The organism is Vibrio sp. 704 (genome assembly GCF_033339295.1).
In genome coordinates this window covers 57,672-173,014 of the sequence record NZ_JAWOUH010000001.1, presented here as the reverse complement: position 1 = coordinate 173,014, position 115,343 = coordinate 57,672, and the positions used below count along the sequence as shown (strand labels likewise).

At 43.7% G+C, this 115,343-nt stretch carries 110 protein-coding genes, 2 pseudogenes and 2 riboswitches (2 of these 114 cut by a window edge); of the genes and pseudogenes, 58 read left to right on the top strand and 54 right to left on the bottom strand.

Annotated elements, in window-relative coordinates; all coding sequences use genetic code 11:
* Nucleotides 1-32, top strand: the 3' end of a protein-coding gene (locus R7R24_RS00805; RefSeq protein ID WP_047101223.1) for an OmpA family protein. The gene continues 961 nt to the left of window position 1, outside the view; the window shows 32 of its 993 coding nt (coding positions 962-993); the start codon falls outside the window, past its left edge; the stop codon is at nt 30-32.
* Nucleotides 33-120: 88 nt separating this feature from the next.
* On the opposite strand, the gene R7R24_RS00800 is transcribed toward R7R24_RS00805, so the two are convergent.
* Entirely contained in the window at nt 121-723 is a 603-nt protein-coding gene (locus R7R24_RS00800; RefSeq protein ID WP_017819896.1) for a beta-phosphoglucomutase family hydrolase, read from the bottom strand.
* Between the two features lie 76 nt (nt 724-799).
* Here R7R24_RS00800 and arfB point away from each other — a divergent pair, with 76 nt between their 5' ends.
* The gene (gene arfB, locus R7R24_RS00795) at nt 800-1,213 is read left to right on the top strand and encodes an alternative ribosome rescue aminoacyl-tRNA hydrolase ArfB (protein ID WP_017635196.1); all 414 of its coding nucleotides are present in this window, start codon (nt 800-802) and stop codon (nt 1,211-1,213) included.
* Nucleotides 1,214-1,313: 100 nt separating this feature from the next.
* On the top strand, nt 1,314-3,083 hold the full coding sequence (locus tag R7R24_RS00790) for a methyl-accepting chemotaxis protein (RefSeq protein ID WP_206946576.1): 1,770 nt from the start codon (nt 1,314-1,316) through the stop codon (nt 3,081-3,083).
* Nucleotides 3,084-3,172: 89 nt separating this feature from the next.
* Here R7R24_RS00790 and vmeZ read toward each other — a convergent pair whose 3' ends face one another.
* Together vmeZ and vmeY are read right to left on the bottom strand one after the other, a co-directional pair.
* Nucleotides 3,173-6,325 (bottom strand): multidrug efflux RND transporter permease subunit VmeZ, encoded by a 3,153-nt coding sequence (gene vmeZ, locus R7R24_RS00785; RefSeq protein ID WP_172563733.1) that lies wholly within the window; start codon nt 6,323-6,325, stop codon nt 3,173-3,175.
* Between the two features lie 8 nt (nt 6,326-6,333).
* On the bottom strand, nt 6,334-7,461 hold the full coding sequence (vmeY, locus tag R7R24_RS00780; protein WP_213883401.1) for a multidrug efflux RND transporter periplasmic adaptor subunit VmeY: 1,128 nt from the start codon (nt 7,459-7,461) through the stop codon (nt 6,334-6,336).
* A 419-nt stretch (nt 7,462-7,880) separates the two neighbouring features.
* On the opposite strand from vmeY, the gene R7R24_RS00775 reads away from it, so the two are divergent.
* On the top strand, nt 7,881-8,345 hold the full coding sequence (locus R7R24_RS00775; RefSeq protein WP_005373515.1) for a dCMP deaminase family protein: 465 nt from the start codon (nt 7,881-7,883) through the stop codon (nt 8,343-8,345).
* Nucleotides 8,346-8,427: 82 nt separating this feature from the next.
* On the opposite strand, the gene pepT is transcribed toward R7R24_RS00775, so the two are convergent.
* Nucleotides 8,428-9,657, bottom strand: a complete 1,230-nt coding sequence (gene pepT / locus R7R24_RS00770; protein WP_042522671.1) for a peptidase T — start codon at nt 9,655-9,657, stop codon at nt 8,428-8,430.
* A gap of 170 nt (nt 9,658-9,827) precedes the next feature.
* On the bottom strand, nt 9,828-10,691 hold the full coding sequence (locus R7R24_RS00765) for a DUF6279 family lipoprotein (RefSeq protein WP_149192122.1): 864 nt from the start codon (nt 10,689-10,691) through the stop codon (nt 9,828-9,830).
* Nucleotides 10,692-10,952: 261 nt separating this feature from the next.
* Here R7R24_RS00765 and R7R24_RS00760 point away from each other — a divergent pair, with 261 nt between their 5' ends.
* Nucleotides 10,953-11,126 (top strand): hypothetical protein, encoded by a 174-nt coding sequence (locus R7R24_RS00760; RefSeq protein ID WP_005373524.1) that lies wholly within the window; start codon nt 10,953-10,955, stop codon nt 11,124-11,126.
* A 90-nt stretch (nt 11,127-11,216) separates the two neighbouring features.
* Here the strand turns inward: R7R24_RS00760 and R7R24_RS00755 are convergent, their stop codons facing one another.
* Nucleotides 11,217-11,831: a response regulator gene (locus R7R24_RS00755; RefSeq protein WP_031777156.1), complete on the bottom strand. Its 615-nt coding sequence runs from the start codon at nt 11,829-11,831 to the stop codon at nt 11,217-11,219.
* 4 nt (nt 11,832-11,835) lie between these two features.
* Nucleotides 11,836-13,572 (bottom strand): nitrate/nitrite two-component system sensor histidine kinase NarQ, encoded by a 1,737-nt coding sequence (gene narQ / locus R7R24_RS00750; RefSeq protein WP_025998659.1) that lies wholly within the window; start codon nt 13,570-13,572, stop codon nt 11,836-11,838.
* Nucleotides 13,573-13,819: 247 nt separating this feature from the next.
* Between narQ and napF the strand changes: the two genes are divergently transcribed.
* The 6 genes from napF (at nt 13,820) to R7R24_RS00720 (ending at nt 18,434) form a co-directional block, all read left to right on the top strand.
* The gene (napF, locus tag R7R24_RS00745) at nt 13,820-14,305 is read left to right on the top strand and encodes a ferredoxin-type protein NapF (protein WP_005373529.1); all 486 of its coding nucleotides are present in this window, start codon (nt 13,820-13,822) and stop codon (nt 14,303-14,305) included.
* A gap of 47 nt (nt 14,306-14,352) precedes the next feature.
* The gene (locus R7R24_RS00740) at nt 14,353-14,661 is read left to right on the top strand and encodes a chaperone NapD (protein WP_005373535.1); all 309 of its coding nucleotides are present in this window, start codon (nt 14,353-14,355) and stop codon (nt 14,659-14,661) included.
* Nucleotides 14,658-17,147, top strand: a complete 2,490-nt coding sequence (napA, locus tag R7R24_RS00735) for a periplasmic nitrate reductase subunit alpha (protein ID WP_213883399.1) — start codon at nt 14,658-14,660, stop codon at nt 17,145-17,147. The genes R7R24_RS00740 and napA overlap by 4 nt, the downstream gene beginning before the upstream one ends.
* Before the next feature lie 78 nt (nt 17,148-17,225).
* Entirely contained in the window at nt 17,226-17,681 is a 456-nt protein-coding gene (locus tag R7R24_RS00730; RefSeq protein WP_005389061.1) for a nitrate reductase cytochrome c-type subunit, read from the top strand.
* A 28-nt stretch (nt 17,682-17,709) separates the two neighbouring features.
* Nucleotides 17,710-18,288 (top strand): NapC/NirT family cytochrome c, encoded by a 579-nt coding sequence (locus R7R24_RS00725; RefSeq protein ID WP_005373542.1) that lies wholly within the window; start codon nt 17,710-17,712, stop codon nt 18,286-18,288.
* A gap of 11 nt (nt 18,289-18,299) precedes the next feature.
* Entirely contained in the window at nt 18,300-18,434 is a 135-nt protein-coding gene (locus R7R24_RS00720; protein WP_005373546.1) for a TIGR02808 family protein, read from the top strand.
* A gap of 170 nt (nt 18,435-18,604) precedes the next feature.
* On the opposite strand, the gene phaC is transcribed toward R7R24_RS00720, so the two are convergent.
* The 4 genes from phaC to R7R24_RS00700 all read right to left on the bottom strand — a co-directional run bounded on the left by phaC (nt 18,605) and on the right by R7R24_RS00700 (nt 22,800).
* Nucleotides 18,605-20,380 carry a class I poly(R)-hydroxyalkanoic acid synthase gene (phaC, locus tag R7R24_RS00715; RefSeq protein ID WP_213883397.1) on the bottom strand — a complete coding sequence of 592 codons (1,776 nt, stop codon included), beginning with the start codon at nt 20,378-20,380 and terminating at the stop codon, nt 18,605-18,607.
* A gap of 66 nt (nt 20,381-20,446) precedes the next feature.
* Nucleotides 20,447-20,794 (bottom strand): phasin family protein, encoded by a 348-nt coding sequence (locus R7R24_RS00710; RefSeq protein ID WP_005373550.1) that lies wholly within the window; start codon nt 20,792-20,794, stop codon nt 20,447-20,449.
* A 44-nt stretch (nt 20,795-20,838) separates the two neighbouring features.
* On the bottom strand, nt 20,839-22,047 hold the full coding sequence (locus R7R24_RS00705; protein ID WP_005373553.1) for an acetyl-CoA C-acetyltransferase: 1,209 nt from the start codon (nt 22,045-22,047) through the stop codon (nt 20,839-20,841).
* Between the two features lie 12 nt (nt 22,048-22,059).
* Nucleotides 22,060-22,800: an SDR family oxidoreductase gene (locus tag R7R24_RS00700; protein ID WP_005373555.1), complete on the bottom strand. Its 741-nt coding sequence runs from the start codon at nt 22,798-22,800 to the stop codon at nt 22,060-22,062.
* Between the two features lie 739 nt (nt 22,801-23,539).
* On the opposite strand from R7R24_RS00700, the gene R7R24_RS00695 reads away from it, so the two are divergent.
* Both R7R24_RS00695 and R7R24_RS00690 read left to right on the top strand, forming a co-directional pair.
* The gene (locus R7R24_RS00695) at nt 23,540-24,160 is read left to right on the top strand and encodes a LysE family translocator (protein ID WP_021035942.1); all 621 of its coding nucleotides are present in this window, start codon (nt 23,540-23,542) and stop codon (nt 24,158-24,160) included.
* Nucleotides 24,161-24,175: 15 nt separating this feature from the next.
* Nucleotides 24,176-24,442, top strand: a complete 267-nt coding sequence (locus tag R7R24_RS00690) for a hypothetical protein (protein ID WP_005373566.1) — start codon at nt 24,176-24,178, stop codon at nt 24,440-24,442.
* A 58-nt stretch (nt 24,443-24,500) separates the two neighbouring features.
* Here R7R24_RS00690 and secF read toward each other — a convergent pair whose 3' ends face one another.
* From secF to R7R24_RS00670, 4 genes are all read right to left on the bottom strand, one after another.
* A complete protein-coding gene (gene secF / locus R7R24_RS00685) occupies nt 24,501-25,403 on the bottom strand; it encodes a protein translocase subunit SecF (RefSeq protein WP_054577769.1) in 903 nt (300 codons plus the stop codon).
* Nucleotides 25,404-25,405: 2 nt separating this feature from the next.
* Complete coding sequence (secD, locus tag R7R24_RS00680; protein ID WP_053349261.1) at nt 25,406-27,244, bottom strand: protein translocase subunit SecD; 1,839 nt, start codon at nt 27,242-27,244, stop codon at nt 25,406-25,408.
* Nucleotides 27,245-27,408: 164 nt separating this feature from the next.
* Nucleotides 27,409-27,888 carry a hypothetical protein gene (locus R7R24_RS00675; RefSeq protein ID WP_033906372.1) on the bottom strand — a complete coding sequence of 160 codons (480 nt, stop codon included), beginning with the start codon at nt 27,886-27,888 and terminating at the stop codon, nt 27,409-27,411.
* Nucleotides 27,889-28,056: 168 nt separating this feature from the next.
* On the bottom strand, nt 28,057-28,725 hold the full coding sequence (locus R7R24_RS00670) for an SH3 domain-containing protein (protein ID WP_005385650.1): 669 nt from the start codon (nt 28,723-28,725) through the stop codon (nt 28,057-28,059).
* A 103-nt stretch (nt 28,726-28,828) separates the two neighbouring features.
* On the opposite strand from R7R24_RS00670, the gene R7R24_RS00665 reads away from it, so the two are divergent.
* Complete coding sequence (locus R7R24_RS00665; protein ID WP_017635183.1) at nt 28,829-29,377, top strand: hypothetical protein; 549 nt, start codon at nt 28,829-28,831, stop codon at nt 29,375-29,377.
* A 526-nt stretch (nt 29,378-29,903) separates the two neighbouring features.
* On the opposite strand, the gene R7R24_RS00655 is transcribed toward R7R24_RS00665, so the two are convergent.
* Complete coding sequence (locus tag R7R24_RS00655; RefSeq protein ID WP_213883395.1) at nt 29,904-30,527, bottom strand: class I SAM-dependent methyltransferase; 624 nt, start codon at nt 30,525-30,527, stop codon at nt 29,904-29,906.
* 5 nt (nt 30,528-30,532) lie between these two features.
* Complete coding sequence (locus tag R7R24_RS00650) at nt 30,533-30,988, bottom strand: Lrp/AsnC family transcriptional regulator (protein WP_005373581.1); 456 nt, start codon at nt 30,986-30,988, stop codon at nt 30,533-30,535.
* 148 nt (nt 30,989-31,136) lie between these two features.
* Between R7R24_RS00650 and R7R24_RS00645 the strand changes: the two genes are divergently transcribed.
* On the top strand, nt 31,137-32,063 hold the full coding sequence (locus tag R7R24_RS00645) for a DMT family transporter (protein WP_053307237.1): 927 nt from the start codon (nt 31,137-31,139) through the stop codon (nt 32,061-32,063).
* Nucleotides 32,064-32,157: 94 nt separating this feature from the next.
* Complete coding sequence (locus R7R24_RS00640; protein WP_064369362.1) at nt 32,158-32,820, top strand: flagellar brake protein; 663 nt, start codon at nt 32,158-32,160, stop codon at nt 32,818-32,820.
* A gap of 2 nt (nt 32,821-32,822) precedes the next feature.
* Here the strand turns inward: R7R24_RS00640 and R7R24_RS00635 are convergent, their stop codons facing one another.
* The 8 genes from R7R24_RS00635 to R7R24_RS00600 form a co-directional block, all read right to left on the bottom strand.
* Nucleotides 32,823-33,860: a DUF2955 domain-containing protein gene (locus R7R24_RS00635; RefSeq protein ID WP_017635179.1), complete on the bottom strand. Its 1,038-nt coding sequence runs from the start codon at nt 33,858-33,860 to the stop codon at nt 32,823-32,825.
* Nucleotides 33,861-33,872: 12 nt separating this feature from the next.
* Nucleotides 33,873-34,931, bottom strand: coding sequence for an HlyD family secretion protein (locus R7R24_RS00630; protein WP_213883394.1), 1,059 nt, complete (start codon nt 34,929-34,931; stop codon nt 33,873-33,875).
* Between the two features lie 35 nt (nt 34,932-34,966).
* A complete protein-coding gene (slyA, locus tag R7R24_RS00625) occupies nt 34,967-35,422 on the bottom strand; it encodes a transcriptional regulator SlyA (RefSeq protein WP_005373589.1) in 456 nt (151 codons plus the stop codon).
* A gap of 304 nt (nt 35,423-35,726) precedes the next feature.
* Complete coding sequence (luxQ, locus tag R7R24_RS00620; RefSeq protein ID WP_017635176.1) at nt 35,727-38,303, bottom strand: quorum-sensing autoinducer 2 sensor kinase/phosphatase LuxQ; 2,577 nt, start codon at nt 38,301-38,303, stop codon at nt 35,727-35,729.
* On the bottom strand, nt 38,303-39,400 hold the full coding sequence (locus tag R7R24_RS00615; protein WP_005385634.1) for an autoinducer 2-binding periplasmic protein LuxP: 1,098 nt from the start codon (nt 39,398-39,400) through the stop codon (nt 38,303-38,305). Before R7R24_RS00615 ends, luxQ begins: the two co-directional genes overlap by 1 nt.
* Nucleotides 39,401-39,730: 330 nt before the next feature.
* Complete coding sequence (locus tag R7R24_RS00610) at nt 39,731-40,048, bottom strand: GIY-YIG nuclease family protein (RefSeq protein ID WP_005373593.1); 318 nt, start codon at nt 40,046-40,048, stop codon at nt 39,731-39,733.
* Complete coding sequence (locus R7R24_RS00605; protein WP_005373594.1) at nt 40,045-40,695, bottom strand: YceH family protein; 651 nt, start codon at nt 40,693-40,695, stop codon at nt 40,045-40,047. Before R7R24_RS00605 ends, R7R24_RS00610 begins: the two co-directional genes overlap by 4 nt.
* 165 nt (nt 40,696-40,860) lie before the next feature.
* Entirely contained in the window at nt 40,861-41,064 is a 204-nt protein-coding gene (locus R7R24_RS00600; RefSeq protein ID WP_031777159.1) for a hypothetical protein, read from the bottom strand.
* Between the two features lie 241 nt (nt 41,065-41,305).
* Between R7R24_RS00600 and R7R24_RS00595 the strand changes: the two genes are divergently transcribed.
* Together R7R24_RS00595 and R7R24_RS00590 are read left to right on the top strand one after the other, a co-directional pair.
* Nucleotides 41,306-41,620, top strand: coding sequence for a DUF496 family protein (locus R7R24_RS00595; RefSeq protein WP_005373603.1), 315 nt, complete (start codon nt 41,306-41,308; stop codon nt 41,618-41,620).
* A gap of 121 nt (nt 41,621-41,741) precedes the next feature.
* On the top strand, nt 41,742-43,085 hold the full coding sequence (locus tag R7R24_RS00590; protein ID WP_025767935.1) for an MATE family efflux transporter: 1,344 nt from the start codon (nt 41,742-41,744) through the stop codon (nt 43,083-43,085).
* A 68-nt stretch (nt 43,086-43,153) separates the two neighbouring features.
* Here the strand turns inward: R7R24_RS00590 and R7R24_RS00585 are convergent, their stop codons facing one another.
* Nucleotides 43,154-45,790 carry an ATP-binding protein gene (locus R7R24_RS00585; protein ID WP_213883392.1) on the bottom strand — a complete coding sequence of 879 codons (2,637 nt, stop codon included), beginning with the start codon at nt 45,788-45,790 and terminating at the stop codon, nt 43,154-43,156.
* A gap of 615 nt (nt 45,791-46,405) precedes the next feature.
* Between R7R24_RS00585 and R7R24_RS00580 the strand changes: the two genes are divergently transcribed.
* A complete protein-coding gene (locus R7R24_RS00580) occupies nt 46,406-47,839 on the top strand; it encodes a glyceraldehyde-3-phosphate dehydrogenase (protein ID WP_005373606.1) in 1,434 nt (477 codons plus the stop codon).
* A 240-nt stretch (nt 47,840-48,079) separates the two neighbouring features.
* Nucleotides 48,080-48,301: a hypothetical protein gene (locus tag R7R24_RS00575; protein WP_005373607.1), complete on the top strand. Its 222-nt coding sequence runs from the start codon at nt 48,080-48,082 to the stop codon at nt 48,299-48,301.
* Nucleotides 48,302-48,426: 125 nt separating this feature from the next.
* Here R7R24_RS00575 and R7R24_RS00570 read toward each other — a convergent pair whose 3' ends face one another.
* The 4 genes from R7R24_RS00570 to R7R24_RS00555 all read right to left on the bottom strand — a co-directional run bounded on the left by R7R24_RS00570 (nt 48,427) and on the right by R7R24_RS00555 (nt 51,220).
* The gene (locus R7R24_RS00570) at nt 48,427-48,756 is read right to left on the bottom strand and encodes a hypothetical protein (RefSeq protein ID WP_169628906.1); all 330 of its coding nucleotides are present in this window, start codon (nt 48,754-48,756) and stop codon (nt 48,427-48,429) included.
* A gap of 329 nt (nt 48,757-49,085) precedes the next feature.
* Entirely contained in the window at nt 49,086-49,700 is a 615-nt protein-coding gene (locus R7R24_RS00565; RefSeq protein WP_005373611.1) for a LysE family translocator, read from the bottom strand.
* Nucleotides 49,701-49,809: 109 nt separating this feature from the next.
* The gene (locus R7R24_RS00560; protein ID WP_054577761.1) at nt 49,810-50,724 is read right to left on the bottom strand and encodes a LysR family transcriptional regulator; all 915 of its coding nucleotides are present in this window, start codon (nt 50,722-50,724) and stop codon (nt 49,810-49,812) included.
* A gap of 40 nt (nt 50,725-50,764) precedes the next feature.
* Nucleotides 50,765-51,220, bottom strand: a complete 456-nt coding sequence (locus tag R7R24_RS00555; protein ID WP_005373615.1) for an Lrp/AsnC family transcriptional regulator — start codon at nt 51,218-51,220, stop codon at nt 50,765-50,767.
* A 327-nt stretch (nt 51,221-51,547) separates the two neighbouring features.
* Here R7R24_RS00555 and yjeH point away from each other — a divergent pair, with 327 nt between their 5' ends.
* A complete protein-coding gene (yjeH, locus tag R7R24_RS00550; protein WP_005373616.1) occupies nt 51,548-52,810 on the top strand; it encodes an L-methionine/branched-chain amino acid transporter in 1,263 nt (420 codons plus the stop codon).
* Here the strand turns inward: yjeH and R7R24_RS00545 are convergent, their stop codons facing one another.
* Complete coding sequence (locus tag R7R24_RS00545; RefSeq protein WP_054577760.1) at nt 52,811-54,256, bottom strand: PLP-dependent aminotransferase family protein; 1,446 nt, start codon at nt 54,254-54,256, stop codon at nt 52,811-52,813. It lies immediately after the preceding gene.
* A gap of 100 nt (nt 54,257-54,356) precedes the next feature.
* Between R7R24_RS00545 and R7R24_RS00540 the strand changes: the two genes are divergently transcribed.
* On the top strand, nt 54,357-55,013 hold the full coding sequence (locus R7R24_RS00540; RefSeq protein ID WP_005385609.1) for a pyridoxamine 5'-phosphate oxidase family protein: 657 nt from the start codon (nt 54,357-54,359) through the stop codon (nt 55,011-55,013).
* Here R7R24_RS00540 and R7R24_RS00535 read toward each other — a convergent pair.
* Complete coding sequence (locus R7R24_RS00535) at nt 54,994-56,316, bottom strand: ATP-binding protein (RefSeq protein ID WP_054577759.1); 1,323 nt, start codon at nt 56,314-56,316, stop codon at nt 54,994-54,996. The two genes, R7R24_RS00540 and R7R24_RS00535, sit on opposite strands and share 20 nt — an antisense overlap.
* 3 nt (nt 56,317-56,319) lie before the next feature.
* Nucleotides 56,320-57,012: a response regulator transcription factor gene (locus R7R24_RS00530; RefSeq protein WP_054577758.1), complete on the bottom strand. Its 693-nt coding sequence runs from the start codon at nt 57,010-57,012 to the stop codon at nt 56,320-56,322.
* A gap of 366 nt (nt 57,013-57,378) precedes the next feature.
* Here R7R24_RS00530 and R7R24_RS00525 point away from each other — a divergent pair, with 366 nt between their 5' ends.
* The gene (locus R7R24_RS00525; RefSeq protein WP_031777160.1) at nt 57,379-58,920 is read left to right on the top strand and encodes a hypothetical protein; all 1,542 of its coding nucleotides are present in this window, start codon (nt 57,379-57,381) and stop codon (nt 58,918-58,920) included.
* A gap of 12 nt (nt 58,921-58,932) precedes the next feature.
* Complete coding sequence (locus tag R7R24_RS00520) at nt 58,933-59,622, top strand: hypothetical protein (RefSeq protein WP_080276951.1); 690 nt, start codon at nt 58,933-58,935, stop codon at nt 59,620-59,622.
* An 86-nt stretch (nt 59,623-59,708) separates the two neighbouring features.
* Here R7R24_RS00520 and R7R24_RS00515 read toward each other — a convergent pair whose 3' ends face one another.
* On the bottom strand, nt 59,709-60,710 hold the full coding sequence (locus tag R7R24_RS00515; RefSeq protein WP_054577757.1) for an AraC family transcriptional regulator: 1,002 nt from the start codon (nt 60,708-60,710) through the stop codon (nt 59,709-59,711).
* A 107-nt stretch (nt 60,711-60,817) separates the two neighbouring features.
* On the opposite strand from R7R24_RS00515, the gene R7R24_RS00510 reads away from it, so the two are divergent.
* The 14 genes from R7R24_RS00510 (at nt 60,818) to R7R24_RS00445 (ending at nt 75,478) form a co-directional block, all read left to right on the top strand.
* The gene (locus R7R24_RS00510; RefSeq protein ID WP_054577756.1) at nt 60,818-61,144 is read left to right on the top strand and encodes an MFS transporter; all 327 of its coding nucleotides are present in this window, start codon (nt 60,818-60,820) and stop codon (nt 61,142-61,144) included.
* Nucleotides 61,144-62,367, top strand: a complete 1,224-nt coding sequence (locus R7R24_RS00505; RefSeq protein ID WP_054577755.1) for an HlyD family secretion protein — start codon at nt 61,144-61,146, stop codon at nt 62,365-62,367. Before R7R24_RS00510 ends, R7R24_RS00505 begins: the two co-directional genes overlap by 1 nt.
* Before the next feature lie 101 nt (nt 62,368-62,468).
* Nucleotides 62,469-63,791, top strand: coding sequence for an ABC1 kinase family protein (locus R7R24_RS00500; protein ID WP_054577754.1), 1,323 nt, complete (start codon nt 62,469-62,471; stop codon nt 63,789-63,791).
* Nucleotides 63,792-63,903: 112 nt separating this feature from the next.
* Nucleotides 63,904-65,250 carry a magnesium transporter gene (locus R7R24_RS00495; protein WP_005373641.1) on the top strand — a complete coding sequence of 449 codons (1,347 nt, stop codon included), beginning with the start codon at nt 63,904-63,906 and terminating at the stop codon, nt 65,248-65,250.
* An 804-nt stretch (nt 65,251-66,054) separates the two neighbouring features.
* Nucleotides 66,055-67,293: a cytosine permease gene (gene codB, locus R7R24_RS00490; RefSeq protein ID WP_017819866.1), complete on the top strand. Its 1,239-nt coding sequence runs from the start codon at nt 66,055-66,057 to the stop codon at nt 67,291-67,293.
* Nucleotides 67,294-67,302: 9 nt separating this feature from the next.
* Nucleotides 67,303-68,580, top strand: a complete 1,278-nt coding sequence (locus R7R24_RS00485; protein ID WP_054577753.1) for a cytosine deaminase — start codon at nt 67,303-67,305, stop codon at nt 68,578-68,580.
* Nucleotides 68,581-68,828: 248 nt separating this feature from the next.
* Nucleotides 68,829-69,467 (top strand): HD domain-containing protein, encoded by a 639-nt coding sequence (locus R7R24_RS00480; RefSeq protein WP_054577752.1) that lies wholly within the window; start codon nt 68,829-68,831, stop codon nt 69,465-69,467.
* Entirely contained in the window at nt 69,468-70,226 is a 759-nt protein-coding gene (locus tag R7R24_RS00475) for a helix-turn-helix domain-containing protein (RefSeq protein WP_054577751.1), read from the top strand.
* 146 nt (nt 70,227-70,372) lie between these two features.
* Nucleotides 70,373-72,226 carry an MFS transporter gene (locus R7R24_RS00470; protein WP_206946584.1) on the top strand — a complete coding sequence of 618 codons (1,854 nt, stop codon included), beginning with the start codon at nt 70,373-70,375 and terminating at the stop codon, nt 72,224-72,226.
* Nucleotides 72,227-72,343: 117 nt separating this feature from the next.
* Complete coding sequence (locus tag R7R24_RS00465; RefSeq protein WP_005373653.1) at nt 72,344-72,961, top strand: hypothetical protein; 618 nt, start codon at nt 72,344-72,346, stop codon at nt 72,959-72,961.
* 104 nt (nt 72,962-73,065) lie between these two features.
* A riboswitch (FMN riboswitch) is annotated at nt 73,066-73,206 on the top strand.
* Between the two features lie 113 nt (nt 73,207-73,319).
* Nucleotides 73,320-73,976, top strand: coding sequence for a 3,4-dihydroxy-2-butanone-4-phosphate synthase (gene ribB / locus R7R24_RS00460; protein WP_005373655.1), 657 nt, complete (start codon nt 73,320-73,322; stop codon nt 73,974-73,976).
* Between the two features lie 104 nt (nt 73,977-74,080).
* A complete protein-coding gene (locus R7R24_RS00455; RefSeq protein WP_005373657.1) occupies nt 74,081-74,626 on the top strand; it encodes a glutathione peroxidase in 546 nt (181 codons plus the stop codon).
* Nucleotides 74,627-74,636: 10 nt separating this feature from the next.
* Nucleotides 74,637-75,080, top strand: a complete 444-nt coding sequence (locus tag R7R24_RS00450) for a DUF3429 domain-containing protein (protein ID WP_042522685.1) — start codon at nt 74,637-74,639, stop codon at nt 75,078-75,080.
* Nucleotides 75,081-75,232: 152 nt separating this feature from the next.
* Nucleotides 75,233-75,478 carry a hypothetical protein gene (locus R7R24_RS00445; protein WP_005373664.1) on the top strand — a complete coding sequence of 82 codons (246 nt, stop codon included), beginning with the start codon at nt 75,233-75,235 and terminating at the stop codon, nt 75,476-75,478.
* A 69-nt stretch (nt 75,479-75,547) separates the two neighbouring features.
* On the opposite strand, the gene R7R24_RS00440 is transcribed toward R7R24_RS00445, so the two are convergent.
* Both R7R24_RS00440 and R7R24_RS00435 read right to left on the bottom strand, forming a co-directional pair.
* Entirely contained in the window at nt 75,548-76,147 is a 600-nt protein-coding gene (locus tag R7R24_RS00440; RefSeq protein ID WP_005373667.1) for a thiol:disulfide interchange protein DsbA/DsbL, read from the bottom strand.
* An 83-nt stretch (nt 76,148-76,230) separates the two neighbouring features.
* Nucleotides 76,231-76,611: a hypothetical protein gene (locus R7R24_RS00435; protein WP_054577748.1), complete on the bottom strand. Its 381-nt coding sequence runs from the start codon at nt 76,609-76,611 to the stop codon at nt 76,231-76,233.
* 278 nt (nt 76,612-76,889) lie between these two features.
* On the opposite strand from R7R24_RS00435, the gene R7R24_RS00430 reads away from it, so the two are divergent.
* The 10 genes from R7R24_RS00430 to R7R24_RS00385 all read left to right on the top strand — a co-directional run bounded on the left by R7R24_RS00430 (nt 76,890) and on the right by R7R24_RS00385 (nt 85,927).
* A complete protein-coding gene (locus R7R24_RS00430; RefSeq protein WP_005373671.1) occupies nt 76,890-77,186 on the top strand; it encodes an isoamylase early set domain-containing protein in 297 nt (98 codons plus the stop codon).
* Nucleotides 77,187-77,399: 213 nt separating this feature from the next.
* Nucleotides 77,400-78,113 carry a response regulator gene (locus R7R24_RS00425; protein ID WP_005373673.1) on the top strand — a complete coding sequence of 238 codons (714 nt, stop codon included), beginning with the start codon at nt 77,400-77,402 and terminating at the stop codon, nt 78,111-78,113.
* The gene (locus R7R24_RS00420) at nt 78,113-79,411 is read left to right on the top strand and encodes an ATP-binding protein (protein WP_132937026.1); all 1,299 of its coding nucleotides are present in this window, start codon (nt 78,113-78,115) and stop codon (nt 79,409-79,411) included. The genes R7R24_RS00425 and R7R24_RS00420 overlap by 1 nt, the downstream gene beginning before the upstream one ends.
* 119 nt (nt 79,412-79,530) lie before the next feature.
* Nucleotides 79,531-79,923: a hypothetical protein gene (locus tag R7R24_RS00415; RefSeq protein ID WP_005385575.1), complete on the top strand. Its 393-nt coding sequence runs from the start codon at nt 79,531-79,533 to the stop codon at nt 79,921-79,923.
* A 127-nt stretch (nt 79,924-80,050) separates the two neighbouring features.
* A complete protein-coding gene (locus R7R24_RS00410; RefSeq protein ID WP_031778834.1) occupies nt 80,051-80,407 on the top strand; it encodes a diacylglycerol kinase in 357 nt (118 codons plus the stop codon).
* Nucleotides 80,408-80,428: 21 nt separating this feature from the next.
* Nucleotides 80,429-82,084: a phosphoethanolamine transferase gene (locus R7R24_RS00405; protein WP_213883390.1), complete on the top strand. Its 1,656-nt coding sequence runs from the start codon at nt 80,429-80,431 to the stop codon at nt 82,082-82,084.
* 123 nt (nt 82,085-82,207) lie between these two features.
* The gene (locus R7R24_RS00400; protein ID WP_005373683.1) at nt 82,208-83,140 is read left to right on the top strand and encodes a Gfo/Idh/MocA family protein; all 933 of its coding nucleotides are present in this window, start codon (nt 82,208-82,210) and stop codon (nt 83,138-83,140) included.
* 218 nt (nt 83,141-83,358) lie between these two features.
* A complete protein-coding gene (locus tag R7R24_RS00395; RefSeq protein WP_005373685.1) occupies nt 83,359-83,790 on the top strand; it encodes a YccF domain-containing protein in 432 nt (143 codons plus the stop codon).
* A gap of 692 nt (nt 83,791-84,482) precedes the next feature.
* Nucleotides 84,483-84,821 (top strand): hypothetical protein, encoded by a 339-nt coding sequence (locus R7R24_RS00390; RefSeq protein ID WP_005373686.1) that lies wholly within the window; start codon nt 84,483-84,485, stop codon nt 84,819-84,821.
* Nucleotides 84,822-85,078: 257 nt separating this feature from the next.
* Nucleotides 85,079-85,927 carry a patatin family protein gene (locus tag R7R24_RS00385; protein ID WP_005373688.1) on the top strand — a complete coding sequence of 283 codons (849 nt, stop codon included), beginning with the start codon at nt 85,079-85,081 and terminating at the stop codon, nt 85,925-85,927.
* Nucleotides 85,928-86,069: 142 nt separating this feature from the next.
* Here the strand turns inward: R7R24_RS00385 and R7R24_RS00380 are convergent, their stop codons facing one another.
* Nucleotides 86,070-86,918: a pirin family protein gene (locus R7R24_RS00380; RefSeq protein WP_005373689.1), complete on the bottom strand. Its 849-nt coding sequence runs from the start codon at nt 86,916-86,918 to the stop codon at nt 86,070-86,072.
* A gap of 402 nt (nt 86,919-87,320) precedes the next feature.
* On the opposite strand from R7R24_RS00380, the gene R7R24_RS00375 reads away from it, so the two are divergent.
* The 5 genes from R7R24_RS00375 (at nt 87,321) to R7R24_RS00355 (ending at nt 90,214) form a co-directional block, all read left to right on the top strand.
* The gene (locus R7R24_RS00375; RefSeq protein WP_005373691.1) at nt 87,321-87,530 is read left to right on the top strand and encodes a cold-shock protein; all 210 of its coding nucleotides are present in this window, start codon (nt 87,321-87,323) and stop codon (nt 87,528-87,530) included.
* Between the two features lie 240 nt (nt 87,531-87,770).
* On the top strand, nt 87,771-87,980 hold the full coding sequence (locus R7R24_RS00370; RefSeq protein WP_005373692.1) for a hypothetical protein: 210 nt from the start codon (nt 87,771-87,773) through the stop codon (nt 87,978-87,980).
* 50 nt (nt 87,981-88,030) lie between these two features.
* Nucleotides 88,031-88,171 carry a PA3496 family putative envelope integrity protein gene (locus R7R24_RS00365; RefSeq protein WP_005373694.1) on the top strand — a complete coding sequence of 47 codons (141 nt, stop codon included), beginning with the start codon at nt 88,031-88,033 and terminating at the stop codon, nt 88,169-88,171.
* Between the two features lie 237 nt (nt 88,172-88,408).
* Nucleotides 88,409-88,508, top strand: a riboswitch (purine riboswitch).
* A gap of 89 nt (nt 88,509-88,597) precedes the next feature.
* Complete coding sequence (locus tag R7R24_RS00360; RefSeq protein ID WP_005373696.1) at nt 88,598-89,614, top strand: adenosine deaminase; 1,017 nt, start codon at nt 88,598-88,600, stop codon at nt 89,612-89,614.
* Between the two features lie 126 nt (nt 89,615-89,740).
* Nucleotides 89,741-90,214 carry a peroxiredoxin gene (locus tag R7R24_RS00355; RefSeq protein ID WP_005373699.1) on the top strand — a complete coding sequence of 158 codons (474 nt, stop codon included), beginning with the start codon at nt 89,741-89,743 and terminating at the stop codon, nt 90,212-90,214.
* A 50-nt stretch (nt 90,215-90,264) separates the two neighbouring features.
* On the opposite strand, the gene R7R24_RS00350 is transcribed toward R7R24_RS00355, so the two are convergent.
* The 3 genes from R7R24_RS00350 to yghU form a co-directional block, all read right to left on the bottom strand.
* On the bottom strand, nt 90,265-90,672 hold the full coding sequence (locus R7R24_RS00350; protein WP_005373701.1) for an SPOR domain-containing protein: 408 nt from the start codon (nt 90,670-90,672) through the stop codon (nt 90,265-90,267).
* 211 nt (nt 90,673-90,883) lie between these two features.
* Nucleotides 90,884-92,053: a D-alanyl-D-alanine carboxypeptidase family protein gene (locus R7R24_RS00345; RefSeq protein WP_206946590.1), complete on the bottom strand. Its 1,170-nt coding sequence runs from the start codon at nt 92,051-92,053 to the stop codon at nt 90,884-90,886.
* Nucleotides 92,054-93,236: 1,183 nt separating this feature from the next.
* Nucleotides 93,237-94,094 carry a glutathione-dependent disulfide-bond oxidoreductase gene (yghU, locus tag R7R24_RS00340; protein ID WP_005373705.1) on the bottom strand — a complete coding sequence of 286 codons (858 nt, stop codon included), beginning with the start codon at nt 94,092-94,094 and terminating at the stop codon, nt 93,237-93,239.
* A 253-nt stretch (nt 94,095-94,347) separates the two neighbouring features.
* Between yghU and R7R24_RS00335 the strand changes: the two are divergent.
* A pseudogene (locus R7R24_RS00335) lies at nt 94,348-94,467 on the top strand (dihydrofolate reductase); the annotation flags it as partial.
* A 64-nt stretch (nt 94,468-94,531) separates the two neighbouring features.
* Here the strand turns inward: R7R24_RS00335 and R7R24_RS00330 are convergent.
* From R7R24_RS00330 to R7R24_RS00320, 3 genes are all read right to left on the bottom strand, one after another.
* A complete protein-coding gene (locus tag R7R24_RS00330; RefSeq protein ID WP_054577740.1) occupies nt 94,532-95,986 on the bottom strand; it encodes a sucrose-6-phosphate hydrolase in 1,455 nt (484 codons plus the stop codon).
* Between the two features lie 31 nt (nt 95,987-96,017).
* Nucleotides 96,018-96,941 carry an aminoimidazole riboside kinase gene (locus R7R24_RS00325; protein WP_054577739.1) on the bottom strand — a complete coding sequence of 308 codons (924 nt, stop codon included), beginning with the start codon at nt 96,939-96,941 and terminating at the stop codon, nt 96,018-96,020.
* A 165-nt stretch (nt 96,942-97,106) separates the two neighbouring features.
* Complete coding sequence (locus R7R24_RS00320; protein ID WP_025767958.1) at nt 97,107-98,546, bottom strand: sucrose-specific PTS transporter subunit IIBC; 1,440 nt, start codon at nt 98,544-98,546, stop codon at nt 97,107-97,109.
* Between the two features lie 235 nt (nt 98,547-98,781).
* On the opposite strand from R7R24_RS00320, the gene R7R24_RS00315 reads away from it, so the two are divergent.
* On the top strand, nt 98,782-99,768 hold the full coding sequence (locus R7R24_RS00315; RefSeq protein ID WP_054577738.1) for a LacI family DNA-binding transcriptional regulator: 987 nt from the start codon (nt 98,782-98,784) through the stop codon (nt 99,766-99,768).
* Nucleotides 99,769-99,831: 63 nt separating this feature from the next.
* On the opposite strand, the gene R7R24_RS00310 is transcribed toward R7R24_RS00315, so the two are convergent.
* The 4 genes and pseudogenes from R7R24_RS00310 to R7R24_RS00295 form a co-directional block, all read right to left on the bottom strand.
* A complete protein-coding gene (locus R7R24_RS00310) occupies nt 99,832-101,205 on the bottom strand; it encodes a carbohydrate porin (RefSeq protein ID WP_054577737.1) in 1,374 nt (457 codons plus the stop codon).
* 696 nt (nt 101,206-101,901) lie between these two features.
* Nucleotides 101,902-102,552, bottom strand: coding sequence for a hypothetical protein (locus R7R24_RS00305; RefSeq protein WP_005373718.1), 651 nt, complete (start codon nt 102,550-102,552; stop codon nt 101,902-101,904).
* A complete protein-coding gene (locus tag R7R24_RS00300; RefSeq protein WP_005373720.1) occupies nt 102,542-105,208 on the bottom strand; it encodes a DUF2235 domain-containing protein in 2,667 nt (888 codons plus the stop codon). Before R7R24_RS00300 ends, R7R24_RS00305 begins: the two co-directional genes overlap by 11 nt.
* Before the next feature lie 412 nt (nt 105,209-105,620).
* Nucleotides 105,621-105,889, bottom strand: a pseudogene (locus R7R24_RS00295) (transposase); the annotation flags it as partial.
* 395 nt (nt 105,890-106,284) lie between these two features.
* On the opposite strand from R7R24_RS00295, the gene R7R24_RS00290 reads away from it, so the two are divergent.
* Nucleotides 106,285-107,889: a S8 family peptidase gene (locus tag R7R24_RS00290; protein WP_005386995.1), complete on the top strand. Its 1,605-nt coding sequence runs from the start codon at nt 106,285-106,287 to the stop codon at nt 107,887-107,889.
* 260 nt (nt 107,890-108,149) lie between these two features.
* Here R7R24_RS00290 and fabG read toward each other — a convergent pair whose 3' ends face one another.
* From fabG to R7R24_RS00270, 4 genes are all read right to left on the bottom strand, one after another.
* Nucleotides 108,150-108,869: a 3-oxoacyl-ACP reductase FabG gene (fabG, locus tag R7R24_RS00285; RefSeq protein WP_054577736.1), complete on the bottom strand. Its 720-nt coding sequence runs from the start codon at nt 108,867-108,869 to the stop codon at nt 108,150-108,152.
* A 300-nt stretch (nt 108,870-109,169) separates the two neighbouring features.
* Nucleotides 109,170-109,964 carry a metal ABC transporter permease gene (locus R7R24_RS00280; protein ID WP_005373725.1) on the bottom strand — a complete coding sequence of 265 codons (795 nt, stop codon included), beginning with the start codon at nt 109,962-109,964 and terminating at the stop codon, nt 109,170-109,172.
* Between the two features lie 2 nt (nt 109,965-109,966).
* Nucleotides 109,967-110,893 (bottom strand): metal ABC transporter solute-binding protein, Zn/Mn family, encoded by a 927-nt coding sequence (locus R7R24_RS00275; RefSeq protein ID WP_054577735.1) that lies wholly within the window; start codon nt 110,891-110,893, stop codon nt 109,967-109,969.
* Entirely contained in the window at nt 110,883-112,025 is a 1,143-nt protein-coding gene (locus tag R7R24_RS00270; RefSeq protein WP_054577734.1) for a hypothetical protein, read from the bottom strand. The genes R7R24_RS00275 and R7R24_RS00270 overlap by 11 nt, the downstream gene beginning before the upstream one ends.
* A gap of 208 nt (nt 112,026-112,233) precedes the next feature.
* On the opposite strand from R7R24_RS00270, the gene R7R24_RS00265 reads away from it, so the two are divergent.
* Nucleotides 112,234-112,905 (top strand): cupin domain-containing protein, encoded by a 672-nt coding sequence (locus R7R24_RS00265; protein ID WP_054577733.1) that lies wholly within the window; start codon nt 112,234-112,236, stop codon nt 112,903-112,905.
* A 72-nt stretch (nt 112,906-112,977) separates the two neighbouring features.
* On the opposite strand, the gene R7R24_RS00260 is transcribed toward R7R24_RS00265, so the two are convergent.
* The gene (locus R7R24_RS00260; RefSeq protein WP_005373737.1) at nt 112,978-113,217 is read right to left on the bottom strand and encodes a YdcH family protein; all 240 of its coding nucleotides are present in this window, start codon (nt 113,215-113,217) and stop codon (nt 112,978-112,980) included.
* Nucleotides 113,218-113,445: 228 nt separating this feature from the next.
* Between R7R24_RS00260 and R7R24_RS00255 the strand changes: the two genes are divergently transcribed.
* The gene (locus R7R24_RS00255; protein WP_191115795.1) at nt 113,446-114,249 is read left to right on the top strand and encodes an SDR family NAD(P)-dependent oxidoreductase; all 804 of its coding nucleotides are present in this window, start codon (nt 113,446-113,448) and stop codon (nt 114,247-114,249) included.
* Nucleotides 114,250-114,326: 77 nt separating this feature from the next.
* Here R7R24_RS00255 and R7R24_RS00250 read toward each other — a convergent pair whose 3' ends face one another.
* A complete protein-coding gene (locus R7R24_RS00250) occupies nt 114,327-115,229 on the bottom strand; it encodes a LysR family transcriptional regulator (RefSeq protein WP_005373741.1) in 903 nt (300 codons plus the stop codon).
* 80 nt (nt 115,230-115,309) lie between these two features.
* Nucleotides 115,310-115,343: the final stretch of an AraC family transcriptional regulator gene (locus R7R24_RS00245; RefSeq protein WP_005387011.1), read on the bottom strand. 836 nt of this gene lie beyond the right edge of the window; only the last 34 of its 870 coding nucleotides appear in the window; its start codon lies off the right edge, out of view; it ends in the stop codon at nt 115,310-115,312.

Here is a 115,343-nt window from a genome sequence, read left to right as displayed (position 1 = left end):
TTGAATACCAAGAGCTAGTTCAACCAGAATAAGCATCTATGATTCATGATCGATGATGTGGTAAAAATTAATGGGGTGCATTTGCACCCCATTTTGATCTCATATTAAGGGATATTGCCACTATGGTTTTGGGAAAAAGATCAACTCATTATCTTGCACCATAACGCAATCCATACCAGCTGCATGCGCCGCTCGCTTCCCCAACTCAGTATCCTCGAACACAAGACACTGTGACGCCTCCAAGTCGAGTTGTTCCGCGGCCACCAAAAAGGTATCTGGAAAGGGTTTATGGTTCTCTACATCACTCGCGGTTACTACAACATCCAACTTGTCTAATAAACCTGCATGACTTAATAAGCGCATGGCACTTTCTCGTTGACTGCCAGTCCCGACTGCAATTTTCTTATGGCCTAAATATTCCTCTAACACGATGTTCGTGCAAGGAATAACGTCACCATGAAGCTCCATAGCAGCGAATGTTTCCATTTTAAATGTCGCGACAGTTTTAGGATCTAACGAAAGCTCATGCACACGATTTAGTTCCTCAACAATTTTAAAGCTCGGCATCCCTCCCAAACTGTGAAACCATTCCTGGCAAAACGGAAAATCAAAACGCTCAGCAGTTGCTTGCCAAGCTGCCAAGTGGGCTGGCATGGTATCGATTAGAGTACCATCCATATCAAATATGAATCCCTCATAGGGTCTAAAATCAATCGTGCTCATGTCTTTTCTTCTATTTGTGCATCTGTAATGTTAATTTATCAACTCTTTCAATCGTCCTTACCGGCATTTACTTATCATGCTCAAAATTTCGAACTCCGTCACAATTCAAGAGTGGGAAATTCAATTATCCCCAATTAGAGCTCAAGGAAATGGTGGCCAGAACGTTAACAAGGTAGCGTCCGCTATACACCTGCGCTTTGATATCCGGCATTCAAGCTTACCTGACTTTTACAAAGAGCGATTACTTGCACTTTCTGATAGTCGTATAAGTAAAGATGGCGTGATCATCATCAAAGCGCAACAATTTCGGACACAAGAACAAAATAAGGAAGACGCCCTAAATCGGCTTCAAGCATTAATAAAAGCTGCCGCTTTACAGGAGAAGAAGCGTATTAAAACGAAACCAACCCGCGCTTCTCAACGCCGACGACTTGATACAAAAAACAAGCACGGAGCGAAAAAACAGCAACGTAAAAAAGTGCTGTATTAGTGCATGTCGTTTTCTCGACATGTTAGTTGAACAACGTTTGCTAGCCCTTGGAAATCTCATTGGATTTCTCTTTTTAGTTACTTATTCAGGAAACAACAATATGACTATTAGGCAAAAACTCTACTTCCTCGGAGTTATCGCCATTTTAGGCATCGTGGCCCTTTTGGGTACGTCATCCCATTTTGAAAATAAGAGCAATGATCTAAATCACGCCATCACACTCGTTGGTGATCTAGAAATACGCTTACTCAACTTACGCAGAAATGAAAAAGATTTCCTACTACGTAGTAATGACAAATATCTAAATAAGTTTGACGCCAATGTTGACAAGTTTATAGGCACAGAAAAAGAGCTTGCGAACATACTCAAGAGTAATGAATTACCTTCCAGTCAACAATTTAAGCAAGACTTGCTCGCATACCAAAGGGGCTTTCAGAATCTGGTCAGCGCTTACCAACGATACGGGCTTGATTCAAAGAGTGGGCTTCTCGCTGGTTACGAACAAGCACTATTAGAAGCAAAACAACGTTCAGACCACCAGCAGTTATTGGCATTAGTCCGTTTTGACTCTGCGGTAAAAGCAGGACTATTCAATAGTGACTTGCTTGAGGGGCAATATGCTCCTGAGCTTATCAAAACAGGTAAGCAATTGGCGGCCCAAAAGCAAGTTGTTGGGGTTGCTTATGACAAAGGCCTACTCGGTGAAACTCGCGCATTATCTCATGCCGTAGAAGAGCAATTTGAAACCTTTTCCACAGCCCTTAGCTCTGCTGCCGCACAACGTGATGAACAAATGTCGACCATCAAGCAAGTCATTACAGCTCTGATCTTAGTCGTTATTTTCGCATTGATTTGGCAAATTTCACGTTCAATCAACACGCGAGTGAATAGCTTACTTGGCACCATTCGAAGTATCAGCGAAACGAACAACATGGGACTTCGATCTGATTTGAAAGGTCAAGACGAGCTATTTGATATCAGTCATCACCTCAATGACCTATTGGATAAGCTTGAGCATCTAATTAGTAGTACCCAAGAAAAATCGGCGCAACTCACTGCAAGTACCGATAATATGCATCGTGAGTTAGAAGGCGTTATGGAGCAATTCCACACGCAAACTGACCACACAGCATCAATGGCGACGGCAGTTCAGCAAATGGTTGCCACAATAGGTGAAATCTCTGAAAGCACATCAGTTGCGGTAGAAGGCGTACATCAGGCAGCGAATAATGCCGAACAAGGTCGAGGAGTTGTTGAGGCGACGGTAACCAACATCGGTCAACTAACCACGATTTTATCAAACAGCCAGCAGTCGATTGGCTCGCTGAATCAGCATGTAGATAAAATTGGTGGTGCCGTGAACATAATCCAAGAAATAGCAGAGCAAACCAACCTACTAGCTCTCAACGCAGCAATTGAAGCCGCGCGAGCAGGCGAACAAGGCCGCGGGTTTGCAGTTGTCGCCGATGAAGTACGTGCCCTAGCTAGCCGAACTCATCAATCCACTGAGGAAATCACGCGGGTCGTTGCAGATATTCAAACTCAAATGTCTACAGTTGTTGCTGATATTGATCAATGTAACGATCAAGGGCAACAAACACTTAATGCTTCTGAAAAACTGGATTCTAGCCTACAGCAGATCATCACTGACATGCATTCAATTCAAGGTAATTCGGAGCGCATAGCTTCAGCAATTGAAGAACAAGGTATCGTTATGAACCAAGTTAGCGGTTCAATCACCGAGCTAAACGCAATATCTGAGAATAACATGCAATCCGCTCAGGAATGCTTGCATGAAGTGAACTCTGTCTCTGCTCAAGCTCATGATATGGATGAAGCCGTTGCACAATTCAAAACTGCGCTAAAATAACCCTTTTTCAAAATAGAAAGCCCGAGGCAATCATTGCTTCGGGCTTTTTTCAATTGTCACTTCGTGCTTACTGCGCACTTCGGATGTGATTATTCATCATCAAGAGGAACCAGCTTGGTGTTGCCACCATGAACTTTCTCACGCTGTCTTTGCACCAGAGCGTAGAAGCCTGGGATCAAGAATGTACCTGCTAGAAGCACACACAATAGACCACCAATCAGCGACACGCCGAGTGAGTTTTGACTCACGTGCCCCGCGCCAGCGGCAAAGATAAGCGGGAAGATACCCAAAATAAATGACCAAGATGTCATATTCACAGCGCGGAAACGTAAAGTGCCTCCTTTAACCGCTGCACTATCGATATCAGCATCTTTTTCTTCTCGCTCTTGCTTGGCGAACTCCACAATCAAAATTGCGTTTTTCGCCGCCAAGGCTATGAGCAAGACAAGACCAATTTGGGCATACAAGTTAAGCGGCGTGCCAGTTAGATTCAACGCAAGGAAGGAACCTAACGTTGCTACTGGGACCACCAAAATAATAGCCAGTGGAATACTCCAACTCTCATACTGAGCCACCATAAACAAGTAAATGAAGATCAAAGCCAGCGCAAACGCATAAATGGCTTGGTTACCCGCGAGCACTTCCTGATAAGCCATACCTGTCCATTCATACGTGTACCCTTGCGGAAGAACTTCAGCAGCAACGCGTTCCATTGCTGCAATCGCATCACCACTAGAGTAACCCGGAGCTGGTTGGCCTTGAATGATAGCACTGCGGTACATGTTGTAACGCCACGCCACATCAGGCTCAAACACTTGCTCGTAGCTAACTAGCGTACTTAACGGAACCATATCACCGTTCGAAGAACGAACATGGAAACGCTCTAGATCTTCCATGCTGCTACGGTGCTGGCTATCAGCTTGCATGGTTACGCGGAAGTTCTTACCAAACATGGTGAAGTCATTCACATAAAGCGAACCTAAGTTGCCTTGCAAGGTTTGGAAAATAGACGACAGCGAAATACCTAATTGCTGCGCTTTCTCACGATCGATATCAACGTAGTAGTGCGGAACATTCGCGCGGAACGTGCTAAACGTGTAGGCAATTTCAGGCGCTTGGTTAGCCGTTTGGATCATTTCTCCCATGACCATCGACAAATCGGTACGACTTCGACCTAGCGTGTCTTCAAGCACAAACTCAAAACCAGACGCAGCGCCCATACCAGGAACCGCCGGTGGTCCCATCGCAAAAACAACCGCTTGAGGTAACTCTGTCGCCGCTCGCCCATTAATACGTGCCGCGATAGCATTAGCAGAGTGCTCTCCTTGCAGCGAGTTACGAGTATCCCAGTCATGCAATTTGATAAATACAGAAGCACCGTTTGATGCTGCTGCGCCTGTCATAAACGAGTAACCGTTCGCAACCGTCACACCATCCACACCAGGTTCTTCACCGATCATTTTCATTAAATCATTGGTGACTTCTTCAGTACGTGATAAAGAGGCTGAATCTGGTAGCTGTACGTTAACCAGCAAAATGCCTTTATCTTCTTGAGGAACAAACGCTGTAGAGGTAGTTTTCGCAAAGAAAGTGACCGCTGCGATAGCAACTATAAAGAACGTCACGAGCAGTAAAGACTTCTTCACCAAGAAACCAGCGATCTGGCCATAACGCGTAGTGATGCGCTCTAAGCCTCGGTTGAAAGCCTGGAACCAGTTAGCGGTATTGCCCCCACCCTGCTTCAATACCAGAGAACAAAGTGCTGGAGACAGCGTCAATGCATTGATGGATGAAATCACAACCGAAATACAGATGGTCAAAGCGAACTGGCGATACATGATACCGGTGATACCTGGCAGCATGGCGACGGGTATGAATACCGCAAGTAGAACCAAGGTCGACGTGATGATTGGGCCCGTTACTTCTTTCATAGCTAGCAACGTCGCTTTACGCGGTGAGATGGTTGGGTCTTTCGCCATGGTAGTATCGACGTTTTCGATAACCAGAATCGCATCGTCCACCACGATACCAATCGCAAGGATCAAGCCAAACAAAGTAACCGTATTAATGGTGAAGCCCGTTGCCTGCATGATGGCAAACGTACCAATCAGAGAAACGGGGATCGCGACAACAGGAATCAACGTTGCACGCGCACTACCCAAGAACAAGTAAGTTACAGCAATCACCAATAGAATCGCTTCAATCAGTGTTTTTACTACCCCTTTGATCGATTCAGATACGAACACGGTTGTATCGTAGCTGGTCTCGTATTCCATTCCCTCTGGGAAGTTTTTGCTCAAGCCTTCAAGGAGCTCCATGACGGCCTGACCACTTTCTAACGCATTCGCATCCGATTGAAGAGACAACGCAACGATTGACGCGTCCTGGCCACGGAACTTACCGTTACCATCGTAGAACTTTTTGCCTAGTTCAACGCGAGCAACATCTTTCAGATAAACCGTAGAGCCATTGGGATTAGCTCGAAGGACTACGTTCTCAAACTCATTCACGCTTTCCAAGCGACCTTTGGTCACAAGGTTAAACTGAACTTCTTGCGGATTGTTGTATGGTGCTGCACCTACACGCCCTGCCGCAACTTGAACGTTCTGTTCAGCCAAAGCGGCGTATACGTCTGACGTGGTTAGCTTAAGGTTGGCCATTTTTTCAGGATCTAACCAAACACGCATTGCGTATTCGCCACCACCAATCACGTTAACTTCACTGATACCTTTCGCACGAGCCAACTGATCTTTTACATTCAAGTTAATGTAGTTAATCAAGAACTGATCATCGTATTTGCCATCAGGTGAATAGAAGTTAAGTACCATCAGCAAGTCAGGTGAACGCTTTTTCACCGTCACACCAACCATGCGAACTTCTTGAGGCAGTTTTGACTCAATCTGTGACACGCGGTTTTGCACGTTAACTTGCGCCATATCTGGATCGGTGCCGACATCAAACGTGACGTTTAGGCTGTAAGAGCCATCGTTCGCGCTCTTTGAAGACATGTATATCATATCCTCAACGCCGTTGACTGAGGTCTCTATGGGGTCAGCAATGGCCTGCTCGACAACTTCCGCACTCGCACCGGTGTAGTATGCCGAAACGCTGACTGATGGCGGACTTATCTGTGGGTACTCCGCCACTGGCAAAATCGCCAGTGAGATCGCGCCGGCTAGCGTTAATATGATCGAAATAACCAGCGCGAATTTAGGTCTCTGAATAAAGAAACGACTTAACATAGTGCCCCCTACTGCTTATCTTCAGCAGGTGCTTGAAGGCGCACTTCTACACCATTACGCACACGTTGTAGGCCTTGTGTAATAACTGTATCTTCCTGATCGAGCCCTTCTCGAATGATAATACCTTGTTCAACCTGAGGGCCAAGCTCTACGTTACGACGCTCTGCGACATTTCCCTCAGCCATCACCATCACAAAGTCACCTTCTAAGTCAGTCTGAACGGCACGTCGTGGAATAACAATAACGTCCTTCGTATTCTTATCTCTTAAGTTCACTTTGATGTGCTGACCCGGAAGTAACTTCTGCTCTGGGTTTGGCACTAGCGCACGCATTGCAATCGTACCCGTTTTGGTGTCAATACGATTACCTAAGAAATCGAGCTTACCCAGATGCTCAAAAAACTGACCATTTTCCAGCTCAAGCTGAACTTCAACGCGGTTTGATTCTGCTGAGCCGTCGCCTTTGACTTGATCCATACCCATGGCTAAACGCTCGCGCTCACTCACACTAAATGAAGTATGCACTGGGTCTAAGCTCACCAATGTCGTCAGCACGCCAGATGATGGAGAAACCAGATCACCCGTACTCACTTTGGTATCACTAATACGTCCGCTAAAAGGTGCTCGGATTTGAGTATAGGAAAGGTTAACTTCAGCAAGTTTAAGTTGAGCATTTGCCGCTTCTAGCTCTGCTCTCGCACCAAGAAGTGCCGCTGTTAAAGCATCAAACTCAGATTGAGAGATACTACCGCGAGGCAACAAGTTTTTACCTCGAGTATGATCTAATTCGGCTTTTTTTAGCGCCGCTTTAGCTTGTTCAAGTGCGGCTTTAGCACTCGCGACTTGGGCTTCAAAAGAAGATGGCTCGATAGAGTAAAGGAGCTGCCCTTTTTCTACCATTTGCCCCTCTTCAAAGTGACGAGCTTTTAAGTAGCCAGAAATCTGCGCGGTAATATTGGTATCTTCTACTGCTTCAATGCGACCGATATAAGACTTGCTCGGTTGGTAGTCGATAACCGTGACATCCTGAGTCACTACGAGAGGCGCTTGACCTTTCGTTTGGGCATTATTAGCTTCCCCGCATCCAGCGAGGATTGCTGTAGCCGCCATTAGTGCGACAAGTGGTTTCTTTTGCATGTATTTACCGTCTTTATAGAACAGGATATTGTTGAATTCCTATCAACCTTACTCCTTGCTGCCACTGAAAACTTCACTGAAAAGCGCCCAAGGTGTTTCTAAATGTAAACATGAGAAACAAAAGGAAAATAAAGTAATTTAGTTAACAGTGGTATTCAATGAGCAATATACATACAACTCAATCATAACTATTTAATATACGCCTTAGGAGATCGCGAGTTTTAATTTGAGTTTGGAAACACTAACGGGAGTATTGTATTCGGGCGTAAAGTGAGATTCAGTGCTCAAGATAAGAACGTTTTATGGCTAAAAAGGTAAAAAGTGACGCCTTCATACTCAAGACCCCGATTTTGACTATTTTTTTAATATAAATGGGTTATCATTCAATTAATTCAACGCCTTCGACAGAGAGGATGACTATGATTTCTAAATGGGCGAAACGCTTTTACCAGATGGCAGAACTAGTGGCATCTTGGAGTAAGGACCCATCAACACAAGTCGGTGCCGTTATTACTAAACAGAATCGCATTGTATCTGTTGGATTTAATGGCTATCCGCATGGTGTTTCTGACAGTGTCGACACCGATGAGCGCGAGTTGAAATACCTTAAAACACTGCACGCGGAAGAGAACGCAATTTTGTTCTCAAAACGTGACTTAGACGGATGTGATATTTGGGTAACGCATTTTCCTTGCCCTAACTGCGCGGCAAAGATCATTCAAACAGGGATCTCACACGTACACTGCCCTGAGCAGTCTGAAGACTTTTTATCTCGCTGGGGAGATAAAATCCAAGTCAGTCAAGATATGTTCGATCAAGCGGGTGTGAAAGTCGACTGGTTACCACTAGAAGACATTGAAATTGAAGACAAAGACGTGCGCTAGTATTCCATCTTAATATTTAAATAGCCCAGGAAGATCTGGGCTATTTTGTTATTAAATCTGCAAAAGGTCTCGACGTAGTCTTTTAACTGTGTTTTTTCGCTGTAAGCTCAGCAATTTTGACGATAACGAGTACTGATTTTTCCATCATTTCAACAGAAATAAACTCATGAATTCCGTGGAAGTTAAAACCGCCGGTGAAGATATTCGGGCACGGCAAACCCATAAAAGATAAACGAGCACCATCTGTACCACCACGAATAGGTTTTATAATCGGTTCCACATCACACGCTTCCATCGCTTGCTTTGCCAGCTCAATGATATGAGGGTAAGGCTCAACCATTTCTCTCATATTGTAATAGCTGTCTTTTATTTTTAGCTCTACAGAACCATGGCGTAAACCCGTGTTCATTTCATCGACGAGTTTCTGCATAAAGGCTTTTCGATCCTCAAGTCTTTGACGGTCAAAGTCTCTAATAATGTAACCTAGCTCGCTTCGTGCAACGCCCATTTCTGCCGATTTTAGATGGAAGAACCCTTCGTAACCTTCGGTTGTTTCCGGAGTTTGATCTTGGGGCATTTGAACTTGAAATTTCGCAGCCAAGTTCATCGCATTGACCATTTTGCCTTTTGCAGTACCTGGATGAACGCTAACACCATGAAAAATTACATCAGCGTTTGCTGCATTAAAGTTTTCGTATTCCAACTCACCTTGCGGGCCACCATCTATAGTGTATGCCCATTTCGCGCCAAATTTTTTAACATTAAACAAATCTGCACCACGACCGATTTCTTCATCCGGAGTAAAACCGATACAAATGTCGCCGTGTGGAATGTCTGGGTTTTCCAGTAGCAGAGCTACCGCGGAAAGAATCTCTGCGATACCGGCTTTGTTATCCGCGCCAAGTAATGTAGTGCCATCGGTAGTAATAAGATTGTGGCCATGTAGGTGATGTAAATCTGGGTATTGCACGGGAGATAACACTTCATCCCCCAACCCTAATGCAATATCGCCACCCTGGTAATCTTCGATGAATTGCGGCTTTACGTTTTTGCCAGATGCATCCGGCGCGGTATCCATATGGGCAATGAAGCCGATAGGAGGAACCTCATAATCAACATTGGCTGGCAGTTTAGCCATCAAGTAGCCATTTTTATCCAAAGTCACGTCACTTAAACCAAGCTCGATCATCTCTTTTTTAAGTAACTCAGCAAACACAAGCTGACCAGGTGAACTTGGGCAAAGCGTCACATGTGGATTGGATTGGGTATCAAACGTGACGTATCGAAGAAATCTTTCAACTAAATGTTTCATATTTATTCTCATTGTTTTGTACGATGAGGCCTTATCACGCATTGATAAGCTGACGTTGCCTCATCAAACCTCACGCTATGTTACGCTCTTAGCTCAATAAGAATTTGCTTTGAATCATTTTTTGATAAGAAAGGCTTTTGCGCTTTGCTTTCGCTCATTGAAGCATGAATTTAATCTAAAAGTTCCTCAGCCAGTACTCGCCACTCTTTAACCTTTTCACGAAAATGACGCCATTGCTTATCGGTCATCGAACGAGAAACATCTAATGTCAGTTGATCAACCAATGCAAAGTTAGAGTCAATATTCAGAGAAAGCTGCTCACTATAATAACTCTCTGGCTCGAACAAGAGTCGCATAAATATATCTTGATAAGTCACAACATTAGATTTGTTGTCGAACAAGTATTCGAGCTCTTGATATACCGTGGCTCGATAATCTCTCCATAAAGGGCTGTTTAAAATAACTTGCTGAGAAAATGTTTGAGCTAATTGACGCTGATTTCCTGATAGATTCCCTAGCCATTCTTCCATCCACTCTTCAGTGTTATCCAGAATAATTTCACGCACTTCGTCTTCTGTCTTATCGGCATATTTTGCGTTTCGCTCTTGATAATGTTCTTGTACATTACTCAAAAACTCGCGTTCTTGCTCTTTCGTTAATTGCAAACTTAACGCAAAAAGATCTGGTGCTGCTTTGCTGACCACTCTATCGTAATGCGCTCGCATTCTATCTCGATTTTTTTGTAAGTAATTTAAGGTGATATCGCTCGCTTTTAATCTCTCAAGGTCTTTTAAATGTTCGATATATAATGGTAACTCCTCTTTCTTGTGCCAGTCTGCCAACAATAATAAACGCTCTTCCACTAGGACTTCTTGTTCCCCTTGCAACGAGACATAGTCCTCTAAGTAATCGAGCACGAACCAATCGATATTGCTGTATAAAAACTTTTTCGCACAACCGGCAAGCAGAAATACGAAACAAAATAGAAGGCCATAACGAAGCGCCTTATTAGATACATCCTTTAATTTAGTCACTTATTCGTATTCCCTTTTCTGTTGATTAAGTTCTATACTCAACCTGTATCACTTAGTATTGCGGCAAACTTACACCAGTGTGACAAATATTGATTGCCACCTTAATAATATATAGAGTTTGAAATTAACTTTTTGATCACAGCTATCCGCAAAAAAGTGAGTTAGAGCGCAATTATCGGCTAAAAAACGTACCGAACGACGCTCCCTATAACGGCATATAATTTGCATGGATGTTTTTTGGATGGTTTATGGAGGCGAAGTATGGCAGCCGCTGAGCAACTTGATACCAGTGTAGAATATGAGATTCGATATTTTGAACAGGGGAAAATGCACTGCATGAGAGTCATTGCTGAAAGCAAAAAAGTGGCTTATCAGTACTATTTGGAGTGTGGTAAGCACAACAGTGACTTGTACTCTATTCGCCCAGACAAGTAAAAAAACCGCCTAACAGGCGGTTTTTTTATTCGTCAGAATCAATATAACTGTTTGATTTTATTTATTATTACAGATTCAAATCCAACAATGTTATTTGATGTCGCCAAAGCGCTCAAGATAAAGGACGGTTGCTGCAGTACGAGAAGGAACTTGAAGCTTTTTAAGTAAACTCTTCATATGTACTTTAACCGTAGACTCAGAGATAAAAAGACGATCGGCAATTTGCTTGTTGCGGAAACCTCTTGCCACCTCTCTTAAGATCTGCGATTCACGATCGGTCAGTGTATCAAACACGTCCTCTTGCTCTGAACGTTCACTCAAATACTTAGAAACTTCTTGGCTGTATGCCTTGTCCCCTTGGTGCGCTTGTTTTAGCAACTCAACCAACTCATCGGGCTCAGTGTCTTTCAATAAATAGCCATCGGCACCACTTCGAACTATTGCTTCGATATCTGCTGGGCTATCTGAAACGGTTAGAATGACAATTCTGGCTTCACAGCCATCTGCACGCAGTGCTTGCAAAGTATCAAGGCCAGACATGCCTTTCATATTAAGATCAAGAAGTACAAGATCCAGTTCCAGCTCATGCGCTTTCGCTACTGCATCCGCGCCATTACTTGCTTCTGCAATGACCTCAAACTCAGGCTCAAAGCTTAAAAGCTGGTGGATACCTCTTCGCATGAGTGGATGATCATCCACCAGCATTACTTTACACACTGTCACTGTTTACTTCCTTACTATGTTGGAATTCTAATTTTACGGTACAACCTTTGTTTATCGATGCTTCGATGTGCAGATCGGCATGCAGTCTAGCGGCCCGCTCTTGCATGATACTCATACCGTAATGATTTAATTTTTCGTCTTGATGTTCAAAGCCTATTCCATCGTCGCTAACGGTTACTGTGACTTTTCCATCATTATCGAGACATTGAATGTGAATATTATCTGCTTGCGCATGTTTGATAGCATTAATTGCCGCTTCTCTTATCAACTGTAGTAAATGAACCTGCTGATGTGCATCCAGTTCAGTTGATGAAAGTCTATTTTTTAGCGTAATGTCTGCAGCAGTTTGTTCACTGAGCGTTTCAACCATGTCTTGCAATGCTTGGCCAAAACTGCCCTCTTTAATCGTAAGACGAAACGTCGTCAGTAACTCGCGTAACTGCGTATAAGCCGCAGATAAGCCCGTATCTAGCTCAGCAATAACTTGATTAGCCTGCGCGATCGCCTTTTCGTCAGGCAAGTTCTTTACGCTTCTCTTTAACAAAGCGACCTGAATTTTTAAGTAAGAGAGTGCTTGAGCCAATGAATCATGCAACTCCCGAGCAATAGTCGCTCGCTCTTCCATCAGCAGAATTTGTTCTGCTTGGCGCTGCGCCCGATTGTAATACACGGCGCGTGATAAAATCTGCACGAAGTTGTCAATAAGAGCCTCGTTCGGACAAGGTAACCCTGCTTTCCAATATAAATAGCCCAAGTGCTCACCATCTAGCATCAGGGCTTTACCGTGGCAATCTTCATCACAATCTTGGCAGCATTCTTCTCCTTCCATCAATATCCAGCTCGGTTCTCCCAGCTGCTCGATTTCAAGTTTGACCGCTTTAATGCCCTCAAGACTGACGATATGCTGCAAAATCGCCTGGAAATTGTCTTGATTAATACGCGACGCCGTGAGTTCTTTTGACGAGTCATACAGCACCTCTAAAGACTGGTTGGCATGCTGCAATTTACGTGTTTTCTCATCAACCGCTTGTTCTAATCCTCGGTACAACTTACCAAGGTCTGTCGCCATCCGATTAAAGGTTCGAGTCAGTATTCCCATTTCATTATCGCTGGATACATTGAGCGATATATTAAATGAGCGATTTTTAATTTGCTCGCTAGCAAAAACTAAAGCACGCAGAGGCCGAACAACTTCGAGGCGCACAAAATGAACGACAAACATACTGACACAAAGAATGCCACCCAACCCTAACCCGCCGATCCAGGCTAAGTTAATCAGTTTTTGCTCCGAAAAGCTTTGTAGCTTAAATACAAACTCATCGATTTGTTCAACAAAACCGGCCACTAGGAGTTGATATTCTGCCGGGTTGTCTCCTCTAAGCACCGCCTTGAGTTCATGCCATCTGATAATAAGACGGTAGTAATCGTGAGTGATGTCTTCTGGCACAGACCAATGCTGAAGCGCTTTCATTGAAGGTGAATATATCGAATTTTCAAATGCGTCAATATGTGAAGAATAGTCAACAGATTTAACCTGAATATCATTCGCTAGACGGTAGCTTTGCATTCGCATCGAGCCAGCAACATTGACGGCTTCAGCATCGTTCAAACTGGACGCTAACGTAAAAATCGCAAAACCAGTCGTAGCAACTGAGAGCAGCAAAATAAGAAGCATTGCGGACGCAATCGTGCGCGTCACCGACTTTTTCACATTTTTAAACAATCTGAGTTCCTCGCCCATTAACAATCCTATTTGTACGTGCAATGAACCCATTACCTTTCAACTTTATCAATATGTGATCACCTGCGACGGAATTTATTGATCCAAAACAATATTGCATACCATTTACCCCCTAAGAGGTATTTATACAAATATGTCAAAAACTACAATTTCGTTAGTTTAAATGACAGTTTATTAATGAAAATTGTGGACTATGCTTAGTTTGGGTTCCAAGTTTCGAGGTGACTAAGTGGTAGACCTTTCCAGAAGAAGACTCTTTGCAAGAAAAGCGCACCCCGACAACGCCGTACGTTTGCCTTGGTTAACTAAACCGCAACAGTTTACGGACGATTGCACTCGCTGCGGTAAATGCATTGAGGCCTGTGAAACAAAGATTATAACCAAAAGTGATGGCGGATTCCCCTCGGTCGATTTTTCCATCGATGAATGCACATTTTGCTATCAATGTGCAAACGCCTGTCCTGAGCCCCTTTTCTTGCCAGAAACAGAACAACCTTGGCAAGCAAAAGCAAGTATCAACGATAACTGCTTAGCAAAACAAAATGTCGAATGCCGAAGCTGTGGGGATATGTGCGACCCGATGGCAATTCAGTTCAAATTAGAACTGGGGAAAGTAGCACAACCCAATTTAGACCTTGATGAGTGTAACGGCTGCGGCGCCTGTGTTTCAGTGTGCCCGACTTCATCCATCAATGTGAGCAATACAACAGCCTAAGCCGAATGTCGTCGGCCAAAGGCAATAAAAATAAATGAGAGAGCTATATGTCACTAAATGAAGTGCATATTTCAAGTTTGGTAGTACATGTGCTGCCGGAACATTTGGACGAAATCAAACAAAAGATAGAAGCACACGAAAATGCGGAAATCTATGGTGACAGTCCTGAAGGCAAGATTATCGTCGTACTTGAAACTGAGAACCAAGGTTTCATCACAGACACTATCGATGCCATTAATAATTTACCGAACGTCTTAAGCACGGTATTGGTTTATCACCAAATCGAAACTGGGCTTGAAGAAACGGATGAAGAAGACACTGGAACACAACATTCCCAAATCGAGGGTGAAGTATGAAAATGACAAGACGTGCGTTTGTGAAAGCAAACGCGGCTGCATCAGCTGCTGCTGTCGCAGGTGTGACACTACCAGCATCTGCAGCCAACCTGATTGCAAGCTCTGATCAAACCAAAATCACATGGGACAAAGCACCTTGTCGTTTCTGTGGTACAGGCTGTTCTGTTCTTGTTGGCACTCAAAACGGCAAAGTGGTAGCAACACAGGGTGACCCAGAAGCACCAGTAAACAAAGGTCTGAACTGCATCAAAGGTTACTTCCTTTCTAAGATCATGTACGGTCAAGACCGTCTAACTCAACCGATGCTACGAATGAAAGATGGCAAATTCCACAAAGATGGTGAATTTACACCTATCTCTTGGGATGACGCTTTCGACATCATGGCTGAGAAATGGAAAGCTTCCCTCGAGAAAAAAGGCCCAACAAGCGTAGGTATGTTTGGCTCAGGCCAATGGACAGTAATGGAAGGCTACGCTGCGTCAAAGTTAATGAAAGCAGGCTTCCGATCAAACAACATTGATCCAAACGCTCGTCACTGTATGGCTTCTGCCGTTGTAGGTTTCATGCGCGCATTCGGTATCGATGAGCCAATGGGTTGTTACGATGACTTTGAGAACGCAGACGCTTTCGTTCTTTGGGGCTCAAACATGGCAGAGATGCACCCGGTTCTATGGACTCGCATTACTGACCGCCGCCTAAGCCACCCTCACGTTAAAGTGAACGTGCTTTCTACTTACTACCATCGTTCATTTGAGTTGGCAGACCACGGCTACATTTTCAATCCTCAGTCTGACCTTGCAATTGCTAACTTCATCGCAAACTACATCATCGAAAACGATGCAGTAAACTGGGACTTCGTGAACAAACACACGAACTTCACTCAAGCAGACACTGACATCGGCTACGGTCTACGTGACGATGATCCGCTACAAAAAGCAGCGAAGAACCCGAACTCTGGCAAACTCACTTCTATCTCATTCGAAGAGTACAAGAAATCAGTAGCGCCATACACAGTAGAAAAAGCATCTGAAATCTCTGGTGTTGAGAAAGAGAAGCTTATCGAGCTTGCGAAGCAATACGCGGATCCAAACACGAAAGTGATGTCTCTATGGACGATGGGTATGAACCAGCATACTCGTGGTGTATGGATGAATAACTTGGTTTACAACATCCACCTACTAACCGGTAAGATCTCGACTCCGGGGAACAGCCCATTCTCACTAACGGGCCAACCATCAGCATGTGGTACCGCTCGTGAGGTTGGTACGTTTGCTCACCGCCTACCAGCGGACATGGTGGTTGCTAACCCTAAACACCGTAAGATTGCAGAAGACATCTGGAAACTGCCAGAAGGTACGATTCCACCAAAACCTGGCTTCCACGCCGTATTGCAAGACCGTATGCTGAATGACGGCGTTCTGAACTGTTACTGGGTTCAATGTAACAACAACATGCAAGCCGGTCCAAACATCAACACAGAGCGTCTTCCAGGTTACCGCAACCCAGAAAACTTCATCGTTGTGTCTGACCCATACCCGACAGCAACAGCACAAGCAGCAGACCTTATTCTTCCTACCGCTATGTGGATTGAAAAAGAAGGTGCTTACGGTAACGCAGAGCGTCGTACCCAAGCTTGGTACCAACAAGTGGGCACAGTCGGTCAAGCAAAATCGGACCTTTGGCAACTAATGGAGTTCTCGAAACGCTTCAAAATGGAAGAAGTATGGCCTGAAGAGCTTCTAGCGAAAGCGCCTCAATACCGTGGTAAAACAATGTACGACGTACTTTACCGCAATGGTAACGTCGACAAATTCCCTATCGAAGAAGCTCGTGAACTGAATGACGATGCTCACCACTTCGGTTTCTATGTTCAAAAAGGTCTGTTTGAGGAATACGCAACATTTGGCCGTGGTCACGGGCATGATTTGGCTCCATACGACCGCTACCACCAAGTACGTGGTCTACGTTGGCCTGTTGTTGATGGTAAGGAAACACAGTGGCGCTTTAAAGAAGGTTCAGACCCATACGCGAAAGAAGGCTCTGGTTGGGACTTCTACGGCAATGCTGACGGCAAAGCGAAGATCATTTCCGCGCCATACGAAGCGCCACCAGAAGTACCGAACGATGAATTTGATATGTGGTTATGTACTGGTCGTGTTCTTGAACATTGGCACACAGGCACCATGACTCGTCGTGTACCTGAATTATACAAAGCAGTACCAGACGCAGTGTGTTACATGCACCCAGAAGACGCAAAAGCACGCAATGTTCGTCGTGGTGAAGAAGTACTCCTGGCAAACAAACGCGGTGAAGTACGCGTTCGTGTTGAAACTCGCGGTCGTAACCGTCCGCCAAAAGGTTTGGTATTCGTACCGTTCTTTGATGCACGTATTTTGATTAACAAGCTTATCCTAGATGCGACTGATCCACTGTCTAAACAGACAGACTTTAAGAAGTGCCCAGTCAAAATCACTAAGATTGCTTAACCTTCAGATACTGAATGCTACGGCCGTCATTATGGCGGCCTAATAAAGAATTTAAGCCATAAAGGCGGAGATGAAATGATGAAAAAATTACTTGTCGCAGTTTTATCTGTAGGTGCGTTAGTGACAGGCATTGCGCAAGCTGAGTTGGATAATCCAGGTGGTATTGGTGGTCTAGAATCTTTACGTGGAATGTCTCAATTGGAAGATACGCGTCCAGCAGACGAGTTCAAAGACTTCCCTAAAGATCAAATTGTTGAAGACAGCTATGTTTATCAACCACCGTTGATCCCACACAGCATTCGTCACTACGAAATTTCGTTAAATGCTAACAAGTGTCTTGCATGCCATAGCTGGAAAAATGCAAAAGAGTCAGGTGCGACTAAAATTAGCGTAACGCACTATGTAAACAGAGAAGATGCGGTACTGGCAGATATGTCTCCTCGTCGTTACTTCTGTTTGCAATGTCACGTTCCACAAACGGATGCAAAACCACTAGTGGAAAACGAGTTTAAGGCAGTCGATTCGCTTCAGTAATTGAAACGCGAGTACTAAGAGGTTACTTATGAAAATACTTAAAGCGTTTTGGAAGAGACTGTCGAGCCCGAGTAAAGCTGCCGCTGGTGTGGTTTTATTTCTAGGCTTCGCTGGTGGCCTTCTATTTTGGGGCGCATTCAACACAGGTATGGAAGCAACCAACACAGAAGAATTCTGTTCTGGCTGTCACGCGCCGATCGTTGCTGAAATTCAAGAAACAATTCACTACTCCAACCGTTCTGGTGTTCGTGCGATTTGTTCAGACTGTCACGTTCCTCATGAATGGACGGATAAGATCGTTCGTAAAGTACAGGCATCTAAAGAGCTATTTGCACACTTCGTAACGAAGACGATCGATACGCCAGAGAAGTTCCAAGAGCGTCGTGGACACCTCGCAGAACGAGAGTGGGCACGTATGAAAAAGAATGACTCTCTTGAATGTCGTAACTGTCATGAGTTTGATTTCATGGATTACTCTCAGCAAGGATCACGTGCGGCAGAACAGCACTCCACCGCTCTAGCCTCAGGCGAGAAAACATGTGTAGACTGTCACAAAGGTATTGCGCACAAACTACCAGACATGAGCGGCGTTGAAGGCTGGCACTAAGGAGACTTACCATGAGTACATTAGAATCTGTAATTTGGCATATCCTTGGCTACAGTGCTATGCCAGTGATTATTCTTTCCGGCTTTGTGGCGGTAGCAGCAATCTCTCTCTGGCTGCTGTCATTTGGTAAGGATAAAGAGGTGTAACGTAACGCATCTCTACTCGTCAACTAGCCTATTTGTTGACACTGAGCGCCGAGCAAATGCTCGGCGCTTTTTATTTATTGCTCAATGGTACTTGCCAACAATAAACAAGCAATCATACATAAAAAAAGCGACCATAAAGGCCGCTAAGATTTACTGCTATAGGGAGTTGTTTAAGATTCTTTTACTGGCAGAACCTGTTTGACGTATTGTCCTGGCGCTTCATCAATAACCGGATGGTTTTCTGAGCCAATAGGGAAAGGCTCAACTTGCTCTTTAGGGTTGAATTGGAGTAACCACTCGTTCCAGTGTGTCCACCACGATCCCTCTCTGTGTTCCGCGTTATTCAACCACTCATCAGCAGAGTCATCCAAATTATCGTTCAACCAATAGCCATACTTATTTTTAGCTGGAGGGTTCACGATGCCCGCAATATGACCAGACTCACCGAGGACAAACGTTTTGTTACCACCCGTGTTCAGCGCACCACGGTAAGTTCCCTGCCATAACGCAATGTGGTCTTCTTTCGTTGACACAAAATAGCTAGGAATTTTGATCTTATTTAGATCAATCCATACTCCACCAATTTTGACGCCTTTATCTTGCACCAGCTTGTTCTCTAAATAGAGCTCACGAAGCAAGAAATTATGAGACGCGGCACTGACGTTGGTGCTGTCACTATTCCAGTACAACAAGTCAAAATCGACTGGGCTATTGCCTTTCAAGTAGTTGTCTACGTAGTAGTTCCAGTACAAGCTGTTTTCACGCAGTAAACTAAACGTCACGCTTAAGGAACGGCCGTCCATATACCCTTTTGCGTTATTTTGCGCTTCAATTGCACTAACAATGGTGTCATTGATATACGCGCCGACTTCACCTGGTTGAGAGAAGTCGAGCAACGTGGTGAAGAAAGTGGCAGACTTAATGCGCTTCTTCATACGTTTTGCAGCGTAGTACGCAACCGTGCTTGCTAAAACAGTACCACCAATACAGTAACCAGCCGCATTGATTTGTTCTTGTCCTGTTATATCTTCAATTGCAGCGACGGCTTTCACTACGCCTTCTGTCACGTAGTCACCAAACTCTATGTGCGCTTGTGCCTTGCCTGGATTGCGCCAAGACATCATAAATACACTGTGCCCCTGCTCTAACAACCATCGAACCATTGAGTTCTTTGCCGTTAAATCAAGGATGTAGTATTTATTGATGAAAGGCGGGACGATGAGCAGCGGCGTCGCATTCACTTTCTCTGTTAGAGGTCGATATTGAATCAACTCAAACAATTCGTTTTGAAAAACCACATTGCCCTGTGTCGTCGCAACGTCATCGCCCACGCGGAATGCATTGTTATTCGTCATACGAATTTTTAAAATGTCTGCGCTCGACTCAACGTCTTCTTTCAACTGCTCTAAGCCTGCCAGTAAGTTTTGACCGTTTTGCTCAAGTGTCAGCTTCAAAAGCTCTGGGTTAGTGGCGATGAAGTTGGAAGGAGAAAGGGCGTTAATGGCTTGGCGAGAGAAAAAAATAATACGTTCTTTCGTCTTTTCATCTAAGCCTTCCAAAGACTCGATGGTGTCCAGATAGGTCTTACTAAATAAAAGGTAGGATTGTTTGATGAAGCTATACATGGCTTCATTTTGCCACGCTTCGTTTGAGAAACGCTTATCCCCTTTTTCAGCTTCGACGATTTGTGCTTGGTTCCCTGCCAATGCAACATTCTGCCAAATTTGCAGCTGCTGTTCCCACCACTGTGCTTGCAGCTTTAAAATCGCAGCAGGCTGATTCGCAGCTTGTTCGAACAGTTTGGCAGTATCCTCAAAGTTCACTTCTTGCATGGCCTTGTTTAAAGGAGAGTTCACGACTGCCTTGTTCACTTCGAAATCATGCCACCACTGATGATTGGTTTCCTGAAGCTTCACAAGATAGTCCGAAAAGAAGTGTTGAAACATAGTCTTACTCCTATATTCGGAAAAAACAACGCCGCCCAAATCTAGGGGCGGCGAGAATCGGACAAATTACGCTGGAGTAACAGTCTTTAGATTTTCCGAAGTCATTTTCTCAACGTCTTCTTTGAACTCTTTTGCAATCGCTTGAAGCTTGTTGCTGTCATCCATCATTTGTTGAGAAAGTTTAGTAAGTACGCTTAGTTGCTGACTGTTGAAAGCAGTCAATGACGTTACGTCTTTGATTTCTGTCGCTGCTTTCATCTGGTTTAGACCCACTTCACTGTATGTGCGAATGGCGTTCAATTGAAGCTCGGTCAACACTTCTACGTTTTTTGTCACTAGCTTGTTGAACTTCAAGTAAGGTTCTAGATTTTTTTCAGTTTGATCGCTAAATGTTTTGAAGAAATCTGTGTACATGGTTTGTCTCCTAGAGAAAGAATTAAAAATGTCCGTTTAAATAATTACTTAACTGTCTTTACAACCACAGCCGTGCCCATGCCGCCGCCCACACAAAGTGAAGCAACGCCATATTGACCATTTTGCTTATGAAGCTCGTGAACCAGCGTGACTAAGATTCGGTTGCCAGAAGCACCAAGCGGGTGTCCTAGCGCGATAGCACCACCGTTAAAGTTCGCTTTATCTTGAATCGCGTTAACTGGAACTTGGTTTGTTTCCGCCAACTGATGAATCACGCCAAGTGCTTGCGCTGCAAATGCTTCGTTTAACTCGTAAACGTCGATGTCGTGTACACTGAGTTCTGCTTTTTCGAGTGCTTTATTGACCGACTCAACAGGACCTAGGCCCATGATCTTCGGATCAAGACCCGATTGCGCATAGCTTACGATCTCAGCAAGCGGCGTTAATCCATGCGCTTTAACTGCGCTTTCAGACGCCACGATAATCGCACTCGCGCCATCGTTAATGCCTGATGCATTACCCGCAGTCACAGTGCCTTCGCGGTCAAAAGCAGGACGTAGCTTGCTTAAGGCTTCCATTGTCGCGTTCGCTTTTGGGTATTCATCCGTATCAAACATCACGGTTTCACGGCGTTGCTTTACTTCCACTGGCACAATTTCGTCTTGAAATTTGCCAGCTTCGATAGCGGCTACCGCTTTCTGTTGGCTAGACAGCGCGTATTCGTCTTGCTGCTGGCGAGTTAAGCCGATTTGTTTTGCTACGTTTTCTGCCGTCACACCCATGTGATATTGGTTGTAAACATCGGTTAAACCGTCCGCTACGAGCAGATCTTTCAGTTCCAGATTGCCCATTTTGTTGCCATCACGAATGCTGCTTGGTGCAGCAAATGGAATCTGAGACATGACTTCAACACCCGCTGCAACAACGATCTCAGCATCGCCACTACGGATATGGGACACGGCATCCATGACCGTTTTCATGCCACTACCGCAAACCATGTTTACGCCATATGCAGGAACAGATTCAGGAATCCCCGCAAACAGTGCCGCTTGGCGGCCAACACCCATTCCTTGACCTGCACCAACAACGTTGCCAACAATCACTTCGTCAACCTTGTCGCCAGGCAACTTTGCCGCTTCCAACGCGCCTTTAATCGCTACTGCTGCCAGATCGCCAGCAGAAGTATTTTTCAGGCTGCCACCAAAAGCACCAATTGGAGTACGCTTCGCCGCTACGATAAATACTTTTTCCATCATCTTCTCTCCTTAGTGCATGTATAGGCCGCCGTTCACCGACAAAGTCTCTCCGGTGATGTAGGCGCCCGCATCGCTGACCAAGAAGCTCACTGATGCTGCAATTTCTTCTGGTGTCGCAAGACGTTTCATTGGAATTTGGTTCGTGATGGATTCCAGCACTTCTGGCTTCATTTGCTCAACCATTGGCGTACCCGTGTAACCCGGAGCGATAACATTAACTGTCACACCCGAGCGAGCACCTTCGTATGCTAAGGCTTTAGAGAAACCGATCATCCCAGCTTTCGCCGCCGAGTAGTTTGCTTGACCAAACTGCCCTTTAAGACCATTGACTGAAGAGATATTGATGACACGACCACCGCCTTTTTCGCACATTGCAGCAAAGAGGGGTTGCGTAACGTTGAATAAACTATTGAGGTTGGTATTGATGACATCATTCCAAGCTTGCGCAGTCATCTTTTTAAACACGCCATCACGTGTGATTCCTGCGTTGTTGACAACAACATCAATGGTTCCTTCCTCCCCAAGCAATTGCGCCAATTTCTCTGCACACTCTGTCGTGTTTGTTACATCCAACTCAAAAAGGCGAACCTGATCTTTGGTAAACCCTTTGCTGTTGAACCACTCCAGCGCACATTCGTAGTTACCTGTGAAATAAGTAGCGATTACACGGTAACCGTCATTGACTAATTGAGAGGAAATAGCAGAACCAATTCCGCCTTTTGATCCAGTGATCAAAGCGACTTTCTTCATTGAAGACTCCATTCTTAACGGCATTTAAAAAGCAAACTTAATACACTGATGAAATAGTTCACCAACTGACGTGTTTATTTATTCTTTTGACAACCAATCCCGTGCTGCCTTTATTTTAAGTTAACCTAGAAATATTACATTTCAAATAAAAAACTCACCCAATTGCATAAGATTGATTTAGATCTCATTACCCGTGAAATGTTATAAAATGGTTAATTTTACATAAGTCATTGTTTTAAATCACACTTCCACAAAAGCCACACCAACAGAAATAGAAACATAATTATTAAATATCATGTACTTACATACAGAATGGTAGACGTTACATTATGTCATGATTTAAGATCTGAATTTTAAGCCTATATGATTACAACAAACTTGAGATTAGAATAATAATTCAATTATCAGTAAAAATAATTATCAAACATATCATTTAATTACTGTATTTAATGATAATTTAGTTATCAATTCGATTATTTTAATACAGTGATGATTAATACCGATAAAATATAATAAATTAAATATATTTAATCTAAAAATGATATAAGAGCTTGTCTCATACTGGTGCAATACGCACTATTATGACGCATAGATTAAAATATAATTTCATTTTAAATTTATATATTCGAAGAACATCAACTAGCTACTAGTGAAAGTAATCGTTCGCTTTGTAGTAGCATCCTTTTCCACTTTGCACTATCTTTGTGGCTTCTCTTTAATCACTAAATCATCAACAGATATGAATCTTGCATTGCTCAGTATGTTCATCCCTACTTTCTTTTTTGTCTCAATCACGCCTGGTATGTGCATGACTCTCGCCCTAACGTTAGGTATGAGTATCGGTTATCGTCGCACGTTATGGATGATGATAGGAGAACTTCTCGGTGTTGCGCTGGTGTCAGTCTCTGCGGTGTTAGGTATCGCTGCGATTATGCTCAATTATCCTTGGATGTTTATCGCGTTAAAGTTCATTGGTGGCGGTTATTTACTCTATCTTGGTGTTGAAATGTGGCGATCGCGAGGGAAACTTGCGATTAATGTCGACAACTTAGAAACACCAAAGAGTGACAATATCGCACTGATCATGCAAGGCTTCGTTACCGCAATCGCAAACCCAAAAGGCTGGGCATTTATGATTTCTCTTTTACCGCCTTTTATAGACCAAAACGCAGCGCTTGCACCGCAACTGATCATACTTGTCTCCATTATTTTACTGTTTGAGTTCATTTGCATGTCTCTGTACGCTACTGGTGGTAAAGGGTTGAAACACGTATTAGGTCAGTCTAAGAATGTACGTCTAATGAACCGTATCGCAGGCACTTTAATGATGGGAGTTGGTGTCTGGTTGCTACTAAGCTAAGGCAAACTGGAAACAATGAAAAATATTCTGAATAAAATCGCTAAAGTCATGGGTGAAGTATTGGACTTTCAAGCCCGAGTTTGGGTTGTGAACGTCTATAGCGGTGAGCATAAAGGCGAGTCTTATGTCGTTAATGAAGATGCTTTCTCTGTACCTCTTCAGTGGATGAAGAAGAAAGGCTACCAAGAGCCAATGTTGAATAAAGTCGAAGCAATGAAGCGCTCACAAGTCTTAGAGTTCGATTTGGGACTTGTGAAACATCGCTTGATGCGCGTGAAATAAGCACAAAAAAGCGCCACTCAAGATGAGTGGCGCAAGCACTTTTACCTTAAAAATAATGCTACGGCGCAGCGTCGATCTCAACTGGAAGATAATGTTTCGGCTCCAGTTTCAACCACTCAGGCAGCACAGTACCAATCGAAATCGAAGACCATGTCCCCGACAGAACGCCAATAAACATGGCGGTTGAGAAACCAGCCAAAGGCGCTCCTCCCATAATCCATAATGCACCAACAGTGATCAATGTCGTACCAGATGTCACCATAGTGCGTGAAAACGTCGCGATAACAGCTTGGTCATTGATGTCTTCTGTTTTCCAACTCTGTTTCGCAATCAACAGCTCACGGATTCGGTCTGCAATGATGATAGAGTCATTCAATGAGTAACCTAAAATTGCTAACACCGCTGCAAAAACGGTTAAGTTGAACTCCATTTGAGTAACTGCAAAAAAACCAAGCACTAAGATCACATCATGGGCCAAAGCAAACAGTGAACCACTGGCCAAACGCCACTCAAAACGGAAACACAAGTAACCGAGAATACTCAACACACAAATCAACAATGCTAAGCCACCTTGTTCAAACAAGTCTTGCCCAACTTGAGCGCCAACTATACTGTTGCTGACAACATCAACTTGGTGAGAGATTGGCTTCAACACCTCTTCTACACTTGGCAACGTTTGTCCATCTTCCGGCGCAGAGTAACGAATCACCCAACGTCCATCTTCACCAGAGCGTGTCACTGACGCAGATTCACCAAGCTTTGGTTGCAGAACGTCAAGCAGATCATGGTTAGTTAGCTGCTTATCTACCTTTACTTCTGTCACCATACCGCCAGTGAAGTCCAAACCTAGGTTCAACCCTTTAAAGCCTAGAGCGACGATCGCGATCACCGTTAAAATGATGGAAACTAGCGTAGTAAAGTAGCGAATTTTACGAATATTTTGTTTTAGCATTTCGACCATGATTAAACCCTCACATCACGACGGGCATCGCGGCCCCAAATTAAATTGATCATTGCTCGAGAGGCAAATACGCCTGTAAACATACTGGTTAACAAACCTAATCCGAGTGTTAAGGCAAAGCCTTGGATTGGGCCATTACCGATGGCGTACAAAATCACGGCGGTGATCATGGTAGTAATGTTGGCATCAAGGATGGTCGAGAATGCGCTGTCAAAGCCAAGATCAATCGCTTGAGCGAAGCTGCGGCCTTCACGCATTTTGTCCTTAATACGTTCAAAGATAATAACGTTGGTGTCTACTGCCATACCGACGGTTAACACTAAACCGGCAATACCCGGAAGCGTTAGAACCGCTCCTGGTAACAAGGCGATTAAGCCAAGCAAACAAAGCATGTTGGCACAAAGCGCCACGTTTGCTACCCAACCTAAGCGGCGGTACCAAAGTGCCATAAAGGTCAGTGTTAGTCCCATACCTAAAGCCAGTGCTGCAAAACCGTTTTCAATGTTTTCTGCCCCCAGAGAAGCACCGATTGTTCGCTCTTCCACAATAGTAACCGGCGCGGTCAGTGACCCCGCGCGAAGCAATAGCGCCAACTGCTGCGCATCGTCCATGCTACCTGCCCCAGTAATACGGAACTGGCTACCAAGCTGAGATTGAATAGTCGCGACGCTGATAACGCGCTCACTACGCTCAGTTACACCGCGATCGTTTGTTTTGTATTCACGGTAAACGGTCGCCATTGGCTTGCCGATGTGAGTTGCTGAGAAGTCACTCATTTTCTTACCACCAGCGTGGTCAAGAGAAATATTGACTTCTGACATGCCCATTTTGTCGACACCAGCACGAGCGTTCACGATGTGCTCGCCCGTTAGAACTGGTCGTTTTGACAAAATCACAGTACGACCATCATTATCTTGAAGAACAAGATCTTGGCTGCTGTGTGCTTGGCTCGCATCTTTCACTTCATAAAACGCCAAGCTTGCTGTTGCACCAATAACGTTTTTCGCTTGAGCAGGATCTTGTACACCAGGGAGTTCAATTCGAATGCTCTCTTTACCTTGGCGTTGCACTAGTGCTTCTGTGATACCAAGTTCTTCAATACGACCACGCATGATCTTCAGGTTTTGTTGAAGAGTCGACGATTGAAATTCTTGGATATTTTGTTCACTCGGTTCAAGCACAAAGCCACGAGATGAACTTTTTGAAATCCAGCCCGGGTAGTTTTGACGCAAGAACTTGTTCACTTCCGACAATGCTTGCTCGCTGTCACTGTTTACCGTAATTCGGTTGCCGCTCTCTGCTCGAACTTGCACACCACGAACACGTTGATCACGTAGGTTCGCTTTGATTTCATCAATCAACGCATCACGTTGTTCTTCAAACGCTTTATTCACATCAACATTCAACAAGAACTGAACGCCACCACGAAGGTCAAGACCGAGCTTAATTGGGCTAAAGCCCATCTCATTTAACCATTCTGGCGCAACCGATACGTATGAGAAAGTGATGCTGTCGTCTTTATTTAGCTCTTTGTTTAACAACGCACGAGCTTTACTTTGCGCATCTTCACCATCGAATACAATGGTTGTTTTGCCGTCTTTTTCGATGATTTTGTCGGCTGAAATATGGTTGGTTTTTAGCAGTTGATTCAGATGAACAACCGACATTTCGCTGTTGTTTTGATCCGCAAACGTCAACTGGATAGAAGGCTGTTCACCAAACCAAGTTGGTATAGCACTTAGGGTTAAAATAATGACTGTCGTGATTAATACGACATATTTCCAAGCTGAGTAGTGATTCATCAGCTTTCTGTTCTTTTGCTGCTTTGGTGTTTTTTTCATGTAAACATCATCCCTTCACAATGAAGTGAAGCTTTTAATAACAAGGCTTAACACACGACAGATGCTCCCAGAATAAATTCAGGGTATGAAATGCTCAGAACGCTCACGTCCTGTCGAATACAATCGTCGTGTTAAGAGTGCACAATGGTGCAAATAAATGGTGTTTAGGCAGAAAACTGACTATTGAGTGCGACGTACATGGCATTGGTCTCTTTCCAACCAGAAATGCGATGATCGCTTGTGAAATGATAAAATGTGGACTGGTTGTGACGCCAGTTAATGTCCATCAAGCTGTATGCGTAACCCGCATCAGCGTAAAACGGAGTCGTGAGATCGCCGACAAAATCTACGTGCTCGTCATCAAGCCCTTCCCGTAAGTAAGACGTCCAGCGCTGAGAGTTAAACAAAGCAACGGAATCGAGACTTGCATGGCCTTCAGATACTGGAGATTGAGAGCTTTCTTCTGAGACTTCAGAAAAATCGACGGAAGAGTTTGGCGATACACTTGCGGCTACAAAAGGTTGTAGCTTAGAAAAGTGCGGTACGTGAGCCTTGTGGTCGATTTGCGCAGCAGATACATGCACTGGTAGCAATACCATTGCAAATAGCAGCAAAATCAACTTTCTAAGGTAAATCCAAGACATAGGAACTCACTAAAAACACAAAGAGCCAAGTTAGGTCACTTGACTCGTTGATAGTATTCCTATTGATTATGGTTCACAACTAAAAAGTTATAAATCTCTGATTTCAGGTTTGCATCGTTATTGCATTTATCAAAACGTCTTTAGAGAACTAGTGTAATTGGTCGTGAGTTATCGATAAAAAATATCGCCCTTATCAACATCTAAGTAGATCTTGTTCTCTTGCTCCAAACCGCCACAATAGATGAAGTAAACGTTGCGCTTTTTGAACGTCACAGAACGAACCCAGCCTCCGAGCTCCTCAAAATCACTCGGATCACAGGTTTCATCGTCTAACAATTGCTGTGTTTTCTTACGGAAAATATCCAAGTGAACTTTTAAATCATCCGACTTCTGTAGGTATTCATCCAATATCTCTAAGCGCTCTTGCTCTTTAATAACTGGCTCTGCATCCGATAACCCTTCAGCATTCAACCATTCGGCTTTTTCTTCTCCACCCTCTTCATAGACAAGATAGCCGGAGATTCGGTACCACCCATCTACTTTTTCTAACACCGATACTTTTTCTCCCTTATAGAGCGTATCGACAACTAAAGCATTAGGGTTAGGCTTGTTGTAAACATTGACACGACGCTCAATAACGTAGTACTCGGTAACTTCCGGGGGAACGGCTTCTAAATCCAGAATCGGTTTAGATGTTTCTTTTTGCAGTGACGATTGCTCGACTTGTGTAGCCTTTGGTGCTTCAGGTTCATCTTTCTGCATAAAGAAGAAATAGTATCCAGCCCCCGCTCCGCCGAGCAACAGCATGACAATCAATGCGACGAGAATTTTCTTCATGCCCTTTTCCTTTTCATTCTTTATTCTTATCCCACCAGCAGCACGCATGTCGTAGAAATTTGGGTATATACTCAAAAGAGCAGGTCAACTAACGCGAGCAATAATGATCAACAGACTCAATTGGATACTACTATTTCTTCTGTTCCCGATAACGGGGCACGCCAATATTCAATGTAACCCATCGTCGTGGAATGACAATCTTACCCAATTCAATCGTTTAGAGTCCAATTACAATCAGCATGTTGAGGTATTCAATACACTTTTGACCGAACATAAACAGCGTCAGTTATTGTCCGAAACCTTTTCACTGCATGAGCTCGTGCTACTTTGGCGTGCCAAGTCGAACCAAAATGTGTTCAAAGCGCAATTAAAAGCATCGATTCAATACAAAGAAGAGCTCACAACTAAAGCGAATCAGCTGCTTAAATTGAGCACACAATCCCAATGGTCAGCAAATGGGTGGGAGATACTGGCCCAGAAGTGCCGCGAGTCAAACAAAACAGCCAATCAAATAACTGCGGAATGGTATAACACCAACGCTTTGGAACTTGCTGAAGATTACAAGCGCCTCTCTTCACAATATCAAACTCTGTCACAAGTCTATGATAAAGAAGCCCGAGCGCTTCAATACGCTCAAGATGTTTCGAAGTAAAAACAGAGCCAGTTTTGAATAGACGATGTTGGTTTTTCACTCCAATATTGGACGTTATTCGTGCTTTTTATCTTTCCTTAGTCGTGAATGATATCAAATGTAAATAATGGGATTGTTCCCTTTGACAAACTTGACTAAACCATGACCAAGACAATCAATTTATAGAGACATACGTCACATTAATGCTTTACTTATGGACATTTTTTGGTTAGTTTAGCCATTAATAAAATTTAATAAAAAGTCACATTTGGCTGGAGATGATGCTACAAACATGGTTATCAATCGATTAAGTAACAGGGAATGTCCTAATGCTACCAAAGCCAAGTTTTTGTCAGTAGTTAGGCACGTAAAAGAGTTCGGTTCAATCAGTGATTTGGATCTGTGTAAAATCTTCGGAGAAACAATATGGAGTGATGGGAGGGAATACCATTCAGCCGCGTTCTCATTCAAGGTTGATAGATACACAGGTAACTGTGAAATCTCACAATACAAAAACCAATAAGGCTTAAGAATTTATTAAGCGGAGTCAGGAAACGGACTCCGCTTTTTTGATCATGGCAATCGTAAAGTCGTGCTCGGAGTATCCCTCAATCAATCGTGTATTCGGACACAGCAACCGACAATAGCGAAAGACACCTTCTTTATTGTGCGACGCTAACATTTTCATGCTGGGTAGTTTGGATTCATCCAACAAGTTAAACACACAACCTTTCTCTGTCGCTCGGTACATTTTATCAATCATTTCAATGGTATGATTTGGGTTGGTGGATTGATAGTTCAATGATCCGGAAGCAAAAACAAAATCGCAACGAGGCAATACCAACGTTGAAAAATCGCCACATATAAACTTACTTTGCGTGCGAAAATCTCGTTTTCTGGCTTCAGAGATAAACTGTTTTTGCTGATCAATGCCAATATAGCTTTGAGGAAGCCCCCCCGTAAGTTCGATAAACGCTAACAAGTCTCCGTAGCCGCACCCAATATCTAAAATCCTTGAACCGTCTAACGTTAACCCTCGGCACAACGCCTCAAAACGGCTGATCTGACTATACTTATCTGCCCATCCCAGAGTTCGGGCTCTGTCTTTACCAAACTGTCTATATCGCTTTCGATGATAGTGGGCAATCTTAAGTCTATCGAAAAATTTCATCTTTCTTATGCATAAATCGGCAAACTGCCATTTCCTTTCACTTGTCTAATCGCCAGGTGGGTATGAATATCTTTCACATTTTCTAATCGCTGTAACTTTCTAGTAAATGTTTCATAACCAGCGAGATCTTTACTGACCACCTCTAACAGGTAATCATAGGCCCCTGATACGACATGGCATGAGATCACTTCATCCATCTCAACAACGGCATGTTCAAACTCATCAATCGAAGAAGCTTGGTGGTTATTTAAACTCACTTCAACAAATACAGTCATCGCGATGCCTACAGTGTCTCTGGACACAATAGCTCGATAACCACTTATTACACCTTCCTGCTCCAAACGCTTAATGCGTCTTGCACAAGGTGATGCCGATAGCCCTACTTGGTCAGCAAGTTCTGCCGTTGTCAGAGTGGCATCCTTCTGCATTAGGTTGATAAGTTGCCTGTCAATTTTATCCATTTATTCTTCCATGCCTTTAATCACCAACAATTAACACTTATACGCAATTTATCACCAACATCAAGCCTAATTACGTCAAACTTTGCCTCCCTTTGGCAAGAGTTTTATTCAACAATTAACACATCATTTACAAATGGACATGTCGATAATGATCTTGGGATACGCAGCTATATTAACGACCTTACTGCTTTGGTCTGGTTTCTTTATTTCTTTAAAAGGGGGCGCAATTTCTGCCTTGCAGCCAGCCGATATCGCGTTAGTTCGCTTTCTCATCCCAAGTATAATTTTATTACCATTTGTGATTAAGCATAAACAGTCGCTGCGCGTAGTGCCTAAACGCTACCTGGTTGGTGTTGTGGTTGGAAGCGGCCTTCCCTATCTTCTGGTCGTCGGAACGGCTATGCATTTCGCTCCCGTGGCGCACGGCAGTGCATTAGTACCTGGCACTTTGCCATTGTTTGTTTCTGCTATCGCGGTACTTTGTTATCAACAGTCGCTGAGTGCTCACCGCTTAATCGGGCTTTCTACGGTGTTGTTAGGGATTTTCGTATTCCTTCTTTCTAATAGCGGCGCAGAGTACAACTGGTCTCAATTACAAGGGCATATCCTGTTTCTAACTGGCAGCATCATGTGGGCTGCTTTCACCATCAGCGCTCGTGTCGCCAATCTTAATGCACACGTCTGTGCAGGATTCGTTGCAATCGCGTCTTTGGCTCTGCTCATCATCGCCGTTGGTTTCGGGTGGGTAGACAGTTATTTGGTGGTAACACCGTTCAGCCAGTGGCCATGGGAGGAGTTATTTGGCCACGCGATGCTACAAGGTGTTGGCGCAGGTTTAATCGCTTCTTTCACTTTCATTTATGCAATTAGGATCATCGGTGCCGAAGCCAGCGCTGCTTTTGGTTCATTAACTCCAGTCGTCGCGACACTTCTTGCCGTTCCAATTTTTGGTGAACAACCAGATTCTCTCACTTGGTTAGCGCTGATGTTGGTCACATGCGGCAGTATTGTGGCAAGCCAAATCTTTATGAAAGGTGGAATGAACCAAACTTATCGCCCACCACTTCACAGATAGCGATGATTTTACAAAAACTTATGCCTTACTATCTTGAATAACAAAATGGCGTTTTGATAGCCTCAGCTTAACTAAAAATTAAAACGCCAATGTGATGCCAGCCACTCATACTAAAGATGAACTGCATAGGTTTCTCAAACCGGGAATGAAACTTTCTACTAATTTCGAATTTGGGCCTAAGGATCAATATACGTATTCCACCACCTATCTTGGGATGAAAGAAAATGCTTATTTGATTCTTGATATACCAATGCGTTTGCTTGAAGAGCAAGTGATGAGGAAACTCCCCAACGCCGATGTCATCGTGCGTGGAGTATCAGATACGGAGTTAGGCCATGTCATTGCGTTTAAGTCCAGCGTGCTGACGACGACCGTTCGACCATCCCCCCTTTTGTTTATCCGCATTCCAGGAACATTTGCAACCAAACCAGTTCGGGAACATGAGCGTTACAAGTTGCAAATGGACTGTAACGTTATTCATGCAGGGAATGTCTACGACGGTAGCCTTATCGATTTTTCTCTAGCAGGTGTTGGTATATCAACCTTGATTGAGCCCGAATTCAACGTGGGTGAGAGTGTTACCATCGAATGCCCGTTAAGCCACTATATCGGAGAAGAAAATCGATGTGTCATTGCCAACATTAAGAAATTGGTGAAGGGATGGGTAGTTGGAATTAAGTTTGCCAGTCCCATTGCGATGACTCACGAACTAAAAACAGAGTTACTGGAGCAATCCTTTCTAACCAGTAACGTCTGAACTTACTGCTCGCTAAAGCGCGTCGCCTCAAAGCTGTTGAGTATTCTGTGAACCGTATAGGTCACAAGCAGCGTCGCAACAATAGCAAACAAAATACTGCTCACGCGATACAGCGCACTGAACATTAAGTCACCATCCGGAGTAAGATATTGGCCGAACAAAATGCCTAATGTGGTTAAGCCGCCAAATCCGGCTCCCGAACCGCTAGACTCTTTCACGTGCATATAGCTGAACATCATAGCCCCAATCCAAAGCAATGGGACGATAAACAATAAGGTATCCGACCAATCGTATAATACAAGTTGTCCGACGATACCAAAGGTCACCCCCATCAAGGTCCCCATTGCTCTTTTTCGCGCATACCCTAAAGCACCGTTCCAATGCATAGGAAACAATAAAAGCAAGGTTGTCGCCTGAGCAGACATAGAGTCACTGAGGTCAAATAGCTGGAATACAAGGAAAGACATTGTAGCGATACTCGCCCCCATAAGGGCTTCATGACGCATGCGATGACTCTGTTTAGGCTGCGACGGTTTCGCTGGTGGCTGACGAGGTTCCGCATCGGGAATCAAAAATGTCACCACATAAGCAACGATCACTGAAATAACATTCGCTTGCAGATTGCTAAATATTAGGTCATTTAAGTCAGTGGTTGGATAACTCGCAAAATGCAGCATGATGCTTAAGCTCAGTACGCTGTTCGCTCCAAATAAGAATAAGCTCCCTTTTGACATACAGGCGAATTTATATAGGAACAACCCGAATGCAATGATTGTCATCATGCCTGGGTGCCCACCAAATAACCCACCAAGCACACCAACTTCTAATCCACACACAACCGCTGAAAAAATCAGTTGTCGTGCGGCATGTAGACTCATGACTGGCACCATTCCAAGTAACAACATCGGGGTTACAGTAAAGAATACGCCATAGTTCCAACCAAATACTTTACATAAAGTGAAACCAATAGTCGCACCAGTTGCAATGCGCAAACACTGACGGAAGTCGTTTTCCGACATGGGGTGGTCCCATAACTTCATATCGCCTCCTCGTTAATAAATATAATGAAGAAGACTCAAGAATTGGATCTGGCATCTCGCTAACCAGCCAGATAATGCGTTTTCTGGCAGCAACTGCACGGTTGCTCGAGCCCCTGCTGGAAATGCACGCTGCTGAGGCTCATCGATAGCTAAATGTAAACGTAAGCGCTGCGCGTCTCTCACCCAACGGTTTGAGTCAGTTGGTGTTGCTAAGCGACCATCCGCATCGAACTGACCCGAGCTGACCCCAGCATCCACACTCGTAATACGAGCTTCAAATACATCACCAGGTAAGCTATCAAAAGCCACTAACGCACGGCTGTTCTGATTAAAGTGTCGTAAACTCTTTTCACGAAAGTCGGCAATGATATCCACGTCATCGGAGACTAAAGCGACAAGAGGTGTACCAGCTGCCGCATAGGCCCCCGTCTCCAGCTGCAAGTTAGCGACAACGCCATCATGTTCCGCCGAGACTTGAGTGTAAGACAGATTAAGTTCCGCTTGTTTTAGCTGGTTTTGCGCCACGCGGATATTCACATTCGTCGCGCCTAAATCACCGCGGTTTACTTCCAACTCTTTTAAACGAGCACGTGCGGCCAGTAAGTTCGCTTTAGCTGCCGTTGCACTACTCTGTGCGTCATCACGCTGCTGTTGCGAAGTACCATTACGGTGAAACAGGGTATTAAGACGTTTTGCTTCGCGAACTTTTTGTTCCGCCACGATTTTGCTCGCTTCAACGTCTGCTTTTGACGCCGCAATAGAAGCATCAAGTTGTTCGTTGTTTTGAATCACACGCTCAAGGTTAAGTTGAGCCTTTTCTACGGCGAGCTGATAAGGCTGGGGATCAATCTGAAATAGTAGATCGCCTTGGCTTATTTCTTGGTTGTTGGCAACATAAAGATGCGTAATCTGCCCACTCACACGGGGGGCCACTTTAGTTACCACACGCGTTGCCATTGCCTGAGGCGTCAACGGCATAGCGAGATCTGCAACTAGAAAATAGGCAAAGACAAGGACAAACGCGACGCAAGAATATTTGATCCAACGTGCGAATTTTTGATCTGGAGTCATAGGCGTTTACTTCTCTTTTTATTCGGTTTTCTGACTTATTCGCTAAGTGAATCAAGCGCATTGTGAGCAATCTGATCAAGAATCAATGAAAGCTGCTGAAGTTCCTGGTCGTTGATGTCCGTTAGGAGCTTGCTTCGAACTTGAAGAATCCGAGCCTCCATTTGCTTTAGTAGGGTTTTCCCCTCTTCTGTGAGGCTAACAATACGTGCTCGCTTATCGTGTTCACAGCAATGGCGAGTGATCAGAGATTGCTCTTCTAATAATTTTAATGTTCGCATCAACGACGCTAACTCGATCTCAAGCGCTTCAGCCAAATGCTTCTGACTGATGTTGTCACCCATTCGATAAAGCTTCCATAACGCAGTCCAACGCGGATACGTCAGGTTTAAAGGCTCTAACTCGCGATCTGCAACCATTTTCCACAAACGAGCAACACGAGATAATTTTTCAGCCAGAGAAAGGTCTCGCAAACTGTTGATGTCTTGAATCATAAGATCTACTCAATTACTTAGCGTGCTAAGCAATATAAAATAGTTAGCACGCTAAGTAAATATCTTTTTGTGATTGAAATCACGCTGGGTGTGTCAGTGAAGGGGCAGAAATCTAAGTAACACAACACTATGTTTGAATTTGAAATGCAGCGATGTACACAACAAACGTCGAGACCAATAAAGTCTGAAAAGTCTGATTTGTATAAGAGTAAAAGGGGCAGATACAAAAAAGCACAACCCACAGTCATGGTGTTGTGCTTTTCAGATAATGAGTAATTGGGTTATCCCGTAGTGAGCCAATTATTCATGTTCGCTCGACTAAGAACCGCTGCTTAAAATCCACAAATGCTTCATGGAGCGCATTTTCTTTAATCGGCTTGAGAAGCACGTAATTCGCACCCGATTCCATAAAGGCGTCACTGGTTTCTTTCGCGGTGTCAGCAGTACACGCATAAATTGGCGTGCCTAGTTTTAGCTTTTGTCGGATCTCTTTGGTCGTTTCAATTCCACCAAGATGCGGAAGTTGGTTGTCCATCAGTATCAAATCGTAAGTATGATCTTTTAAGAATTCCATTGCTTCTAACCCATCTTTCGCCCAATCAACCTGCATTTTGTACTTGTTACAAAACGCTTTTAGAATGAATGCGTTAGTATGGTTATCCTCTACCAACAACACTTTGAGACTCTCTGCAAATAGTTCACCTGGCTTAACTCGCAAACTCGAATCAAGAGGGGTGAGTACTCGCTCACGATCTTTCACTGGCATTGTAATGACAAAAGTCGTTCCTAAGCCTTTCTGACTGCGGACTTGAACATCACCTTCCAGCATGTCGACAAGGCTCTTCACAATGGTCAGCCCTAAGCCACTGCCACCGTATTCTCGAGTCGTTGTTGCTTCTTCTTGAACAAAAGGTTCGAACATTTGGTCGAGTTTGTCAGACTCGATGCCGATACCTGTATCCGTAATTTCCACGACCAGCACGCTATTGTCAGCGCCATAGAACTGCTCAAGTTCAGCATGCAAGCGCACGCTACCCGAGGGCGTAAACTTTACTGAGTTACTGACTAGGTTGAATAAAATTTGGTTCAGACGAACTTGGTCAGTAAAAATTTCAACATTGGGATCTATTTTGTTTTCAATGACAAGGTTGACGCCTTTACTTTCACAAATAGGACGATAAATGTTTTCTAACGTTCGAATTGTATCAGTGAAAGAAAACGGGTGCTTTTGGATATTAAACTTACCCTGCTCAATCTTCGAAAAGTCCAAAATATCATTCAAAACAGCAAGTAAGTGCTCACCACTATGCCGAAGTACGTCAATTTGGTTATTCTGCTCTTCTGTTTCCACAGAGTCTTTTAGCAATTGAGCAACCCCTAAAATTCCATTGATTGGCGTTCGGATCTCATGGCTCATTTTAGCCAGAAAGTCGGCACGGGCTTGAGCAGATTTTTCTGCTTCTTTGCGCGCCAAGTTACTCTGTTTTTCCGCCTCAATAAGCGTGGTTATATCCTGACCTTGAACAATAATACCGCTAATATCTCCATCAACTCGAATCGGCGATAAGTTCCAGCGATATACTTTGTCTCCAATTGGCACATTAACGCCTGTCAACGTAGCTCCCTGAGCCGCCATGCGAAGGTGTGGCATCAACTTTTCTTTGAAACCTTTGAACACTGGGTGCATGGTTTCAACATCGTTTTCCATGACTAACTCTTTGCGTGCTGCCGGATTGATTTGGACAAGTACACCCGATTCAGACCACACCATAATAGGTGATAACGCAAAGTTAAACAGGTCGCGGAAAGAGCGCTTTTGTGCTTCAAGCTCTTCAAAAGTGTTTTCTAGTGTCGAACCAATATGATCGAATTCCTCAATATCTGACCCCTCAAAACGCTCAAATCCTTTTTCTTCACGAGCCGAGCGGGTATATGCCATCAGGGATCCTAACTCTTCAACTACTCGATTCTCGATCCATTCTTTAGTCATTAGCGCAATCATGACCATACCGATAACTGAGGCTAGCATTGCTAGCAGGTGTTGGATTTGCAATGTCACCACGCTCTGATTGTCTTGCACAGTAAGCAAGCACAAGTCAGTCTCGGCGGCATTTACCTCAATAGGGGTTTTGATGATCAATAATTGGTCAAGCTTGTGCTGGGACTCTCGTCGTTTGAGTACGTCAAATATTTGATAAGCCTCATCTCCTACTAATGAGCTTGCCAATGGTGTGTTGTTAGCGACCAACACAACATTGTCGACGTTGCCTTCATTTTTTAACCTTTCCATCAACCCAAAGTTATTATCTAAAACAACAACATTGTAAGAGTACCCCATCACTTCACCGGTTTTAGGTTGTAAAACGGGTACACGACGAAGTAAAAGATGACGAGTTCCCATCGGGGTCTGTGAGGGTAGATAATACCAGTTGTTGCTAAAGGTCACTTGACTGGCAAGTCGGCTAAGTATCAGGTTGTTGATGCCATAGAAATGCGCGTTGCCATCGTCCCAAATAATACCTTGATGATCGGTTAGGAAACGAAACTCCGGTGTATGGGAAGGATCACTCTGGTCAATACTCATGAAAAAGTAATTGAGTGCCTCTTCATCACGTTCTGTATAAAAATCCAATACAACATCACTTTTCGAATTGCTGTTGTGATGAATCTGAATCGCTGCAAAATGGCTATCAAAAATGTTCAGGATCAGGGCAGAGGTCTGCTGCTTGGTTCGGTCGACTTCCTGCCAAATAATCTGCTTCGAGAAGTAATAACTCTGAACAAAGATGCCTAGAATGATCGGAGCAAGTACGAGAATAATTATTTTGGTAATAAGCGTCGACAGTGAGCGACGCTTTCTTGTTTTTGATGTAGTTGTCATCAATTATCTGAGTATCTAAATGCACGTTTTCTTAATGCTTCAATTCTTTCTGGAGAGTCCGATTTGGTAACGACTTCAAAATCACCAGAGTAAACAGTGGGAACTGGCTTTCCTTCTAAATCCCACTTAATGGCCTCAGCCATTGCAATACCTGTATCATCGTTCATACGCATAACGGTAACGTCTAACTCCCCTTTAGAAAGCGCCTCTAACTCTGCTGAACCGCCGCCCCAACCATTGATCATGACATCATCACGACCTAACTCTTTAAGAGCGTCAACAGCACCTAATGCTACATCGGTAGAACACGCGTAAATGAAGTCAACGTCCGGATACTTCTCCAAACTGGCTTTTGCAGCTTCATACCCAGATTGCTTTGTTGCTTTGGTGTAGTAAGCAGATTGTAGTTCAAATTGATTATCGCGGTTCACTTGGTTGATAAAAGTGTTGCCTCTGATGTCACTAATGTAGCCCTCTGAGAAGTAGAGAACACTATAGTGGCTATGTTTAGGGAAACGCTTGCCAAACTCAACGGCCAATTCACGACTTCCTTCTGCGTGGTCGAAACCAACATAAAGAAACGGCTGATGATGTTCCCAATCCCTAACAGGTGTGGTGATATTTTGTAAAATTAACTTGGTTTTCTTTGAATCTAAGACATGCTCAACAAACTTACGATGTCTTGTGGTATCTAGAGTAAAGATCAAGTAATCGGAGTTGCTTTTCAGCGCCTCCATTAAAGACAAACTTTGCTGCTTTATATCTGCATTAGGACGAGTAAACACTTGATTTAGTTGATAGTCGATATCAAGCTTATCTAGGCGTTTTTCAAACGCATCGATGTTTCGAATCCAATAATCAGAGATCTGCTGCCCTGGATAAACAACAGAAATTTTCAGTGGACGCTTTTTGTCTTTTGCTACGGGTACAGGGGTTTCTCTTACCACTTCAGCCAACGCACTAGTTAACTGCTTCTGTTGTGGAAACTGGTCTAAAAACTCTTGATATGCCCAATACCCATTAAGAACTTGGGTGGCCTGCACATTCGGCGCAAAAGCGGCCATTGAAATCAGGGAGAATACTAACGCTTTTTTCATCTACTGCTCTTTTAGCTTTTTTATGAGCCTAATTCAGCTCTATTCATTACCTAGCCGAGTCATCTTATACTCTTGTAATCTACCTTCCTCTTAGTGCCTGTTTCAATAGTAAATTGGTTCTTGGTCTGAGTGGATGCAAATAAAGTACATTGAGTCGCTTCCTTTGTCTCGATAACGTAGAGACATTTCGCGCTTTTCATATTCAGGACCTTTAAACAGAACACCAGCCCATTATGCGTCAGTTTATTCCTACATGGTACTCCAAAAACAAAAAGAAACCGCCAATGTGACATAGGCGGTTTCCGTGTATCTTTGCGTAGCAAGGGCTTATCAGAGTGCCACTATCTCTAACATCATTTGTTGATGTTCGTCGACGACAATATTTGCTTTTGACATAACGAGCAGCTCTTTTTTCGCTTTAGTTAGTTGCTTAATATAGTACTCTGCTCGCATGGCAAGCGTCTTTGAGTCAAAATCCGATGACCATTCCAATACCAAAGGGCCTTTTCCCTTCAAAGCTTTCGCTCCTTTTCCGGTTTGGTGCTGATTGAATCTTCGTTCAACATCATTGGTAACACCACAATACAACGCGTTGCGGTTATTTCGTATCAGATAGACACTCCAACGCTGCGTTGTATTTTCCATCATGAAAGCAGTGACTCAACCTTAGCTTTTAATTCATCCAGCTCTTCTTTCAGCTGAGCGACTTCGAGCTCTAGCTGACTTACTCGATCGGAGCTTGAGCTTGCAGCAGACACAGGCGCTGCAAGTTCGGACGCATCAACATCACCACAGAACAAATGCATATAACGCGACTCCCGCTTACCAGCCTCACGTGGTAATTTGACCACTAATGGTCCTTTCTCTTCACTTGCTAAATGCTCAAGGACCGTTTCCACTTCTTTTACATCATGAAATGTCGCGAGACGATTAGTACGAGTACGAATTTCCCCAGGTGTTTGAGCACCGCGCAAAAGCATACAGCATACAATGCCCTTCTCCTGCTCTGTCAGCTTTAAATCACCAAACTCCGTATTACAGAAACGGTGTTGATACTTGCTGACGCGGCTGTTGAACGCACTTTCGTCACTGACGAGCCTGCGCTCAATAAGAGCATCAACGGCATCGAGTACGTCTGACTCAGAGAGTGACATCACGGGATCACGGTTGCTTTTTTGATTACACGCGTTGGTTAATGCGTTCAGGCTGAGGGGGTAAAGATCTGGGGTAGTGACTTCTTTTTCGATCAAGCAACCAATAACTCGTGCTTCAATTGCCGTTAGCTCAACTTTCATAATGCATTTCCTTATTATTTTTGCATTTGACTTTGTACCTAAATCGCTTCGAAATCATACGCCATAAATTCACACAGCAGTGCAAGAAGCGTTAGCGGTTCAGGTGTTGGTGTCAGGCTAAAGCATAGCGTAAGACCTGACACCCCTTACGAATAGGGTCAGGTATCAATGCTCCGAGAGAATCGGCACTCTCGTCAAATTGCCATCTTGGTCGACCATCATTATTTTTGAACGATTAAGCTCAACTTCGATGATTTCGAGTTGCTCACGGGCGTTGATATACGCCGTTTTTAACTTTTCAGCCACAGAGCGAGTGACTTGCTCATTATCTTGACTATTTACTTGCTCCGCAGTGTTACCAGAGTCCATATCAAGTTCATCATTTTGCATTCAATGGTGTTGATAATATAGTGAAGGCCACGTTATGACAATGAATCGATGGATTCTACGATGTTGGCCAAAACTCGAAGAAAGCAGCACGATTATATGTACACAGCGCAATTGGTTGAGAAATGTTCAACTCTGCATTGCTATTGATCTAAAGACTGTTATGCCACTGGATGTTGTGCTTTAATCGAGGAAGATATTCATAAAATTAGGAAAGAGAACTATGAGTAGCGTATTTGAAATCGTTAACCAAGCTCGTCGTAAAAACAAACTAAAACGTGAGCTTCTTGATAACGAGAAGAAAGTTCGTGATAACCGCAAACGTGTTGATCTTCTAGAAAACCTTCTAGACTACATCAAACCAGAAATGACTCACGATGAAATCGTCGCAATCATCAAAAATATGAAAGCAGACTATGAAGATCGTGTAGATGACCACATCATTAAAAGCGCTGAGATCTCTAAAGCACGTCGTGACATCAGCCGTCGCATTCGTGAGCTGACTGAAGAAGACAAGCAAACTAGCGGCAAAAAATAAACGCGTAAGCTAGATTTTCGAACCCCGAGCAAGAATATCTTCCTCGGGGTTTATTTTTGTCTCTAAACTAACCGCCGTGTACAATCAATCTAACTCTTATTCCTAACGCATTCAGCTTTCTATGTCTTCAACTACGACAAGTACACAACCAACGCTTGCAAAACAATTATTTACGATGACCTGGCCAATGCTTTTTGGCGTTCTGTCTTTAATGAGCTTTCAGCTTGTGGATAGCGCGTTTATCGGTCAGCTCGGCGTTTTACCGTTAGCCGCTCAAGGTTTCACTCTGCCTTTGCAAATGGTCATTATCGGCATTCAAGTCGGTCTAGGGATCGCAACGACAGCGGTCATTTCTAAAGCTCTTGGGGCGAATGAAAGTCGGTATGCCAAACAACTGGGCGGATTAGTATTGATGATCGGCTCAATTGGTGTCGCTATTTTTGGCGGGCTAATTTGGCTTTTGCGCTACCCCATTTTAGCTCTATTAAGCGCTCCAGAATCTGTTATGCCGATAATCGACAGTTACTGGCCTTGGTGGTTATTAAGCTCATGGACTGGTGCGGTTTTGTATTTTTATTACAGTATCTGCCGAGCTAATGGCAATACAATGTTACCTGGCACAATGATGATGATAACCAGCGGCGTGAACCTTGTGCTCGATCCGCTATTTATTTTCACGTTTGACTTGGGTATTAACGGAGCGGCAATAGCAACCATCGTCGCTTTTGGGTTTGGTATTTTAGTCGTCGCTCCTCGCGTGAAAAAGAATCACTGGGCAACGACACAATGGCAAGATCTTAACGTAGCCAAAAGTGTTGCATCTATCGGTAACATTATGGGCCCTGCGATGATTAGCCAACTGCTGCCACCGTTGTCTTCCATGCTAGCAACAAAATTATTGGCAAGCTTTGGAACCGCAGCAGTCGCCGCTTGGGCGCTTGGTTCACGCTATGAGTTCTTTGCTATCGTTTCGGTCTTGGCGCTGACAATGTCTATGCCTCCAATGGTTGGACGCTTACTTGGAGCAAAGAACTATGAAGATATCCAAAGGCTCGTCAGTATCGCCGTAAAATTCATTCTAGGTTTCCAACTTTTGATTGCTGCCATTACATTTGCCGTCGCAAACCCACTCGCATTATTGATGACAAGTGATGTGCAAGTGGAGCAAGTCTTGGAAATGCATTTACTGATAGTGCCGATCAGTTTGGGTTCATTAGGGGTTTGTATGCTAATGGTTTCTCTTTGTAATGCATTAGGCAAATCTTACACCGCGCTCACTATTTCAGCGCTGCGCTTGTTTGTCTTTTTCCTACCGTGCTTGTGGGTTGGCGCTCAAATGGATGGAATCCGAGGTTTACTCTTAGGCGCTTGTATCGGCAACCTGTTAGCTGGTGTTTCCGCATACCTAACCTATCGCCAAACCATACGCAAACTCGCAGGCGCTCAAGCCAACGCACAACAATGAATAATCAGAACTAAGCCCCTGAAGTGGGGCTTTATCGTTTTGACGCCTTGTCTAAGTTGAAATGTTAGCTAGGCGAGTTTTAATTCACTAAAGAGCTCAAATAACTGGTTCGATTTATACGGCTTAGGTAAATAAGCATCCATGCCTGCCGCAAAACAGTTGTGGATGTCTTCTTCCAAAACACTCGCAGTGAGTGCGATAATCATCGTTTTTTCACGTCCTGCTTTCTTTTCCCAACGACGAATTTCTTTCGTCGCGGTCAGTCCATCCATCACGGGCATCATGCAGTCCATTAAAATTGCATCGAATTCTTCTCCCTTTGTGATGGCTTCTAACGCTTCTTGGCCGTTGCTTGTTATCAAATAGTCATAACCTGCTTTATCCAGAAAAAAACTCGCTATTTTCTGGTTCATCAAATTATCCTCCGCAATTAAGATCCTCCGATGAGAGCGCGACGCTCGATATTCAGAGCTGACAACATTATTGGTGACATTGTCACTTGATATAGTCTTTTCAACCTTAGCTAAATCATCAATGACATGCTTAAATCGATTGCCAAGGAAAGGTAATGTGAGTACGGCATGTACTTTTTCTGCATTTTCGTAGGGAGTGGATAAATGATGCTGGCAAATAATCACACGGCGAAGATCGTAATTAAATGATAGATTATCCAAGATTTCATCGGTATTAGCGTCGTTACTGTGGCACAGAAATATGACATCAAAGTCATCATTTATCGCTTGCACTTCATTCACATTATTAACACCAAAGAGATTGATTTTCGCTAAGCGACACTCTTTTAATACTTGGTCGGCGTAGTCGTAGTTTGAGCAGATCAAAAGCCCTTTATTAATCACCTCCGAACGCCAGCCAAACACCGGAATTGCTTCAACCTCAATCGAGAATTCAAAGCATGTGCCCACTCCTTTTGTAGATGTTGCTACGAGCTTGCCCCCCATCATCGACACAAGCTGACAACAAATTGCCAAACCCAACCCTGTGCCGCCAAATTGCCTCGACACTCCTTCATCTTCCTGAGTAAAGGGTTCAAAAATCGTGGTTAACTTATCTTGATCAATGCCTATTCCGGTATCTTCTACTTTAAACGTCAGCACTCCACGTTCTTTCTCAAGTAACTCCTCATAACTAACATCAACGCATACATGCCCACTTTCGGTAAACTTAACCGCATTCGATACCAGATTCGTAACTACCTGTTTGACACGATGATCATCGACCATCACGCGAATGGGGATATTTTCAGCTAAATTAATACCTAACTTTAGCTGTTTAGATGTTGCTTTGGATTGGAATAAAATCATCGACTGATACACGACTTCTCGGATATCCGCTTCTACTAGTGACAGCTCCAATCGTCCAGACTCGATTTTAGAGAGATCCAATATATCGTTAAGTAAAGTAAGCAGCGTTTGAGATGAGGAGTCAATGTCATCAACAACTTCTTGTTGATGCGAAGACAACTCACTTTGAGAGAGTATTTCTGTCATGCCCATGATCCCATTAAGGGGCGTGCGGATTTCATGTGACATGTTGGCAAGAAACACAGATTTTGCACGATTAGCCGATACTGCTGACTCTTTTGCATGCAGTATTTCTTCAGTTTGTCTCTGCATTTCTTCAACCACTCGATTCACTTGCTGAGCAAAAATGGTCAGTTCATCACTTCCATCAACTTTGACTTTTGTTTGCTTCTCTTCGGAGTTGATCAACGCGTTTAAAGTATGAATGATCGCATCGAGTTTGCTGTTAACTCGGAACCAAGTACTAAATCCGAGCCAACAAAGCAGGATAACCACTAAGGCAACGCCAAAACTGATCATCGCTATATTGGCCTTTTGTTCATGAACCTGCGTGAGAAGCGACTGCTCAGTTTGTTTGGTGAACCCATCAATGAGCACTTGTAAGCGCTGCACACGAAAATCGAGTTCTTTTAAATACGCGGCGTAGTCACTTTGTGACATGTCTCCTGACATTAATTGTCCGCGAGACGCCAAGTTTCTCTGATATCTCGGCGAAGTAAACAAGCCAAGCAATTTATCCACTTGCTCGTATGACCCACCTAAGTTTAAAAACGCATCCAAATTTTGCTGCTGTCGGTCAATCGCCTGATAAAACATACTTTGACTTAGCCGACTCTCAGGGTCTTGGACTAAACGGTTCGTCAGCCAAGCTTCTTTCTGTGTCCAAAAAGAGAGCTGAGCAAGGTAGGCAATAAAATTTTGCATGCGAATGCCATCGTCACTGCCATACCATTGATGATTTTGCAACAAAGAGCGCGACATATTTTGGAGCTGTTGAAATGCCCAATCACCCAGGTCGTCCATCTCACTCAATCTACCTGACAATACCCCCAGCATGGCTTCTTTCAGTTCATCAGCATACTCAGCAGTATTAGGGTTACTCACAAACTTTTGATGCAAAGAAGAAATAACTTCACCTTGTTCTTCAATATTAATGGCTGCAGAGACTTGAAGATCAGGCTGTCGGCGTACTTTCTCTATGGAGTAAATAAAGTGGGAGCCCTTGGATATCAATTGGAAACCTTGAATATTGCTAACCGTTTGATTGAGACGGCTCACGCGCAACGCATTATCAGAAAACTGCTGAACTGCAAACACCACTATTACCACAGCGGGTAATAGTGCGAGGAGTGCTAAGCGTGTTTTTATTGATAATCTCAACATCCATCAGCCTAATGGTTGATTTCATCCGTTTATTTAATATTAGACTAGTTTCTTGCATTGAAAGGCATATACGACATTGTTACTTTCAAACAACATTCACCTACCTAGATTATGGTTATTGTGAGTATTTTATCATCGGCTAATGAAGTGGCAATTGTGATTCAAGTCATATTTTTTGATCTTAAAGTTGGATGCAAACAATAAAGTTTCACTCACAACTAAGAGTCGCATCACTTTTCAGGAAATCATCTATTGTATGTTTACCTATTGAGTTGCCTTATCGAGTCAAATCACACAAAAATGCAAAATATCCATTTTTGTCAACAAAACTAATTTGAAAGCAAACGTTATCATCGCAAAAAAAGTAAGTTACTTTCTAAATGTCAATACGTGAAAACCACTGCTTTAGTCACATTAATCCACCACTAACGTCCCCTTAAGTAGTGTTTTACACTGGATTTAATTTTCCTAGCAGAATAAGGACTCCGACCTTAGAATCCGCACACATAACTATTACAACCCGATTACATAACCCACCACACTCTTGCACGCTGCCGAAGAGGCAACAGCAGAGAGTATGGTTAGCCCCCAAAACGTGAAAGGTCTAATACAACAATGAGTCCAGAGAAATATCTCCAAGACTGGCAAACTAGCCAAACGATTGCTGAATCTATTTCCCCTCTAATTGGTAAGCTATATCGTCAAAAAGGAATCGAAGTGGTTCTGTTTGGTAAAACGCTTATTAATGCTACTACTATAGACATTCTCAAAACTCATCGCGTTGCAAGACGTTATACCGGTAACCCACTTTCGCTTGAGCACACGATGCCTATTATTCAAGCGCTTTGTGAAATGAGCATTTCTTCATGCCGTGTCGATGTTGGCCAATTGGCAACTATGTACTGGAATGAACATGACGATACAAGCTCTCTAAACGATTTCCTTATCACTGCACTTGATGGCGCTCGCGACGCAGATTCTTCATTGAAAGCGCGTGATGTGGTTCTTTACGGGTTCGGTCGCATTGGTCGACTACTTACTCGCCTTCTCATTGAGAAAAGTGGTCCAGGTTACCCACTGAGACTACGTGCGATTGTGGTTCGTGGCGGTAAAAAAGGCGATTTGGAGAAGCGTGCTAGCTTGCTGCGTCGTGACTCAGTTCACGGTCAGTTCAACGGTAGTATTGTTATCGATGAAGAGCGTAAAGCACTGATCGTTAACGGCAACTACATCCAAATCATCTACGCAAATAACCCAAGCGAAGTGGATTACTCAGCTTTCGGTATCAATAACGCGCTAGTTGTTGATAACACAGGTGTTTGGCGTGATTCTGAAGGCCTGAGCCAACACTTAGCGTGTCAAGGCGCAGAGAAAGTACTGCTAACAGCACCAGGTAAAGGTGACATCAAAAACGTTGTATTCGGTGTAAATGAGTCGGTAATTAAAGAAGATGACACCATCATCTCTGCGGCAAGCTGTACAACAAATGCAATCACGCCAGTCCTTAAGGCTCTGAACGATAAATATGGTGTTCTTTCTGGCCATATTGAAACCGTGCACTCATACACAAACGACCAAAATTTGATTGACAACTTCCACTCTGGTGACCGTCGCGGACGTAGTGCTTCACTAAACATGGTTCTGACTTCAACAGGTGCGGCAAAAGCAGTTGCTAAAGCATTGCCAGAGCTTGCAGGCAAGCTAACAGGCAACGCGATTCGCGTACCGACACCAAACGTTTCTATGGCAGTCGCTAATCTAAACTTAGGTGAAGACGTAGACCGTGATTCACTGAACGATTACTTGCGTGAAATGGCGTTGAACTCTGAGCTTTCGGCACAGATTGACTACACCGATTCAACAGAAATTGTATCAACTGACTTAGTTGGCTCTCGCCATGCAGGCGTCGTAGATGGTCAAGCGACTATCGCACAAGACAAGCGTTGTGTACTTTACATCTGGTACGACAACGAATTCGGTTACAGCTGCCAAGTTGTGCACTGTATGGAACAAATGATGGGTGTTCGTTACCAAACATTCCCTCGATAGGTGAACTTTGCTCCACAACGTTAACCACATAGCGTAGCGGACAATATCTCATATTTGTTCTAAATAATAAGCGCCATGCGCATTACTAATATTTTTCCCCGTTTATACGCCTGATCACCCTCAGGCGTTTTTTCGTTTCATTCATTTGACACTCTCCGGACAAAGTGAACGTCAGCATTCATGTTTTGTTCATGTTCACAGCATTAATCTGAGCACATAAATTACAGAGAGGTCATGATTATGAATCGGATTATTGTAACTGCACTAGCACTGATTACCGGCTTTTTTACGTTAGTATTTAGCTTGATCATTGCGATTCCGTTGACCATCGCAGCATTAATTACCGGCAAGCGTATTGAAAAGCGCGTCAAGAAAATGCAGAGAGAAATGCACGAAGAGTATGAGTTTAATACAGGTAAAGCAGATGCGATTGAAGGTGAATTTGAAGAGGTTCGCCGGTAAGTAAATAAGATTTAGATGAGTTTCTCTCCCCCGACCGCTCCTGAGAAACTTCTTGCTTTCACCCTGTCCTTAAAATGGCAGGGTGCTTTTTTGAAAAGCACAATATTGAATAAGCACCTAGCGGTTTATTGCTTTATCTTTTTGTTGTAGGAGGCTGTGTAACCAGCCTCCCATAAATCACCATCGACACCAGAGTATGGGTTGGATTCTTTCGGAGCGCCGCTTAGGCAAGCATCTTTGCCTTCCTTCTTAATTTCATCGATGTGATTTAAAACAAAGTCAAAGTGTTTAGGATCAGCCTTTTGTAGTAACCCGTACAAAAGGCCAAAGCCAAGCATCGTAAATACAAACAGTTCAAAAAACACCCAAATGCTCTTTGTTGAAAAGAATATCCAGGCAACGCTGCAAACACTGGTCAAAATTACTACTAGAGCTAAATCTACTATTCTTTGCATATTGCTCTCACCTTCTAAACGGTCATGAAGTCTCTACCCCTTTCATAGGGTAAGTAAGAGGAAAGTCCGTTTTTATCCAATAAAGCACTCTCGACTTAATATGCGACACTGTTAGTATTAACGTTAAGTGGCTATCGTTCTCATTATAACAATGCGTTGGAAAGTAGCTTTCACAGCAAATGAGAATATGAACCAAAGTAACACTATTGATAATAATAATTTTAGCAACATTTAGCGTCAGAATTACGTAAATTGAGTAAGGGTTACTGAGAGTAGACAAAAAAGCAGCCACACGGGCTGCTTTTAGTATTTCTGTCTTGCGAGCTTGTCTATACCGTTACGACCACTCTAAGAGCCAGCAGCATGAGTACTACCCCTGACAAACGATCAATCAACACTGCCTTAGAGCGAATTCTGTCAACGACTTTAGAGCTCGATAGCACTAGGGTAATAAAGGTGTACCAAAGCCCATCCACAACAAACGGCGTGGCAACAATGATCATCTGATTACTCAAATCATTACCGAGCGCGACAAACTGACTGAATAATGCGATAAAAAACAAAGCAATTTTGGGACTTAAAATCGAGATAAAAAAGCCTTCTCGCGCAGACTGGATTACCGTTGTCTCCTCACCTGACTCCAACTTCGCAGCCACACCACCTTTTGAACGCAAAGCATTAAACCCTAAATACGCAAGATATGCCGCACCCACAAGGCTAATCGTCTTGAACAGCATCGGGCTTTGCTGCAAAACAACAGCGAGACCAATCAAGGTAATAAACGCATATATACCAATGCCAAACGCATGAGCCCAAGCCGTAGCTAATCCATTGATACGTCCACCAGCCAACGAGTGCTTAGCGACAATAGCTAAACTGGGACCTGGTGACATAGCCCCTAATAAACACACGGTAAAAAGTGATAACCAAACTGTTAGTGTCATAAGAATCTCCCCTCTTTGAAGCTCACTCTATCAACGGAAGAGGTATAATTAGAAATCAAAGTTATTCATACTAATCATGACTTAAAGTCATAGCTAAACGGTGTACGTATTAGCGAATGGAATATTCAGAGATTTGCATTACTGAGCGAATCTCTTCTCGCACCCATTTATGCGCAGGATCCGTGTCGTATTTGGGGTGCCACATTAACCAATATTTATGAATAGGTGTTTCGAGTGGTAATGCTTTATGGGTTAAGTCCCAATGCTTAGCGAGGTTAACGGCAATATGTTCAGGAGCCACCATCAGGTGCTCACTTGCAACTAAGCGATTGATCGCAGCAGAGAAGAATGGAACCTTAAAGGTAACGTGGCGGGTGTGCCCTAGCTCTTTCAATGCTAAATCAGTGTAGGAATCTTTGTCTCCGCCGCCAGTCACTTTGATGTGTGAATATGAAATCAAGTCTTCAATACTGATCTGGTCCTGCTTTGCTAACGGATGAGAAGATTTCATCAAACAAACTGATGAATCCTCACCAATTTTAACGCTCGACACACTCTGTGGTTTTTCTGGATACATAGAAGACGCGATATGGATGCCCGTCTCATGAAGTTTATCAAGAAAGTTGGGTTGCCACAGTCGGTACGCCATATCTAACTGTGGCGCTTGTTCACCCAAGTGAGAGGCAATATCGGGCAATACGTATTGCGCCACGTAGTCACTAGAAGCAATAACAAGCTCACCTTGCCACTGCCGCGGCTCAAAAGGTTGGTCATCGAGTAAATGGTCAAACTCAGCCAGTAATGCATCAAGCTTTGATTTTAACGCTATTGCTCGTGGCGTTGGTATCAGTTGATTACCTTGACGAATAAGCAGTGGGTCACCACACAGATCGCGCAATTGTGCAAGCTGTCGACTGACGGCAGACTGCGTAATGTGCAAACGGTCTGCGGTCCGGCTGACATGACACTCCTCTAAAAGTACATGCAAGGATCTAAGTAGATTCAAATTAATGTTGTTTAACATATTCGCTCAGAAGGGTTTTCAACATGGCATCCATTCATGGTCACTTCACAAACAGGTTCCCAGTCGTGTTAAAGAATTCAGCTAAGACGGTATGAGTCATCAGGTTTCGAAGCTCTGGATATCGTTGAATTTGATCTCTGATTTCGTTCAAGCGAGCCATCGTAGGCACTTCGACAAAAACCATCATGTCCGTCTCACCGCTGATCGCATGACACCATTTTACGCCATCAATTTTGTATAACTCGTCCGCGTATGATTCGCAATAATACGTAGAGGTTGATTTATCGAACTTTAAGGCAAAATAGGCGCAAATCGAATCCCCACCCGAAGGCGCAATTTCAGCGTGATACCCTAGAATCACTTTGTCATGCTCTAGCTTACGAATACGGGCCGTTACCGCAGAACGAGAAAGGTTTACTTTATCCGCAATTTCAGTCACCGACAGCCGAGCGTTGTGCCTGAGCAGATCCACAATCTTATGATCAAACTTGTCCATACCGTTACCAAGCTTTCCTTATTTTTCTCATTCTATACCGATTCTAACTGCATAAGAAACCAACATTTTGTTGGAATTATTTAAAACAACCGTCATATTGACGGTTTAGTAAATCATTTTGTTATTAACATTTTGGATATGCTATTTGGTGGGCATGAGATGAGTGCTGTTATCCATTTCAACAGAAAATAGATAACACATTGAAATCAAATTCCCAACTTAAGTACTCAGCACATAAATAGCATCGCTTAAACACATAAAACGAAATAACCAGAAGCCACAAGCTTTTTCGTAATAAGCCTCATAACATTGGATGAATCAATTCGCATGGAAGAGCTCAAAAAAGACATTTCACTCACATCAGGTATCGCACAGTTATCCACCACATTAATGGGAACGGGGCTGTTTATGATCCCGGCTATCGCAGCAGGTATAGCTGGCCATTTTTCACTATGGGCTTGGATTTTATTGTTCATCGCGATTTGTCCTATTGCGCTGACTTTTGCTCAACTGGGTAAACGATACCCCAACGCGGGCGGAACAGCCTTTTTTGTACGCAAAGCCTTTAACGCCAAACTGGAAAGTAGTGTCGCTTGGCTATTTGTTAGTGTCATTCCGGTAGGGGTTCCGGCCGCGATTGCACTCGCCGCAGGCTTCCTACAACAAATATTGCCAGAGCCTATTAGCAACAATCTGTTTGCACAAGTTCTCACGGTAGTACTTCTTGTGTTCGTCAACTTGATGGGCACAAAATCATCAGGTCATTTACAAACTCTTATTGCTTTGAGTGTCTTCGCACTTGTTGGCGCATTTTTATGGAAAGGCGACGTTAACAACGCCGATCTTGTGATGCCCGCCATCACACAAGAGTCAATTTGGCCTATTACCGCAGCGTTAGGCGTGATGTTCTGGTGTTTTGTTGGCATAGAGGCTTTTGCCCATATGGGGGAAGAGTTCAAAAACCCTCAAAGAGATTTCCCTATTGCCATTGTGGTCGGTTGTTTTGTAGCAGGGGCTACCTATTGGGCATGCTCTGTCGTTATTTTAAAATTTGGCGCGTATGGTAACGCTCAATTTGATAACGCATCCATCCCCTGGCTTAGTGCCCAACTACTAGGCGATGGAGCCAAATGGATAATCAGCTTGATAGGTTTCTCCGCTTGTTTCGCGAGCGTAAACTTATACACACAGAGCCTAGCGCGAATGGTCTGGGCTCAAGCTCGTGAACATCGTCCTTCTAGTCCACTAGCCAAGATTTCGCGTCGTGGTGTCCCTTTCTCAGCCACCATATTAGTTGGCGGTATATTATTGATATCTTGTGTGATAGGAACCCTATCACAGCTCGATCTGGAGTTTTTCCTAAAACTCGCAAACAGTGTATTCGTTCTAGTTTACATGTTAGCGATGTTAGCCGCTTTTAAATTGCTTCGAGGATTTGGTAAAACACTTGCGGGACTGTCCCTACTGCTTTGTACCGGTGTTTTTATATGTTTAGGCTGGTCAATGTTTTATGCACTTGGCATTTTTACTCTACTTTTACTGCCTTGGAAACAGTGGCGACATAAGCGACAAACACGTGTAGTTGAATAGTCATCGCTTCCCATTTCGAAATATGTGAGCTAAACGTTGGATACCAGCGTCTATGTTCTCTAACGCGATATTGCCGTAACCAAGCACGGCACCATGCCAGTGACGTGCTTGAAAATCTGGGTGTTCATAATAGCTCAAAGGTCGCAAGATGATCCCTTCATGCTCTGCTAGTTTTATAAAACGCTGCTCATCCATACCGTCTTGCCATTTCAACGTAACATGAAGCCCCGCCGCTTGGCTAACGACGCAAACACGGTCGCCAAAATGCTGTTGAATGGATACATGCATCTGTTCATGCTTAGTTTTGTACAGTCGACGCATTTTTCGAATATGACGTAATAACCCACCTTCAGTAATAAAGTCTGCCAATGCTTCTTGTGTATGCGTCGGCGAATCACCACTTAACGCATCCTTAACCACTAAACATTGCTCTACTAAACGTTCAGGAACTACAAGGTAGCCAAGCCGCAATCCGTTAAACATCACTTTACTGAAGGAACCCACATACAACACACGATCATCTCGACCCATTTGAGCTGCTAGCCCCTGTAAGCTGGTATAGGGGCGATGAGCAAACTGGAATTCGCTGTCATAATCGTCCTCGATGATCCAACTTGATTGTTCGACCGCCCAGTTGATGATCTTTCCTCTTTGCTCGGTATTGAGTGTGGTGCCCATCGGATATTGATTACTTGGTGTAATATACAGCGCATCGGCATCGCTTGAGGTCACCGCTTCCACATCAAAACCTAATTTCTCTCTTACGAACAAAGGCTCAAATTGATAGTTTTGGAACTGAATCAACTTCCGCATTTGCGCATAACCTGGTTGCTCCATCAGAACCTTATCACCTTGTTTGAGCACTACCATCGTCGCAATTGACAACGCTTGCTGCGCCCCAGAGGTAATAATAATGCGCTCTGGAGAACAATTCACTGAACGGCTTGATGCGAGGTAGTCAGCTAAAGCACAGCGTAATGTCCAACTGCCCTGAATATCTTGATTCCCCAACAAGCAAGTACGAGACATATGGCGAGTGAGTAACTTTTGCCATTGCGCCATCGGAAATGCGTCCAAATCCGGCACACCCGGTGCAAATGCGCGGTTGATATCAAAGTGAGCTTTCGGTGATGAGTCTCTCTGAACTGAACTAGGTTCAGGCAAGTACTGCTCTGGCAGTTCTACGGCAACATAAAAACCAGAACCTTTTTGGCTGTTCAAGTACCCTTCCGCCACTAACTGTTCGTAGGCAGAAATCACTGTATTCCTACTTAGATTAAGCTCTTGTGAAAGCTTCCGCGTAGAAGGCAGCTTCCCATTCTTCATCCACAGTCCTTGAACAATTTTCTTGCGAATAGCAAAAAACAACGCTTGCTGACGCGTTCCATCACTGTCTTTTAAATGCAGGTCACCGATATCAATCAAAGACAAACTGGATCCATCCATTAGTTAAAAGTGGCTCTCTTTAAGCTACCAGTTAAACGCTACATTGCAATCAAAGAATGAGGATCAATCGCTCGTAATCGTGAGCAAACAAGGAGAGAAAATGCTATCCAACACCAATAGAACGGAAATTAAGAAAGGCGCACATAAAGCCGTCTCTGATGTTAGCAAACTGCACGCCATCATAGATGAAAGCCTAATCGCTCATATTGCGATAACCAACGAGTCAGGCCCTGTGGTCATCCCTATGCTGGCATGGCGTGTCGATGATTACGTGTATATCCATGGTGCCAACAACAGTCGACTGTTACGCTCACTCAAACAAGGAGTGCAAACGTGCTTAACCTTTACTTTGTTTGATGGTTGGGTATTGGCTCGAAGTGCGTTTCACCACAGTGCGCATTATCGCAGTGCTGTGGTCTTTGGCCAGTTTGAGGTGGTGGAAGATAACCAAGAGAAAGACAGGTTGCTGAATCACTTTATTGAACAGATCGCTCCGGGGAGAACAGAACAAGTCCGTTTGAGTAATGAAAAAGAACTCAAAGCCACCATGCTACTGCGTATCCCGCTCACGGAGGCATCAGTGAAAATCAGCAATTTTGGCGTCAACGACGATGCGGAAGACATGGACATCCCTGTTTGGGCAGGTGTCCTACCCTACCGAACCGTCGTAGGTCCACTGCAAGCTTGTGACGATTTGTATGAAGGTATCGCAGAGCCAGACTACCGCAGTGCCTACTCTAACCGTTGGCAGGAATAAGCACCGTAAAACGTGCGCCGCCTAAGTGACTCTCGCCGACAGAAAGCTCCCACCCCAGTTGCCGCGCAGCACTGGTAGCGATGGCAAGCCCTAAACCAAAGCCTTTCATGTCGGCGTTGCGGCTTTTGTCTAAGCGCGAAAATGGCATAAATACTTCTTCTCGCATCGCCTCAGGGATGCCCGGACCATCGTCCTCAATATCGATGCTCCAGCAATCCGCTACCGTTCGAATCGTCACCTCAACGCAGGACTCACCATAACGCTTGGCGTTTTGCAGTAAATTATCGAGGACAAGGTTACCCAAAGTAGGCTGAAAGTGAATCAATTGGTTCGCGAGTTCATTTTCTGCTCTCAACATGGCGGACTCTAAGCCTAGGTAATTCAAGCGGCTTTTACACCAAAGTGGCAGTTCCATGGTTTCAACAGAATCGATCCATGAGTGGTTTTTCACACTCAAGCGCGACAGCATGACGATGTCGGATGTTAAATCCGTCACTACATCAACGTATCGTTCAATATCGTCATGTAACTCTGCCTGCATTTCACCACTCGTTCGTCGAGCTAAATCCGTCGCTAGCTGAATACGACTCAGCGGAGTGCGCACTTCATGAGGAATAGCTTGAGTAAAGATGTGTGTTTGGCGCACTCGTCTCTCAATCTCTTCAGACATGCAGTTGAAGCCTTGGGCGAGCTCTTTCACGGGGTGCGAAAATTGCTTTAGATCGACTCGCGTATTCAACTCACCAGAACCAAATTGTTGTTGCGCAGCCGTTAGTTGCCGAATTTGGCGGTCAAGACGTCGTACAGGTATGTAAACCATAATGCCTAAACTGCATACAACAACCAAAAGCAGAGTAAGTATAAATACAATCTCAGAATCTTCATTCCAATCAACGTGTGGGCTAAAGAAATCCGTTTTTTCTTTGAAAACTAAACTCTTCGAAGTGTTAGGCAAAGGGAATACAGCAGCATAGGTACTGCCATCAATAAGATAAACAGGTATCCCTTGCATACGGTACAGCAGATTACAATCTCGACAAGGCGGTGATCCGTCCCAGTTTTCAACCAATGTTAAATCAAAGATAAAGAAATCTTGCTTGCCGTTTTCGGTTAACTTCTTGTAGAGAGAATCCGGAGTGCCTCGTTGCTCAATGTATTGATCGACAAAATAAGCACCGTCACTCAAAAAAACACCGACTTCTGTTTTGCGCATGTACTCTTCCCCCATAAAGAGAAACAAAGCAACAGTCAGCGCAAGGCCAGTTACTAACCCCACATATAGACGAGTAAACAGGGAGAACATGCGTCATTTACCTGTCAGCATGTAGCCGTGGTGACGTATGGTTTTAATGGTAGCCGTATGGATATGAGCCTTAGAGAATTTCTTCCTTAGTGAGGATATACGCATATCAATCGAACGATCAGTAATACAGTATTCAATGCCTCGGGCAAGACGGCAACATGATTCACGAGATACTGGCTTATCGATATTCAGCATCAGGAGCTCTAAAATTTCAAACTCAGAACTCGTTAAACCAATATCTTTTTGCAAATAAAATGCCTGGGAGCGACGAAGACAAAGACTAATGCCATATCGGCTCAGCTTTTCTTCTTCAACGATATCAACTTGACGACAATAGCGACGCAACGCTGCTTCAATACGGGCGAGCAAAATATTACCTTTTATCGGTTTGGTAAGGTAATCATCAGCACCGAACTTAAATAAGCTCACCTCGCTCATTTCATCATCGGTCGCAGTCAAAACAATGATAATACCATGATAAAACTTACGCGCCTCTTGGCATATTTCTGCGCCATTTTTTCCTGGTAACATCAAATCTAACAGCACTAGGTCCGGCTTGAGCCCCTTAATCGTTTCTAATGCATTTTGACCGTTATCGATGACAGTTACCGTATATCCTTCGGCTTCGAGGTACATTTTGGTTAATCGAGCAATCTCTGAGTCGTCTTCTACCAGTAAGATTGTATTACCCACCATGAATCATTTACTCCACCAATATGATGGAGGGAGTATATCGCTCGTCCTATACTGCGCAACCTACTTAAATGATAATTTTAATAAAACGCAGGCTTACATACGCTTACAAACCATACATATACGATAATCCTAATCATTCTATACCCCTAAAACCATGCAATAACCTGAGGTTTTATTCATTATCAGAATATAGCTTCACATAGAAAATAAAATTCGGAATAAAAATCCACTATATTTTTAAATATATCGAATAATAGGTCTTACCAAAAAACAATATCAACATATATGACTTAGTTTGCTTATATAGACAGGACTTTATGTTGCTTCTAAGTTTCCTGCTCTAATAAAGTCTACGAGTAACATGAAATGAGATATTCCAAATTAACACCTTTAGCCATATTTTGCGCGATAAGTCTAACTGCTTGTGGCGGCAGTGAATCTAATTCGAAACCATCGACAACGACACCTCCAACACCACCAATGCCTACATTGAGCACTGTCACAATCCCAACTGTCGTTTCTACAGAGTTTCCGGCCAAGTTAAAAGTGGCTGCTGATTCGGGCTTCACCCACTATGTGAAAATCTCCCTTTCCGAAGCAAACAACAACGATACATTTCACATTGTGGCTGTTGATGACGGTGCGAATAATGAAAAAATCTTTCGTGCAGCCAAAATCATCCAACACCTTCTCACAAACCAACCAGACTCTAAGTACGGTGCTGACAAGTCTCGTATCGCTAAGACATTAGCCGAGCGTGATGCCACACTAATGCTGACCGAAAACGACGAACAGAATGATGAGATGTTAACCAAAATCTTTATCAACGAACTGATTCGCCAAGGCAAATTGAACGATGCAGTTACAAGCTCGGGCTTAGCACACTCTTTTGATACGAGTTCTCTAGAAAAGTTTGTTGTAAGCATGATGGTACTTAACGAAGATGATATGGATACACTTGTCACATCTATCGCGTCAACATTAGTAACTAGTAAAGAAACACCAAACTGGCTAAGGAATAGCCAATCTTTAATGTATCGAGAACTGACAGTTGAAGGCGATTGCCATTACATGAGTAATTTTGCCGATTACTGCGCCAATCTTGGTAAAAAAGCCGAACGAGACGCCGCTTTTGAAGAAATTTTACACTTGGTCCAAGCGCAAGGTATTGCACCTAACACGGCGACTGCGGCACTGCAAAATGACATTCAAGCTCATGCGTTAAGCATCTATAACGATATTCAATCGGGCAAACCGACGGTGTGGCGCCCTACTCAGTATGACTGGGACGATTGGAAATCGGACGACTTCGATCCTGAAAGTGTGAAACAAACGGGCCCTTCATATTCTCACGAATATTTTGCTGCCGCTTTTGAAGCTTACATGGGTGTAGCAAAAGCAAACGGACATGGTTTAGATGGCTACCAAGCGTTAACGCGTGAAGAAATGCAAACCCAAGATCCACAAGCCGTTGATTGGATCAGTGGCTTATTCCACGGATACTTGCAATATACCGCGAATATCGACTCTGCGGGCGTCAAGCTCTACACAGAAAAGACAAGTCCAGGCACAGTACCTACCTTCCGTATGGCTCCCAACAAAGACGGTTTGATAGAAGCGTACACCTACAAATCTCAGTGGCTAACAAAAGTGAAGATCATTGGCGGCGACGCGATGAATGTGATCGGTAATGATCAAAACAATACTTTTGAAGGCAACAGCAAAGACAACAGCATTTATGGTGAAGGCGGTATCAACACCTATATCGTGCCACACAAACTGGCGGAATGTACTGTTATCAAAGCAAAGAGCGTTTCTGTTGAGTGCCCGAGTACAGGCACTGACGAGTTGTACGACATTCAGAACATCCAATTCACCGACCAAACCCTAGATGTAACCAAGCTATAAACAATGAAAAACATGAAGAAACTTATTCTATTCGCTCCCTTGCTCCTTGTTGGTTGTGGTGGCCTAGCCGTCATGGATCGTACTGATGCCGTAAAAGCACAACCAGAAATGCTGATCAAAACCGACGGTGATTTTTGGGGATTCGGTGCAGATGGCCATTTTGATTTTGCTGGTAAGTACAAAGGCAAGTATTCACGCAGTGCTTCTAACTCAAGTTGGTTTAACCGTATCTCTTTCAAAGAAGGTTCAATGGGCGCAGAAGTGACTCGTATCGACAGCGGGGAAACTTGGCTTTTGAACTGCACCGGAGGCGGTATGTCGGTTAACTACATGGGCGTCGATTTTGGTGGGAATGATCCTTACACCTGTGACATTACTCAAGATGGTAAAAAAGTCGGTGAGTTTGCGATGGAGCCAAAATCGGCTCTCATCGACATCAGCTTTGAGAAAAAAGAGACAGGCGTAGTGCGTATTGGTAGCACCCACTTTAATGTAGAAACTGTACATACTAGTCCTGACGCCATGATGGCGGTAGACATTCCATTGGGTTATAGCTTTAAGGAGGGCACACAAGAAATTGCCGCAGTGCAGACGAACGGTACCATTGCGGTACAGATGCTCCCTGAACTTAGCGAACAAAAAAAGGATGTAATTGCCATCGGCGCTGTTGCAAGTGCACTAAGTTGGCGTCCTAAGAAATAGCCACCACATAAAACGACACAAAAAAACAAAGCCCTCTACTTTTTTGAGGGCTTTTATTGCTTGTACTCATAGAGATAAGTGGAGCACTACTTCTCTAATCTTCCCGTATACTGCTTGGGCGTTAATCCACGATGTTTCTTAAACATACGATTGAAGCTCGCCACATTGGTGTAACCAAGGCGCGTGGCAATGTCATCAATACTCACGCGCTTACTCAACAAACCAGCTGCAATATTACTCAATACATAGCCAGAAACCGTCGAAAAATTGAGCCCTAATTTATGCAAACGACGTTGAAACTGCTGTTCAGATAAATCAAGCAGAGAAGAAACGCGCTCTAACGTTGGCAATCCATAATGGCTGCTGTAATTCACCACTTCATAAATCACTTTCAACTCATCTTCTGGGTCGGGCATATTAAGCAAATCATCCAAATCGGAAAAACTCATCGCTAGACGGTTGTCTTCTCGATGGCTCACTTGGCGAGAAGCTAGTCGGTCATCTCCTGGGATCCATATCTCTGTTTTTGGCTGACTCCATTCCACCTCGCAGCCGAAATATTCCCGGTATCGCTCAGTATTTTTTCTCGAGCCTGAAACCTTGACACGTAAAGGCTGGTAATCTTTGCCAAGAAATTCGCGTAACACCTTAATCATAAATACCACACAGCGGATACTATCGTGCACCTTTACTGACGTTTCGATAAACGGGTTGTGGTAAGTCCATTTGATGATTTTACCCGACTGTTCGCCAGCAAAAAACGCCCCTGATTGTAGGTTGCTCACACCATAATTCACTCGCCGAATGGTACTGGCTAAATCATTGCCGGAGAATAACCAGCGTCCCACTGGCCCTAGCTTTTGCAGTTCAATACCTCGGCTGAGACTCAACACCACATCCGGGTCACCACTGGCTTGTTCAACACAACGGTACCATTCCGCAACGGCTTTTAGCGGGATCAGTGTCATTGGGTTACGAAACACCGATGCTGGGATCCCTAACTCATCCGAGTCCAAATTGTATTTAGATAACGCGAGGTTATGCATGTTTAGAATGCCCATCGCGCGAATAAACCGAACCGTTTTCATAACCAATCACATCAAATTTAATCCTGTAGTGATTGAATCTGTCACAAAGAAAGCCGCAAATCAAATTCAGATCACAATACGCCAACAGTTTGATAGAGGAGCGTTTAATGAGTTTACTGAGTGTCCCATTTGTCGGTACAGGCGCAGATACAGCGTTACATGTTGTTGCTGCTGTCGTTTTAATCGCGAGTGTCGCGGGCGCGTGTTACGGCTTTTGGAAAATCCATGAATTACCTATCAATAAAGCACACAGCAAAGATCATCATCAGATAGGGCTCATCACTGCGCTGACCTGGATAGGGTTTATCTGGCACTGGGTTTGGGTGCTAGCCGTGATCTTTGCATTTGTTGATATGGAAAAAGCCATCATCAATCTGCGTGATACATGGAAAAGTAAACCGCAAACAGAAACACAGCCAAAAGAGGAAGCATAATGTTAGAAGGTTTAGCGGTATGGGCACTCTTCATCTATCTGTTGCGTTTGGTTGGCATGCCTTGGAACAAAGCAACCAAATCGTTCGCTTATCTTGGCGGCTTGGGTTGGCTAATGTTCGTCTGGGTAGGTTTGATTAACTTCACCCCGATGGATTTATCCGGCGGTTCTGTCGTGCAGTCACCACACATCCAATTGCGTCCAGATTCAACCAATGTAAAAGGTAAAGTTGACCACATTTACATTGAGCCGAATCAGCAAGTTAAAGAAGGTCAGCTCATTTATGAACTTGACCCAACGCAATACAAAATCGCATTAAATCAAGCGAACGTATCCGCTGATTCTGCTCGCGTTGCATTAGCTACAGCAAAAGGCGACATCGAGATTGAAGAAGCTAACCACGAAGCGCTAGTGCAAGATCTAGAAACATCAAAGAGCCAGTTGGAAGCGGCGAAAGTTGACTACAAATTGCAGAAAAAAATGCTAGATCGTTATGTTGAGCAAAACCGAGTAGTGCACAACACCATCACGGAAAGCGATATCGACAAACAATCGAGTGCGGTTGATATGGCACGTCACAACGTGTTGACCCTTGAGTCTCAAATCAAGAAGAAACAAGTCGATATTTCCCGTGCAAAACTGGCGATTCATAAAGCGGAACTTGCAGTTGAAACTAAACAAGCCGAACTGCGCCAAGCTGAAGAGCAAATTGCAAAAGCGCAATGGGATTTGAATAGCACAAAAGTTCATGCCCCAACAGATGGCTTTGTCACCAACTTTATCCTGCGTGAAGGTCAGCGTGTATCGATGATGCCGCGTATCAACATGTACACTAACGAGAAGTACGTGCTGATGCGAGTCAACCACCAGGCGATTCGTAACATCAAACCGGGTCAGCCAGCGGAATTCTCTTCGTCCGTTTACCCAGGTAAGATCTTCTCAGCGACCGTCGAAGGCATTGTTGAAGCAACAGGTGAGTCACAAGGTAATCTACTGGGTTTCGATGATTCCGTACGTGTCACCACTGGAAAGAACTTACAGAACAAACACCACTTTGTTCGTCTTAAGATTGATGAGCCAGAAGGCTACGACATCCCTGTTGGCTCTGTTGGCCTCGCATGGGTCAGCGGTGAAAAACCGATAGGCTTTATGGCCTTCTTAGATGTGATTCGCGGGATCATCATCCGAATGAAGTCTCAACTGTACTTCTTCTACTCTATCTAAACTCGCAAACCGCCAGTTACGCTGGCGGTTTTCTTTTCATTTGTATCCAAACATATCCTTTTCCCGTATAACAATTAGTTAGTAAATAGCGGAGAAGATTCATGTCGGCAAAGGAAAGAAGCCTACCTACCCATCGCATCTCAAGATTCAGCAAGTTCGCTTCACTTGCTACCCGTGTCGCAGGCAATGTGATTGCAGAAGGCACGAAGCAGATAGCCAAAGGCAACAAACCAAAAGCGAAAGACCTCTTGCTGACGCCACAGAACATCGCGCGTTTAACCGACCAACTTGCTCATCTACGTGGCGCTGCAATGAAGCTTGGACAAATGCTATCAATGGATGCTGGTGATGTTTTAGAACCTCAACTCGCCGATATTCTTTCCCGTCTTCGTTCCAACGCAGACCCAATGCCTGCAAAACAACTCAACGCAGTAATGGAAAGTTCGCTAGGAACGAATTGGAAAGCTGAGTTTCTGTCATTTAACTTCAAACCAATCGCCAGTGCATCAATAGGACAAGTGCACCAAGCCTACAGCGATGCGGGCGATAACCTAGCCGTCAAAGTGCAATATCCGGGCATACGGAAAAGTATCGATAGCGACGTCGATAATGTCGGTACACTGCTCAAGGTCGTTGGGTTGATTCCCGAGTCTGTCGACTACAAAGGATTGCTCGAAGAAGCGAAAAAGCAGCTACATGACGAGGCCGATTACGCACGAGAGGCACAATTTGCCATTCGTTATCATGACGCTTTGAAGGAGCACCCTCATTTTGTGGTGCCCAAGATTCATACTGAAAGTTGCTCAGACTCCGTTCTCGCGATGGAATTCATTGATGGCAGTCCGATTGAGCAAATCGAACATTATGATCAGAGTACGCGAGATTTTGTCATGCACAGCCTACTCGAATTACTGTTTCGAGAGCTGTTCGAATTTAAGATGGTACAAACCGACCCAAATTTCGCCAACTACTTATATATCGAAAACACTCGTCAAATCGGCTTGCTAGATTTCGGGGCCACTCGCGAGTACAGCGAGCGGTTCAGCACTGGTTATCGCCAAGCTTTCGCATCTGTCGTTAACAATGACGAACAAGGCTTGAATGATGCGCTTGAACAAATAGGCTTCTTCAGCCAAACCATCCTTCCAGACCAACGCCAAGCGATTCTCGATCTAGTGAAAATGGCATGTGAACCTATGTTGGTCGATGAGCCCTATGATTTCAAAGCCAGCGGCTTAGCACAAAAGCTTCGCGAGGCTGGCACCATTCTAAGCATGGAGCAAGAATACTGGCATACTCCACCAGCAGATGCCCTATTTTTACACAGAAAAATCGGCGGAATGTACTTGCTGGCAGCCCGTATTGGCGCAAAAGTGAACATTCGCCAATTGGTACAGCCATATCTCACCATCAACAGCGAATAGCCTATTGTTTTTCTGTTACTTTCAAGTACCTTGAGCAAGGTTAAGATGCATAGTTGTGCATCTCAATAACATGCCATACTTCCATAAAACGAATTAACTATCGGGGTACTCGGTGAGCAAGTTTCAAGATCTCTCCACTCTAATCCAGCAAATTGGCCAAGCCGAAGAAGCGGATCAAGTCGCAACGCTCAATGAATCTATTGAAGCGGGCCTCGAGCCCGGCGCGGTTGCCCTGATTCTAGAAGCATTTCCAATCGACGATCGTGTTCGCTTATGGCGAGCTTTACCACTAGAGCTACATATCGACGTGTTAACGGAAATGCGTGCGGACGTACGTTTCTCTATCATCAATGCGTTATCTGAAGTCGAGCTAAAGCTCACTCTCGCTAAACTCGACAACTTGTCGCTCATCGAATGGGCCGATTCGTTGCCAGAGTCGATCATCAACGAAGCGCTCTCGTTGATAGAAAAAGATGAGTTGGAACTTTACGATCAAGCAAACGAGTATGCTGATGAAGAACTCGGCCACTGGGCTGAACGTAAGATCATCACCCTGCCCTTCAACATTACGATTGGGACAGCTAAGCAGTTAATGGAGCGCTATAGCTACGACACGCCTCAACAGGTGTATCTGATTAATCGTAATAAACAGTATCGTGGAACGGTCAACTACTTCGATATCTTACGTGGTGACCCCGATACTCGCTTAAAAACACTCGTTATTGAGGCTGTGACGGTTCTAGACAGTAAAATGATGCTTCCTGAAGCGGTAGAGGCATTAGAACACAGCACACTGCCCGCTCTCCCTGTAACTGATGCAGACCAAACACTGATCGGTGAAGTCGATTGGCAGTTTGCATTGAGTACACAGCGTGAAATCTACGAAGCACGTTTGATGGCCGGTACAGGTATGGATGAAGGCGATGACTTGTTTGCGCCAGTATTAAAAAGCTCGCAAAAGCGCGGGGTTTGGTTAGGCATCAATTTGCTTACTGCTATTTTGGCGTCTGTCACTATCGGACTGTTTGAAGATGTAATTGCTCAGGTAGTGGCTTTGGCGGTGCTCATGCCAATTGTTGCATCCATGGGGGGCATTGCTGGCAGCCAAACGCTCACTCTAATGATTCGTGCGATGGCGCTTAATCAGATCACCCCAGGTAACCGCTTCAAGCTTTTGAAAAATGAGTTGGGTATTGGCTCTCTGAACGGCATTGCTTGGGCGTTAATCATCGGCGGGCTCGCCGGATTGTGGTTTCAATCTCCGGTTCTAGGGGGAACCATCGCGCTGGCCATTATCGTCAATATTATTACCGCAGCTTTATTTGGTGTGCTGATTCCCATTATTCTGGATAAGTTTAAATTGGACCCCGCTTTGGCTGGCTCGGTGATTCTAACAACAGTGACAGATGTAGTCGGTTTTTTCGCCTTTTTAGGAACGGCGAGTTTAGTCATGCTTTAAAAGGTTCATTGTTTATTAATCAATCATTAGCATAATAGAGTCAAATTGCATAACGCAATTGCAAATTGCAAACAAACTCAGACTTTAAGCAACGCATGTCACAGAAACTACGTATTTTAGGGCGTATTAAAGTTGGCACAGTAACTGCATCATATAAATCGACCCTTCTTAAGCCGAGGGTCACCTAGCCAACTGACGTTGTTAGTGAACTTGATTTTGTTCACATGTATATAAGCCAATCGCACTCTTTGCGGTTGGCTATTTTTTTATGTGGCTATTGCCCTCTTATCCTCTGACCGAGCTCGGTTGTACTTTTCTTGCCCACAACAGATTGTTTACTGTTTATAAAATTCAAATATTAGCCCACTAAACCATTAGAAATGCCAGCTTCAACAAAAATAAATCACCTACATAAAATAAAACCAAGAAAATATACCCAAGAAAAGAACAAATAACGTCCAAATCAAAAACCTCATCATGAAAACGTTTTCTTTTCATAGAAATCGACTGAACAATTCAGAGTTATAGATAAATTCAATCCATAAAAACAAATAGCAATTCAAAACATTAACTTCACATAGAAAATCTGTCTATAAATCATAGAAAACACGTAAAACCAAACTTTTAACTTTTATAATTTAGAAATCAAACTATTGTTATTAAAAGAAAAAATACACAACAAAAACCAAGCAAACGTTTAAATTGCAATTTCATCATTGACTATTAAATTTACATCACGATAATACGCGCCGTTTGCCTGAAATCAGGTGCTATAATTTAATGTTTCAATGTGCGGAGGCAATAATGGCTGGAGACAATAATTACAGTCTTGGACCAGTTCCCAACACGGCCAGAAAAGGCGTGGCATCACTTACAATGGTGATGTTAGGACTCACTTTTTTCTCCGCAAGTATGTGGACTGGGGGTTCTCTCGGTACTGGGCTCTCCTTTAATGATTTTTTCCTCGCTGTTCTCATCGGTAACCTAATCCTCGGTATTTACACTTCTTTCCTCGGTTACATCGGCGCTTCTACTGGTCTCTCTACCCACCTTCTTGCTCGTTTCTCTTTTGGCTCTAAAGGCTCTTGGCTTCCTTCTGCTCTTCTTGGCGGAACTCAAGTTGGGTGGTTTGGAGTTGGTGTCGCGATGTTTGCGATTCCGGTGCATAAAGCAACGGGCATCGATACCAATACTTTGATCCTTGTCTCCGGTTTGCTCATGACCGCGACCGTTTACTTTGGAATCTCAGCACTGATGGTGCTGTCAGCAATCGCCGTTCCCGCGATTGCACTACTTGGCGGCTACTCTGTCATCGAGGCAGTAAAGAGCGTTGGCGGTATTGGCGAACTACAACAAGTTCAACCAAGCGAGCCACTCGATTTTTCAATAGCACTCGCGATGGTTGTCGGCTCTTTTGTTAGTGCAGGTACGTTAACGGCGGATTTCGTACGCTTTGGCAAAAAGCCGCGCAGCGCCGTGATGATCACCATGGTGGCATTTTTCATCGGTAACTCGTTAATGTTTATCTTTGGCGCGGCAGGTGCGTCGGTGACGGGTCAATCAGACATCTCTGAAGTGATGATCGCGCAAGGTCTTCTTATTCCAGCTATCATCGTTCTTGGCTTGAACATCTGGACGACCAACGACAACGCGCTCTACGCATCGGGTCTTGGATTTTCCAACATCACAGGCTTACCAAGTAAATACATCTCAATGGCGAACGGTCTTGTTGGCACACTTTGCGCTCTCTGGCTCTACAATAACTTTGTTGGCTGGCTGACCTTCTTATCGTTGGCAATTCCACCGATTGGCGGCGTGATCATCGCTGACTTCTTCACGAACCGTAAACGCTACGCAAACTTTGAAGCCGCCCAATTCCAAAACGTTAACTGGGCTGGCATTATCGCTGTCGTGATTGGCGTTGGTGCGGGACACTTCCTGCCTGGCGTAGTGCCGATTAACGCTGTACTTGGCGGCGCAATTAGCTTCCTGATTCTTAATCCTATTCTTAACAAAAAAGCACTGGCTACACAGCCAGCGTAAGGAACCATCATGACAACACTACTGATCAAAAACGTAACGCTAAAAGGACAAGAAGGTCTGCAGCAAATTTTGATTGAAGATGGTCAATTCAAGCGCATTGAAAGCAACGATGTGGAGCTTAGTCATAACGGTGACATCATCGATGCTGAAGGCGGTATGGCGGTTGCGCCTTTCTGCGAGCCACACATTCACTTAGATACAACTCAAACCGCAGGCGAGCCTAGCTGGAACATCTCTGGCACATTGTTTGAGGGTATTGAACGTTGGGCTGAGCGCAAAGAAATGCTGTCGATTGAAGACGTGAAAGCGCGCGCAAAACAAACCTTAAAATGGCAGATAGCAAACGGCGTACAACACGTTCGTACCCACGTCGATGTTTCAGACCCTACCCTAATTGCCCTAAAAGCGATGGTAGAAGTGCGTGAAGAGATGAAAGAGTGGGTAGATATCCAAATCGTCGCCTTCCCGCAGGAAGGAATTCTCTCTTACCCAAATGGCAAAGAGCTGCTAGAAGAAGCCGTCAAATTAGGTGCGGACGTGATTGGCGCGATTCCACACTTTGAATTCACACGCGAATATGGCATTGAATCGCTGCACTACGTGTTCGAATTAGCGCAAAAATACGACCGTCTGATCGACGTGCATTGTGATGAAATCGATGACGAACAATCTCGCTTCGTTGAAACACTGGCAGCATTAGCGCACAAGTTTGATATGGGGAATAAAGTCACGGCCAGTCACACCACAGCGATGGGTTCCTACAACGGTGCATACGCATCTTGCCTGTTCCGTTTATTACGCATGTCCGGTATCAACTTCGTGGCAAATCCATTGGTGAACATTCACCTACAAGGCCGTTTTGATGATTATCCAAAACGTCGCGGCGTAACACGAGTGAAAGAGATGCTGAATGCCAACATCAACGTCTGCTTTGGACACGATGATGTATTTGACCCTTGGTACCCACTAGGCACTGCAAACATGCTGCAAGTGCTGCATATGGGTCTGCACGTGTGTCAGGTGATGGGTTACGACCAAATCAACAACTCACTGGATCTGATCAGCAACAATTCAGCACGTACACTGAACATTCAAGATAAGCACGGCATTGAAGAAGGCAAACCAGGTAGTTTACTGATTCTTCCCGCAGAAAATGGTTTTGACGCAGTACGTCGCCAAGTGCCGGTTCGCTACTCTGTTCGTCACGGTAAAGTGATTGCAGAAACACAGCCTGCGACAACTCATATTCATCTTGAACAAGCAGAGCAAGTAACGTTCAAACGCTAAAAAGATCGGCGAAAAGAAAAAGGCCTGACGACATCGTCAGGCCTTTTTTCTACTGGTAAACATCACTGCTCGCTCTGTCTATTCTTGTCTCATAAACCGCTGAACACATTGAAAGGCCATATAAAACGGCTCAGTACCAAACGTTGCACAAGGTTCTGGTGGCTGAATCTCAATTACACCATCGCACTTGGAAATTATTCTAAGCGTTGGGCATACTTCTGACTTCATTTTAGTTGTAGATATGAACCATGACGTCATTAAGCCAGATAGAACCGCAATTTTTGGAATTTATGCAGCAAGAGATGCAAGTGGATGCAGCTCATGATCTTAAACACGTAAAACGCGTGGTCAAAACAGCGAAACAGCTCTGCAAAGAAGAAAATGCAGACATCGCGATTGTATTACCGGCTGCCTATTTGCATGATTGCTTTACTTATCCGAAAGATCACCCAAATCGCAAAGAGAGCTCAATCATCGCAGCCCAAAAAGCGGTCGCATTTTTAGAGAGTATCGATTATCCGCAGCAATATCATGATGCCATTGCTCATGCGATAGAGGCACACAGCTTTAGCGCAAACATCAGGCCAAATACGTTGGAAGCCAAAATCGTCCAAGATGCCGACCGTCTGGACGCTTTAGGCGCAATTGGCGTGACGCGATGCATTCAAGTCAGCACTCAATTTAACGCGCAACTATACAACGACAGCGATATATTTGCCGAAGAGCGTGAACTTAACGATAAACAATTCACTCTGGATCACTTTCAAACCAAGTTATTCAAAATCGCTGAAACCATGAACACAGAGTCAGCAAGACGCGAAGCGCAAAAACGCAAAACCTTTATGCAAACGTACCTAGAGCAGTTACACGACGAGGTAACAGCGTAAATGTCAGAGAGCTATACGTTAATTAAAGAGCTTAAACGCCAACTAAAGTTAGCTGGGCTGCATTATGCCGATGTTGCACAACACCTTGATTTAAGTGAAGGAAGCGTCAAACGTTTACTCGCTGAAGGTCAACACATTAGTCTTGAACGCTTAGAACGAATTTGCCAATTGATTGGTTTAGAAATGGCGGAACTGTTTAAGCTCGCGGCTGCGCACAATAAAGGTCTAGAGTCGCTAACATTAGAGCAAGAAAAGCAGTTGGTAGACGATAAAGCCCTGCTACTCGTGGCGATCTGTGTTGTAAATGGCTATCAGTTTGAACAAATCGTTCAGCAATACACCTTCAATGAGTTGGAACTGGTGCAAAAGCTTGCTCATTTGGATCGGCTGAACATCATCGACTTGCAGCCAAATAACAAAATTCGTTTGCGTATATCTCCGACATTTAAGTGGCAGATGGGCGGCCCTATTCAACGGTTCTTCCAACAGCAAGTTCAAGACGCCTTTTTCCAAAGCTACTTTTCGGGTGAAGATGAACAGTTGTCCATGGCAACAGGATTGATGAGCGTACCAACCAACAAGAAGCTGCAACAGAAACTGCAAAAGGTCATCGATGAGTTTTATCAGGCTTGCCAAAATGATAGCTCTCTCGATATGGACGAAAAGCACGGCACCTCTCTGATTATTGCGATGCGTCGTTGGACGTTCCCTTTGTTTGAACCATGGGAAAGAAAACCTGCTCAGAAGTCTCGGAATTAGTAACTCAATAAACGAATGGAAATGAAAGTAACGAATTTCGTTACTTTTGGTGGCATACAACGTCACTTGAAAGAGAAAGCTGGTTTAATCGTTCATTGAGCATAAAGTGCTCCCATCTCATTCGACTTTGTTTAATCGGGGCCCGTATGTTTTTCTCAAAACGCTTTTTTCCTTACTTTGTGACGCAATGCCTTGGCGCACTCAATGACAACATCTACAAAAACGTTCTGTTATTGATGGTGACATACAGCCAAATTGATAACCTACCAATATCCGTCAATCTATTCGTTAATTTGGCGGCAGGCTTATTCATCCTACCTTTCTTTCTATTCTCAGCGCATGCTGGTGCCGTCGCTGACAGCATGGACAAAGCCAAATTAATCCGACGTCTAAAGCTCATCGAGCTGGCTATCATGTCTTGCGCAGCAACCGCTATTGCCACCCAAAGTGCCATGCTGATGCAGGTTCTGCTGTTTATGACAGGCACTCAATCGGCCTATTTTGGTCCCGTGAAATACGCCTTGTTACCACAAGCGCTCAAACCAAATGAGCTTGTTAGAGGAAATGCTTGGGTTGAAATGGGCACGTTTCTTTCGATTCTTATAGGTACGCTTAGCGCAGGCCTGCTGCTAGCCATTCCTAATGGTACCTTGATTGCTTCTTGTACCGTGATTGCCTTGTCTTTGCTTGGGTTCATGAGCAGCGTGAATATTCCAACGATGCCTAGCCAATCGAATGACAAAGCGAAATTTGAACCGATTTCTGGTTTAAAGAACACGTTAAAAGTGGCAAAAAAACAGAGAGGCATCTGGATGTCTATTCTTGCCATCAGTTGGTTCTGGTTCATGGGTGCGACTTACCTAACTCAATTCCCTAACTTCGCACGCGAACATTTGTTCGCAGATAGCACTGTCGTTTCTTTGCTGTTGGCATTGTTTTCCATTGGTATCGCTACAGGCTCTTGGTTGTGTGAAAAACTTTCTTTCAACCACGTTGAGCTTGGTATTTTGCCATTCGGTATCCTTGGACTGACAGTGTTTGGCGTCGACTTGCTATGGGCAGTCCCAAGTTATCTATCACTTCCGGTGCACTTTTATGATGTGCAAAACTTCGTTGCTGAATCAAAACATCTACGCGTCATGATTGACCTGTTCCTTGTTGGTGTAAGCGGCGGTGTCTTTATTGTTCCTCTTTATGCGTTCATCCAATCGCGTTCAAACAAAGGGGAGTGTGCACGTGCCATTGCTGCTAACAACATCATGAATGCGTTGTTTATGGTGGTGTCTGCTTTGGTTTCGATCGTTGTACTCAGCGTACTAGAGCTTTCTATTGTGGAACTGTTTGCCATGATGGCAATAGGTAACTTTTTCGTGGCGATCTATGTCTATCGCCAAGTACCGGAATTTACACAACGCTTTATCAGTTATTTACTCAGCCATTGTATGTATCGTGTGTCCGTAAAGGGGCGCCAACATATTCTTGAACAAGGTGCTGCGTTAATCGTGGCTAACCATGTTAGCTATGTCGATGCATTGATTTTGATGGGAACCTCTACTCGCCCGGTTCGTTTTGTGATGGACAAGTCCATCAGCGAGCTACCTGTTCTTAAATATGTATTCCGTCATGCCGGTGTTATCCCGATCTGTTCTCCACGTAAGTGTGCCGACACTTACCGACGAGCATTTGAACAGATTGAACAAGCACTTAACGACGGTGAGGTTGTCTGTATCTTCCCTGAGGGTCGTTTAACGTCTAACGGTCAATTGGGTGAGTTTCGCCCTGGTGTAGAAAAAATCCTTGAACGTAACCCTGTTCCTGTCATCCCTATGGCGTTAAAAGGGCTTTGGGGTTCTTTTTTCAGCCACAAAGGCGGACATGCTCTCACAAAACGACCGACTCGTTTTTGGTCAAAAGTGGATGTTGTTATCGGTGAAGTGTTAAGTCCTGCGTCTTTAAATCGTCATCAATTGCAACAACAAGTACAGGATTTACTGGGCTGAGTCGCTTGCTACAGCAGTCAAACTTTGCAGCAAAACGTAAATATGCACCACAAAGCACAAGTAGTTTCTTGTCAATTAGAGTAGGATATCTACGACGTCATAAATCTAGGAGGTATTATGAAAATCATCATCTTACATGGTCTTTATATGCATGGGCTGGTCATGCAGCCTCTTAGCCAAAAGCTGAGAAAACTCGGATACGAAACGCAAGTACTCAGCTATAACACTGTTGCTATCGATGAGTCTTCACTGTTTGATTCTATTGATCATTCGCTTAATCCACTGACCACAAACGTGCTCGTGGGACACAGCTTGGGAGGCTTGATGATTAAGCGCTATCTCGCCAACAGAAAACCGAGCACTAACTTAATCTCTCATGTTGTCGCTATCGGTTCGCCTCTGAAAGGCGCGTCCATTGTAGGTCGAATTCAAGATCTCGGATTGGGTGCAATTTTAGGCAATTCGCCACACCACGGATTAAACAAACATGATGACGCTTGGGATTTCCCTCAAAAACTCGGCAGTATCGCAGGAACGATGCCGATTGGCGCTCGCCCATTGTTGATCCGTAATGACAACACCATGTCGGACGGTACCGTTACCGTAGAAGAGACAAGACTGGACGGTATGCAAGATCATATCGAAGTGAAGCAAACGCATACGAGCCTGATTTACAACACCTTCGTGCCGCAGCAGATTGATCACTTTATTCGCACAGATTATTTCCGTCGATAGCACACTTTTCCATCATACAGATGGAATCGACTTTCCAAGCTATTCAGTTCGCAGTACTATCCTAGCTCCACTTCTTCACAACTTGGATGAAGTGGTACATTTTTAATTGTTCTCAGGGCGGGGCGAAATTCCCCACCGGCGGTATACTTTTTCAAGTGAGCCCGCGAGCGCTCGATTCGTCGAGGTCAGCAGATCTGGTGAGATGCCAGAGCCGACGGTTATAGTCCGGATGAAAGAGAATAAGAATACACCAGCATAGCGAGTCAGATCGCTAAGAATGCTGGTGCACTTCTTTTTGATCGTATTTTACGGCGATCTCTCATACCGCCCTGATTCTGGTGAAATTTAGGAGTTAACCATGAATCAGTCATCACTACTTGCCGAATTCGGCGACCCAATTACTCGCGTTGAAAACGCACTTATCGCTTTAAAAGAAGGCCGTGGCGTACTGCTTCTTGATGATGAAGATCGCGAAAACGAAGGCGATATCATTTATTCAGTCGAGCACCTCACTAACGAGCAAATGGCATTGATGATCCGCGAATGTAGCGGCATCGTTTGTTTGTGCTTAACAGATGCTCAAGCAGACAAACTGGAACTGCCTCCAATGGTGGTAAACAACAACAGCGCAAACCAAACCGCATTTACGGTTTCTATTGAAGCGAAAGTTGGTGTAACAACGGGTGTTTCAGCAGCAGACCGCGTAACGACCATTAAAACGGCGGCAAACCCGCACGCAAAACCGGAAGATCTTGCTCGCCCGGGTCACGTATTCCCTCTGCGCGCACGTCCAGGTGGTGTAATGACTCGCCGTGGTCACACAGAAGGTACGATTGATCTGATGCAAATGGCAGGGCTTCAACCCGCTGGCGTACTGTGTGAAGTGACCAATCCAGATGGCACGATGGCAAAGGCACCGGAGATCGTAGCATTCGGTCGCCTGCACAACATGCCGGTACTGACGATTGAAGACATGGTAATGTACCTGAACCAGTTCGAGTTGAAACTGGCATAGTCAGATCTCAGCTCTTGAAAAAGCCGCGCATTTGTGCGGCTTTTTTGATCGATCCTCTTTGCACTTAAGTAGTTATACTTATTGAAAACAAGGGGAACAACACCATGAAAGGATTACTGAACTTCGCCGCTCTCGTTAGCTTTCTCTCCATGAATTCGCTTGCTCTTGCATCTGAGTGCCCTGATATTCTTCAAGGTAAGCAAAGGTTGTTAAACTCAACGGAAGAAGTCGATCTATGCGAAAGCTTTAAGGGAAAGACACTACTAATCGTCAATACAGCAAGCCAGTGCGGCTTCACTCCTCAGTTTGAACAGTTAGAAACCCTCTATCAAACTTACAAAGACCAAAACTTCACCGTTATCGGTTTCCCGAGCAATGACTTTCGACAAGATAGAGGAAGCGAAACAAACACAGCGAAAGTCTGTTATCTCGATTACGGGGTCACCTTTCCAATGATGGCTCGCTCTTCAGTATTAGGTGTAGATGCGAACCCAGTCTTCAACCAGATTACTAACCAAGCAGGCATAAAACCAAAATGGAACTTCTACAAGTTTCTAATTAGCTCTGAAGGTAAAGTTATTGCTACTTTTCCAAGCTCCACATCACCGACAAGTACTACGCTTACCAATATGATAGAGCAACAATTATAAGGTGACGACCATGACAACACGCTCAACCATGCTACAACTCGGTTACTTAGGCCTGGTTCCATTTGTGTTTAGTTTAGGGCTGATTTTCACTGACATCTCATTCTTCAATTTAAGTGGTCAGCAATTTTTCATCGCATATAGCGCCGTTATATTAAGTTTTTTATCCGGCATCCTTTGGGGTAATGGCATTGAGCATTACTACCATCGCCTTAGCCGAAATATATTAATTCTCAGCAACCTTTTTGTCTTACTGGCTTGGGGCGCATTACTGCAGGGCCACAAACATTACGCAGTCGCAACCCTACTCTTAGCAATTGGGTACCTTGCTGTTTGGTATGCAGAAAAGCTCGTGAGGAAAGTCGAACAAGACGCCGAGCCCAAGGGATATCAAGGAATGAGGAGCAAACTGACCTTCGGCGTAATCGTAATGCACGGATTGGCTTTAGTTTCATAACCTGGTCTGTCCAGTACTAAGATCACAAAAAAACGTCTTTTTATAAAACAATGTTTATTTCGTGAATGCACACATATTTTGAACACTGTTTTGTTTCATTTATGAATCAATCCACATATAAGTAATTCAAAGCATTCACAAAGGATATGAATATGTTTTTTCGCAAACTTTTGTTTAGCACTGCGATGATCAATGCAACGACAGGTTGCGTGTCTTACCAGGCACAACAAGCCGCCGCTCAAACAGTAAATAATACAGGCGCTGTGCTTACCAATGTGATTAAAACCACGATTGCTCAGCCATGTAATGTTGCAATCACTGCTGCTAGCTTGTTTTATCCGCATGCCATATTTATGACTAGTGTTCCGACTCAAGCATGTACAAGCGTTCTTAGATAATACGAAAGTGATAAGCATAAAAATGGCGACTCTACCGTCGCCATTTTTAAGCTTCAATGCTATTTACAGTTACAGCGTCAATAAGTAATTAACTAATTGATTGTACTCGTCGTAAGTACGAATTTCGTTGGCCAAAACAATGTATTTATTGTTCACAACCACACCCGGAACCCCTCTTAACGTGCTGGCAGAGAATTGCTTATCAAAACCTTTCTGCATTGAGTTTACGGCGAAACTGTTGTACGCCGCATCAAACTTCTTACCTTCTACGCCATTATCAACGAAGAGTTGTTTCAGCTCAGCTTCGTCTTTTGGCGCTTGTCGCTTTTGATGAATTTGGGCAAACATGGCAGGAATCATTGTATCTTCAACTCCTAGCGACACCATCGTCGCGTAGGACTTGGCCATCGGAATCGCCATATCTCCGCCCATGAACCCCACATGCACCTTTTCAAACTTTGCCTCTTTTGGCAGAGCAGGTTTTAAACGCTCAATAAGCGACTCAAACTTGTAGCAATGTGGGCAATAAAAAGAAAAGAATTCCGTCACAACAGGTTTCGATGCTTTCTTTACATCCAGAACTTTGTAGTGCTTCCCTTCTTCAAATTGCGCTGCATGAGCGGTAAAAGTCAGTAAAAGTGCACTACATAAGGCAAGTAGTTTTTTCATTGTTTATTTCCTTGTGGCATTCAAATGCCAAATCATTTCATTTGGTAAAAAGGGGTAAACCCCAAGTAATTTGAGATGAGGAATTAAACAATCGGAGGACGATAAAGCTTGGTGATCACTGTCACTACTTTTTCGACTAGAGGCCTATCAATCAAAGCAAGGCTATAAGGAAGAAGCAGTAAGTCGTTTTGAGATAAGTTGGCGGGAATTTTGACCATGCAGGAAGAGCTACAACTCGTGTGAGATTGTTGTGCCTTATTGATGGCTGACTCATCGTGATGTGATTCTACGCAGTCGTCATTGACGCCAAGTTGTTTGTGCAGAGCAGCCTGTTGAACAATAAGATCGCGTACTTCAATTGTTTTCATCGGAGCGGAAGCCTCCGCCACAGGAGCGACACTACTCAAAAGCATAGCAACTAAGCAAACTATCGCAGTCAACAATGTACGGTTAAACTTCAACATAGCTACATCAAGGAAAATGGTGATTTAAGATAATACATGATAACGATTTGACTTCAAGATACGGACTCTCGGCTCGCTAACAAACTCTGTTCTTTGACCATTTTAGGCTAGTGAATTTTCTCTCTAACGCTCCCTCAGTACACGAAACCAGCACAACGAGCTATTCACCGTTCGGATACTCCCCTCATCAGATACCAGCAACAATTCGATAAAACTTGAAATCATTATGAAACACGAGTAATAGTTAGAACGGTTTTTGTACGAACAAGGAAAGATCAATGCTTAAAAAAAGATTCTTTAAGACAAAAGATGAAGTCGAAGTCACGTTCGAGCTAGATAAAGATCAGTGGGACTCTGTCCAAATTGCTGGAGACTTCAACAACTGGCAGCCAGAACCGATGAAATTAGTGAAGAAAAGTCGTCAGTTTAAATTTAAAACCCGCTTACCTAAAGCGCAGAATGTTCAGTTCCGTTACTTGCTCGATGACGCGAAGTGGGAAAATGACCCACAAGCTGATGCTTACGTTCCAAATGCATTTGGCAGCGACAACAGCGTCGTATGTACCACCGAATAAGCGGTAATTTCGCTTTAAGATTCCATACCTAGGCGCAAACGTTGCGCCTTTTTACATCTCTCGAAATGTGATTGGTGATTAGATTTAAATCATTAATTGTCAATTTTATCCAGTTAACTCATCCGATAACCTTATTCTGAGAAAGCTTTATTTGAAATAATTCGTAAATTTGTTTAAGTTCCATTGATATTAAATATTGTATACATCACTTAAATGAACGCACAACAAATCAAACCATCTCTAATCATTGTGGAAGACGATCCCAAATTACAAACTATGTTGGGAGAGTATTTTGTTGAACAAGGTTTTCAGGTCAAATGTATCGACAATGGGACGGACGCACCCAATGCGATTATTGACACACAACCAGACGTGGTGCTGTTAGATTTGATGCTACCCGGGCAAGATGGTCTGAGTGTATGTCGTCAAATCCGAGAATGCTACAAAGGCAAAGTGTTGATGCTGACAGCAAGTGATGATGACTTCGATCATGTCGCCGCATTAGAAATAGGCGCAGATGACTTTGTTACTAAACCCATCAAACCTCGCGTATTGCTGGCTCGTATTCGCATGCTATTAAGAAGAAAAGAGGCGGCGCCTACCGAGTCCGAAAACGGCCTACAAATTGGTGTTCTGTGTTTAAACCGATTGCGTAAATCGTGCGTAATGAACCAAGAAGAAATTGCGCTGACAGACGGCGAGTTCGATTTGTTGTGGGTTCTTGCAACGCATGCTGAAAAAACACTATCACGCGAGTGGCTGACCAAAACACTGCGTGGTATTGAATACGATGGAACAGACCGCACCATTGATAATCGCATAGTGACACTGAGAAAGAAGCTAGGCGATGCTTCTTGCTCACCACAAAAAATCATTACCGTTCGCGGCAAAGGCTACCTATTTATGCCTGATGCATGGAATGAATAATGAGACGGATTTATCTGGAAAGCTTTGTTGGCCTTATCATTCTGTTTATGGCTAGCTTGTGGGGATACGAGTTCTTAGTTTATGAGATCAACACAGATTATGACTACCTGTTACAAGAGCATGAGGGTCAAGCTTTTCACGATCTGATCTACCCTATCTATAAAGAACACGGATTAGAATATACTCAACAACAGTTGGAACAATTTGCCACATCAAGCCATCGTTTGTTGGTGCCTCATACGCTTGAAGAGCTTCCAACAGACATCAAAAAGGCGTTTGAAAGTGATACCTCCGTTAACGTCGCTTACGATGAAGAAAGGGATATCTGGTTCCGCCTAGATGCGAGCACGCCTATCTTTAAAATGAGCGATAATCCGAATAGCCCTGTGGTTAAAGCTGCCAACTTTGATGACAATATCGTTTGGTTGTTCTTTTTAGCTGGATTTGCTCTGTATTGCATATTGTTGATCTGGTTCTTAAGCCGTCGGATTCGAGAGCTAGAGAGAGTGACCGTTGAGTTTGCCTCAGGTAACTTCAAGGCTCGAGCTAGTACCTCAAGCGCTAAGTCTGTTGGGACGTTAAACAAAAGCTTTAACACGATGGCCGATAAAGTATCTCGCTTGATCACTAGCAATAAAATGCTAACTAACGCCGTTGCACATGAATTGCGTACCCCAATCTTCCGCTTACAATGGCAAGCAGATTTGTTATCGGATTCAACCTTAACTGAACAACAGAAAAAGTATGTTTACAGTATCGTCGAAGACATTGACGAGATGGAAGAAATGGTTGAAGAATTGCTTTACTACGCAAAGATGGAGCGTCCTGACACAGCATTACAAACTCAAGAAGAAGTCGTCCTAGTCAACTTAGTCAAAGAATTACGACAGAGATGGCAAAAAGAGACTACGCTCGCTATCTCGCTTCAAGAAGTAAACTCAGAAAACGTTCTCGCGTTTGCTGACCCAAAATTGTTAAAGCGAGCCTTAGATAACTTGCTGCGCAATGCAATGCGGTACGCGGATAAGCAGATTTTAGTAGAGATAAAACACGATCAGCACCGCTGCTTCATCAATGTTCATGATGATGGCATAGGTATTGAAGAAAAGCATTGGCCTCATCTATTCGAACCATTTTACAGCGCGGATGAATCTCGCAACAAAAAGACGAGCGGGTTTGGGCTCGGTTTGGCGATTGTCAGACAGATAATGGAGCTTCAACGTGGAGAAGTTTCGATTTGCCATAGCCCACTTGGAGGAGCTTGCTTCACACTTAGCCTCAAAAAATCAGACAGTTAACTTAACCTTCCTACCCCATTTACAGAAGACGACACTTCAATACACTCAAGCGACAGAGACCAACAATAAAACAGTGTACATTTAATCCATAAGATTCACACACTAAATGGATAGTACTCATGTATAAATCTTTTATCCTGATTATGGCGCTTACTTCTACGCTTACAGCTTGCGCCTACAACCAAAAACCTGTCGTCGACATGACCAATGTTGACCCTAGTACATATGAACAAGACTTTCTTTACTGCCAAGGCTATGCAGAAAATGTCGACAAATCAGAGGCAGCGAAATCTGAAGCCACTAATGGGGCAGTTACAGGCGCATTGATCGGCGCAGCTGCTGGCGCGCTAGAAGACGGATTAGGTGGAGCGGCTGTCGGTGCTGCTGCCGGCGGTGCTGTAGGAGCTGGAGCTGGTGCTTTGAGTGGAACAAATGATTCAACCAAAACCCAATCTCTCGTATTGCGTAAATGTCTCCAGCACAAAGGCTATACCGTCTACGATCTTGATTAAATAAGCACTTTTCTTAAATTATCGCGCGAAGGATTCTATTCACAAATGTTTCACGCTGTAACGATTAATCTCGTTACCTCTCTGGGATATGTGTTCCATCCCAATGCTTAAATAGTAAGGTCATATTTTGAAGCCAGGTAAAACAGGTATACGCCGTGTCATGGATGCGACCGGCTATTCATTTCAAGGATTGAAAGCCGCATGGACACACGAAGCCGCTTTTAGACAAGAATTGATTCTCGCCTTGGTGCTTTCCGTCTATGCTTTTTTCCTTCCTGTCACCACATACGAAAGAGTGCTGATGATCAGTAGCCTGTTCTTGGTATTGATCGTCGAACTCATTAATTCCGCCGTAGAAGCGGTTGTCGACCGTGTTAGCGATGACTGGCACGAGCTCAGTGGTAGAGCCAAAGATATTGGTTCAGCAGCAGTATTTGTTGCGTTAACTCTTGCCCTTTTTATTTGGGCTTCGTTCTTGCTCTAATTTTTATTCAAGACACTCATTATGAAGACACATGATTTACAACAGAGAGGTATCTCTTACGTTACCTTTACTTTCCTGTTGGCGCTGTATTTCGCTCTCGTCGTAAACATCCCTATTTATAAAGAACTGATCGGCATCTTTACACACTTAGATAATGTCAAGATTGGATTTATTATCACAATACCAATTTTCTTTCTTGCCGCGCTCAATTTCCTTTTTAATTTATTTAGTTGGCCTTGGATCGGCAAGCCGTTCTTTATAATTTTAATCATTGTTTCAAGTATGGTGAGCTACGCAAGCTATAACTATGGCACACTTTTCGATTCTGGAATGATTGCCAATATTGTTGAAACCGATTCGAGCGAGGCGAGTTCTTACCTGAGTGCTCACTCTGTAATTTGGACGCTGATTATGGGAGTTATCCCAGCGATAATTATCTTTAAGGTCAAGCTGCAATCTCAACGTCACCAATTACTGTACTTCTCTGTTACCAAATTAGTATCGATGCTGTCGTCGCTAGCTGTCATCGCCGTCATTGCCAGCGTGTACTATCAAGACTACGCATCTGTAGGGCGCAACAATAGCCACCTAAAAAAAATCATCATACCCACCCAGTTCGTTTACAGCGCGACCGGGTATGTGAAGGAGAAATATTTCACCACGCCAGAGCCATATCGAGAAATCGGCACAGATGCAAAGCAGTCAGATAGCGCCGTACAGCAAGCACAGCGCAAACCAACACTACTGGTTTTTGTCGTAGGAGAAACCGCTCGAACGCAGAACTACCAACTCAATGGCTATACACGAGAGACAAACCCTTATACTAGTAAACTGGATGTTATCTTATTTCAAGACGTCGCGTCTTGTGGCACCGCGACTGCTGTATCTGTGCCTTGTATGTTTTCACAGCTCACGCGAAACGAGTTTGAACGCACCAAAGCGGATAACCAGGACAATGCTCTCGATATAATGCTGCGCGCTGGGGTTGACCTCATTTGGAAAGAAAATGACGGTGGGGATAAAGAAGTAGCCCACAAGATCAAGAAAATTGAAGTGGATCGAAAGCAAGTAAACCCTATGTGTAATGGCCAAACTTGTTACGACATGGCGCTATTAGATCATTTTGATCAGGAAGTCGCGGATATGCACGGTAACCGAGTGGTCGCCATGCACCTTATAGGAAGCCACGGTCCGACCTACTTTCAGCGTTACCCAAGAGACAACGCCTTCTTTAAACCAGACTGTCCACGTGCAGACATCGAAAACTGTAGCATCGAACAAATAGTGAACACATATGACAATACAATACGCTACACCGATCTTGTATTGGCAGAAACCATCAAAAAACTTAAAGCGTTAGAGTCTGAGTATAATACCGCGCTAATTTACATATCGGATCACGGTGAGTCACTAGGCGAAAACGGATTGTTCTTACATGGTATGCCTTATGGCCTTGCACCAGATTTCCAAAAACGTGTTCCTTTGATTATGTGGCTGTCTTCGGGCTTTAAACAAGCGAAGCAGATCAATACCGACTGTTTGTATAAACAAGCACAGAATGCAGGCCAATACTCACATGATAACGTGTTCCACTCTTTATTAGGCATTATGGATGTACAAACTCAAGCCTACGATAGCAAGTTAGATATATTCAAAGCCTGCCGAGCCGTTTCCTAAATCATTCAATAAAGCCTGGCTCAAAGTGTGAACCAGGCTTTTTCTAACAAGGTATTTAAACTCATCGCCACGCCAAGCGTTATACTGACAGTCCGCGATCCATACATCGAGATAAGGACTAGGATGAAAATTGGTATTATTGGTCTAGGGGATATCGCTCAGAAAGCGTACCTTCCTGTTATCACTCAGCTTCCAAATATCGAACTTGTATTTTGTACCCGCAACCCAAACACACTTGAGAGCCTGGCTAAGCAGTATCGAATCTCAGAGATCTGCCAAGACTACCAGCAACTTCTGCACTTTGGCGTCGATGCCGTCATGATTCATGCGGCAACAAGCGTACACCCTCAAATAGCGGCATTTTTTCTGCAGCATGGAATTCCAACCTTTGTCGACAAACCATTAGCAAATAGTGCTGATGACGTAGAAAAGCTGTACGACATTGCCGAAAAAGAGAGACAGCCACTCTATGTGGGCTTTAACCGTCGTCACATTCCACTTTACAACCAACATATGCCACAAGTGCAGCAAGGCAACATATCTGACTTAAAGTCGTTACGCTGGGAAAAGAACCGTCACCAACTACCGGGGGATGTTCGTACCTTTATATTTGATGATTTTATTCACCCATTAGACAGCGTTAACGTCACAGCCAAAGCCGATCTAAAAGATGCTTATGTAACTCATCAACTTGAAGGTGGTCAGTTGGCGCGTTTAGATATTCAGTGGCAACATGGAGATACTTTGCTCCACGCCTCGATGAATCGCCACTTCGGTATCACTACAGAGCGCGTTCAAGCTTGTTATGCAAACAAGGCAGTTGAGTTCGACTCCTTCGTTGAAGGCAAACTATGGCAAGCTAACCAAGAGCAAAAAACCAATTTGAAAGACTGGACGCCAATGCTGACGAGTAAAGGTTTCCATTCGATGTTGCTCGATTGGTTTGGCGTCGTTGAGTCTGGAAATATTGCTGATGAAGTAGTAACACGCAACATTGCTAGCCATCGATTGGCAGAGCAAATTTGTCAATATCTCGAGAAAGTTGTCTCTAGATAATGCGATTCTTGGCTATATGCTTGATTGAGTATTACGCTCTATACTAAAAAGACTTGCCTTAGGGAAGGCATTCATTCTCTGTTAAGACTACAGCGATTATTCTATCAATCAGGTCAATGAGGGCACGAAAGCACACATCGACAAAACAGACGGTTTAGATTTGTTTTACGGTGCCCTCAGGTATCTGAATCATCACATTCAAGAATAAAGGAAATAGAATGAGAACACTTGGTAACATCATTTGGTTTGTATTTGGTGGCGTATTTATGGGGTTGCTATGGTGGTTTTTTGGTATTTTGGCCTTTATTAGCATCATCGGAATACCTTGGGGGCGTGCGTGTATCGTTATGGGTAATTTTTCCTTTTTCCCATTCGGTAAAGAGGCCATCTCACGCGATGAATTGACCAATGAAATGGACATTGGTACGAGTCCGCTCGGCGTTATTGGTAACGTCCTTTGGTTTGTGTTTGCAGGCCTTTGGTTAGCTATCGGTCACGTACTTTCTGCCGCAGCATGCTTTGTCACCATAATCGGCATTCCGTTTGCGCTCCAACACCTCAAGCTAGCGGTTATTTCACTCGCACCAATTGGTAAAACGGTTGTATCGTCAGAAGAAGCTGCAATGGCTCGATACAACATCAATCGTTAGCAAAAAGCTAATGCGCTTTCTATCCTCTGGGCAGTCATGCTCAGAGGGTAACGCCCGTCAAAAGTAAGCCTATAATCGCTATCGCATATTCAATAATGGCTGATTGTATATTCATACCGTCACCTTTACGTTGAAGTTTATCCTAGCTCAGCACTGCTTTACTTTTATAATTAATCAATACACCCAAGTGAGTTCAAGATGCTAGACTCATAGCGTCGTCACTGATTCAAACTCCAAGAACGACGTAACGAAAAAGCGAGCTATCCTATGCTCGAAATATGGGTTCTTTCCCCCTCGAAGTAGAGTTCAACAACAAAAAAGACGAACTATAAGCATAGCCAAAATTAATGCTTTTCGACCTAAAATATCTCACATCAATCAAAGAAAGCTTCTAAGATTTTCTCTTTTTGAGTAAATATAGACAGTTACAGTAGCGAAATTCTTCTCGGTAAAAATCCCCACTCAATCTCATGATCAGTTTTTAAAAAAAACAACAAAAATTCGTTGTTATCTAGAGTAATTATTTTATTTGTCGCAGAGCAATTCCATCAATATCATTTGCGACATCGGAGTGCTAGAGCATTGAAATTTTTAGCATTTATCACAGGTATAGAACGTAAAAAACCTTTTATTACTTATTTTTCTTTTTTACATATGTTCTAACTCAACGTCTATTCAGACAGGAATATACCGTGGATAAATATCAAGCAGCTTATGCTAAACGTCTAGAGAAACTAAATGGGGATCCATCTCCTAAAACGATAGCCCGCCTTTCGGCTTGGGATGCGTTTTTTAACAAGGAGTACGAGCTCCAAGACTTGGAATACCAGCTATCGGACGCTGCGCACCAGTACTATGAACAGTCGCATGCGAAGAGCGACATTAGCTTCAAAGAATTCAAACGAGCATTCTATAATGAATCCATCAAAATTTACAATTTAACTGATGGCGCTTCTATCCAGAAAGTATTCACCCCATTACTTTTGCTTACAACGCTCTGGATAGTGTTTGTATGCCTATTTAACAAGTGATCATCAAACTATTCCAACAACGATCAGTATGGGACTACAGGTATGGCTCTATGTAAGGGGGCTAATTGGCTCGGTCTCCTTCACTAAATTAGCGACTCAATTACCCGCAATTCCATAGGCTAAAAGTGACAAGGGCATCCGTTGATGCCCTTTTTATTCAAAGGAACGCAACCTAGACCTTTGGCCCACTTGGGTATAAAACCATTATGCGTTAAGCTGCACGCTATTATCCGATTGATAAAGAGTGGAGCGAAGTGATGGAAAAAGTAGGCTCTCGAGCATTGATTGTCGAAGGTGGAGCCATGCGAGGCGTATTTTCATGCGGCATACTCGATCATTTTCTTGCTAGCGAGTTCTCTCCATTTGATAGCTTTTGGGGAGTGTCTGCGGGTGCTAGCAACTTGGCTGCCTACTTAGCTAAAATGCCCGGACGTAACTTAAAAATCTACCTCGATTACAGCTTAAGAAAAGAATTTATCTCTCCATCTCAACTTCTACGTGGTGGTGATATGATGAACTTAGACTGGATGTGGAATGTCACCCTCGAAGAACTTGGCATCGATAAATCTGCGCTCAAAGCTGATTCACGACCTTTCTTTTTAGGCGTGACGCGTCAAGACAATGGGCAAGCGGAGTACCACCTTCCTGATGTCGACGACTTGGCAGAAACAATGAAAGCCAGCAGCGCACTGCCTGTACTTTACCGAAATGGCGTATCACTGAACGGAATTCAATACGTTGATGGTGGCGTCTCAGACGCACTTCCTGTTGCAGAAGCAATAAAGCGAGGAGCCAAAAAGATTATGGTTTTACGCAGCCAGCCCGCAAGCTATCAAAAGCCAAGAGGAAGATTCAGCGCCCTAACTAGGAGGATGTTGAAAGAAACGCCCGGATTAATTGAACCGATGTTGACACGTGAAGTTCGCTACAATCAGACCTTAGCGCTGATCAACAACCCACCACCTGGTATCGAAATCATTCAAGTGTGTCCTCCTGAAACATTCAAGTTGAAACGGCTGAGTCGATCGCCAGCACCACTGCGTCATGCTTATGAGTTAGGAATTGAAGCAGGAAAGGAAGCCATCATACGATGGAGTCAGAAGTAGAAAAAAGCCACGTGGATTAAACGTGGCTAACGCAAATTCGATGGCAGTGGATTATCGTATTTGCTTCTGGTCGAGCCCAATATTCAGGCTCAAAACTGTTTTAATTTGCTCGCTAACTGAAAAAGCGAGTAGGCAGTCCAAACTAGTAAGTTTCAAACAACCCAGAGTTGTAATCTTGGATGGCTTGTTCTATCTCTTCCATGCTATTCATGACAAAAGGGCCATAATGCACCACGGGTTCATTAATTGGCTCACCAATAAAGATCAGTGCACCACTCTCTTTTTCGGCCTGCAATTCAACCCATTCACCTTTCGATAAAATGGCCATTTCGCCTTGATTGATCTCACGACCTTTTAATTGAATACGACCTTTATAGACATAGAGCATCATGTTGTTGTCTTGCTCCGTGTTCAAATTCAAAGCTTGACCACCCATTGCTCTCCAATCGGCTACCGTGGCGACAACACCTGTCTCTGTTAGCGGCCCCTGAATTCGTTCGTTGTTTATAGTCATATGACCCGCAATCAAACGTACAACCCCCGTATTCGGAGTATCAAACTCAGTGATCGTTTCAGGTTGAAAGTCATGATATTGAGCTGGCTGCATCTTATTTTTCGCAGGCTGGTTAATCCAAATTTGGAAACCATGCAATTCGCCTTCCTTCATAATAGGCATTTCGCTATGGATGACGCCTCTTCCTGCCGCCATCCACTGTGCACCACCGGAACGAAGCTCACCAACATTATCCATATGATCACGATGCTGGAAATGACCTTTCAACATATAAGTAAGCGTCTCAATACCGCGGTGCGGATGCGGAGGGAAACCGCCGATATAGTCAGCGCGGTCTTCTGATTTGAGTTCATCCATCATCAAAAATGGAGAAAAGCTAGCATGATTGAAACCCGATACACGGCGAATTTTCACTCCATCACCATCAGCAGTAGGTTGCGCAGGAATAAGCTGACGAATTTCTCTGAATGTACTCATACTAGTTCTCCTAGTTTATCTTTGTGACCGCTTGCAAGTCGCATGTTCAATCTATGGCTATCGATAAGGTTCTATTTTAGGTTGATGAGCTAAAATTATGAGCCATACTATTCGTTCTACTTATTCAACTTTTTCGAACAATACAATTTATCGAGTTAATAATGAGCACATTTAATTTATCTAAAATAAATGTAGCTATTTTCTAAACAAGGTGTATAGTGTGCCTTGGCTCTTAGAAGAGAGCTGTTAATGCAACATTTAGTTTAAGTTTCCTCTCAGTAAAATCTTGAATCCCCCAATTCAGACACCTGCGTACAACTTCCTCTTGATTGAACATTCAATAGCTTAGAAAAGATCCACAAAACAAATCATAATTTTAATGTTTAATTCAAAGGTATTTTTATGTCTAAAGTAACTGGTTCAGTAAAATGGTTTAACGAAACTAAAGGCTTCGGTTTTCTATCTCAAGACAACGGCGGCCAAGATGTATTCGTACACTTTAACGCTATCGTTTCTGACGGTTTCAAAACACTGACTGAAGGTCAGAAAGTAAGCTTCAATGTAGAGCAAGGTAAAAAAGGTCCTCAAGCGACTGAAGTAACTCCTCTATAAGACTGCTTTTCTTGGTGTAGCATGCCCATGCTGCACCAAACCTCTCTCCTTCAAAAATATTCTTTCATCAATCACTCAGCCTAATTTTAGGCATTGCTTTGTGCTATCTAAAATAAACTGAATAGTACTGCTTAATTTATTATTTATAGGAAAAATCATGTCCTCAAAAAGAACTGGCCGTCAAAGGCATTGGTATCAATTACTTAACAAAGAGAAAATCACTAAAAAACAGGAGAATAAATGTTAGAAATTGAATTTAATTTAGAACAACCTCAAACCTCTTGGAACGCTAAAATACATCAATTAAATGGTGATATTTTACGAAGACACGTATTACCGAAACTTCTTTCTCATAGCTTTATGATCGATTTTGAATATTGTGAGAAAACGCAATCTGGAACTATTCTCTGTGATTCAGGTTCAAAGTTAGGAAGTTTTACTGTTAACTGATTCAGTTTTCATGCATTAATGGATAATGCAACTAATTTGGAAGGTATCCAATGGCTAGAAAAAGTAAGAAGCAGTCAGAAAAAGACAAAAAAGAGTCTGAACAAAACGCGGCGGCGATAAAGCAGAAAACTCGACGCCGCATAGAAGACATTATGGAACAAAGAGAATTTGATAAGTTATTCGATCTATAAATGCTCTCTAGTGCTTTCTCTGCCTTTATCGTTGTGCAAGGTACCGCCACCTACCTGTGCTCAAACGAATCTCCACTCTTTTAGACTACTCTTCTAATTACACGTGCCTCTCACACACGCAAAAACAACTGGCTCCTCTATACTCAAGTGACTTGCAAATAGTCGTTTCGCTCACAGGAAACCCCGTGACTAATGACAGCTAGGTTATTTGCGTATAGCCAAAGCGATATTTTTGCGTATAATCCCTCTCGTTTGCTTCGTATAACCCCAATGATATGGTTTGGGGGTCTCTACCAGTTCCCGCAAAGTGCTGATTACGAAGAGTTGAGATCATCGTGGGTCTTACTCTTTGTGATAGCGTTCGATTTATTTCTATCTATACCTATTCTTAGAGTAACTGCATCCACAATACACATAAGGTGGAATATGAACGCATTTATTCAAGGTCTTCCAAAAGTAGAGCTGCACTTACATATCGAAGGTTCACTTGAGCCGGAACTCTTATTCAAATTAGCAAAACGAAACGGCATCGAGATCCCTTACTCTTCTCCGAGTGAACTACGCAGCGCATATCAGTTCACAGACTTACAATCATTTCTCGACCTCTATTACCAAGGAGCGGGAGTTCTGCGTACGGAGCAAGATTTTTACGATCTCACTTGGGAATACTTACTGCACTGTAAAGAAGACAACGTTGTTCATACCGAAATCTTTTTTGACCCTCAAACACACACAGAACGCGGCATAGACTTTGACACTGTTATCAATGGAATCGCTCGCGCGCTAAAAGATGGTCACGAAAAACTTGGCATTACCTCGCAAATTATTGCGTGTTTTCTCCGTCACCTTTCAGAAGAGAGCGCCATAGAGACCCTACAGGCTATTCTGAAACACCGTGATAAGATCATTGGTGTTGGGCTAGATTCTTCAGAACAAGGTCATCCGCCAGCTAAATTCAAGCGCGTATTTAAACAAGCAGTAGAAGAAGGCTTACTTACCGTTGCTCACGCAGGTGAAGAAGGCCCCGCACAAAATATTAGCGATGCAATTGAAATGCTTTACGTGAGCCGTGTGGATCACGGTGTTCGCTGTGTTGATGATGAAGCATTAGTTGAATCCTTAATCGAAAGCCAAATGCCACTGACAGTGTGTCCGTTATCGAATCTTAAGCTATGTGTATTCGACGATATGAAAGATCACAATATTGTGGATTTGCTACGAAAAGGTGTCGCCGTAACGATTAACTCAGACGATCCTGTGTACTTTGGTGGCTACATGACGGATAACTTTCTGGCCGTCAACAACGCACATCCAATGAGTAAGAGTGAACTTGCCCAATTTACAATGAACGCGATTGATGCCAGCTTTATCGATAACGAGTTAAAGGCGAAATATCGTCACCTTGTTAGCCAATACGTAAACCAGCACGAAGCGTTGCAATAAAGGCATCAGTGCCACGCCTTAGGTCAAACGCGTAGGTATTAAAACCCTACAAAGACTCTGTGGTTAACCGCATTTATAAACGCTAGACTGAGAAAGCTAAACTAGCACACAAAAAGGAATAGAATCATGATTCAACAAGGCCAAGCTCTACCAGTTGCAACTCTTAGTGAGTTGACTGCCGATGGTATGGTTAACCACGACGTTACAGAACTGTTTGCGAACAAGAAAGTCGTACTCTTTGCTGTACCTGGCGCATTCACCCCTACCTGTTCAGAAGCTCATCTACCAGGCTATGTGGTATTAGCTGATGAGCTAAAGGCAAAAGGTGTTGATTTAATTGCTTGCGTTTCTGTAAACGATGCATTTGTGATGCAAGCGTGGGGCGAAGCTCAAAACGCTTCTGAGATTCTGATGTTGGGTGATGGCGACGCTAGCTTTACTAAAGCATTAGGTCTTGAAATGGATACAGGCGGCTTTGGTGGTATTCGCTCACAACGTTACGCGATGATCATTGAAAACGGCACAGTGACTAAGCTTAACGTTGAAGAGCCAAAAGAGTTTGAAGCAAGCAAAGCAGAAACGATTTTAGCGGCGCTTTAAGCTTACTCCTAAATACAAAAACGGAAGCCATCGCTTCCGTTTTTTGTTGGCTAACGCATTCTCACAACACTCGTTTGTTGCTTACGCTGCATTTCCGCAAAAGTCAGCACAAACGGGGATGACTGCTTTACACGGCTTGGTAATGAAGAAAGCGCATTGTAGGCATCCTGTTTCGTTTTAAAATCACCAACAGTTACCGTATACCAACGCGTGCCTCGGCTGTTTTTCCAGTTAACCCAAACCGGATGCTTAGGATCGATATAGCGAATATAATCTTTCACATCTTTTTCTTGCTTTAGCGCGAGTACCTGCATCGTGTAATGGTTTGGGTTTAAATAACCATATGCATCCTGAGAGGTCATGACTCCAACACATTGGCCGCTATCGACCTCCTGCTGGTAAGGCATAGCGCAGCCCATGAGCGATAAAATCAATGTCAAAGATAAAATCTTGTGCACGTGTCACTCCATTCTTGTTCTAGTTTCTTTTCTCTCGCACCCAAAAACACAAAACGCTCTTGGTCAGGTAAAACACACCCTTACAAGAAGGCCTGCGTTTTAACGCAACGAGTATTCCAAAAACGTAAGGCGACCACGTTGGCCGCCTTAGTAAATTGATTTAATAGAACATTAACAAGATAGAGTGATATAGACAGAAGTTCGCTACTGTTTAGAACCAGCTAGCGACCAATTGCTTAAACCAGTCTAAAATTCGCTTGAATAAACTGCCTTCCTCCACGGACTCCAATGCAACGAGCTCGGCTTCATTTACGACCTTACCTTCGACTTTGTAAAGCACTTTACCAACCACTTGTTGCTCAGAAATTGGCGCAACTAAATCACCGTTGTATTCAACTTCCGCTTGCAGATTTTTTACATCTCCTTTTGGCAAAGTGAGATAAACATCGTTAGCTACGCCAACAGTAAGCTCGTCTTTTTCGCCCATCCAAACTCGAGCTTTCGCAAGTTCCGCACCCGCCTCAGTCGGCATTACCGTATCGTAAAAGCGGAAGCCATAACTTAACAGCTGCTTGCTTTCTGATTCACGAACATTCTCGCTCTTCGCTCCCATCACTAAAGCAATCAGACGCATATCACCTTGTATTGCAGAAGTCGCTAGACTATAACCCGCACCGCTTGTATATCCAGTTTTCATGCCATCGACATTCATACTACGATCACGAAGCAAGCCATTACGGTTGTATTGAGTGATGCCATTGTAAGTAAACGAGGTTTCGCTATACAGCGGATAGATATCAGGTAAGTCACGAATAATCGCTTGGCCCAACTTGGCAATATCATAAGGTGTCGAATATAAACCGTCACTGTCTAGGCCGTGAGGGTTGGTGAATGCCGTGTTAGACAATTCAAGCTTGGCGGCCCAACTATTCATCAAACTCACAAACCCTGATTCACTTCCCGCAACATACTCAGCAATAGCAACACTGGCATCGTTACCAGATTGAACAATCAGACCACGGTATAAGTCAGACAAAGAAACGGAAGTATTGACTTCAATAAACATTTTTGAAGAATCTGGGAAATTTTTTGCCCAAGCATTTCGGCTGATGACAACCTCATCATTCAACGTAATATTGCCTGTATTAATTTCTTGACCAGCTACATAAGCAGTCATCAACTTCGTTAAACTCGCGGGGTTTAAACGTTTGTGGGCATCACGTTCAACCAGTACTTTCCCCGTATGGAAGTCCATCAAAACATAACCACGAGAACTGAGTTCCGGCGCATTTGGCACAACTGAAGGCGCAGCATAAGCCAACGAGGATACAGCAGCGAACCCTGTAATTAACACTGTGTGTAATATAGTACTTTTTCTCATCATGACATCTTATCTTAGTAGCATTTAAGGCTTACAAACGGTACCCGAATGAATTCAAAGCGCGGGATTACCTAGTTAAAAAACGAGTATATTGAAACGGCGCTCAGTTACAGCCACCTTGTTACGATTGGTTACTTTTACTCAATGTTTGTCGAAAATAATGAGAGGTAGGTAGAGCTTTCGTCTTGAAGAATGAAACAGGAGCGAAAATAATTCCGTAACGCTATGTTTTTTGAGAGGGGAGAAAAAGCGCGCAAGTCAATTCAGGGAGTAAGTTGGTATAGGAAAAGTAGTTGAGCTTTTATCCATATCTAAATAGGAAACAACAAAAACAATCAACAATAAGCCCAGCTAATTACTTACCAAGAAAACATACTGAAAACGCATCATAAAATCGCAATTAATTATCGATAAATTTAAAAACCTCAGATTATAATTTATGTAAATTTTATTTATTATTAAATCGGAGAAAAATACAGCTTTCCTTTTTTAAAACTAAGAGACGATTTTTTCGATGTTTTTAGGTTTATCTCATCAGAGAACTTGGTATAACAGTGAGGGATAAGGCATCCGGACTTAGCGCGAAAGGATAACCCACTGTTATTTAAGTTCACACGCTGCTTTTTAATGACTAGAGACTTTAAACTGCGGTTACCTTGGGTTTGTGTAGCTATTCTTTGACGTACCCCAACCCAATACGACTCAAACGACGACATCATACATATCCTCTTTCATGATATAAGCATTAATAATTAAACATCGCTAAAAGCTAAGCTTGTCTTAAATAAAAGTACTAGAAATTAATTTTATTTCTTCAAAACAAATCAACCCGCATATTCCACATAAACTTAGTGGTTATGTAAAATATTAATTATCATTAATTTCATTTATAATGGATATAAAATCGGTTTATAATTTTTAAATAATTTAATTATTAGAAAGAAGTATAACCAGTCCATATTTAACATGGAAATATGAGCTTTGTTTTGCATCATAACATATAAATACATTAAAGATTCATCTACGAACTAAATGCTCTTCAATAGGTGATATAAATTAGAATTTCGAGACTAAATGAGAATAAAAATAGCGCACCGTATATGGTGCGCTATAGATTTGATTAAGGTCACTGTATAAGCATAAATAAAACTAAACTCATTTGACGTAGCTAGGCCAAGATTGCTTATGGTTTAAGTTTCAATACTTTATCAATATCTTCTGCGCTGTGGCGCTCAGGTAACTGCTCCCATTCTTCACCCCATGAACGGTTCACAATTCGACCACGTTTTACCGCTTCACGCTCATCAATTACTTTTGCCCAACGCACAACGTTTTTGTAGCTTTCTACGTCTAAGAATTCAGCCGCATCGTAAGCACGACCCAACACAAGGTTGCCGTACCATGGCCATGTTGCGATATCAGCGATGCTGTACTCATCGCCACCTAGGAATTCATTGTTCGCAAGACGCTTGTCTAATACATCTAACTGACGTTTTGCTTCCATTGTAAAGCGGTTGATTGGGTACTCGAACTTCTCTGGTGCGTACGCGTAGAAGTGACCAAAACCACCGCCTAGATATGGCGCAGAACCTTGCAGCCAGAATAACCAGTTCATTACCTCAGCACGCTTAGCGCCTTCTTTTGGTAAGAAATGATCAAACTTCTCTGCTAGATAAAACAAGATGTTGCCAGATTCAAACACGTTCACTGGCTCAGAACCCGAACGGTCAACCAATGCCGGAATTTTAGAGTTTGGGTTAACAGCCACAAAGCCAGAGCCAAACTGGTCACCATCGCCAATCTTAATCAGGTACGCATCGTATTCTGCTGCCGTTACGCCTGCCGCTAAAAGCTCTTCAAACATGATCGTCACTTTCTGACCATTTGGGGTACCCATTGAGTAAAGTTGGAATGGGTGCTCACCAACTGGAAGCTCTTGCTCATGACGTGCGCCAGAATCCGGACGGTTGATGCTCGCCCACTGACCGCCGTTTTCATTATCGTTTGTCCAAACTTTTGGTGGAATGTATTCGTTAGCCATTGTTTTCCCTTATTGTGTTTGAATGCATCTTCAAACTGACGGGTCTTACGCGCCAGCAAGCATTATTAACATCACCTCTTCGCCAACTGCGATTAGGCATACTCAAGATATTAGGTCGAATTCGCTAAATAAAAGTCCTGCAATCTCTTTTAGTTAGAACCTTTGGTTATGGGATTTTCTTTCACGCTATAAGTAAAAACGTCGCGATAATGTGAACTAGGTTCGAGATGCCAACGATGAGTAAGCGACACTCGGCTGCGCACCTCTGTTTGGGGATTTGGAGCAACCGTTGAACTTCAAAGTCACCAAGAGTGACGTTGTTTTGGATACCCTAGTTCAAACCACTTACGTACGTGATAGGCAGTTAAGTTAGATAGTTAGAAAGAAAAACGCCCTTCACTAAATCAATGAAGGGCGTTTTAATGTATTCGAAACCGTTACTTAGCTGATTCAAACAAACCAGTTATACCTTTCAAAGGGAAAAGCCTTGCTTGTTCCAACCCTATCAACGTTACTTTACTAAGGTCATCAATAAAGAAACGACTGGTCATCGTGTGTTTGCCACCATTAATGAAAATCTCGATGACAGAATTGTCGATATATATATCAATCGTCTGCTTAGCGTCCAATCTTGGTGCTTTTCGAATACCACCAAATTCTTCTGCGTACAAATGAGACATGTGACGACGGTCCAACATAAACTCGTGCTCTGTCGCACTAAAGACGATGTTGTCACCTTTGAGGTTACTCAGCTCAAGTTCAAAGCCATCGCCCTCAAGGTCTAATTGGATCAAACAACTTGTGCTTTCCAGTGTATGGGATTGTGCAAAGACCACCTCTTCTTTTCTTAAACTCTCCAGTTCAAGGAGTGGAGTTTGAACAAGAAAACCATCTTTCAACGTTAGTTCTCTAGGAAGAGACAACATTCCTGCCCACTGGTGTGTGACCGATGGTGTATCGATTTCTGGCAACCCTATCCATGCAATAAGAATGCGACGCCCATTCTCATCTAAATAGGTTTGTGGGGCGTAGAAATCAAACCCATAATCTGGCTGCAAAATATCTTGGTGGTTTTCTAAAATCATCGACTCTAGGTTCAACTGCTCACCCACGATATACGCAACAGAATAGATGTTTTTGAAATCATAAGGATTATTACTGCTCACGCCCTGTGGAGAAAACAGCATCACCGATTGACCATTAATCTCAAAGAAATCAGGACACTCCCACATGTACCCAAGGTCAGAAAACTTGGTCTTGATAGGACCTTTATGCTGCCACGTTTTCAAATCTTTGCTTTGATAGAGCGCCATTGAACCATGCTCAGTTTTGGTTTGAGCACCCACCACCATCAAATAGTCGTCGCCTTTCTTCCAAACTTTTGGATCACGAAAGTGCTCCGTGTAATGTTCGTTCTCAATGACCACACCATGCTTTTCAATGTTGCCATCTGAATCCATGGTGGCAAAACATTGTGTTGGGATTCGATTCCAGTTTTGGTCACGCTTATTACCAGTAAAAAACAGCAAAGCCTTGTTGTTTTCCACCAAAGCACCGCCCGAATAGACACCATGTGAATCGTAGTCTTGGTCGGGATGAAGACCCACATCATGATCAGTAAAATGGATGAAGTCTTTAGTAGAAAGGTGGTACCAATACTTCATTCCATGGACTGGTCCCACAGGCGTCCACTGGTAAAAGATGTGGTGCTCACCATTGAAATAGCACAACCCATTTGGGTCATTTAACAGCCCAAATCTAGGGGCGATATGAAAACTAGGAAAGCCTTTATCTTGCTGACGTGAAAGTGTCATTTCTTCGATATCACACTGAGGGATTTGCTCAAGTCGGCGATATCTTTGCTCTACAGTCCAACGGTTGTTTAAGCTCATAATTTTTCTCAACTGAAATTGGATCTGGAGATCATTGCCCAATAAATTGCAGCAATTCTGTCTGGGTCGGAAGCGCGGTCATTGCGCCTTTTTGCGTCGTCGCTAATGCACCACAGCCATTTGCCCATTGAATCGCAGAGCTAACAACAGGATGATTTTTCCAATCGTCATACCTAGACAGGCATGCCAGTAGCCCTCCGACAAAAGCATCACCCGCACCTGTGGTATCAATCGGACTAACGACTTGACCTGTGATCAGTTCACTCTGACTTTCAAAGACGCGCCAAACACCTTTCGCACCTTGTGTCACCAAGACCAAAGCAATATTCAAAGCGGCTATTTGTTGTAAACCTTGCGCCATCGATGTTGAGTCAGTTAAGAACAAAAGCTCTTCTTCAGAGAACTTAACCACATCGGCCATCGCTACAGCCTTCATCACGACAGCTTGGATTTCTGATTGATCTTGCCACACTTCATCACGCAAGTTAGGGTCAAAGCTAATGAAACCACCAGCGGCTTTTACTCTTTTGATCGCCTCAAATGTGCTGCTTCGACTTGGCTCATTTGCCAGTGAAATCGAGCAGACATGCAGCCAATCACCTTGCTTAAAGTTAGGGATGTCTTCAACAGACATAAACTGATCAGCGCTCGGTTTTACCATAAACGTAAAGCTGCGCTCACCTTGCTCGTCTAAATCCACCACCACTGTTGATGTTCTTTGCTCAGGATCTTTAACGAGAAACTCCGTGCTCACGCCCTCTTGATCGAGCGTTGATTGCATGAATCGACCAAATGGGTCATCACCTACACGTCCAAAAAACGCACTCTTACCAGATAGACGAGCAATAGCTACGGCGACATTCGCTGGTGCACCACCGGGACATTTGAGTAAAGAAGTCTCAGATTCCGGTATTAGATCGACAACAGCATCACCAGTTACCCACACTTGATTCATCTTGCTTACCTTGAAATTAAAGCCCTGATAGTCCAACGTGTTGAACACCTTCACTACCAAGTAAAAATTGAAAAAGGCTAGCCAAGCCATTAGTGCTTGGCTAGCACCCCAAACATTTAGGAAAAGAAGTGGATTTTGGGGGACTCCACCCCTAAGGAGTTCAGATTAAGCCGCTGCTTTTCTACCGACTTTAGCGCGGTCACGCATACCAAGAACAATGGTGAGAACAAATGCGGTCAAGAACGCGATCACCATACCCGCGATGTAGTACCCAATCTTCTCTGGCGTAATGGAAATGATGCCTGGAAGACCAGCTGCGCCCAATGCCTGAGCTTTCACATTAAACATTGTGATGAACGCACTTGATAACGCCGCAGCGCAAACTGCCGCAATAAATGGGTAACGTAGTTTTAAGTTAACACCAAACATAGCCGGTTCTGTAATACCTAGCAAACCCGTAACACCAGATGGAATCGCAATACCTTTCATCTTCTTATCTTTGCTCATCACGCCCACCGCCAACGCTGCCGCTCCTTGAGAAACGTTAGACATCGCCGCAATAGGAAAGATAAAGGTGCCGCCCGTCGTCGCAATATCCGCAAGAAGTTGAGTTTCAATCGCAATGAAGCTGTGATGCATACCAGTAATAACAAACGGAGCATAAATAAGACCAAATACCGCACCACCAACAAAGCCAGCAGTGTTGTATAGCCAGTTCAGACCATCACCCAATAGGAAACCAATATCACGCGTGAACGGACCGACGACAGTAAACGTCAGCAAACCCGCTATGAAAATCGCCAGTAATGGCGTTAAAAGGTTGTCTAAAACAGAAGGTATGACTTTACGTAAGCCTAGCTCAACCTTCGCAAGAATGAATGCCGATACCAAAACCGGTAACACCGAACCTTGGTAGCCCACTTTTTGGATTTCAAAGCCAAGAATATTCCAAACCGGAATGTTGCCAGACACAGATGCGCCGCCGAATCCCCAACCATTCAGCAAGTCAGGGTGAACCATCAACATACCTAGCGCCGCCCCTAAATATGGGTTACCGCCAAACTTCTTACTGGCTGAAAATGCCAGCAGAATAGGCAGGTAAACAAACGGCGCGTTCGCAAACGTGTTGATCATGTTCGCCAAGTCTGTCAGTCCTGGGTTGGCATCAATCAAAGATTTGCCATCAATGAACAAGCCTTGAGCAGTCAATAGGTTATAGATACCCATCAACAAACCACCAGCGACGATTGCTGGAATGATTGGAACGAAAATATCAGACAGCCCTTTCACCGCGCGCTGAACAATGTTTTGTTTCTCTGCGCCAGCAGACGCAACGTCGTTGGTGGACATTTCACTCATCCCCGTCAACTTCGCCATTTCTGCATAAACTTGGTTTACGATGCCAGATCCAAAAATGATTTGGTACTGACCCGCAACTTTGAACTGCCCTTTTACTCCTTCAAGGCTATCAATCGCTTGTTCATCTATTTTTTGCTCATCTGCAACGGCAAGGCGTAAGCGTGTCGCACAATGCGCAAGTGCGGTGATGTTGCTTTTACCACCTAATAGAGTTAACAACTCTTTTGCTACTGCCGGATAATTCATTTCATACCCCATTGGATTATTATCTGAGCTTGCGAAATTTTCGGGAACGTTTGCAAAACAGATTTTTGCTCAATAAAACCAAATGATCAAAGATAAAGCAGAGAGAATGTGAGAATGATCGTCAAATTCTCTCCCTAAGAGCAGTATAGGAGGTTAGAATCGCTACTTATCAAAGAGCTTTTCATCTTCTCTTTGCAAACAATCCCAAAAACGAAAAACAGAATGGATAGGAACAATGGCGAGTCTGCATGATGTCGCCCGTCTGGCTGGCGTATCAAAATCAACAGTGTCACGGGTTATAAACGATGAATATGGCGTAAAAGAAGCGACAAAACTGAAAGTCCGCCAAGCAGTAGCGGAGTGTGGCTATGTGCCAAACCAAGTCGCTAAAGATCTAAAATATCAAAAGACCAATCTGGTTGGTGTCATTGTTCCTCGGGTTTCCTCTCATGCCACATCCCAAGGTGTCGATGGATTAACCGATGTCCTTGAAAAAGCAGGGAAACATGTCTTACTTGCTAGCACTCACCAAGCCCACGAAAAAGAACTGGAATACATTCAGATCTTTAACCAAAAACGGGTTGAAGGGATCATTCTTTACGCCACCCACCTCGATTCCAAGCTGGTAAAAGCAATTCAAAACTCAGCCGTTCCAGTTGTGCTCGTCGGTCAAGATGGTTCCATGTTTAATATTCCAAGCATCATTCATGATGACGCACGAGTAGGGTTTGAAGCGGGAAATAGACTGGTTGCAAAAGGTTGCCAAACCATGGGTTTTATTGGCGTGCAAGGTGACGATATCGCGGTAGATAAGCAACGCTCTGAAGGATTTGTTCAAGCGCTGCAACACCATGGTTTTGAGATCGCCTTCCATGCTCGTGGTGACTTTACCATCGATTCTGGCTATTCATTGGCAAAACAACACTTAACAAAGAACCCTAAGCTAGATGGCTTGTTCTGTGCGACAGACCGTATTGCTATCGGTGCGATGAGAGCGATTCAAGAGCTCGGGTTAACACCGGGTAAAGACGTTTTAGTGCTAGGAGTTGGTGATGATGAGCTCGCATCAGTGTGTACCCCAACCTTATCAACATTTAACTATGCATTTGATAAAGCGGGTGAAAATGGTGCGAAACTGCTACTAGATAGAATTGCCAACAGAAGTTTTGAAATGAGTAAGATGGTACTAACCTTCAAAACAATTGAGCGTCAGTCCTGTTAATGAAAAAGCGCCAACTGAAATCAGTTGGCGCTTTTCTTATTACTCTTTGTCGGTTAGATCCCTTTAGAACCAAGTTTCCATTTGCAGTGCAAACAGAACTTCACCACCATCACCCATCGTTGCAGCACCCGCATCCTGGCTAATCGAGTAGCCATTTAAGTCTTCGCTCCAATCAACGTAGCTAACTGCAAAACGTAGCTCCGGACGGTCAAAGAAACCTGCAGCGGTAGACATCTTAAGCGTTGGTGCGATCGTCACTTTGTAAAAACTGCCACTTGCTTTATCAATCGCATTGTCTAGGTCCATGTATTGGTATGAGCCTTCATAAACCATCTCAAAGTTCTGCGTAAACTCTTGCGCTAAGCGGATGTTGAACGATGCCCACGTAAATTCATCATTTTCAGCAAAGCGATCTTGGCTGTGTTCTGCTAGCAACGCAGGTGCTACACGCCAGTTGTCGCCGATGCGTGTTACACCATAGCTGAACAAGCGTACGGCTTTTGCGTCTTCTAACAAATCTCCGTTTGAACCGATGCCTTTAAGTTCCGCACCCAGTCCATCACCCATCAAAATACCGGTTTTAGAGAAGCCTTCACTCATGCCAAAGAAGTTATCGCCATGGTAGGCAAACATCGCATGTAAACCTTTGTCCGCTGCTCCTTCTACGCGATCATTGTTATCAGCTGACGTCATGCCGCTCAGCATCAATTGCCAATTACCGAAGCGGTTGTTCATTGTCGCGATATAGTTTTCAACATCCGTTGACGAGCTATCAATCTCACCAAAATCACGACCATAGATCGAGAAGTTTGCTTTCCATGATTCGCTCATTTGGACGTCATACACGCCAGCACCAGTGCCAGATAAGAAAACGATATCCGAGTCAAAGAAGTGAATGTCAAAGTTATCACGGTCAAATCGTTTACCAGCCCAAAACGTCGCGTCAGCAAAAGCTCTTGATTCAGAGAACATGCTCAACTTGTTTAGCTCAGCATATACCTGACGAACGTTTAATTGACTCTCGCTCGCCGTCCATTCGTTATTGGTTTCTGTACTATCTGCCAACATGATTCGGAACAATGCGCTGGAACCATCATCTGCAAAACGTTTGTGAATAAGGTTTGCTTCCACATAATGATCATCCTCTACCCCTAATCGCCCAACTGGAGCGCCAATAGCACCAGCTGCCGTCATGTAAGGACCAGTGCCCACTGCACCATTCAGATCGTCATTAATCAGTAGCCCGGAACGAGCGTAGCCATGAAACTCAAAGCTTGAGGCTTTCTCATTTGCTTCTGTGGATGCTTTTTCCGTCTGCTCAAGTCTCTGTTCTAATTCATTAATTCGCTTTTCAAGAGCGTCAACATCTGTTTCTGCGAATACAGGTGCAGTAACCAGTCCAAGCGCTACTGCCATCGTCAAAGTGTGTAGTTTCATTTCCATAGTCTCACGTAAATTTATACTTAGGCATATTGCAAACGTTCCCAAGAAAAATCGCAAACTTATGGTGACTTTAAATGTCCATCTAAAGCCTGAATTTCAGAGCGCTCGTACTCAGAGCGTCTCTACTACTTATATCAATGAGGGCGATAATATATAAACTTTTCGGGAACGTTACCGCAAAGAGGTAATTTTGTTACTTCTATCACGTTCAATTGTGTTACTTACAGAAAAATCATTAACCAGCGCACATTTGAATTAATTGTTAGCGCTAGAGGAAGTAGTTTGAAGGTGACAGGCTACAAAGAAGGGGTTTAGTGTTCATTTGAGAGAATAGTGCTCACTCGCTTCCCTATGCTACTTGATGGTAACTCATCTCTATTTGTTGATGAAAAGTAGCAGCTAAGGTTGAACGTAACTAGGAGCGAAGCGGATCTCGATACCTCATTTCAAACAACTTGAAAGGCTGTTAAGACGAGATAAACGACCTTCATTTTCTGTGAAGAGCGCTTTGTTGTTCTAATTCAAGCTAACGAAACTCATTTTTGTCCAAAAAAGTGTTTCGGAAAAGCAAACATTAGCAAACCATAAATAACTACATGTATGACAAAGTGAAAAAGCCCACTGTTAGGTTAGATGAACGTGGGCTAAGGTTGTACAGGTTAAGGCATGGAAAATCGGCAGTTTCAATGACTAAGGTGTATTATCCGTAAATGGTTTGTCTGAGACCTCACCTCTGCCTTCATAAAGAACAACCACAGTTGAGTTCTTATGCTTGCTATACGGTGCTACTTGAACCCATCCATTAGGGTCTGCTCCCTCTCTGACCGTGCAGTCATCGTTTATTTCTGGAGTACAGCCGTAAGCGTACAAAAGTAAGACCCTATCATTATTTACAAGAAGCTTCATGACTGGGTTTGCATGATGGTTCTTGTAGTAATGGTTCATTGTTTCAATTTTTTTCTTGGCAAGCTCACTATCTATCGCATCATCAATTCGAAACCATTTAGTATCATAATTCTCATCGAAATTACCCCATTCGGGCTTCCAACGCTTTTGCCACTTTTCACGGGATGAGCCGCCACCAACTCCATTTTCCCATTTACCTTTTATGGCGCTAGGGATACCAATGCCAATGCTTGCGCTAGCACAACAGCCCTGAACGCTCCCATACGCAAAGTTTGCACCTCCACCATATATATCACTGACCCACATATCACGAATAAAATGAGGACCGCTTAAAGACCCTGCATTGCCAATGCTCGCAACTGAAACTGGCTTACTCTCAAAGCAACCATTAAGCAAAAAGCACATGCTTACAGCAATTAAAAATCTATACTTCATTATCAAATACCACTCGTTTGAGTTGGTTTCCTTCTTTCGTTACCGCGTTAACAAGATTGTCCATAGCAGTCTCACACCCCGCGTTGATTAGTGCATCATGAGGCCGATGTATCCATTCCTTTCCATACTGGCTAATCTCACCCTGCCAATGTGTTGGTGCAATGCTTCCTAACGGTTGAGCTAATAACTTTTCATTCAAGGTTTTTAAAGCCACATCATTTCCTGTCAATTGACTAAAATCTTGTTGATAGGCGAGCTTTTCGTCATCCCAATTAACACCTGCAACCTCTGCCTGCTGTTTCATTCTTTCTAATGGCAAAGCCGAAAGAGCATTGCTAATAGGCTGTAACTCGTAATAATAAAGGATGCCATTCACCAGTGTCACAACACCATATATACCCTTAGTTCTGCATTCCAAATTCCAAGCATCTTGAGCTTGCTTGTGTAGGCGCTCACTGTATGCGGCGGCTCCATAAACATTCTGTTGTGCTTGTATATCTTCCCTTATGGATTCTGTTTTTATTAACTCACGATTATAAGTTGCAGACAGAGGCATTCCATACCTTTCAGGTAAACCTTGCTTTGCATACTGCTCTTTTGAAGGATAACCGCCACCAATGTCTGTGTGACAGCCAGCAAACACCTCCTCATAAAAGTTAGAAGGTAGAATGCTATCGCTAGGTAGCAGTGACGTTAGAGGGAAGTTTTTCCTGTATTCGTGATGGGCGCTTATCTGGAATACACGCTCCGCACAACTAGTATCAAGTCCTAGTTCAAAATTGCCTTCATCGTTGTTTCCTGCTAGATAGAACGAGCCTACGGTATCGAACAACCCAACAAAGCGAACACTACAGGTACGTGTCTCGTCAGGATAATAACCATGTTTAAGCTGGCTACTGATATCATTTTGGTGTGTTAATAAGTTTGGGAAAACTTCACCGAATGACTCTCCATCACGCGGCTTATTATAATCAGGTAACCCATCTTTAACGGCATTAACAAAGTGACGAGCTAAAGCCGCTCCGCGACTAAAACCAAATACATCGAACTCAATATGTGTTATAGCTTGGTATTTTTGCTGGCGGATCAAATCAGTGATAATTCCATAAAATTGTTTTGTCCAATTTTGCCACTTATAAAATGCCCCAGTATCGTCAGCGACAAGGTTATAAGCCCTATCAATGAACGTCCATGTTTTCTCTAAATTATTGGGGCTGACACCAAACGCCTGAGCTAGATCGACCTCATCTTTTCCTTCATCTATCAAGGCTGGGGTTTGCCACGCTCCATCCACAGTCCCGACCCCTGCAATATAAATTTTATTGGTATCATCATCTAATGGGTAAATTTCAAATAGCCGTGCCACATTAGTGCGTGATTTTACTCCACGTGTTTCTTTGTAGAGATCATTCAGATGGTTTTGCCCAGTTCCATCAAAGAAAACCCCAATCCGTAGTACTTTTTCTTCGACTTTTTTTACATTGAGGACTGGTGTTGTCTGAGAAACACCTTGAAGCTCAAAGATGTGTTTCATTGACGGAGAAAGCAGTGGCTGATTGTACTTCCCCCATGTATTACCTAATACATAGCTCTCGCCAACTTTTATCTCCGTTAACGGTGAGGGAGATTCTTTGGTTTCTTGAGCTTCATCGACAACATCCGATTTTTCAACAATAAGAACATCGCCAGCTCTCAAAGCCATCGGATCTTGTTCGAATGATGAGTTTAATTTGAGGAGTTCTTTCGGGCTAAGGTCGTAATACCCTGCAATGTCACTCCAACTTTCATGCTGTCCATTATCCTTCATATTCACTTTATGGGTTTGAATTTCTTTGGCAGCGGTATCGTTGATATCAGAAGGTGTTTCTCTTGGTAGAAGATGCTGTTGTAAAGAAGAAACAAGAAGAGCCGTATCAATCAGTGTCGCATTTTCGTCGAGCCAAGCCATACTCACTTCGCCCAGTTGTTCGTTGGTCAACTTAGCACGGGAATAGAGTATGTGTTGTTTCCCTGGTTCTTTTCCTTCAATTTTCACTGGAACCAGTAGAGAATTAAAAATCTGATTGCTTGCGAGGGTGTTAGATATGCCATCAGATGAAGATTGAGTAATATGCCAACCCCACTTGCCGTCTCCTAGTATATCGAGTTCATACAACAACTTACCTTCGTAGAAGTAGTAATAGAAGCCATGCAAAGACCAACCTAATTTAGACTCGCTCTCTAGAGATGGCAACAAGGGGATAAACTCAGCATTAAAGTACCCTGAGCCGACAGATCTTGGCGTAACGTCAAAGGATGTGCTGATGCCAAAATTCTGATGAAACTCATGAGTCAGCTTTTTTGATTCTTCGACATGGCACTCTCCTGTGAGCACGGTATACTTTGCCGAGTCTAACGCCTCTTCAGAGTGCCAGCGTTTAATGCTCTCCTCATTATCAGATTTACTAAGAGAGAAGACACCTAATTTCAGGCTAGAGAGATCGGACTTTGGTGCATAGATCTTAATACGGCACTCAAACCCTGCTACAGGCTCAGGTTCGAGCGCTGGGGTTGGAGTTGGGGGAGCGAGAGGGGTATCCTCCTGAACTGGGGCATATCCAGCACTTGTTAACCGTTTCGGCTTAGGGAATTCTATTGGCATATCATATACTTTCATTTCAAAAGTACATTTTACCAACAGTGCATAGATCACACAGTAAGCAAGTGAATTGTTTTGCTATGCAATATGCTTGATTTCTTAGGTATTTTAACTAAAAAGACAAGCTCTGTGCACATTTACAGAATGTTTGATGGTCTTTAATCCCTAAATAGCCTTGGTACAAAGACGATATCAATTCAAAACCACCTTTTAATGAAAAATCTTTGCCTCTTCACATTAGCAATATTTGTGCAAAACTCGGCTAACTATGACCGTAGGCTTTTTGACGACACCAATAAAGGGGCAAAGGTGTGTTTCAGTTCTTAAATGGGGAAGTGTTTTCCTCATATTCCTCAACCAATACAGCTAGCCTTTCAAGTTTACAAATTAGTCTTATATTTGCTTTATCGAAAGGCATTGAGGTTACTTACCTTGGCGCGAGATTTTTTAAAGTGCTCAATACCGTGTTGTATACGACATTCAACACTTGTACTGTTTCCCTAACGCCAGAGCTATTCATTGACATATCAACAATTTTTTCTTTTACATCTGGCTTGCGGGCTTCGTAAACTTAATCAAGTTAAAGCTCTTTCGACACTCGATACATCTGGAGCGAGGAAAGCCAGAATGCCCTTTCCATGTTCACGAACGGGCTCTGGTTTTATTACAGAAACGACATTGAACTTGGATAGTAACCATGAGTTAAAAAACATCAGAAATCAGGTGGCTATATTAACATCTATCAACCGATTTGAGTTGTGACCAATGAAAGGATAGTTAGGTTTTTATTGCGTAAATTATCGGTAAGATGAAGTCATATAACAGGCAATATGTCAGGTGTGTAGAATTATTCTATTTTAGGGATTTTGCTCTAAGTCTAAATGAATCTTTGCATTTCAATTTCAATAAAGCTTGGTTATTGATCATGTTTCTGAGTATGCGAATTATTATCAGTTATGCATATGATTGCTCATTGTCTAGTTTGACTTGTGTAACGTCACTTCAGCACGCACTACGCTGATTGTCTGTGTTTTCGTGTTGACAGTTTGGTACTAGGTAAAAATCAACAAGACTATGATTTCAAGGAACATTTTATGTTAAAGAAACTACTAAGTTGTTGTATCACCTCCGCGCTCTGTTTTCATTCTTCTCTCGCTTTTTCGCAACCCAATGAGATTGCGGACAGTGCAGAGTTACAACAAGCTCCCGACACATTGCCTGCCACTTTGATGCTTGCACCGGACGACATCGCCATTGCAGATCGCTATATTGTGGTATTTCAACAGCCGCAAATGATGGTGAGCAATTCAACGGAATTCGAGCAATTCACGCAACAATCCGTAGACCGCATGTCTGGTTTGTATTCGATACAAGTGGAGTCGGTTTTTGACCACTCGATAAGTGGATTTGTCGCTAACTTGAGTCCTGAGCAACTAAAAGATCTGCGTTCTGATCCTCGTGTGGACTACATTGAGCAAGACAGAATCCTATCGCTTGACCCAATAGTCTCGGCAGACGCAAATCAAACCAATGCCATTTGGGGACTAGACCGAATCGACCAACGAAACTTGCCACTCGATAACAACTACAGTGCCAACTTTGATGGGACTGGGGTAACGGCTTATGTTATCGATACGGGTGTGAATAACGCGCATGTTGAGTTCGGTGGTCGCTCAGTTTCAGGGTATGACTTTGTCGATAACGATGCAGATGCAAGTGACTGTAATGGACACGGCACACACGTAGCTGGCACCATTGGCGGCAGCTTGTATGGTGTTGCAAAAAACGTCAACCTTGTCGGCGTGAGAGTATTGAGCTGTACCGGATCGGGTTCTACTTCTGGTGTTATTGCCGGTGTGGACTGGGTGGCTGCGAACGCTTCCGGACCTTCAGTCGCCAACATGAGTTTAGGCGGCGGTCAATCCGTCGCTCTGGATAGTGCGGTGCAAAGTGCGGTTCAGTCAGGTGTCAGCTTTATGCTTGCAGCAGGTAACTCCAACGCCGATGCATGTAACTATTCTCCAGCACGCGTTGCTTCCGGAGTAACTGTCGGCTCGACCACCAGCACGGACGTACGTTCGAGTTTTTCAAACTGGGGCAGTTGTGTGGACGTGTTTGCGCCAGGTTCACAAATCAAATCCGCATGGTATGACGGTGGCTACAAAACCATTAGTGGCACTTCGATGGCGACGCCACATGTGGCGGGTGTAGCAGCATTGTATCTTCAAGAAAACCGTTCACTGTCTCCAAGCCAAGTAGAGGCCTTGATCGTTAGCCGCGCAACTAGCGGAAAAGTGACGGACACAAGAGGCAGCGTGAACAAGCTACTTTATAGCTTAACGGATGCAGATTGTGGCCAAGACTGCGGTGGCCCAGACCCAACACCGGACCCAGAAGGCAAATTAACCTCGGGCGTGCCAGTAAGTGGTTTAAGTGGTTCAACTGGTCAAGTAGCGTATTACTATGTTGATGTAGAAGCTGGGCAGCGTTTAACCGTACAAATGTATGGTGGAAGTGGTGATGCGGATTTGTATCTCCGTTTTGGAGCAAAACCAGCACTGAATGCATGGGACTGCCGACCTTTCAAATACGGTAACAATGAAACATGTACGGTCAGTGCGACACAAAGTGGACGTTATCACGTCATGATTCAAGGTTACTCAAACTATAGCGGTGTCAGCATTCAAGCGAGCTACTAGTTATTCTTCTCGTTACTAAAAGAGAGCAAAGCCCGCTTTTCGGTGGGCTTTTCTTTTGGGAATACTGTGCTTTAGGGAATGCAGTGTTTAAGAGGAGACGCCCGACGCTATTCAAACGTATTGGCCTTTTGCTTCAAAAACTCAACTCGAAGCGAAATCGAAGCTTTCTATTAGTAGTACTCACATAAGTCGGGTTCCTCAAACAAAAACGCCCTTCATATAAGTAAAAGGCGTTTTTATTTTGGGTTTTGATTAACGAGCTATAATACCAACCCACCGTCAATCTTGAGCACTTGGCCAGTGATGTAGGCGCTCTTGTTTGAGGTTAGGAAAGAGACGCCATTGGCGATATCTTGAACTGAGCCCATGCGCCCTAATGGGGTTTTGCCTTCCATCATTTGAATAACTTTCTCTGGCAGGTTCTTGGTCATATCGGTGGCGATAAAGCCTGGCGCGACACAGTTGACGCGTATCTGTGCACCCTTTCTTGAAAGTTCTTTCGCCCAGCCTTTGCTCATTGAGATGACGCCGCCTTTACTTGCTCCGTAGTTGCTCTGGCCGATATTACCATCCGTTCCCACTATAGAAGAAATGCTAACAATACTGCCTGTGCCCTGCTCTAGCATGACAGGAGCAACACGTTGGGTGAGTAAGAACACCGCTTTTAGGTTCACGTCGATCACGCTGTCCCAGTCTTGCTCTAACATGTCTGGCAGCAGTGCATCTCGAGTGATGCCCGCGTTGTTAACCAGAGCATCGATCCTTCCGTGCTGCTCTACAACACTTTCTACCACTTCACTGACAGCTTCGGCATCACACAAGTTGACTTGATAACTGCTTAGCTGCGCCGACTGGCTCCATTCCACGGGCGATATGTCTAGCCCGATTACGTGGAATCCATCCTCCAGTAATTGCTCACAAATCGCTTGGCCAATACCACGAGCCGCACCAGTGACTACTGCTACTTTTTCCGGTTTCATCTTGGTCTTCCTTAAATGTTGAGATTACAAATTCGCTTGTATCCCTAGCGTTTTTTGTTTTTATGCCTAGTCGCGTTACAGCTGCGCTTCTCATACGCAGGGTCTTTTATATCTTATAAAAACTATAGAAACAGTCTGGGAGTCGAATGTGAACTAATCAAGGCAACTTGATGACTATGGCAAGATCAACGTAAGAAAGTGTGTTGGAAGGCGCAAAGTTACACGATTAGAGGACTTGGATAGAAAAGTATTGGTCTGATTAATCAAATACTACTTCATCAGACCAATATTACTTGTCTCTTAATCTCTTACAAAAGCTGGTTTTGTTATTTTCACCAGAAAAGGCTGAAGCAAGAGATTAAACAACATGCCAGCAATAAACAGGGTGATCACAATACTCGCACCACTCGGTAAGTCATAGCGAGCCGATGCGGCAATACCCGATAAGATCCCAACAATACCAATGCTGATACTAGCGACAAAGAATCGAGTTCCCTTCAATGCTGCCGCACATAAAGCTGGAATAACCAACAAAGCAAATTCTAAATAAATGCCGGTTAACTTGACCGTAATGGGCATCAGGATTGCAAAGATCAGATAAAAACCACTACCGCGCATAAACGCAGGTTTTAACCAAACCAATAGCAACATCGCAGCGGTAATGAGTGCCAGAGGCCAAACGTCTGCCCAAGTCGCCCATAACAATTGCCCATTAAGAATGCCTTGAATAAAGTCTCCGCCGTGTGGGTCTTTACTCACCAGCAGGATCGCCAGCGATGCAGACACGACAAACAAGCTGCCAATCATGGGCTCTAAATGTTGCTGGTATCGTTTCTCCATTAAGGCAATCAAACCGCAAAGCATCAAAGACATCACCCAAGGGCCAATCATTTCGCCAAAGAATGAGCCTGAGAACAGCGCGTATTGGCTCAACCAGTAGTGGCTTAGTGCTGCCCCCAATGCCGCAACTTGCGCCACCGCCAAATCTATAAAGATGATCTGACGATTAAGAACTTGTTGCCCCAGAACGATGTTGCCAACCAACGCAATTAAACCACACAAAACCGCAGGTAAAAGCCATGCATAATCCGCCATACTTAGATCCTCACAGGAACGGGCGGCACTAACACATCCAGTAAATCATCAATGACCTGATCGTACATCTCATCTAAGCTTTCACCCTCAGAAACGGTCAATGGCAGTTGAATCACAGGTTTGTCAGTATGATCTTGCAACCAGTTCGCTGGACGCTGATCCTGATGAGAGGAGTAAACAATCGCATCAAAACTGTCGGCATTTAACTTGGTGAGTGATTGCAGGTGAGATGTGGTCGGTGAAATGCCCGGTTTAGGTTCGAGATCGGCAATCTGCTTCATTCCGAGCCAATCGTACAAATAACGATACGTCGCGTGATAACCGACAACTTGCTTACCCTTTAAAGCAGCCCCTTTCTCATTCCATTCTTTAAGCTTTTTACGCCAATGAGCACGAAACTTCATACCATTCACTTGGTAACTTTGTGCGTTGTCGGGATCAATCGCTTTTAGGCGCTCCGTGACTTTACGAGATAATGGAATCATGTCATTTGCCGCAAATTGAACATGTGGGTTACCGTGAGCGTGTATATCTCCCATGCTACGGTCAACGTGAGCATGAGTATCTAACATGCGCACGAAGTCCGTCGCGTAGATCATGCTCGGCGCACCATTTTGCACCGCCGCATTGCTGCTACGAACTTGCAGCATAGGTAACCACCCCACCTCTAGCTCTGCGCCCGAACACATTGCCATGTCCGCTTGGCGCATCTTCGCAATCAAAGAAGGACGAGCTTGCACGTAATGTGGGTCTTGCTTAGCCGTTGTCGCTGAATAAATACTGGCATCTGGCGCGTGGCTTTCAAGAAAGGCTTTCCATTCTGGCTCACAAACGAAAATGTTTAGAGCCAAAGCAGGCGAAGAGATGATGGCAGCTCCTGCAGCCATCATCACCAAGCTGCATTTATTCAATGTCAGCTTAGAACGCATGAGCACCGTGCGCTCCAAATGTCATCACGTATTGCAGAGTGAACACGTTGTCTGTCTCACTGTCTTGGTTATCAATGCGAGTGTATTGCGCACGGATAGTACCGAAATGAGAAGAATCCCATGCGATCATCGCATCCATTTCTTTATCATTCAGCTCAGTAAAATGCATGTGGTCGCCGTGTGCATGACCATCGTAGCTTTCTGCTTCGCCGTAACGTAGACCTGCTGACCAGCTTGGGTTGAAGCGATAAACGCCCGAAACATAGTAGGCGCTTAAGTTGTCTGGTGACTCTGCATCGTTTTTATATTTACTGTCTACCACACCGTCTAGCAGCATGTATTCAGCCGATAGCGTGAAGTTGCTGTATTTGTAATTACCGTCTGGTGCCCATTTCCAAACAAAATCAGCCCCGTAAAGGTTCGCACCTGTCACTGCTGCGCCATGATGGTGATCGTGATCATGCTCTTCTTCATGACCGTGGTCGTGATCTTCGAATTCTTTAACCTTGCCGTTTTCGTTGCGCAGGTAACTTAAACCAAACTGCCAACTTGAAGATTCGGAGAAGTCATTCCCAAGCTTCAGCGTCGTGGTGTACACGCCAACTTCAGAACCATCTTCGACAGAAGACATTTTGCTACCACTAAGCGCTTCTACACCAAATTTTACGTAAAGGTCGGTTGGCAACACGATGTTTGCACGTACACCATCATCGTAGTAGTGCGAGCCAAGGAAAGTACGATAAGCAATTGGACGCTCGACAAAGCTATCGGTGTGCATGTGTTGGTTATTCAGATAACCAAAGTCAGATAGGAATCGGCCAGCGCGCACATTTACACCATATGGCAATGCCAAAGTTTCGATGAATGCCTCTTCAAGCTCTAATTCTGTCTCATCACCGTGACTTTCAAGAACCGCGGTCAATGCACCGTAAAACTTGTCGTCGATATTCGATGAGAAGTTTAATTCCGTATGGCCTAGACCAAAGCCTTCTTCGCGCTCAGAATTATGACGTTGGCCATCTTGGTAGTAGCCATCAACAACAACACCAATCTGTGGGTTCGATAGTGTGTCGGCAAAAACAGGGGATGCAAAAATGCTACCGATCACGAGAGACACCAATTTCTTATTCACTACTTTTTCCTTTTTGTTATGTTATAACATTTAATTTTGCGATGTTATAATATAACAATTCTCATTACACAAGCAGAAATTTAAATTAGGTTCCGATTTCCTGTTCGTACTCAATCCATGAATTAGGCTATCAACAAATGAATCAATTGATGTTTTTTAAACGTATACTAATGAGAATTAGTAATTAAATAAGTAACGGAATTTCAATATGTTGAATATGGATTTTTCAAAAAGAATCGTGATAGATACTGCTCAACAGGAATGGATCGCCAGCCCTTCCAAAGGTGTGTGGCGTAAACCTTTGGAACGAGAAGCCAAAGAATCAGGGCACACCACCAGCGTCGTTAAATACGAGCCAAATTCGCACTTTTCGACTCATCCTCATCCTCACGGAGAAGAAATATTAGTGCTCGAAGGAGTGTTCTCTGACGAATACGGTGACTACCCTGCCGGCACTTACCTTCGTAACCCTCTAGGAAGTCAACACGCACCATTTAGCAAAGAAGGCTGTGTGATTTTAGTTAAACTAAATCAATTCAATTCTGATGATCTTGAAACAGTTCGCATCAACACGAACGAAGCGAATTGGTTACCTGGCATCGGTGGGCTGAAAGTCATGCCATTGCATGATTTTGAGCATGAACATGTCGCATTGGTTAAATGGCCGAAAGGCGAGAAGTTTCAACCACACCGTCACTTTGGTGGTGAAGAAATTTTTGTGTTATCGGGGGAATTTAAAGACGAGCTAGGAACCTATCCTCCCTACTCTTGGATACGCAGTCCACATATGAGTGAGCACTTTCCTTTTGTAGAGCAAGAAACGGTCATTTGGGTAAAAACAGGCCACCTGCCACTCCAAGCTCCTGCTCAGCAATCCTAATGTTTGCACACTGGCATCGTCCATTGGAACTAAAATCGGCCCGCAATTTACGAGCCGATGATCATTTCGTCACTAAGAACCCATTATTCGCGAGTGGAGCCAGTCTTTGAGCTCAGCCCGGTTATGTTTTAACACGTTCATTTCGTGATCATCAATCGGGCTTCCTTGAAGTTCTAGTACGCGGATTTCCTTATCTAAAGCATTGTAGTTTTTAACGGTTTCAGCAAATGATGCATCGTTTTCGGTAAGCTGAGTAATGGTATCCAAATGTTCTGGGAATTCATGAGTTAATGAGTGATTTTCACCTAACATAGAGACCTCTTGGCTATTATTTGAGTACAAAATAGTGCCTAATTTTTGAGCACCACATGTATAACCGTAGCATCTAATGAGACGTTAATTCGTCGCACCGTCCACAAAAAGAACAACAAAGTTATTTTCAATTTTTCCTAGAAAGTGTTTTCTTTTTAGTCTCAATAGTCGAATGCAAAAGATGCCACTATGATCGTTCTATATTAACCCTCAACAATGAGAGCGATCATGCGAAAGACAATTCTAGTTACTGGATCTACTGACGGTATTGGTTTAGAAACCGCGAAAATGTTAATTAACCGTGAACAACACGTAATAATCCATGGCCGGAATATAGAGAAAGTTCAACAAGTTGAGCAAAGTTTGAGGGAGATGAAAAGTGGTAAAGTTGAAAGCCTTGTTGCTGATTTATCCTCTCCCAATGCGGTAAAACAGATAGTGATGGAGATAACAGAACGGTTCAATCATTTAGACGTCATCATTAACAATGCTGGTGTGTACGCAACACCAAATCCAAGAACTAAAGAGGGTCTTGATGTACGCTTCGCAGTCAACACCATTGCTCCCTACTTACTCACTAGAGAGCTATTGCCGTTGCTCGGAGATACGGGTCGTGTGGTTAATTTGTCTTCAGCTGCACAAACAACAGTAAACACTAGCGCTTTACTCGGTAACAAACCATTGTCAGATGGCGAAGCATATGCCCAAAGCAAATTGGCATTAACGATGTGGTCACGAGCAATCGGACTAAAGCTTAAGAACACTGGCCCTATGTTGGTATCAGTAAACCCAAAATCATTCCTAGGTAGTAAGATGGTTAAAGATGCTTATGGGGTTGCTGGTGGTGATATCCGCTTAGGAGCAGATATTCTAACTCGCGCTGCGCTATCAGAAGAGTTTGCTCAAGCGCATGGTATGTACTTCGATAATGACATTGAAGCATTCGCGCCCCCACACCCTGATGCATTAGATCAAAGCAAAACACAGCAGATAATTGATAGTATTGAATTAATCCTAAGCAAACTCTATTAATAACAATTAAGAATTATCTTGAGGTTCGTTTTTATTCGGACCTTAAAAACAATGTATTCGATAAGTGAAGCTTGTTATCACTTTTCCGCAAACTCCCAATAAGGTGGCGTGCCATAGTATTCAGCAAAGTAATCAATAAAGGCACGCACCTTAGGCGCAATTAAACGAGAGCTTGGGTACACAGCCCAAATCCCAGCATCCATCGCTAAAGGGTGATCTTCGAGTACTTCCACTAGCTGACCACTTTGTAATTCTTGATAAACACTCCAAACCGAGTTGATAGAAATACCTAACCCGTTTACCGTCGCGTCTCTCATCGCATCACCATTATCGGTTTTAAAACGACCAGAAGTTCTTACATTGAACATTCCATCTTTTGTATTGAATGACCAATTATTCATTCCAACTAAGTTAATACACTCATGATTCGTCAAGTCTTGGGGCTTGTTGGGTCTCCCAAATTGTTCAATATAATCTGGTGATGCAACGATAATACGACGATCTGGCGCAAGCTTTCTTGCGACCAATGAAGAATCTTTCAACTCAGCGACACGAATGGCGACATCAAAACCTCCCTCAACCAGATCCATAATGGAATCAGAAAATCGGCAGTCCACGGTTAACCCTGGGTAACGCGCCATAAAACCTTTTAATGCGGGCACAATATGCAAGCGACCAAAAGTTGCAGAGGCGGTTATACGTAATACTCCCGTTGGCGCGCTCTGCCCTGAGCCAACAGCTCCCCTTGCTGCCTCCACTGTTGCAAGGACCTCCTCCGCGTGAGGTAAAAATGCCTGCCCCTCTTCAGTTAAGGAAACTTTGCGTGTGGTGCGATGAACTAAACGAACTCCTAAGCTGTCCTCAAGTTTATTGATGTGTGCGCTAGCGACAGCAGGAGAAAGTCCAAGCTCCTGACCAGCCATGCTGATGTTGTGTGTCGAAGCCAAACGGACAAATAGCTTTACATGATCGATGTTCATTTAATTTTCAATTATTTGTAAAAAATCACCATATAGAGCTTAGCATTTTCTTCCTTACGGATAGTAAATAAATACTCCAGTTAGAAAAAGCTGATGGGCAGATAGAAGTCCAGC

Bases quoted from the DNA above. Each gene is read 5' to 3' on its own strand.
- R7R24_RS00800 (WP_017819896.1), bottom strand. From the start codon at position 723: ATGAGCACGATTGATTTTAGACCCTATGAGGGATTCATATTTGATATG.
- arfB (WP_017635196.1), top strand. From the start codon at position 800: ATGCTCAAAATTTCGAACTCCGTCACAATTCAAGAGTGGGAAATTCAA.
- R7R24_RS00790 (WP_206946576.1), top strand. From the start codon at position 1,314: ATGACTATTAGGCAAAAACTCTACTTCCTCGGAGTTATCGCCATTTTA.
- vmeZ (WP_172563733.1), bottom strand. From the start codon at position 6,325: ATGTTAAGTCGTTTCTTTATTCAGAGACCTAAATTCGCGCTGGTTATT.
- vmeY (WP_213883401.1), bottom strand. From the start codon at position 7,461: ATGCAAAAGAAACCACTTGTCGCACTAATGGCGGCTACAGCAATCCTC.
- R7R24_RS00775 (WP_005373515.1), top strand. From the start codon at position 7,881: ATGATTTCTAAATGGGCGAAACGCTTTTACCAGATGGCAGAACTAGTG.
- pepT (WP_042522671.1), bottom strand. From the start codon at position 9,657: ATGAAACATTTAGTTGAAAGATTTCTTCGATACGTCACGTTTGATACC.
- R7R24_RS00760 (WP_005373524.1), top strand. From the start codon at position 10,953: ATGGCAGCCGCTGAGCAACTTGATACCAGTGTAGAATATGAGATTCGA.
- R7R24_RS00755 (WP_031777156.1), bottom strand. From the start codon at position 11,831: ATGCTGGTGGATGATCATCCACTCATGCGAAGAGGTATCCACCAGCTT.
- R7R24_RS00740 (WP_005373535.1), top strand. From the start codon at position 14,353: ATGTCACTAAATGAAGTGCATATTTCAAGTTTGGTAGTACATGTGCTG.
- napA (WP_213883399.1), top strand. From the start codon at position 14,658: ATGAAAATGACAAGACGTGCGTTTGTGAAAGCAAACGCGGCTGCATCA.
- R7R24_RS00730 (WP_005389061.1), top strand. From the start codon at position 17,226: ATGAAAAAATTACTTGTCGCAGTTTTATCTGTAGGTGCGTTAGTGACA.
- R7R24_RS00725 (WP_005373542.1), top strand. From the start codon at position 17,710: ATGAAAATACTTAAAGCGTTTTGGAAGAGACTGTCGAGCCCGAGTAAA.
- R7R24_RS00720 (WP_005373546.1), top strand. From the start codon at position 18,300: ATGAGTACATTAGAATCTGTAATTTGGCATATCCTTGGCTACAGTGCT.
- phaC (WP_213883397.1), bottom strand. From the start codon at position 20,380: ATGTTTCAACACTTCTTTTCGGACTATCTTGTGAAGCTTCAGGAAACC.
- R7R24_RS00710 (WP_005373550.1), bottom strand. From the start codon at position 20,794: ATGTACACAGATTTCTTCAAAACATTTAGCGATCAAACTGAAAAAAAT.
- R7R24_RS00705 (WP_005373553.1), bottom strand. From the start codon at position 22,047: ATGGAAAAAGTATTTATCGTAGCGGCGAAGCGTACTCCAATTGGTGCT.
- R7R24_RS00700 (WP_005373555.1), bottom strand. From the start codon at position 22,800: ATGAAGAAAGTCGCTTTGATCACTGGATCAAAAGGCGGAATTGGTTCT.
- R7R24_RS00695 (WP_021035942.1), top strand. From the start codon at position 23,540: ATGAATCTTGCATTGCTCAGTATGTTCATCCCTACTTTCTTTTTTGTC.
- R7R24_RS00690 (WP_005373566.1), top strand. From the start codon at position 24,176: ATGAAAAATATTCTGAATAAAATCGCTAAAGTCATGGGTGAAGTATTG.
- secF (WP_054577769.1), bottom strand. From the start codon at position 25,403: ATGGTCGAAATGCTAAAACAAAATATTCGTAAAATTCGCTACTTTACT.
- secD (WP_053349261.1), bottom strand. From the start codon at position 27,244: ATGAAAAAAACACCAAAGCAGCAAAAGAACAGAAAGCTGATGAATCAC.
- R7R24_RS00675 (WP_033906372.1), bottom strand. From the start codon at position 27,888: ATGTCTTGGATTTACCTTAGAAAGTTGATTTTGCTGCTATTTGCAATG.
- R7R24_RS00670 (WP_005385650.1), bottom strand. From the start codon at position 28,725: ATGAAGAAAATTCTCGTCGCATTGATTGTCATGCTGTTGCTCGGCGGA.
- R7R24_RS00665 (WP_017635183.1), top strand. From the start codon at position 28,829: ATGATCAACAGACTCAATTGGATACTACTATTTCTTCTGTTCCCGATA.
- R7R24_RS00655 (WP_213883395.1), bottom strand. From the start codon at position 30,527: ATGAAATTTTTCGATAGACTTAAGATTGCCCACTATCATCGAAAGCGA.
- R7R24_RS00650 (WP_005373581.1), bottom strand. From the start codon at position 30,988: ATGGATAAAATTGACAGGCAACTTATCAACCTAATGCAGAAGGATGCC.
- R7R24_RS00645 (WP_053307237.1), top strand. From the start codon at position 31,137: ATGATCTTGGGATACGCAGCTATATTAACGACCTTACTGCTTTGGTCT.
- R7R24_RS00640 (WP_064369362.1), top strand. From the start codon at position 32,158: ATGCCAGCCACTCATACTAAAGATGAACTGCATAGGTTTCTCAAACCG.
- R7R24_RS00635 (WP_017635179.1), bottom strand. From the start codon at position 33,860: ATGAAGTTATGGGACCACCCCATGTCGGAAAACGACTTCCGTCAGTGT.
- R7R24_RS00630 (WP_213883394.1), bottom strand. From the start codon at position 34,931: ATGACTCCAGATCAAAAATTCGCACGTTGGATCAAATATTCTTGCGTC.
- slyA (WP_005373589.1), bottom strand. From the start codon at position 35,422: ATGATTCAAGACATCAACAGTTTGCGAGACCTTTCTCTGGCTGAAAAA.
- luxQ (WP_017635176.1), bottom strand. From the start codon at position 38,303: ATGACAACTACATCAAAAACAAGAAAGCGTCGCTCACTGTCGACGCTT.
- R7R24_RS00615 (WP_005385634.1), bottom strand. From the start codon at position 39,400: ATGAAAAAAGCGTTAGTATTCTCCCTGATTTCAATGGCCGCTTTTGCG.
- R7R24_RS00610 (WP_005373593.1), bottom strand. From the start codon at position 40,048: ATGATGGAAAATACAACGCAGCGTTGGAGTGTCTATCTGATACGAAAT.
- R7R24_RS00605 (WP_005373594.1), bottom strand. From the start codon at position 40,695: ATGAAAGTTGAGCTAACGGCAATTGAAGCACGAGTTATTGGTTGCTTG.
- R7R24_RS00600 (WP_031777159.1), bottom strand. From the start codon at position 41,064: ATGGACTCTGGTAACACTGCGGAGCAAGTAAATAGTCAAGATAATGAG.
- R7R24_RS00595 (WP_005373603.1), top strand. From the start codon at position 41,306: ATGAGTAGCGTATTTGAAATCGTTAACCAAGCTCGTCGTAAAAACAAA.
- R7R24_RS00590 (WP_025767935.1), top strand. From the start codon at position 41,742: ATGTCTTCAACTACGACAAGTACACAACCAACGCTTGCAAAACAATTA.
- R7R24_RS00585 (WP_213883392.1), bottom strand. From the start codon at position 45,790: ATGTTGAGATTATCAATAAAAACACGCTTAGCACTCCTCGCACTATTA.
- R7R24_RS00580 (WP_005373606.1), top strand. From the start codon at position 46,406: ATGAGTCCAGAGAAATATCTCCAAGACTGGCAAACTAGCCAAACGATT.
- R7R24_RS00575 (WP_005373607.1), top strand. From the start codon at position 48,080: ATGAATCGGATTATTGTAACTGCACTAGCACTGATTACCGGCTTTTTT.
- R7R24_RS00570 (WP_169628906.1), bottom strand. From the start codon at position 48,756: ATGCAAAGAATAGTAGATTTAGCTCTAGTAGTAATTTTGACCAGTGTT.
- R7R24_RS00565 (WP_005373611.1), bottom strand. From the start codon at position 49,700: ATGACACTAACAGTTTGGTTATCACTTTTTACCGTGTGTTTATTAGGG.
- R7R24_RS00560 (WP_054577761.1), bottom strand. From the start codon at position 50,724: ATGTTAAACAACATTAATTTGAATCTACTTAGATCCTTGCATGTACTT.
- R7R24_RS00555 (WP_005373615.1), bottom strand. From the start codon at position 51,220: ATGGACAAGTTTGATCATAAGATTGTGGATCTGCTCAGGCACAACGCT.
- yjeH (WP_005373616.1), top strand. From the start codon at position 51,548: ATGGAAGAGCTCAAAAAAGACATTTCACTCACATCAGGTATCGCACAG.
- R7R24_RS00545 (WP_054577760.1), bottom strand. From the start codon at position 54,256: ATGGATGGATCCAGTTTGTCTTTGATTGATATCGGTGACCTGCATTTA.
- R7R24_RS00540 (WP_005385609.1), top strand. From the start codon at position 54,357: ATGCTATCCAACACCAATAGAACGGAAATTAAGAAAGGCGCACATAAA.
- R7R24_RS00535 (WP_054577759.1), bottom strand. From the start codon at position 56,316: ATGTTCTCCCTGTTTACTCGTCTATATGTGGGGTTAGTAACTGGCCTT.
- R7R24_RS00530 (WP_054577758.1), bottom strand. From the start codon at position 57,012: ATGGTGGGTAATACAATCTTACTGGTAGAAGACGACTCAGAGATTGCT.
- R7R24_RS00525 (WP_031777160.1), top strand. From the start codon at position 57,379: ATGAGATATTCCAAATTAACACCTTTAGCCATATTTTGCGCGATAAGT.
- R7R24_RS00520 (WP_080276951.1), top strand. From the start codon at position 58,933: ATGAAGAAACTTATTCTATTCGCTCCCTTGCTCCTTGTTGGTTGTGGT.
- R7R24_RS00515 (WP_054577757.1), bottom strand. From the start codon at position 60,710: ATGAAAACGGTTCGGTTTATTCGCGCGATGGGCATTCTAAACATGCAT.
- R7R24_RS00510 (WP_054577756.1), top strand. From the start codon at position 60,818: ATGAGTTTACTGAGTGTCCCATTTGTCGGTACAGGCGCAGATACAGCG.
- R7R24_RS00505 (WP_054577755.1), top strand. From the start codon at position 61,144: ATGTTAGAAGGTTTAGCGGTATGGGCACTCTTCATCTATCTGTTGCGT.
- R7R24_RS00500 (WP_054577754.1), top strand. From the start codon at position 62,469: ATGTCGGCAAAGGAAAGAAGCCTACCTACCCATCGCATCTCAAGATTC.
- codB (WP_017819866.1), top strand. From the start codon at position 66,055: ATGGCTGGAGACAATAATTACAGTCTTGGACCAGTTCCCAACACGGCC.
- R7R24_RS00485 (WP_054577753.1), top strand. From the start codon at position 67,303: ATGACAACACTACTGATCAAAAACGTAACGCTAAAAGGACAAGAAGGT.
- R7R24_RS00480 (WP_054577752.1), top strand. From the start codon at position 68,829: ATGACGTCATTAAGCCAGATAGAACCGCAATTTTTGGAATTTATGCAG.
- R7R24_RS00475 (WP_054577751.1), top strand. From the start codon at position 69,468: ATGTCAGAGAGCTATACGTTAATTAAAGAGCTTAAACGCCAACTAAAG.
- R7R24_RS00470 (WP_206946584.1), top strand. From the start codon at position 70,373: ATGTTTTTCTCAAAACGCTTTTTTCCTTACTTTGTGACGCAATGCCTT.
- R7R24_RS00465 (WP_005373653.1), top strand. From the start codon at position 72,344: ATGAAAATCATCATCTTACATGGTCTTTATATGCATGGGCTGGTCATG.
- ribB (WP_005373655.1), top strand. From the start codon at position 73,320: ATGAATCAGTCATCACTACTTGCCGAATTCGGCGACCCAATTACTCGC.
- R7R24_RS00455 (WP_005373657.1), top strand. From the start codon at position 74,081: ATGAAAGGATTACTGAACTTCGCCGCTCTCGTTAGCTTTCTCTCCATG.
- R7R24_RS00450 (WP_042522685.1), top strand. From the start codon at position 74,637: ATGACAACACGCTCAACCATGCTACAACTCGGTTACTTAGGCCTGGTT.
- R7R24_RS00445 (WP_005373664.1), top strand. From the start codon at position 75,233: ATGTTTTTTCGCAAACTTTTGTTTAGCACTGCGATGATCAATGCAACG.
- R7R24_RS00440 (WP_005373667.1), bottom strand. From the start codon at position 76,147: ATGAAAAAACTACTTGCCTTATGTAGTGCACTTTTACTGACTTTTACC.
- R7R24_RS00435 (WP_054577748.1), bottom strand. From the start codon at position 76,611: ATGTTGAAGTTTAACCGTACATTGTTGACTGCGATAGTTTGCTTAGTT.
- R7R24_RS00430 (WP_005373671.1), top strand. From the start codon at position 76,890: ATGCTTAAAAAAAGATTCTTTAAGACAAAAGATGAAGTCGAAGTCACG.
- R7R24_RS00425 (WP_005373673.1), top strand. From the start codon at position 77,400: ATGAACGCACAACAAATCAAACCATCTCTAATCATTGTGGAAGACGAT.
- R7R24_RS00420 (WP_132937026.1), top strand. From the start codon at position 78,113: ATGAGACGGATTTATCTGGAAAGCTTTGTTGGCCTTATCATTCTGTTT.
- R7R24_RS00415 (WP_005385575.1), top strand. From the start codon at position 79,531: ATGTATAAATCTTTTATCCTGATTATGGCGCTTACTTCTACGCTTACA.
- R7R24_RS00405 (WP_213883390.1), top strand. From the start codon at position 80,429: ATGAAGACACATGATTTACAACAGAGAGGTATCTCTTACGTTACCTTT.
- R7R24_RS00400 (WP_005373683.1), top strand. From the start codon at position 82,208: ATGAAAATTGGTATTATTGGTCTAGGGGATATCGCTCAGAAAGCGTAC.
- R7R24_RS00395 (WP_005373685.1), top strand. From the start codon at position 83,359: ATGAGAACACTTGGTAACATCATTTGGTTTGTATTTGGTGGCGTATTT.
- R7R24_RS00385 (WP_005373688.1), top strand. From the start codon at position 85,079: ATGGAAAAAGTAGGCTCTCGAGCATTGATTGTCGAAGGTGGAGCCATG.
- R7R24_RS00380 (WP_005373689.1), bottom strand. From the start codon at position 86,918: ATGAGTACATTCAGAGAAATTCGTCAGCTTATTCCTGCGCAACCTACT.
- R7R24_RS00375 (WP_005373691.1), top strand. From the start codon at position 87,321: ATGTCTAAAGTAACTGGTTCAGTAAAATGGTTTAACGAAACTAAAGGC.
- R7R24_RS00370 (WP_005373692.1), top strand. From the start codon at position 87,771: ATGTTAGAAATTGAATTTAATTTAGAACAACCTCAAACCTCTTGGAAC.
- R7R24_RS00365 (WP_005373694.1), top strand. From the start codon at position 88,031: ATGGCTAGAAAAAGTAAGAAGCAGTCAGAAAAAGACAAAAAAGAGTCT.
- R7R24_RS00360 (WP_005373696.1), top strand. From the start codon at position 88,598: ATGAACGCATTTATTCAAGGTCTTCCAAAAGTAGAGCTGCACTTACAT.
- R7R24_RS00355 (WP_005373699.1), top strand. From the start codon at position 89,741: ATGATTCAACAAGGCCAAGCTCTACCAGTTGCAACTCTTAGTGAGTTG.
- R7R24_RS00345 (WP_206946590.1), bottom strand. From the start codon at position 92,053: ATGAGAAAAAGTACTATATTACACACAGTGTTAATTACAGGGTTCGCT.
- yghU (WP_005373705.1), bottom strand. From the start codon at position 94,094: ATGGCTAACGAATACATTCCACCAAAAGTTTGGACAAACGATAATGAA.
- R7R24_RS00330 (WP_054577740.1), bottom strand. From the start codon at position 95,986: ATGAGCTTAAACAACCGTTGGACTGTAGAGCAAAGATATCGCCGACTT.
- R7R24_RS00325 (WP_054577739.1), bottom strand. From the start codon at position 96,941: ATGAATCAAGTGTGGGTAACTGGTGATGCTGTTGTCGATCTAATACCG.
- R7R24_RS00320 (WP_025767958.1), bottom strand. From the start codon at position 98,546: ATGAATTATCCGGCAGTAGCAAAAGAGTTGTTAACTCTATTAGGTGGT.
- R7R24_RS00315 (WP_054577738.1), top strand. From the start codon at position 98,782: ATGGCGAGTCTGCATGATGTCGCCCGTCTGGCTGGCGTATCAAAATCA.
- R7R24_RS00310 (WP_054577737.1), bottom strand. From the start codon at position 101,205: ATGAAACTACACACTTTGACGATGGCAGTAGCGCTTGGACTGGTTACT.
- R7R24_RS00305 (WP_005373718.1), bottom strand. From the start codon at position 102,552: ATGAAGTATAGATTTTTAATTGCTGTAAGCATGTGCTTTTTGCTTAAT.
- R7R24_RS00300 (WP_005373720.1), bottom strand. From the start codon at position 105,208: ATGAAAGTATATGATATGCCAATAGAATTCCCTAAGCCGAAACGGTTA.
- R7R24_RS00290 (WP_005386995.1), top strand. From the start codon at position 106,285: ATGTTAAAGAAACTACTAAGTTGTTGTATCACCTCCGCGCTCTGTTTT.
- fabG (WP_054577736.1), bottom strand. From the start codon at position 108,869: ATGAAACCGGAAAAAGTAGCAGTAGTCACTGGTGCGGCTCGTGGTATT.
- R7R24_RS00280 (WP_005373725.1), bottom strand. From the start codon at position 109,964: ATGGCGGATTATGCATGGCTTTTACCTGCGGTTTTGTGTGGTTTAATT.
- R7R24_RS00275 (WP_054577735.1), bottom strand. From the start codon at position 110,893: ATGCGTTCTAAGCTGACATTGAATAAATGCAGCTTGGTGATGATGGCT.
- R7R24_RS00265 (WP_054577733.1), top strand. From the start codon at position 112,234: ATGTTGAATATGGATTTTTCAAAAAGAATCGTGATAGATACTGCTCAA.
- R7R24_RS00260 (WP_005373737.1), bottom strand. From the start codon at position 113,217: ATGTTAGGTGAAAATCACTCATTAACTCATGAATTCCCAGAACATTTG.
- R7R24_RS00255 (WP_191115795.1), top strand. From the start codon at position 113,446: ATGCGAAAGACAATTCTAGTTACTGGATCTACTGACGGTATTGGTTTA.
- R7R24_RS00250 (WP_005373741.1), bottom strand. From the start codon at position 115,229: ATGAACATCGATCATGTAAAGCTATTTGTCCGTTTGGCTTCGACACAC.